This window comes from Kitasatospora sp. NEAU-CNBT7, from assembly GCF_057220535.1.
The window spans coordinates 455,473-569,058 of record NZ_JBXQQB010000001.1 but is presented as its reverse complement, the minus strand read 5'-3'; the positions used below and the strand labels follow the sequence as shown (position 1 = coordinate 569,058).

At 72.7% G+C, this 113,586-nt stretch carries 99 protein-coding genes, 4 tRNA genes and 2 pseudogenes (2 of these 105 cut by a window edge); 52 read left to right on the top strand and 53 right to left on the bottom strand.

Going from position 1 to position 113,586, the window contains the following annotated elements; translation table 11 throughout:
* Positions 1-75, bottom strand: the 5' end (the start) of a protein-coding gene (locus tag AC2TEW_RS02580; RefSeq protein WP_484621586.1) for a nucleotidyltransferase domain-containing protein. Its footprint begins 612 nt before the window's first position; 75 of the gene's 687 nt are visible here — the first part of the coding sequence; the start codon lies at positions 73-75; the stop codon falls past the left edge of the window.
* A gap of 247 nt (positions 76-322) precedes the next feature.
* Between AC2TEW_RS02580 and AC2TEW_RS02575 the strand changes: the two genes are divergently transcribed.
* On the top strand, positions 323-1,567 hold the full coding sequence (locus AC2TEW_RS02575; protein WP_484621585.1) for a DNA glycosylase AlkZ-like family protein: 1,245 nt from the start codon (positions 323-325) through the stop codon (positions 1,565-1,567).
* A gap of 129 nt (positions 1,568-1,696) precedes the next feature.
* On the opposite strand, the gene AC2TEW_RS02570 is transcribed toward AC2TEW_RS02575, so the two are convergent.
* The gene (locus AC2TEW_RS02570; RefSeq protein WP_484621584.1) at positions 1,697-2,314 is read right to left on the bottom strand and encodes a transglutaminase-like domain-containing protein; all 618 of its coding nucleotides are present in this window, start codon (positions 2,312-2,314) and stop codon (positions 1,697-1,699) included.
* A 213-nt stretch (positions 2,315-2,527) separates the two neighbouring features.
* Here AC2TEW_RS02570 and AC2TEW_RS02565 point away from each other — a divergent pair, with 213 nt between their 5' ends.
* From AC2TEW_RS02565 to AC2TEW_RS02555, 3 genes are all read left to right on the top strand, one after another.
* Positions 2,528-3,319, top strand: a complete 792-nt coding sequence (locus AC2TEW_RS02565; protein ID WP_484621640.1) for an SDR family oxidoreductase — start codon at positions 2,528-2,530, stop codon at positions 3,317-3,319.
* 154 nt (positions 3,320-3,473) lie between these two features.
* Entirely contained in the window at positions 3,474-4,184 is a 711-nt protein-coding gene (locus AC2TEW_RS02560; protein ID WP_484621583.1) for a tyrosine-protein phosphatase, read from the top strand.
* 320 nt (positions 4,185-4,504) lie between these two features.
* Positions 4,505-4,942: a very short patch repair endonuclease gene (locus AC2TEW_RS02555; protein WP_484621639.1), complete on the top strand. Its 438-nt coding sequence runs from the start codon at positions 4,505-4,507 to the stop codon at positions 4,940-4,942.
* Positions 4,943-5,036: 94 nt separating this feature from the next.
* Here AC2TEW_RS02555 and AC2TEW_RS02550 read toward each other — a convergent pair whose 3' ends face one another.
* Positions 5,037-6,164: a low temperature requirement protein A gene (locus AC2TEW_RS02550; protein WP_484621582.1), complete on the bottom strand. Its 1,128-nt coding sequence runs from the start codon at positions 6,162-6,164 to the stop codon at positions 5,037-5,039.
* 164 nt (positions 6,165-6,328) lie between these two features.
* Here AC2TEW_RS02550 and AC2TEW_RS02545 point away from each other — a divergent pair, with 164 nt between their 5' ends.
* Positions 6,329-6,625, top strand: a complete 297-nt coding sequence (locus AC2TEW_RS02545; protein ID WP_484621581.1) for a hypothetical protein — start codon at positions 6,329-6,331, stop codon at positions 6,623-6,625.
* 128 nt (positions 6,626-6,753) lie between these two features.
* Here the strand turns inward: AC2TEW_RS02545 and AC2TEW_RS02540 are convergent, their stop codons facing one another.
* From AC2TEW_RS02540 to crcB (AC2TEW_RS02520), 5 genes are all read right to left on the bottom strand, one after another.
* The gene (locus AC2TEW_RS02540) at positions 6,754-7,575 is read right to left on the bottom strand and encodes a TIGR02452 family protein (RefSeq protein ID WP_484621580.1); all 822 of its coding nucleotides are present in this window, start codon (positions 7,573-7,575) and stop codon (positions 6,754-6,756) included.
* Between the two features lie 195 nt (positions 7,576-7,770).
* Positions 7,771-10,083: a DEAD/DEAH box helicase gene (locus tag AC2TEW_RS02535; RefSeq protein WP_484621638.1), complete on the bottom strand. Its 2,313-nt coding sequence runs from the start codon at positions 10,081-10,083 to the stop codon at positions 7,771-7,773.
* Between the two features lie 956 nt (positions 10,084-11,039).
* Positions 11,040-11,414 carry a fluoride efflux transporter CrcB gene (crcB, locus tag AC2TEW_RS02530; protein ID WP_484621579.1) on the bottom strand — a complete coding sequence of 125 codons (375 nt, stop codon included), beginning with the start codon at positions 11,412-11,414 and terminating at the stop codon, positions 11,040-11,042.
* Complete coding sequence (locus AC2TEW_RS02525; RefSeq protein WP_484621578.1) at positions 11,411-11,824, bottom strand: DUF190 domain-containing protein; 414 nt, start codon at positions 11,822-11,824, stop codon at positions 11,411-11,413. The genes crcB (AC2TEW_RS02530) and AC2TEW_RS02525 overlap by 4 nt, the downstream gene beginning before the upstream one ends.
* Complete coding sequence (crcB, locus tag AC2TEW_RS02520; protein ID WP_484621577.1) at positions 11,821-12,282, bottom strand: fluoride efflux transporter CrcB; 462 nt, start codon at positions 12,280-12,282, stop codon at positions 11,821-11,823. Before crcB (AC2TEW_RS02520) ends, AC2TEW_RS02525 begins: the two co-directional genes overlap by 4 nt.
* 96 nt (positions 12,283-12,378) lie before the next feature.
* On the opposite strand from crcB (AC2TEW_RS02520), the gene AC2TEW_RS02515 reads away from it, so the two are divergent.
* The 5 genes from AC2TEW_RS02515 to AC2TEW_RS02495 all read left to right on the top strand — a co-directional run bounded on the left by AC2TEW_RS02515 (position 12,379) and on the right by AC2TEW_RS02495 (position 14,583).
* Complete coding sequence (locus AC2TEW_RS02515) at positions 12,379-12,720, top strand: metallopeptidase family protein (RefSeq protein WP_033823592.1); 342 nt, start codon at positions 12,379-12,381, stop codon at positions 12,718-12,720.
* A 149-nt stretch (positions 12,721-12,869) separates the two neighbouring features.
* Positions 12,870-12,942 (top strand) — tRNA-Glu (locus AC2TEW_RS02510).
* 59 nt (positions 12,943-13,001) lie between these two features.
* Positions 13,002-13,075 (top strand) — tRNA-Asp (locus AC2TEW_RS02505).
* Between the two features lie 27 nt (positions 13,076-13,102).
* Positions 13,103-13,176: transfer RNA gene (locus AC2TEW_RS02500), tRNA-Phe, on the top strand.
* A 234-nt stretch (positions 13,177-13,410) separates the two neighbouring features.
* Positions 13,411-14,583 (top strand): NADAR family protein, encoded by a 1,173-nt coding sequence (locus AC2TEW_RS02495; RefSeq protein WP_484621576.1) that lies wholly within the window; start codon positions 13,411-13,413, stop codon positions 14,581-14,583.
* A gap of 97 nt (positions 14,584-14,680) precedes the next feature.
* Here the strand turns inward: AC2TEW_RS02495 and AC2TEW_RS02490 are convergent, their stop codons facing one another.
* Together AC2TEW_RS02490 and AC2TEW_RS02485 are read right to left on the bottom strand one after the other, a co-directional pair.
* Positions 14,681-16,120 (bottom strand): ALF repeat-containing protein, encoded by a 1,440-nt coding sequence (locus AC2TEW_RS02490; protein ID WP_484621575.1) that lies wholly within the window; start codon positions 16,118-16,120, stop codon positions 14,681-14,683.
* 167 nt (positions 16,121-16,287) lie between these two features.
* On the bottom strand, positions 16,288-18,072 hold the full coding sequence (locus tag AC2TEW_RS02485; RefSeq protein ID WP_484621574.1) for an FAD-dependent monooxygenase: 1,785 nt from the start codon (positions 18,070-18,072) through the stop codon (positions 16,288-16,290).
* A 226-nt stretch (positions 18,073-18,298) separates the two neighbouring features.
* Here AC2TEW_RS02485 and AC2TEW_RS02480 point away from each other — a divergent pair, with 226 nt between their 5' ends.
* Positions 18,299-18,910 (top strand): CGNR zinc finger domain-containing protein, encoded by a 612-nt coding sequence (locus tag AC2TEW_RS02480; RefSeq protein WP_484621573.1) that lies wholly within the window; start codon positions 18,299-18,301, stop codon positions 18,908-18,910.
* A 172-nt stretch (positions 18,911-19,082) separates the two neighbouring features.
* Here AC2TEW_RS02480 and AC2TEW_RS02475 read toward each other — a convergent pair whose 3' ends face one another.
* Positions 19,083-19,286 (bottom strand): cold-shock protein, encoded by a 204-nt coding sequence (locus tag AC2TEW_RS02475; protein WP_033823595.1) that lies wholly within the window; start codon positions 19,284-19,286, stop codon positions 19,083-19,085.
* A gap of 374 nt (positions 19,287-19,660) precedes the next feature.
* Here AC2TEW_RS02475 and AC2TEW_RS02470 point away from each other — a divergent pair, with 374 nt between their 5' ends.
* Complete coding sequence (locus AC2TEW_RS02470; protein ID WP_033823596.1) at positions 19,661-19,888, top strand: hypothetical protein; 228 nt, start codon at positions 19,661-19,663, stop codon at positions 19,886-19,888.
* 140 nt (positions 19,889-20,028) lie between these two features.
* Here the strand turns inward: AC2TEW_RS02470 and AC2TEW_RS02465 are convergent, their stop codons facing one another.
* Complete coding sequence (locus AC2TEW_RS02465) at positions 20,029-21,066, bottom strand: glycosyltransferase family 2 protein (RefSeq protein WP_484621572.1); 1,038 nt, start codon at positions 21,064-21,066, stop codon at positions 20,029-20,031.
* 466 nt (positions 21,067-21,532) lie between these two features.
* Between AC2TEW_RS02465 and AC2TEW_RS02460 the strand changes: the two genes are divergently transcribed.
* The gene (locus AC2TEW_RS02460) at positions 21,533-22,909 is read left to right on the top strand and encodes an FAD-binding oxidoreductase (protein WP_484621571.1); all 1,377 of its coding nucleotides are present in this window, start codon (positions 21,533-21,535) and stop codon (positions 22,907-22,909) included.
* Between the two features lie 21 nt (positions 22,910-22,930).
* Here AC2TEW_RS02460 and AC2TEW_RS02455 read toward each other — a convergent pair whose 3' ends face one another.
* On the bottom strand, positions 22,931-23,677 hold the full coding sequence (locus tag AC2TEW_RS02455; RefSeq protein ID WP_484621570.1) for a winged helix-turn-helix transcriptional regulator: 747 nt from the start codon (positions 23,675-23,677) through the stop codon (positions 22,931-22,933).
* Here AC2TEW_RS02455 and AC2TEW_RS02450 point away from each other — a divergent pair.
* From AC2TEW_RS02450 to AC2TEW_RS02435, 4 genes are all read left to right on the top strand, one after another.
* On the top strand, positions 23,676-24,221 hold the full coding sequence (locus AC2TEW_RS02450; RefSeq protein ID WP_484621569.1) for a PaaI family thioesterase: 546 nt from the start codon (positions 23,676-23,678) through the stop codon (positions 24,219-24,221). The two genes, AC2TEW_RS02455 and AC2TEW_RS02450, sit on opposite strands and share 2 nt — an antisense overlap.
* Positions 24,222-24,487: 266 nt before the next feature.
* On the top strand, positions 24,488-25,159 hold the full coding sequence (locus AC2TEW_RS02445) for a hypothetical protein (RefSeq protein ID WP_484621568.1): 672 nt from the start codon (positions 24,488-24,490) through the stop codon (positions 25,157-25,159).
* 121 nt (positions 25,160-25,280) lie between these two features.
* Positions 25,281-29,246, top strand: a complete 3,966-nt coding sequence (gene hrpA / locus AC2TEW_RS02440) for an ATP-dependent RNA helicase HrpA (protein WP_484621567.1) — start codon at positions 25,281-25,283, stop codon at positions 29,244-29,246.
* 104 nt (positions 29,247-29,350) lie between these two features.
* A tRNA-Asp gene (locus AC2TEW_RS02435) sits at positions 29,351-29,424 on the top strand.
* A 351-nt stretch (positions 29,425-29,775) separates the two neighbouring features.
* Here the strand turns inward: AC2TEW_RS02435 and bldC are convergent.
* Together bldC and AC2TEW_RS02425 are read right to left on the bottom strand one after the other, a co-directional pair.
* The gene (gene bldC, locus AC2TEW_RS02430; RefSeq protein ID WP_014137253.1) at positions 29,776-29,982 is read right to left on the bottom strand and encodes a developmental transcriptional regulator BldC; all 207 of its coding nucleotides are present in this window, start codon (positions 29,980-29,982) and stop codon (positions 29,776-29,778) included.
* A 586-nt stretch (positions 29,983-30,568) separates the two neighbouring features.
* The gene (locus AC2TEW_RS02425) at positions 30,569-31,492 is read right to left on the bottom strand and encodes a DUF8083 family protein (protein WP_484621566.1); all 924 of its coding nucleotides are present in this window, start codon (positions 31,490-31,492) and stop codon (positions 30,569-30,571) included.
* Between the two features lie 172 nt (positions 31,493-31,664).
* Between AC2TEW_RS02425 and AC2TEW_RS02420 the strand changes: the two genes are divergently transcribed.
* Together AC2TEW_RS02420 and AC2TEW_RS02415 are read left to right on the top strand one after the other, a co-directional pair.
* The gene (locus AC2TEW_RS02420; RefSeq protein ID WP_484621565.1) at positions 31,665-32,825 is read left to right on the top strand and encodes a Glu/Leu/Phe/Val dehydrogenase dimerization domain-containing protein; all 1,161 of its coding nucleotides are present in this window, start codon (positions 31,665-31,667) and stop codon (positions 32,823-32,825) included.
* Positions 32,826-33,189: 364 nt separating this feature from the next.
* Positions 33,190-33,435 carry a DUF3073 domain-containing protein gene (locus AC2TEW_RS02415; protein ID WP_033823604.1) on the top strand — a complete coding sequence of 82 codons (246 nt, stop codon included), beginning with the start codon at positions 33,190-33,192 and terminating at the stop codon, positions 33,433-33,435.
* A 150-nt stretch (positions 33,436-33,585) separates the two neighbouring features.
* Here AC2TEW_RS02415 and purM read toward each other — a convergent pair whose 3' ends face one another.
* From purM to AC2TEW_RS02400, 3 genes are all read right to left on the bottom strand, one after another.
* Positions 33,586-34,671, bottom strand: a complete 1,086-nt coding sequence (purM, locus tag AC2TEW_RS02410; RefSeq protein ID WP_484621564.1) for a phosphoribosylformylglycinamidine cyclo-ligase — start codon at positions 34,669-34,671, stop codon at positions 33,586-33,588.
* Positions 34,672-34,830: 159 nt separating this feature from the next.
* Entirely contained in the window at positions 34,831-36,408 is a 1,578-nt protein-coding gene (purF, locus tag AC2TEW_RS02405) for an amidophosphoribosyltransferase (protein WP_484621563.1), read from the bottom strand.
* A gap of 219 nt (positions 36,409-36,627) precedes the next feature.
* Positions 36,628-37,461, bottom strand: a complete 834-nt coding sequence (locus tag AC2TEW_RS02400) for a diacylglycerol kinase family protein (RefSeq protein ID WP_484621562.1) — start codon at positions 37,459-37,461, stop codon at positions 36,628-36,630.
* Between the two features lie 126 nt (positions 37,462-37,587).
* Here AC2TEW_RS02400 and AC2TEW_RS02395 point away from each other — a divergent pair, with 126 nt between their 5' ends.
* Together AC2TEW_RS02395 and AC2TEW_RS02390 are read left to right on the top strand one after the other, a co-directional pair.
* Positions 37,588-38,871: an adenylosuccinate synthase gene (locus AC2TEW_RS02395; protein WP_033823607.1), complete on the top strand. Its 1,284-nt coding sequence runs from the start codon at positions 37,588-37,590 to the stop codon at positions 38,869-38,871.
* A 174-nt stretch (positions 38,872-39,045) separates the two neighbouring features.
* Positions 39,046-39,639: a GNAT family N-acetyltransferase gene (locus tag AC2TEW_RS02390; protein ID WP_484621561.1), complete on the top strand. Its 594-nt coding sequence runs from the start codon at positions 39,046-39,048 to the stop codon at positions 39,637-39,639.
* Between the two features lie 91 nt (positions 39,640-39,730).
* On the opposite strand, the gene AC2TEW_RS02385 is transcribed toward AC2TEW_RS02390, so the two are convergent.
* The 4 genes from AC2TEW_RS02385 to AC2TEW_RS02370 all read right to left on the bottom strand — a co-directional run bounded on the left by AC2TEW_RS02385 (position 39,731) and on the right by AC2TEW_RS02370 (position 41,652).
* Entirely contained in the window at positions 39,731-40,153 is a 423-nt protein-coding gene (locus AC2TEW_RS02385) for a DUF350 domain-containing protein (RefSeq protein ID WP_484621560.1), read from the bottom strand.
* A gap of 88 nt (positions 40,154-40,241) precedes the next feature.
* On the bottom strand, positions 40,242-40,736 hold the full coding sequence (locus tag AC2TEW_RS02380) for an LURP-one-related/scramblase family protein (protein ID WP_484621559.1): 495 nt from the start codon (positions 40,734-40,736) through the stop codon (positions 40,242-40,244).
* 251 nt (positions 40,737-40,987) lie between these two features.
* A complete protein-coding gene (locus AC2TEW_RS02375) occupies positions 40,988-41,377 on the bottom strand; it encodes a twitching motility protein PilT (RefSeq protein WP_484621558.1) in 390 nt (129 codons plus the stop codon).
* Positions 41,374-41,652: a hypothetical protein gene (locus AC2TEW_RS02370; protein ID WP_484621557.1), complete on the bottom strand. Its 279-nt coding sequence runs from the start codon at positions 41,650-41,652 to the stop codon at positions 41,374-41,376. The genes AC2TEW_RS02375 and AC2TEW_RS02370 overlap by 4 nt, the downstream gene beginning before the upstream one ends.
* 83 nt (positions 41,653-41,735) lie before the next feature.
* Here AC2TEW_RS02370 and AC2TEW_RS02365 point away from each other — a divergent pair, with 83 nt between their 5' ends.
* Entirely contained in the window at positions 41,736-43,556 is a 1,821-nt protein-coding gene (locus AC2TEW_RS02365) for an NHL domain-containing thioredoxin family protein (protein ID WP_484621556.1), read from the top strand.
* A gap of 90 nt (positions 43,557-43,646) precedes the next feature.
* On the opposite strand, the gene AC2TEW_RS02360 is transcribed toward AC2TEW_RS02365, so the two are convergent.
* Together AC2TEW_RS02360 and AC2TEW_RS02355 are read right to left on the bottom strand one after the other, a co-directional pair.
* Positions 43,647-44,948: a M18 family aminopeptidase gene (locus AC2TEW_RS02360; protein ID WP_033823612.1), complete on the bottom strand. Its 1,302-nt coding sequence runs from the start codon at positions 44,946-44,948 to the stop codon at positions 43,647-43,649.
* 282 nt (positions 44,949-45,230) lie between these two features.
* A complete protein-coding gene (locus AC2TEW_RS02355; protein WP_484621555.1) occupies positions 45,231-47,060 on the bottom strand; it encodes an acyl-CoA dehydrogenase in 1,830 nt (609 codons plus the stop codon).
* Between the two features lie 215 nt (positions 47,061-47,275).
* Here AC2TEW_RS02355 and AC2TEW_RS02350 point away from each other — a divergent pair, with 215 nt between their 5' ends.
* Both AC2TEW_RS02350 and AC2TEW_RS02345 read left to right on the top strand, forming a co-directional pair.
* A complete protein-coding gene (locus AC2TEW_RS02350) occupies positions 47,276-47,776 on the top strand; it encodes an SseB family protein (protein ID WP_484621554.1) in 501 nt (166 codons plus the stop codon).
* Positions 47,777-47,899: 123 nt separating this feature from the next.
* The gene (locus AC2TEW_RS02345) at positions 47,900-48,850 is read left to right on the top strand and encodes a pirin family protein (protein ID WP_484621553.1); all 951 of its coding nucleotides are present in this window, start codon (positions 47,900-47,902) and stop codon (positions 48,848-48,850) included.
* 89 nt (positions 48,851-48,939) lie between these two features.
* Here the strand turns inward: AC2TEW_RS02345 and AC2TEW_RS02340 are convergent, their stop codons facing one another.
* A complete protein-coding gene (locus tag AC2TEW_RS02340; protein ID WP_484621552.1) occupies positions 48,940-49,761 on the bottom strand; it encodes an integrase in 822 nt (273 codons plus the stop codon).
* 376 nt (positions 49,762-50,137) lie between these two features.
* Between AC2TEW_RS02340 and AC2TEW_RS02335 the strand changes: the two genes are divergently transcribed.
* Positions 50,138-50,356, top strand: coding sequence for a DUF5302 domain-containing protein (locus AC2TEW_RS02335; protein ID WP_484621551.1), 219 nt, complete (start codon positions 50,138-50,140; stop codon positions 50,354-50,356).
* Between the two features lie 170 nt (positions 50,357-50,526).
* On the opposite strand, the gene AC2TEW_RS02330 is transcribed toward AC2TEW_RS02335, so the two are convergent.
* The 3 genes from AC2TEW_RS02330 to AC2TEW_RS02320 all read right to left on the bottom strand — a co-directional run bounded on the left by AC2TEW_RS02330 (position 50,527) and on the right by AC2TEW_RS02320 (position 53,015).
* On the bottom strand, positions 50,527-51,966 hold the full coding sequence (locus AC2TEW_RS02330; RefSeq protein ID WP_484621550.1) for an amidase: 1,440 nt from the start codon (positions 51,964-51,966) through the stop codon (positions 50,527-50,529).
* A gap of 47 nt (positions 51,967-52,013) precedes the next feature.
* A complete protein-coding gene (locus AC2TEW_RS02325; RefSeq protein WP_033823650.1) occupies positions 52,014-52,250 on the bottom strand; it encodes a hypothetical protein in 237 nt (78 codons plus the stop codon).
* Between the two features lie 117 nt (positions 52,251-52,367).
* On the bottom strand, positions 52,368-53,015 hold the full coding sequence (locus AC2TEW_RS02320; RefSeq protein ID WP_484621549.1) for an ATP-binding protein: 648 nt from the start codon (positions 53,013-53,015) through the stop codon (positions 52,368-52,370).
* A 275-nt stretch (positions 53,016-53,290) separates the two neighbouring features.
* Between AC2TEW_RS02320 and AC2TEW_RS02315 the strand changes: the two genes are divergently transcribed.
* From AC2TEW_RS02315 to AC2TEW_RS02275, 9 genes are all read left to right on the top strand, one after another.
* A complete protein-coding gene (locus tag AC2TEW_RS02315; RefSeq protein ID WP_484621548.1) occupies positions 53,291-54,193 on the top strand; it encodes a hypothetical protein in 903 nt (300 codons plus the stop codon).
* A 495-nt stretch (positions 54,194-54,688) separates the two neighbouring features.
* Positions 54,689-55,468 (top strand): YcnI family copper-binding membrane protein, encoded by a 780-nt coding sequence (locus AC2TEW_RS02310; protein WP_484621547.1) that lies wholly within the window; start codon positions 54,689-54,691, stop codon positions 55,466-55,468.
* A gap of 39 nt (positions 55,469-55,507) precedes the next feature.
* Positions 55,508-56,260: an SCO family protein gene (locus tag AC2TEW_RS02305; protein WP_484621546.1), complete on the top strand. Its 753-nt coding sequence runs from the start codon at positions 55,508-55,510 to the stop codon at positions 56,258-56,260.
* Positions 56,257-56,862 carry a copper chaperone PCu(A)C gene (locus AC2TEW_RS02300; RefSeq protein WP_484621545.1) on the top strand — a complete coding sequence of 202 codons (606 nt, stop codon included), beginning with the start codon at positions 56,257-56,259 and terminating at the stop codon, positions 56,860-56,862. The genes AC2TEW_RS02305 and AC2TEW_RS02300 overlap by 4 nt, the downstream gene beginning before the upstream one ends.
* Positions 56,863-57,027: 165 nt before the next feature.
* Entirely contained in the window at positions 57,028-59,334 is a 2,307-nt protein-coding gene (locus AC2TEW_RS02295) for a copper resistance CopC/CopD family protein (RefSeq protein ID WP_484621544.1), read from the top strand.
* Positions 59,335-59,691: 357 nt separating this feature from the next.
* Positions 59,692-60,945, top strand: a complete 1,254-nt coding sequence (gene efeB, locus AC2TEW_RS02290) for an iron uptake transporter deferrochelatase/peroxidase subunit (protein ID WP_484621637.1) — start codon at positions 59,692-59,694, stop codon at positions 60,943-60,945.
* Positions 60,946-61,221: 276 nt separating this feature from the next.
* The gene (gene pheA / locus AC2TEW_RS02285) at positions 61,222-62,157 is read left to right on the top strand and encodes a prephenate dehydratase (RefSeq protein WP_484621543.1); all 936 of its coding nucleotides are present in this window, start codon (positions 61,222-61,224) and stop codon (positions 62,155-62,157) included.
* Positions 62,158-63,018: 861 nt separating this feature from the next.
* On the top strand, positions 63,019-64,293 hold the full coding sequence (gene serS, locus AC2TEW_RS02280; protein ID WP_082526962.1) for a serine--tRNA ligase: 1,275 nt from the start codon (positions 63,019-63,021) through the stop codon (positions 64,291-64,293).
* A gap of 80 nt (positions 64,294-64,373) precedes the next feature.
* Positions 64,374-65,267: an HAD family hydrolase gene (locus tag AC2TEW_RS02275; RefSeq protein ID WP_484621542.1), complete on the top strand. Its 894-nt coding sequence runs from the start codon at positions 64,374-64,376 to the stop codon at positions 65,265-65,267.
* 147 nt (positions 65,268-65,414) lie between these two features.
* Here AC2TEW_RS02275 and AC2TEW_RS02270 read toward each other — a convergent pair whose 3' ends face one another.
* Entirely contained in the window at positions 65,415-67,241 is a 1,827-nt protein-coding gene (locus AC2TEW_RS02270) for an LCP family protein (RefSeq protein ID WP_484621541.1), read from the bottom strand.
* Between the two features lie 164 nt (positions 67,242-67,405).
* Positions 67,406-68,335: a sporulation protein gene (locus AC2TEW_RS02265; RefSeq protein ID WP_484621540.1), complete on the bottom strand. Its 930-nt coding sequence runs from the start codon at positions 68,333-68,335 to the stop codon at positions 67,406-67,408.
* Between the two features lie 474 nt (positions 68,336-68,809).
* Here AC2TEW_RS02265 and AC2TEW_RS02260 point away from each other — a divergent pair, with 474 nt between their 5' ends.
* Positions 68,810-69,541 (top strand): FadR/GntR family transcriptional regulator, encoded by a 732-nt coding sequence (locus AC2TEW_RS02260; protein WP_484621539.1) that lies wholly within the window; start codon positions 68,810-68,812, stop codon positions 69,539-69,541.
* 107 nt (positions 69,542-69,648) lie between these two features.
* The gene (locus tag AC2TEW_RS02255; RefSeq protein ID WP_484621538.1) at positions 69,649-71,037 is read left to right on the top strand and encodes a CynX/NimT family MFS transporter; all 1,389 of its coding nucleotides are present in this window, start codon (positions 69,649-69,651) and stop codon (positions 71,035-71,037) included.
* A gap of 82 nt (positions 71,038-71,119) precedes the next feature.
* Here AC2TEW_RS02255 and AC2TEW_RS02250 read toward each other — a convergent pair whose 3' ends face one another.
* From AC2TEW_RS02250 to AC2TEW_RS02215, 8 genes are all read right to left on the bottom strand, one after another.
* The gene (locus AC2TEW_RS02250; protein WP_484621636.1) at positions 71,120-71,839 is read right to left on the bottom strand and encodes an ABC transporter permease; all 720 of its coding nucleotides are present in this window, start codon (positions 71,837-71,839) and stop codon (positions 71,120-71,122) included.
* Between the two features lie 149 nt (positions 71,840-71,988).
* Positions 71,989-72,906, bottom strand: coding sequence for an ABC transporter ATP-binding protein (locus AC2TEW_RS02245; RefSeq protein WP_033823626.1), 918 nt, complete (start codon positions 72,904-72,906; stop codon positions 71,989-71,991).
* Between the two features lie 9 nt (positions 72,907-72,915).
* Positions 72,916-73,815 carry an ABC transporter permease gene (locus tag AC2TEW_RS02240; protein ID WP_484621537.1) on the bottom strand — a complete coding sequence of 300 codons (900 nt, stop codon included), beginning with the start codon at positions 73,813-73,815 and terminating at the stop codon, positions 72,916-72,918.
* Positions 73,799-74,878, bottom strand: a complete 1,080-nt coding sequence (locus AC2TEW_RS02235) for an ABC transporter ATP-binding protein (RefSeq protein WP_484621536.1) — start codon at positions 74,876-74,878, stop codon at positions 73,799-73,801. The genes AC2TEW_RS02240 and AC2TEW_RS02235 overlap by 17 nt, the downstream gene beginning before the upstream one ends.
* Before the next feature lie 239 nt (positions 74,879-75,117).
* Entirely contained in the window at positions 75,118-76,317 is a 1,200-nt protein-coding gene (locus AC2TEW_RS02230) for a hypothetical protein (RefSeq protein WP_484621535.1), read from the bottom strand.
* Positions 76,314-77,315, bottom strand: a complete 1,002-nt coding sequence (locus tag AC2TEW_RS02225) for a hypothetical protein (protein ID WP_484621534.1) — start codon at positions 77,313-77,315, stop codon at positions 76,314-76,316. The genes AC2TEW_RS02230 and AC2TEW_RS02225 overlap by 4 nt, the downstream gene beginning before the upstream one ends.
* A complete protein-coding gene (locus tag AC2TEW_RS02220) occupies positions 77,312-78,280 on the bottom strand; it encodes a hypothetical protein (protein ID WP_484621533.1) in 969 nt (322 codons plus the stop codon). Before AC2TEW_RS02220 ends, AC2TEW_RS02225 begins: the two co-directional genes overlap by 4 nt.
* 64 nt (positions 78,281-78,344) lie before the next feature.
* Positions 78,345-79,319: a hypothetical protein gene (locus AC2TEW_RS02215; protein ID WP_484621532.1), complete on the bottom strand. Its 975-nt coding sequence runs from the start codon at positions 79,317-79,319 to the stop codon at positions 78,345-78,347.
* A 411-nt stretch (positions 79,320-79,730) separates the two neighbouring features.
* Here AC2TEW_RS02215 and AC2TEW_RS02210 point away from each other — a divergent pair, with 411 nt between their 5' ends.
* From AC2TEW_RS02210 to AC2TEW_RS02175, 8 genes and pseudogenes are all read left to right on the top strand, one after another.
* Complete coding sequence (locus AC2TEW_RS02210) at positions 79,731-80,030, top strand: transposase (protein WP_484621531.1); 300 nt, start codon at positions 79,731-79,733, stop codon at positions 80,028-80,030.
* Positions 80,018-80,458 carry an IS3 family transposase gene (locus tag AC2TEW_RS02205; RefSeq protein ID WP_484621530.1) on the top strand — a complete coding sequence of 147 codons (441 nt, stop codon included), beginning with the start codon at positions 80,018-80,020 and terminating at the stop codon, positions 80,456-80,458. The genes AC2TEW_RS02210 and AC2TEW_RS02205 overlap by 13 nt, the downstream gene beginning before the upstream one ends.
* Positions 80,455-80,664: pseudogene (locus tag AC2TEW_RS02200) on the top strand (DDE-type integrase/transposase/recombinase); the annotation flags it as partial. The gene AC2TEW_RS02205 and the pseudogene AC2TEW_RS02200, both read left to right, overlap by 4 nt.
* A gap of 56 nt (positions 80,665-80,720) precedes the next feature.
* A complete protein-coding gene (locus AC2TEW_RS02195; protein ID WP_484621529.1) occupies positions 80,721-80,921 on the top strand; it encodes an integrase core domain-containing protein in 201 nt (66 codons plus the stop codon).
* Between the two features lie 243 nt (positions 80,922-81,164).
* On the top strand, positions 81,165-81,365 hold the full coding sequence (locus AC2TEW_RS02190; protein WP_484621528.1) for a methyltransferase: 201 nt from the start codon (positions 81,165-81,167) through the stop codon (positions 81,363-81,365).
* A 133-nt stretch (positions 81,366-81,498) separates the two neighbouring features.
* Complete coding sequence (locus AC2TEW_RS02185) at positions 81,499-82,386, top strand: LLM class flavin-dependent oxidoreductase (RefSeq protein WP_484621527.1); 888 nt, start codon at positions 81,499-81,501, stop codon at positions 82,384-82,386.
* A gap of 153 nt (positions 82,387-82,539) precedes the next feature.
* On the top strand, positions 82,540-82,854 hold the full coding sequence (locus tag AC2TEW_RS02180) for a hypothetical protein (protein ID WP_484621526.1): 315 nt from the start codon (positions 82,540-82,542) through the stop codon (positions 82,852-82,854).
* 863 nt (positions 82,855-83,717) lie between these two features.
* The gene (locus tag AC2TEW_RS02175) at positions 83,718-84,326 is read left to right on the top strand and encodes a hypothetical protein (protein WP_484621525.1); all 609 of its coding nucleotides are present in this window, start codon (positions 83,718-83,720) and stop codon (positions 84,324-84,326) included.
* Positions 84,327-84,790: 464 nt separating this feature from the next.
* Here the strand turns inward: AC2TEW_RS02175 and AC2TEW_RS02170 are convergent.
* Positions 84,791-85,006, bottom strand: a pseudogene (locus AC2TEW_RS02170) (LLM class flavin-dependent oxidoreductase); the annotation flags it as partial.
* A gap of 96 nt (positions 85,007-85,102) precedes the next feature.
* On the opposite strand from AC2TEW_RS02170, the gene AC2TEW_RS02165 reads away from it, so the two are divergent.
* Together AC2TEW_RS02165 and AC2TEW_RS02160 are read left to right on the top strand one after the other, a co-directional pair.
* Complete coding sequence (locus AC2TEW_RS02165) at positions 85,103-85,384, top strand: hypothetical protein (RefSeq protein ID WP_484621524.1); 282 nt, start codon at positions 85,103-85,105, stop codon at positions 85,382-85,384.
* A complete protein-coding gene (locus AC2TEW_RS02160; protein WP_484621523.1) occupies positions 85,381-85,773 on the top strand; it encodes a type II toxin-antitoxin system VapC family toxin in 393 nt (130 codons plus the stop codon). Before AC2TEW_RS02165 ends, AC2TEW_RS02160 begins: the two co-directional genes overlap by 4 nt.
* 131 nt (positions 85,774-85,904) lie before the next feature.
* Here AC2TEW_RS02160 and AC2TEW_RS02155 read toward each other — a convergent pair whose 3' ends face one another.
* The 3 genes from AC2TEW_RS02155 to AC2TEW_RS02145 are packed head-to-tail and all read right to left on the bottom strand — an operon-like array spanning position 85,905 to position 91,029.
* Positions 85,905-86,534, bottom strand: a complete 630-nt coding sequence (locus AC2TEW_RS02155) for a hypothetical protein (protein WP_484621522.1) — start codon at positions 86,532-86,534, stop codon at positions 85,905-85,907.
* Positions 86,534-90,310 carry a DUF6531 domain-containing protein gene (locus tag AC2TEW_RS02150; protein ID WP_484621521.1) on the bottom strand — a complete coding sequence of 1,259 codons (3,777 nt, stop codon included), beginning with the start codon at positions 90,308-90,310 and terminating at the stop codon, positions 86,534-86,536. Before AC2TEW_RS02150 ends, AC2TEW_RS02155 begins: the two co-directional genes overlap by 1 nt.
* Entirely contained in the window at positions 90,307-91,029 is a 723-nt protein-coding gene (locus AC2TEW_RS02145; protein ID WP_484621520.1) for a WXG100-like domain-containing protein, read from the bottom strand. Before AC2TEW_RS02145 ends, AC2TEW_RS02150 begins: the two co-directional genes overlap by 4 nt.
* 200 nt (positions 91,030-91,229) lie before the next feature.
* Here AC2TEW_RS02145 and AC2TEW_RS02140 point away from each other — a divergent pair, with 200 nt between their 5' ends.
* From AC2TEW_RS02140 to AC2TEW_RS02130, 3 genes are all read left to right on the top strand, one after another.
* Positions 91,230-91,601, top strand: coding sequence for a hypothetical protein (locus AC2TEW_RS02140; protein WP_484621519.1), 372 nt, complete (start codon positions 91,230-91,232; stop codon positions 91,599-91,601).
* 70 nt (positions 91,602-91,671) lie between these two features.
* Positions 91,672-92,574 carry a DUF8832 domain-containing protein gene (locus AC2TEW_RS02135; protein WP_484621518.1) on the top strand — a complete coding sequence of 301 codons (903 nt, stop codon included), beginning with the start codon at positions 91,672-91,674 and terminating at the stop codon, positions 92,572-92,574.
* Between the two features lie 72 nt (positions 92,575-92,646).
* Entirely contained in the window at positions 92,647-93,462 is an 816-nt protein-coding gene (locus tag AC2TEW_RS02130; RefSeq protein WP_484621517.1) for an HAD family hydrolase, read from the top strand.
* Positions 93,463-93,531: 69 nt separating this feature from the next.
* On the opposite strand, the gene AC2TEW_RS02125 is transcribed toward AC2TEW_RS02130, so the two are convergent.
* From AC2TEW_RS02125 to hisC, 11 genes are all read right to left on the bottom strand, one after another.
* Positions 93,532-95,397 carry a sensor histidine kinase gene (locus tag AC2TEW_RS02125; RefSeq protein ID WP_484621516.1) on the bottom strand — a complete coding sequence of 622 codons (1,866 nt, stop codon included), beginning with the start codon at positions 95,395-95,397 and terminating at the stop codon, positions 93,532-93,534.
* 83 nt (positions 95,398-95,480) lie between these two features.
* Complete coding sequence (cydD, locus tag AC2TEW_RS02120; RefSeq protein WP_484621635.1) at positions 95,481-98,939, bottom strand: thiol reductant ABC exporter subunit CydD; 3,459 nt, start codon at positions 98,937-98,939, stop codon at positions 95,481-95,483.
* 40 nt (positions 98,940-98,979) lie between these two features.
* Positions 98,980-99,996, bottom strand: a complete 1,017-nt coding sequence (gene cydB, locus AC2TEW_RS02115) for a cytochrome d ubiquinol oxidase subunit II (RefSeq protein WP_484621515.1) — start codon at positions 99,994-99,996, stop codon at positions 98,980-98,982.
* A 13-nt stretch (positions 99,997-100,009) separates the two neighbouring features.
* Entirely contained in the window at positions 100,010-101,551 is a 1,542-nt protein-coding gene (locus AC2TEW_RS02110) for a cytochrome ubiquinol oxidase subunit I (RefSeq protein WP_484621514.1), read from the bottom strand.
* Between the two features lie 256 nt (positions 101,552-101,807).
* Positions 101,808-102,971: a sensor histidine kinase gene (locus tag AC2TEW_RS02105; protein ID WP_484621634.1), complete on the bottom strand. Its 1,164-nt coding sequence runs from the start codon at positions 102,969-102,971 to the stop codon at positions 101,808-101,810.
* A 568-nt stretch (positions 102,972-103,539) separates the two neighbouring features.
* A complete protein-coding gene (locus AC2TEW_RS02100) occupies positions 103,540-104,313 on the bottom strand; it encodes a response regulator transcription factor (RefSeq protein WP_484621633.1) in 774 nt (257 codons plus the stop codon).
* A 238-nt stretch (positions 104,314-104,551) separates the two neighbouring features.
* Positions 104,552-105,205: a DUF5666 domain-containing protein gene (locus AC2TEW_RS02095; protein ID WP_484621513.1), complete on the bottom strand. Its 654-nt coding sequence runs from the start codon at positions 105,203-105,205 to the stop codon at positions 104,552-104,554.
* Positions 105,206-105,236: 31 nt separating this feature from the next.
* Positions 105,237-106,436 carry an ABC transporter permease gene (locus AC2TEW_RS02090; RefSeq protein ID WP_484621512.1) on the bottom strand — a complete coding sequence of 400 codons (1,200 nt, stop codon included), beginning with the start codon at positions 106,434-106,436 and terminating at the stop codon, positions 105,237-105,239.
* Positions 106,436-107,230: an ABC transporter ATP-binding protein gene (locus AC2TEW_RS02085; RefSeq protein WP_484621511.1), complete on the bottom strand. Its 795-nt coding sequence runs from the start codon at positions 107,228-107,230 to the stop codon at positions 106,436-106,438. The genes AC2TEW_RS02090 and AC2TEW_RS02085 overlap by 1 nt, the downstream gene beginning before the upstream one ends.
* On the bottom strand, positions 107,230-108,654 hold the full coding sequence (locus tag AC2TEW_RS02080) for an efflux RND transporter periplasmic adaptor subunit (protein WP_484621510.1): 1,425 nt from the start codon (positions 108,652-108,654) through the stop codon (positions 107,230-107,232). The genes AC2TEW_RS02085 and AC2TEW_RS02080 overlap by 1 nt, the downstream gene beginning before the upstream one ends.
* A 361-nt stretch (positions 108,655-109,015) precedes the next feature.
* On the bottom strand, positions 109,016-110,095 hold the full coding sequence (gene hisC / locus AC2TEW_RS02075) for a histidinol-phosphate transaminase (RefSeq protein ID WP_484621509.1): 1,080 nt from the start codon (positions 110,093-110,095) through the stop codon (positions 109,016-109,018).
* 339 nt (positions 110,096-110,434) lie between these two features.
* Between hisC and AC2TEW_RS02070 the strand changes: the two genes are divergently transcribed.
* The 3 genes from AC2TEW_RS02070 to AC2TEW_RS02060 all read left to right on the top strand — a co-directional run.
* Entirely contained in the window at positions 110,435-111,592 is a 1,158-nt protein-coding gene (locus AC2TEW_RS02070; RefSeq protein WP_082526174.1) for a LacI family DNA-binding transcriptional regulator, read from the top strand.
* Between the two features lie 202 nt (positions 111,593-111,794).
* Positions 111,795-113,093: a metallophosphoesterase gene (locus tag AC2TEW_RS02065; RefSeq protein WP_484621508.1), complete on the top strand. Its 1,299-nt coding sequence runs from the start codon at positions 111,795-111,797 to the stop codon at positions 113,091-113,093.
* A 274-nt stretch (positions 113,094-113,367) separates the two neighbouring features.
* Positions 113,368-113,586, top strand: partial view of a hypothetical protein gene (locus tag AC2TEW_RS02060; protein WP_484621507.1) — the beginning only. The gene runs 597 nt beyond the window's last position; 219 of the gene's 816 nt are visible here — the first part of the coding sequence; it begins with the start codon at positions 113,368-113,370; its stop codon lies off the right edge, out of view.

Genomic DNA, 113,586 nt, shown 5'->3' with positions numbered 1-113,586 from the left:
GCGGTCGATGTCGGAGCCGGCGTGGGCGAGGCCGTAGGCGGTGGAGCCGACGATGCCGGACAGCAGGACGTTCACGGGCGGGTCGCCTCCTCGGCGTCGGGTACGGCGGCGCAGTCGGTGGTGGGTGGTGGCCAGCGCCGGATCCCCGGTGCGGGGAGCGCCGGTTGGCGCTGGCCGGACGTCGGCGGCCGGAGCAGTGCCGGGACCGTCGGTGACCGCGGGCGGACACCCGGCAGTCTCCCCCGTCCCCCCGGCGGGGGTCGAACGAATTGTCCGCCCGTCGCTGCGTGCCCCGTCCGGCCGGCCCGCCGATACTGGCCCCATGGCAAACAGTGGGAGCCCGGCGGGCACCGGCCCGGAACGCGGCGGGGCCGCGCCCCGGGAGACCGACCCCGCCCAGGTGGCGAAGGTCCGCGCCTGGTGGGCGCACCGGCAGTGGCTGAACGGCGGGCACGACGGCGCGAGCGCGGCCGAGGTGCTGTCCGCGACCGGCTGGGCCCGCTCGGTGGGCGGCGCGGCGCCGTACCTGGGGCTGTTCGCCCGGGCGGGGCTCGGCCGGGAGGAGGTGGACGCGGCGGTGGCGGCGCTGGAGGTGCACGAGCTGCCCTCGGCCCGCGGCTGCACCTACGTCCTGCCGGCCGGCGACTACGCGCTCGGCCTGGCTGCCGGGGCGGGTGCGCCCGAGGCGGACCTCGCCTCGGCGGCCAAGCACCTGGACGTGACCCGCGACGAGATCGAGAAACTCTGCCTGGCGATCACGGGCGCGCTCACCGAGGACCGTCCGCTGGACCCGCCGGCGATCCGGGAGGCCGTCGGCGAGGCGGTCCGTCCGTTGGGCGAGGCGGGGAAGAAGCGCGGGGTGTCGACCACGCTGCCGCTGGCGCTCGGACTGCTCCAGGCGCGTGGCCGGATCCGCCGGGTGCCGGTCAACGGCCGTCTGGACCAGCAGCGTTACGGCTACGTCGGATGGGACCAGCCGGTCAAGGGCTCGGCCGACGAACTGGCCCGGCGCTACCTCTCCTGGGCCGCGCCCGCCGCCGTCCGGCACCTGCGCTGGTTCTCCGGCTTCACCGCGGCGACCGCGAAGGCGGCGCTGTCCCCGCTCGACCTGGTCACGCTGCCGGGCACCGACCTGCTGATGCCGGCCGAACTCCTGGCCGAGTTCGAGGAGTTCGAGCCGCCTGCCGAGCCCCGGTACGCGCTGCTGGCGGGCATCGACGGCATCCACCTGCTGCACCGCGACCTGTCCCGGCTGGTCGACCCGGCGGATGCTCAGCGTCCGGTGCCCGCCGCCAGGCAGGGCCGGGTGTTCGGCGGCGAGGCGGACCCGCAGACCCACATCGTGGTCGACCGCGGCCGGATCGTCGGCTTCTGGGAGTACGACACCGAGCAGCGGGAGATCGTGCACCAGCTGTTCGTGCCGCTCGACGACGCCCTGCGCGAGGCGATCGAGCGGACCGAGGCGTTCGTCCGGGACGAGCTCGGCGACGCACGCGGGTTCAGCCTGGACTCGCCGAAGAGCCGCGCACCGAAGATCGCCGCGATGCGGGCGGCCACCGAGCCCTGACCGCCCGGCCGGGCCGGCCCATCCGGCCGGGACGGGCTGCGGTCGGGTCGGGCCGGGCCGTCGTCCGGACGGGCCGTCGTCCGGACGGGCCGCCGTCCGAACGGGCCGCCGTCCGGACTGCGGTGCGGCTCAGAGCTCGGTCGGCAGGTAGTAGCCGTACCCCTCCCGGTCGGGGCGGGCCGCGGCCAGCGCTTCGCGCAGTACGGCGGGGGTGGCCGGGTACACCGTCGCGTACTCGAACTCGCCCCGGTCCGGGTCGACCGGCCAGGCCAGCCGCTCCCCGGCGGGGTCGGTGGCGAACTGCGCATCGACACCCGGCCTGTTGCCGCGCGGGTCCAGCCGCACCCAGCTGCCGCCGCCGCGCGGCTGCGGCCAGTGGACGGCGATCAGGCCGTGCAGCACGTCGAACCGCTGGTAGCACAGGCCGGCCGGGATGCCCTGGGCGCGCAGTACGGCGGTCAGCAGGTGGGACTTGCCGTGGCAGATCGCATCGCCGGCGGCCAGCACGTCGGAGGCCCGGTACGCGGCGCTCCACCGGCCGACGTCGGCGGAGTGCGCCACCCGGTCGCGGACGTACTCGAACGCCGCACGGGCGCTGTTCTCCGCGCTGTCGCGGCGCAACCGGGCAGCGAGCGCGCGGATCCCGGGGTGGTGGTGGTCGATCACGTCGTCGGCCGCCAGGTAGTCGGCCGGGTCGGCGGAGGCGGGCTGCAGCCGTAGTGGCGGCGGGGCGGAGTGGGGCGGCATACCGGCCATGGTGAGGGCGGCGGGCCGCAGCCCGCCGGGGATTCCGCCATCCGGGCTGCGGGCTACGGGCCACCAGGCCACCGGTTGTGGGCTGCGGGCTGCGGGCGTGGGCTACGGTCGGAGCCGGACCGGCAGGGGCCGGGTCCCGCCCGTGCGCGTACCAGTACGAGGGAGTCGCCCGCCGTGCCAGAGGAGACCACCGCCCGTCCCCAGGTGCCGGCGTCCGCCGGAGCCGCGTCCGCCGGTACGCCGGCCGCCGGGGCGCGGGTTCTGCTGGTCACCGGTGGAGGACGCGGCATCGGCGCCGCCACCGCCCGGCTCGCCGGCCGCCGCGGGTACCGGGTGTGCGTCAACTACCGCAGCGACGAGGCTTCGGCGCTCGCCGTGGTGGACGGCATCCGCGCCGACGGCGGTACCGCGGTCGCCGTCCGGGCGGACGTCACCCGAGGTGCGGAGGTCGAGCGGCTGTTCCGAACCGTGGACCGGGAGCTCGGCACCCTCACGGCGCTGGTCAACAACGCCGGCACGCTCGAACGGCAGGCCAGACTGGAGGAGTTGGACGAGGAGCGGCTGGCCCGGATCTGGGCGGCGAACATCACCGGGCCGTTCCTGTGCGCGGGCGCCGCGGTCCGCCGGATGTCGTCCCGGTACGGCGGCCGGGGCGGCGCCATCGTCAACGTGTCCTCGGCCGCGTCCCGGCTCGGCTCGCCGAACGAGTACGTCGACTACGCCGCGTCCAAGGGTGCGCTGGACAGCATGACCCGCGGGCTGGCGCTGGAGGTGGCGGCCGAGGGGATCCGGGTCAACGCCGTCCGCCCGGGACTGATCCACACCGGCATCCACGCCCTCGGCGGCGAGCCGGGGCGCGTCGACCGGGTCGGGCCGCAGCTGCCGATGGGCCGCGGCGGAGAGCCGGAGGAGGTCGCCGAGTGCATCCTCTTCCTGCTCTCGCCGGCCGCCTCGTACGCCACCGGGACCTTCCTCGACGTGGCGGGCGGCCGCTGAGGGCGCGGGCGGACCGGTCCGCGGCCGCCGGGGCGACGAGCCCCCGAGCCCCCGAGCCCCCCGGGCCGCAGGACTGCCGGGGCGCCGGAGGCGTTGAGGCACAGGTCCACAACGGCCCCCCGGCGCGCCACCCGCCCGCGCTAGCGTGGTGGTCATGACCGACCGCGAGTTCGACACCGACGCCGTCTTCCTGGACATCCCCGACGTTCTGAACTTCCGCGACGCCTCCTGCGGCGTACTGCGACCCGGCGTGCTGTACCGGTCCGCGTCGCTGTCGGGCCTCAGCCCCGAGGGGGCCCGGCGGCTCAAGCCGCTCGGCATCCGGACCGTGGTCGACCTGCGCAGCCCGGCGGAGATCACGGCCGCCCCCGACCGGTTCCACGGCCTGGACCACGACTACCTGCACGCTCCGCTGCTCCCGGACCGCCACAACGCCGAACACCCCTGGCCCAGCGACCAGTTCGCCACCTACCGGCTGATGGCGGAGATCGGCGGCGACGCCGTGGCCGCCACCGTCCGCCGCCTCGCCGGCGACGGCGCGCCGCTGCTCGTCCACTGCGCCGTCGGCAAGGACCGCACCGGCCTCACCATCGCGGTGATCCAGCACCTGGCCGGCCTCTCCGACGCCGACATCACCGCCGACTACCTCCGCTCCAACCGCGGCCTCGGCCTCGACGCCGGCCCCGTCCCCTACATCGACGAGCACGGCGTCTCCCACGTCTCCCACCCCGCCGAGGCCGACAACCTGCACACCGCCCTGGCCCGCATCCGCGAACTCCACGGCACCATCGAGACCTACCTGACCACCCACGGGGTGACGGCCGCGGAACTGGCGGCCGTGCGGGCGGCGCTGAGCGCGGTCTGACGCCAGGGGTCGCTGCGGACCCCCGCCGGCTGTCGGTGGGCAGGGCTACCGTAAGAAGACCGGTACGAGAGCCTCGTCCCTCCGGAGAGCCCATGACGGCGGGCCGTGGTCCCGCCGCCGCGGCCCGTCCGGAGGGGAGCCAGAGCATTCGATGTCGACCCCGGGTCCGCGGGATTCGAGGTCGCCCGGGCGGCTCCCCACCGACCACGACGGCGTCCCCGAAGGTCGTCGTGGCGTTCGACCCGGCCGCGCCGAGCAAGGTGATCGACAAAGTGACGTCCGTACGCCCCAGCGCCTCCTCCCCCTCCGTCGCGTCCAGGATGAGCCGACAGCGGCGCAAGGACACGGAGATCGAACTCGCCGTTCGCCGTCTGCTGCACGCACAGGGCCTTCGCTACCGGGTCGGTCTGCCGGTGCCCGAGATGCGCCGCCGCACGATCGACATCGCCTTCACCCGGGCCCGGGTGGCGGTGTTCCTGGACGGCTGCTTCTGGCACGGCTGCCCCGAACACGCCACCCGGCCGAAGTCCAACAGCGCCTGGTGGGCGGAGAAGCTCGATCGGAACATCTCGCGGGACATCGAGACCAACAACCGTCTGATCGAATCGGGTTGGCGTGTCCTCCGCTTCTGGGAACACGAATCGGCCGAATCCATCGCGGCAGCGGTCCGAGCGGCCGTCTCGGACCCGGCCGGGACGCGCCGTACCCCGACGTCATCCGACTCCGGGGGCTCGGTGGAGGTCGCCCCCACCGGTTAGGCCCCACACCTCCGGGATCCCGACGCGGCCACGACCGGCCGACAGCGACGCCGCGCCCGTCCGGAGTCGCCCCTGCCCCGGAGCCGACCTGTGGTCATGCCCTCGAACCGCGCTCCTCGTACCCGAACGCCGCCGCCAGGACCGCCACCATCACCGCCACCTGCGCGAGGGCCGACACCTGGGTGCCGAGCGGGATCGTCGCCGGTACCAGGGCGGCGGCGAGCAGGCGGGCGGCGTTCGGGGTGAGGCCGAGGGTGCGGCGGATCGCGGTGTTGGCGGCGAGGTAGAGGGTGATCCCGGCGGCCAGCGCGGTCGCCTGGGCGGGGGCCAGGGGCGCGGTGGGGTGGGCGACGAGGGCCTTGGCGCCGGTGGCGAGGAGCAGCAGGCCCAGCAGCAGCGCGTAGTGGCCGAGGTTGTAGAGCCGGACGGCGAGCTCGTTGCGGCGGGCCGCGGGGAGCTCGGCCATCCGGTGGCCGGCGCGTTCGTCGTCGTCGTGGCCGAAGTAGGCCCACCAGAGCGCGACGCACACCCCGAGCGCCAACGCCGCCGCACCGACCAGCGCCACCGAGAGCCGCTCGTCCCCGGCCCCCACCCCGATCGCGATCACGGACTCGCCGAACGCGACGATCATCACCAGTCCGTGCCGTTCGACGAAGTGCCCGGCCCTGAGCTGGAACTGCGGCAGATCCACCAGGTACGGGGTCGCGACCTGGACCGCCACCGATGCTCCCCACAGCAGGAGTTGGGCCGTTCCCTCGAGCAGCCCGCCGGTGACCACCAGCGCCGCGTTGACCAGGTTCAGCCCGCCCATCCGCAGCACCGAGCGCAGCGGGACGTCCGCCCCCGCGAACATCCCCGTGTGCACCGCGATCACCAGCACGTACGCCAGGCCGAAGGCCACCCCGCTGCCCTCGAAGGCGTGCGGGACGGTCAGCGAGATCACCAGGAAGCCGGTCATGCCGAGCAGCAGCAGGCCGCGCCGCGGGTGGGTGGTGGGCGGCATGGCGTTGGTGAGCCAGATGAAGGCGTCGTACATCCACCAGATCACCGCCAGCATCACCAGCACCCGCGCCAGGCCGGCCACGGTCAGGTGGTGGGCCAGGCTGTCGCTGAGCTGGGTGATGGTGAAGACGAAGACGAGGTCGAAGAACAGCTCCAGCGGGCTGACCCGCAGATCGGCCTCGGCCGGGCGGGCGTCGTAGGCGGCGGCTTCGGTGGTCACGCGAGTGAGTATGGACGACCGGAGCCGTGGCCGACCGGAAATTTCCGGACGCAGCAACGACCGGAACGGCAGCCGCCGCCCGGGAGTTGTCCTCGCAAGGAGAGTGCCCCGGGACGGACGTCCCGGCCGCGAACCCCCGGACCAGCAGCAACGAGGAGTGCACCATGGCGAACATCCCCACCGCGGCCGTCGCGTCGGCGGGTCTGATCGGCGGCTACGGCGCCGCCCGCTGGTCCGGGCGGCGGGAGTTGGGCGGCGTGGTGCTGGCCGCCGCCGGGGCGACGGCCGCGGTGCGCTGGCGGCGGGCGGCGGGGACGCCGGCGGCTGCCGCGCTGACCGGCCTGTACGTGGCCGCGTTCGGCGGCTCGCACCCCCTGGCCAAGCGGATCGGTGCCTGGCCGTCCGTGTTCGCCGTGACCGGCGTGGTCGCCGCCGCCTCCCTGCTCGCCGCCGGCAGCTGACGAGCCGGGGCCAGGGCCGGAGCCGGGTCCTTCGCCCTCGGACCACCGCGAACGGCCGGCCCCGCACCGGCCCCGCACCGGCCGTGAGCCGGCCGTGAGCCGGCGGTGCGCTGCGGACCGCCGTGGTCCTACGCCCCGCCGAACCGCCGCTCGAACGCCGCCCGGTTCGCCGACGCCGGGGTACGGTCCCAGACCGCGAACACCACGCGGTCGAACGCGGCCCCGTGCTCGGTCAGCGCGGTCTCGAACGCCTCGGCGACCACCGCCGGGTCGTTGCGGAACACCCCGCACCCCCACGCCCCCAGCACCAGCTCCCGCGCCCCGTGCTGCGCCGCCACGGCCAGCACCCGCGCGGCCCGGACCGCCAGCAGGTCCCGGACGTCCACCGGCCGGCCCGGCGAACGGAGCGCCAGCTGCCCGGCGTTGGGGGCCGGCGAGGTGAGGAACGAGACGGTGTACGGCTCCGTGAGCAGGTCGCCGCGCCCGTCGCGGATCACCGGCACCTGCGGCGACCAGATGACCCGGTCGCTGTAGCGCAGGTCCGGGGAGGCGCGGTGCGCCTCGTAGTAGTCGGGCGCCTCCAGCAGGCACCGGTACAGCAGCGCCGACCGGCAGAGATCCTCCTCCTGGGCCTTGGCGCCGCGCAGATAGCCGCCGCCCGGGTTGCGTGCGGAGGCGAAGTTGAGCACCGCGACCCGGTCTCCGCCGCCGGCCTCGGCCAGCCGTCGTGCCGCCTGCATGCTGCCCTCGGAGGTCACCTCGGGCTGCCCGCGCAGCGGGCCGCGCGGCCCACCGGGCAGCGGCTCGTCCGGGCCGTACGAGACGGTGCCGGCCCGGGCCGCCGTCAGCAGGCCGGCGATCTCCACCGAGGCACCGGACCGTGTCCGGTAGCTCCCGCGCTCGGCGATCTCCTCGTTCTCGACCGCCACTTGATGCATTCTGCTGCTCATGGCGGCGACCGTACGCGAGCCCGGCCCACCGCGCCACCGAGTTGTTCTCAAATCGAGCATATCCAGGCACCGGTGCGAAAGAGGCTCGGCCGCAGAAGGGCTTGGGACGCAGAAACGCCCGGAACGCAGAAAGGCCTGGGGCCGGTCCACCGTGGTGGACCGGCCCCAGGCCGATCTAGGTCAAGCTCTCAGGTGTCAGCTCTTCCAGCGGGGCTTGCGGTCGCCGCCGTTGAAGCCACCCGAACGGTTGTCGCGGTCACCGCCGAAGGAGCGGCCACCCGAACGGTCGTCACGGTTGAAGCCCTGCGGGCGGCCACCGGAACGGTGGTCGTCGCGGCGGGCGAACGGACGGCTGCTGCCGGCGCCGCGGTCGCGGTCACCGAAGGACGGGCGGTCCGAGAAGGAGCGGGCCGGACGGTCGCTGCCGAAGGAACGGCCGCCACGGTCGTCACGGTCGCGGTTGAAGCCGCCCGCGCCACCCGAACGGTTGTCGCGGTCACCGCCGAAGGAGCGGCCACCCGAACGGTCGTCACGGTTGAAGCCACCGGAGCGGCTGTCCCGGTTGAAGCCACCCGAACGGTTGTCGCGGTCGCCACCGAAGGAGCGGCCACCCGAACGGTCGTCACGGTTGAAGCCACCGGAGCGGCTGTCCCGGTTGAAGCCACCCGAACGGTTGTCGCGGTCACCGCCGAAGGAGCGGCCACCCGAACGGTCGTCACGGTTGAAGCCACCGGAGCGGCTGTCCCGGTTGAAGCCACCCGAACGGTTGTCACGGTCGCCACCGAAGGAGCGGCCACCCGAACGGTCGTCACGGTCCCGGCCGAAGGAACGGCCACCGCGGTCGTCCCGGTCGCGGTCCCGGCCACGGTCGTCACGGTTGAAGCCACCGCGCTCGTCACGGTCGCGGTTGAACGACGGGCGCTCGGCGCGGACCTCGCGGTACGCGGGGACGCGCTCCTCCTCGACCACCGGGGCGGTCTCGGCGGCGGCCGGCTCGGCGGTCGCGTCGGCGGCCTCGGCGGCCGGCTCCTCGTCCTCGATGCCGAGCGCGGCGCGCTCACGGGCGGCACGGGCGGCCAGGCGGTCGGCCTCCTCGCGCAGCTCGGTGGCACGACGCTGGGCGCGCTCCAGCTGGCGGGTCATCTCGGCGACCTCGCGCTCCGCGGCACCGGCGATGCCGGACGCGGACTCGGCCTGCACCTCGACCAGCGAGCGGGCACCGGTGATCCGGGACACCTCGGGGTCGAAGGCGTGGTCGAGGATGTGGCGCGAGGCGTCCACGCCCGCGTCCTCCATCAGGCGGAAGACGCCGCGGCGCTGGTGCGGGAGCACCAGGGTGACGACGGTGCCGGAGCGGCCGGCCCGCGCGGTGCGGCCCGAACGGTGCAGGTAGTCCTTGTGGTCACCGGCCGGGTCGACGTTGAGCACCAGGTCGATGCCGTCGACGTGGATGCCGCGGGCGGCGACGTCGGTGGCGACGACCACGTTGACGTAGCCGTCCTTGAAGTCGCCCAGCACCCGGGTGCGGGCGCCCTGGGTCATACCGCCGTGCAGCGCGTCGGCCTTCACGCCGGCCTCGACCAGCTGCTCGGCGACGCGGTCGGCGCCCATCTGGGTGCGGACGAAGATGATCGTCCGGCCCTTGCGGGCGGCGATGGCGTTGGTGATCGGCGCCTTGTCCTTCGGCTTCACCACGAGGATGTGGTGGGTCATGGTGGTGACCGCGCCGGCCGACGGGTCGACCTCGTGGGTGACCGGGTTGTTCAGGTAGCGCTTGACCAGGGTGTCGATCTCGTTCTCCAGGGTGGCGGAGAACAGCAGGCGCTGGCCGCCGGCCGGCACCTGGTCGAGGATCTCGGTGACCTCGGGCAGGAAGCCCATGTCGGCCATCTGGTCGGCCTCGTCCAGCACGGCGACCTGGACGTCGGCGAGCTTGGCGGAGCCGCGGTTGATCAGGTCACGCAGGCGGCCCGGGGTGGCGACCAGGACGTCCACGCCGCGCTCAAGCGCGTACATCTGGTTGGACATCGAGGTGCCGCCGCAGACGACCTTGAGCTTGAGGCCGAGCACCGAGCCGAACGGCTCCAGCGCGTCGGCGACCTGCATGGCCAGCTCGCGGGTGGGGACCAGGATCAGACCGCGCGGGTGCTTGGGCCGGGTGCGCTCGCCGCCGGCGAGGCGGGTGAGCAGCGGGAGGCCGAAGCTGAGGGTCTTGCCGGAGCCGGTACGGCCACGGCCCAGCACGTCCTTGCCGGCCAGGGCGTCCGGGATGGTCGCGGCCTGGATCGGGAACGGGGTGACCACCTCGCGCTTGGCGAGGGCCCGCACGATCTCGTCCGGGAGGCCCAGGTCACCGAAGGTGACGGTGGGCTCGGCCGGCGCGGCGTCGGAGTCGACGTCCGAGGCGGTGTCGAGGTCGACCGCGGCGGCGGTCTCGGCCTCGGCGGCCTCGAGGATGTCGTTGGTGTCGGTCAGGGAGTCGGCGGCGTCCGACCCGTTCGCGGGCATGGCGAAGCGGGCGTCGTCAACGAGAGACAATGCAAAACCTTCCGGAAGTGGCACGCGCCAAAGTCCGGGGTTCTGTTAAGACCGCCTCTATGCGGTCATCCACGGATCGCCGGAACGCGCCAAGGGCGCCGGGTACTGATGAAGGCGCCAATCAAATGAATCAAACGAACGATCTACCACCATAGAGGAACCTCGGGATCAAAGGCAAACTCGCTGGCCAGAGCGCTAATGCCCGGCCGGAGTCGCACTTGGAGCCGATGATCCGGAGTTACTGGCGGATGGTTCTGGTCCCAGTGTGACAGATGGGAGGGCAGAACTCGGCTGTGAGCTTGGTGACGGGTGGGACGGCACCGAGGGGCTGGCGTCCGGGCTGGCCGGGCCGGACGGGCTCGCCGCACCCGCGCTGTCGCTCGGCGCACCGGGCACCACCACCGGGGCCACGACCGCCCCCGACTCGGCCGGGACGGGCACCACGCCGGCCACCTCCGCCGCCGGCGTCGTCCCCGGCGATACCCCCTCGCCCGCCACCACGGCGCCGTGCTCGCCGTGCTGGCCGTTCCCCGAGTTGCGGGCCGCGCCGCCGACGCTGCCCGCTTTCCCGGACGCCCCGGCGGGGCCGCTCGGCCGGGCGGTGCCCTGCTGGTCCGCGGAGCCCGCACCGACCGACATGCACCCGCTCAGCCCGAATCCCGCGAGCACCGCCGCGGCGACACCCGCCGCCACCCGCCGTCCCGTCCCGGGACCAGCCGTACGATCCGCCACCACCGAGCCACCTCCCGTGCCGCCCCACCCGGGCCGGTCCGTCGTTCTCGGTGCCCAACGCGCGGCCGCCCCGCCGGACACGGGCAACCGCCCGGTCGGCCGCGTCCCGGGCCCGTCGCCGGGGCCGCGGCCCCGGCGACTCCGCGGGCCCCGCGGCCCGGACAGCGCGTCACCGGCACCGCGTCACCGGCCCGTCAGCCCCACAGGGCGCGGGCGGCCGCCGTCCCGGTGTACGCGGCGCCGACCCCCGCCAGCACGCTGCCGGCCACGTTCGCCACCGCGTACAGCCGCGCGCCCGTCTCGGCCAGCCGCAGCGTCTCGTACGAGAACGTCGAGTACGTGGTGAGCGCCCCGCACAGACCCGTGCCGATCAGCAGCTGGAGCCGGGAGGACGCCGCGCCGGCGGCCACCGCGCCCGCCAGCAGGCCGAGCACCAGGCTGCCGGCGACGTTCACCACGAAGGTGCCCCAGGGGAAGGCCGAGTCGTGCCGGGACTGGATCGCACGGTCCGTCAGATAGCGCAGCGGCGCGCCGACCACGGCCCCGGCGATCACCAGCAGCCAGGTCACCGGTCGCCTCCCCGGTCGTCGCCCGGCGCACCCCGGCCGAAGTCGCGGTCCGGCGCGCCCCGGCCGTAGCGGACCACCTCGACCTCGTCGAGCACCACCAGGCCGCTGCCGATCAGCCCGTCCAGCTCCGGCAGGAAGGCCCGGACCCGTGCGGCCTCATCGACGATCACCACGGCCACCGGCAGGCCCTCGCTCAGCGACAGCAGCCGCGAGGTGTGCACGGTGGCGCCGGCGCCGAAGCCCTCGACGCCGTGGAACACGCTCGCCCCGGCCAGGCCCGCGGCGTGCGCCCGGCGGACGATCTCGGCGGAAAGCGGCCGGTGGTGCCAGGTGTCGTGGTCGCCGATCAGCACGGTGGCCCGCAGCTCCCGGACGGGCCCGGCCGGCGCGACCGCGTCCCCGGCCGTCATGCCGGTCTCCGGCCGACGGCCAGGCGGGTGAGCGTCGCGGCGGCCCAGACCGCGGCGAGCGCCGCGAGGACGGTGCCCAGCAGGTAGGACAGCGCGCGTCCGGGCTCGCCGAGGTCGATCAGCCGCTGGACGTCCACGGTGTAGGTCGAGAACGTGGTGAACCCGCCCAGCACCCCGGTGCCCAGGAACGGCCGCAGCAGCGGGTGCCCCCACCGGGCCTCGGTGACCAGCACCAGCAGGACCCCGATCGCGGCGCAGCCCGCCGCGTTGATCAGCAGGGTGGTCCAGGGGAACGCGGCGGGGGCGGCCGGCCGCAGCAGCCCGGCGCCGTACCGGGCGACCGCGCCGAGGGCCCCGCCGACCGCGACGACGGCCACGGTCGGTCCCTGGCCGCGCAGCAGGGCCGGGCGCCGGGGAACGGCGGCCCGGGGCGGCGCTCCGGCGGGGTTCGATTTCACACCTCAGTGAACCACCCCGGTGAATCACCCCGGCGAATCGCTGGCGCCGATCATCTGGCACGTCGTCACGGGACATCCGACAATGAGGCGGTGGACATGACCCGGGACGAGTTCGAGACGCTGGTCTCCGACGCCCTCGACCAGATCCCGCCGCAGCTCGCGGCCCTGATGGACAACGTCGCGGTCTTCGTCGAGGACGAACCGGACCCGGCCGCCCCCGACCTGCTCGGCCTGTACGAGGGCACCCCGCTGACCGAGCGGGGCGAGTGGTACGCCGGGGTGCTGCCCGATCGGATCATCATCTACATGGGGCCGACGCTGCGGCAGTGCGAGACCCAGGAGGAGGCGGTGGCGGAGGTCCGCATCACCGTGATCCACGAGGTGGCGCACCACTTCGGCTTCGACGACCACGAACTGCACGAACTCGGCTGGTCCTGACCGCCCGGGCACGCACCGCGCGGGGTCACCCGACCGGCCCTGAGCTGGGCCGCTGACCCGCCGGGCCGAAACCGTTTTGGCTTTCCCGCCCGGCATCCCATATGCTTCTCACGTCCCCGACCGCTGAAAGCCAGCCGGGCGGGCCGCAAGCCCTCATCGTCTAGTGGCCCAGGACGTCGCCCTTTCAAGGCGGTAGCACGGGTTCGAATCCCGTTGGGGGCACGGTAGTACCGTAGTAAAGTCAGTGCCGCAAGGCGCTGAGGCGGATGAGATCCGCACGAGGTCCTGTGGAGCAGTTGGTTAGCTCGCCACCCTGTCAAGGTGGAGGTCGCGGGTTCAAGTCCCGTCAGGATCGCTCGTCTCGTAAGAGGCGGTGCAGTACGGCCAGGTAGCTCAGTTGGTACGAGCGTCCGCCTGAAAAGCGGAAGGTCGCCGGTTCGACCCCGGCCCTGGCCACATAGCCCGACCAGGCACGATGCCCTCGAAGCAGCTCGCTTCGGGGGTTTTTTCGTGTCGCTCGACGCCAAGGCTGACGCCAACGGGCCTGAACCGCGGTGGATCCGGGCAGCAGCGGCAGGCTCTCCAAGGGTCGGCATGACGCGATGTAGATCACAGGGACTGCCCCACCGGCTCTCCAGGACCGAGCCGGAAGCAGGCACCGCCATGACACCGAGGCAGTAGCGTGCACCCATGACATGGCGGGGACCGACGTATCGAACGGTGGACGGGGAGAGGATCGACGGGGTCTGGTGCCACGTCTGGCAGCGGAGTCGATGGGATGCCGAGTACTACCTCGACGACCTGATCGTCTTCGCGGACGGCGCGGTCAGGTGTCAGGACCGGACCGACCTGGCCGGCCTCGAGAAGCTCCTGGCCTCGGGCCGAATCTCCGTGACACGGCCCGGCGCTCCCGCTCTTCCTGACGAACCCTCGAAGTGGCGCTCCCGCCACGGTGAACCGCTGACCCCGGAGGGCTTCCTGAGCGAGGTCGCCGACAAGATCGAGGAACTCAACGGCCGACCGACCACCGGGCAGCGCTGCTGGGAGGCGATCCGCCGCTACCAGCAGGAGCCCGAGGAGCGGAATCGCGAGCTCCTTCGAGACGCCTACCTGGCGGTGCCACCACATCGGCGGATCTATGTCCTCGGCGACATGGACCTCCAGGACCGCCCCTTGCGGATCCTGGTCACCGATCCGGGTGAGGCCGTGGACGGGGATGGCCCGGTCGTGACGGCGGACATGCACCAGGAGTCCCTGGACTACTTCCGTCGCGGGGACGAAGGCGTGGCCCGCGAGCAGGAGCGGCGGGCCGTCCAGTACGCCGACGATCCGAGCGGACCCGGCCAGGCGGCCGTCATCTCCCACCAGTCCGTCTTCCCGCAGGGCTGGCCCGAGGCGCTGGGCCTGTTCGTACTGCGCAACGACTACCCGGCGCAGATCACCTTCGCCGGCGGGACCTACCCGTCCGTGCTCCACGGCCATTGGGCCCTGTCGGCTGCCGACGCCGCCGATCGCCGGCTGGTCCAGGAGGCTCCGTCCGGCCGGGAGGCACAGGACCTGGGCGGCCGGGCGGTCCAACGAGCGGACTGGCCTGCCATCCGGCTCGCGACCATGGCCGGCCTGCTGCGCGCGAAGTTCACCCAGCACCCCGAGCTCGCCGGAGTCCTGCTCTCCACCGGGGACGCGACGATCAGCTACACCGGCTTCTCGGACTCGCCCTTCTGGCGGGACGTCCCTGACAGCCGCGGGCGGAACTGGATGGGCCGCCTCCTTGAGCTCGTCCGGTCCGAACTCCTCGCCGAGCAGTCGCTCGGCGGCCACCGCGATCCCGGGGAGGTCACCGCTGGACTGCTCCCGTACTGACCGACGCCAGGGCGCAGGGGCAGGCACAGGTCCCGGGCCGCGGAAGCACTCCGCCGGCCGGCGCGACGGGCGCACCGACCGGCGGGGGGGGGAGTGGTCAGGCCTGCGGGCGGCGGCGCGCGGCGACGAGTGCGCCGGCGCCCAGCAGGACGGCCGCGCCGCCGGCGGCGGCGAGCTGCCCGAGCGGGGTGGTCGGGCCGGTGCTGGCCAGCGAGTCCTCACCGACGGTCCGGACGTCGGCGACCGCGGCCACCGTGGTGACCGGCCGACCGGCGCCCGAGGTGCCACGGGCGGCCTCCGCGGCGGCCTTGTCCGCGGCGAGGGCCGCGAACCGGCCTTCCTTCAGGAAGTGTTCGACGTCGGCGGCCGAGCCCGCGAGTGCCTTCTGCGCGCCCTCCCGGACGAGCGGCCCGCTGTTCGGGTCGTCGAGGATCCGCTGCACCTCGGCGCGGTTCTCGTCCTCGGCCCGGGCCACGTACTGGCCGGTCTTCAGGAACGCGCGGATGTCTTCGATGGTGCCGTTCATGGCCGCGTTGGCGGCCTTGCGCACCGCGGGACCACCGGCCGCCATGATCTGGGTGGCCCGGATCTGGTCGTCGTCCGCTGCAGCGGTCTTCAGCCCGACCTTGAGGAAGTGCTCGACGTCGGCGGCCGTACCGGCCAGCGCGGCCTTCGCGCCCTTGCGCACCTCCGGCCCGCTGTTCGGGTCGTCGAGGATCCGCTGCACCTCGGCGCGGTTGTCGTCCTCCGCCCGGGCCACGTACTGGCCGGTCTTCAGGAACGCGCGGATGTCCTCGATCGTGCCGCTCAGGGCCGCGTTGGCGGCCTTGCGCACCGCCGGTCCGCCGACCGACATGATCCGGGTGGTCCGGATCCGGTCGTCGACCTCCGTGGCGTTCTTCAGCCCGACCTTGAGAAAGCGCTCGACGTCGGCGGCCGTACCGGCCAGCGCAGCCTCCGCGGCCTCCCGCACCACCGACCCGCTGTTCGGGTCGTCGAGGATCCGCTGCACCTCGGCGCGGTTCTCGTCCTCCGCCCGGGCCACGTACTGGCCGGTCTTCAGGAACGCGCGGAAGGTCTCGATGTCGTCCGATTCGAACGCGACGAAGCCGGCCTTCTCCACGGCCGGACCGCCCGCGCTCATGATCCGCAGGATCGCGATCCGCGCGTCGTCCCGGCGGATCTTGTCCACCTCCTTCGCCAGGAAGTGCGCCCGGTCGGCCGGGGTGCCGGCCAGGGCCTCGGCCACGTGCTCGCGCAGGTAGGTGCTCGGGGCCGTGAGCAGGTAGTCGTTCGGGTAGACGAGCAGCTTCTCGATGGCGGCCCGGTTCGCCTCGTCCGCCTTGGTCTCGTCCGTCTTCGCCTCGTCTGCCTTGGTCTCGGCCGCCTTGGTTCCGTCCGCCTTGGTCTCGGCCGGGTCGGTCTGCTCCTGCCCCGCCGGCGCGGTGTCGGCGAACGCCGGGGCTGCGCCCATGGCGACGGGTGCGGCGGCGGTCGCCAGGAAAACGGCAGCGGCGAGCGAACGACGAATCTTCAACAGTCCCCCGGGATACGAATACGTACGGGCCCCGCTGCGGGCTTCGCGGCGGTCGGCCGGGTGATCGTACATCAACGACATCGCCCATCTGCGAACACATTTCCGCTCCGACCTGACGCCTCCGAAGTCGCCGGATCGGCCGACCACCAGCGACGGCTGTTGCCGCCTCAGGCGCCCGGGGTTCCGAGGATGCGCCGGAGTACGGCGGTGAGGTGGCCCGGGTCGGCAGGCGCGGGGCCGGTGGACCGCCAGGCGATGTGGCCGTCGGGGCGGATCAGGACGGCACCGCTGCCGGGGATGCCGCAGCGGGCCGCCCAGCTGCCGGGTTCGCCTTCGTACCGGCCGCCGCCTGCGGCCGTCCTGCGCATGACCGTCTCGTCCGCGACCGTCCCGCGCATGACCGTCCCGCCCGTGACCGTCCCGCCCTCGACCGCCCTCGCCGTGACGGGGAGTCCGGCGGCCGAGGCGTGCTCGGCCTGCCGTCGCCAGGCCGGCGCCTCGGCCGGGGTGAGCAGGGTGAAGCCGTGGCCGGCCAGGTCCAGGGTGGAGGTGATCCCGCCGGTGCCCGTGAGCCGTACGTGGGGGGCTCGTTCCCCGGGGGCGGCGTCCGGGCGGCGGCCGGCGGGGTCCAACGGGGACCGGCCGGGGGCCACCTGGTCCGCGTCCTCCGGGTCGGGGAGGACGGCGGTGGAGCGGTAGGCGGCGGTGAGCAGGAGTTCGTCGTCGATGCGGTAGCCCGTGCGGGACCCGGCGTTGGCGAGCGACAGGTCGATGACCTGCCGGGCGAGTGGGCGGCGCTCGGCCTCGTAGGTGTCCAGCAGCGCGTCGGCGGCGCGGCCCGCGGTGACGGCGGCGAGCTTCCAGGCGAGGTTGTCGGCGTCGCCGATCCCGGTGTTCATGCCGTGCCCGCCGGTCGGCGGCACCACGTGCGCCGCGTCGCCGGCCAGCAGCACCCGCGAGCGGCGGTACCCGGCGGCCAGCCGGGCGTCCATCCGCCAGGCCATGGTGTCCCGGACCTCGACCTCCAGGTCCGGGATGCCGGCGGCCGCCCGGACCAGCGCGACCAGCCGGGAGGTCCGACCCCGGTCGGCCGCCGGGGCCGCCGAGACCTCCGGGGCCGCCGACCCACCGAGTTGCCCTCCGCTGCCCCCATCGCTGTCCCCGGCGCCGTCCCCGCCGCGGTGCCCGTCGAAGTCCCCCTCGAGGTCCCCGGCGGCGGGGTCGAAGGGGTGCTGGTAGATCCAGTGCCGGTCGTTGTCGACCGCCATGAATCCGCCGCACCCGGGGGCGGTGAGGAAGTACGAGGCGCTGGCCCGGTCCGCCACCACCGGACCGAGCGGTGCCTCGAAGCGGATGCTGAGGTAGTGGCCGAGGCCCGTGGGCCCTTCCATGGCGATGCCCGCGCCGGTGCGGACGGTGCTGGACGCCCCGTCGCAGCCGATCAGCCAGTCCGCCCGTACGGTCCGCCGACGGCCGGTGGCACGGTCCTCCAGGACGGCGTGGACGGCGCCGTCCCGCTCGGTGAAGGACTGCAGCCGGGTACCGAACCGCACGGCCGGGCCCGCGAGCCGGCGGGCCCGGCCGGCCAGGACGCGTTCCAGGGCGTCCTGGGAGCAGATCAGGCCGGGCGCGGGCGTGGCCTCCCGGCCGTCCTGCGCCGGTACCGGAACGCCGGTGCGGACGAACTCCGGGTCGACCAGGTCGCGGCCGCGGTAGAAGAAGACCTGGGAGGCCGGGAGCCCGGCCTGCCGGACGGCGTCCTCCAGGCCGCAGCGACGGAGGATCTCCATCGAACGGGCCGAGACGCCGCGGGCCTTGGGATGCCGGGAGGTACCCGGGTGCGCCTCGACCAGCAGGTGGTCCACGCCGTACTCGGACAGCAGGACCGACAGGGTCAGGCCGACCGGGCCGCCCCCCACGATCAGTACCGGCGTCGTCGTCGGGACGTGCATGGCTCTCCCCAGGGCCCGGCCGCCCCCGCAGGACGTACGGCTCCGGGGCACGGCGAGTGGGGCGGTACGCCCCCAGGACGTAACGCCAACTTATGCGATTGGACGTTACCATTGGCTCGGGCCCACCCCTCAGGCCCGGCAAGCACCGCATTTCGGACCACTTGCACCGAAATACGGACAACGATCCATCCGACCCACCGACCCACCGAACACGGAGGACGAGGCCATGGCTGCGGAACTCGGCGACGGCAATCCCCGCGGGCTCCACTTCATCGCCGACCTCGCCAACGCCGTCCAGGACGATCCCGGCGCGGGACCGGCCGCGCTCCAGGCCCTCATCGAACGCCACGGCGGGCCGCCGTTCACCCTCACCGAGGCCGACGCGGACGAGCTCAGACGGGCCACCGGCCACCTGGTCCGCATCCTGGCCACCCGCGACGAGGACACGGCCGCCGGGCTGATCAACGACCTGCTCGACCGCTATCCCGCCCGCCCCAGGCTGGTCCGCCTCCCCGGCCGCCCGTGGTCCGTCCACTCGCGGGCACCCCGGGAGGCCGGCCTGACGCACTGGCTGCTGTCGACCGCCGCCCTGGCCCTCGGCCTGTGGCTCGGCGAACGCGGCGGCTGCGCCTGGGGGAGCTGCGCCGCGCCCGACTGCGACCGCTGGTTCATCGACACCGGCCGGCGGACGCCCCAGCGCTACTGCTCCCCCCGCTGCGCCACCCGCGTCCGGGTGGCCGCCCACCGCGCCCAGCGCGCGCCCACCGCACACCCGGCGCACCCGGCACACGGCACCCCCGGCGAAGCCGCACCGCACGGACCCGGCGGGCACCCCTGACGAGGCCCGACGGGCACCCCCTGAGGAGACCCGGGGAGGCGCCTGACGAGACCCCGGGGAGGCGCCGGGGCCCGCGGGGAGGCTCCAAAGGCGCCCGGAACGCCGAGAGGCCCGCACCGCGCGGACGCGGTACGGGCCTCGGCTGTCGGCGGTGTGCGCCGGGCAGCGAATGTCAGAGCGGGCGAATGTTCTCCGCCTGCGGGCCCTTCTGGCCCTGCGTGACGTCAAACTCGACCTTCTGGCCCTCGAGCAGCTCACGGAAACCGCTGGCGTTGATGTTCGAGTAGTGGGCGAACACGTCCGGACCGCCACCCTCCTGCTCGATGAAGCCGAAGCCCTTTTCCGAGTTGAACCACTTCACGGTGCCAGTAGCCATAAAAAAATCTCCTTCAATGGGCAGTACGGAACTCACACTTCGCAAGCTCCGCGTCGCCGCCATGATGACCCGCCCGGAAATACCGGGAAACAAAATGCGCCTGCCGTCACAACCAGCAGGCGCACACAAAGTTCATGGGAACCAAAACTGCAACTAGCACGACTGTAGCAGGGTCCGACCCGTAACGGGGGATTTACCGGCGCCGACTTTTCGGCGGCCGCCGCGGGCCCGCCCCGGCGGCCCGTCCGCACCGGGACGGTGATCAACTCGCGGGCGGGCCAGGGGCGGCACGGACCGCCGCCGGGGCCGTGTGATTCAGAAATTTGAGGTCCCGGATCACTCCCGTACATCGGATCAGGCGCATACTGGCATCGATGACGAATTCAGCCGCGCCCCGGCGCCACCTTCCCACCAGCCCCTTCCGTACCGCGGCCCCACCGCCGCCCAAGCGATTCGCCGTTGGTGACCGTGTGACGCACGACGAGTACGGCCTCGGCCGGACCATCAGCGTCGAGGGCAACGGCGAGATCGCGGTCCTTGTCGACTTCGGCTCCCGGCAGGAGCGGATCACCTCACCCTTCACCAAGCTCTTCCTGCTGTGACCTGCGCACAGCTGATGTCCCGGCAGGTGCTCCCGGGCCGGTGACCACCGGCCCGGGCACGGGCACGCCCCCGACCGCGCGGGCGTGCGCCGGAGCGCACCGGGCCGCGCCGGGATCTCCCCGCGGCCCGCCCGGCCCCTTCAGGCCGTGGCGCGGCGCAGCCGGGGGCGGCGGCGGGCGAGCCGGTGGAGGCGCTGCAGCAGCACGAACTCCAGCATCCGGTTGGCCAGCGTGAGGCGGTACTTGACCCGCAGTTGGGCGCCGAGGCGGCCGATCTGCTCGGGGCCGATCGCGTGCAGCAGGCGGCTGACGTGCTGCTGGTAGGCCTCGCGGAACGGCCGGGCGCCGTCCGGGACGGACCAGAAGAACATCGGGATCTCCTCGGCGAGGCTGTTGGCGTCGTAGGAGGTCAGGTAGTCGCGGAACTCGGGTTCGGGGCGGGCGAGCAGCCACTCGCGGACCAGTTCCATCGAGCGGACCCGGTCGATCACCCCGCGGGGGTCGGTCTTCTGCTGGGTGATGGAGGCGTCGGACCCTTCGCGCACCCGCCAGTGGTAGATCGGCTCGGAGAGCACGTCCACGCTCTTGGCGAGGTAGTGGTGCGGCACGCTGACCGGGGCGTCCTCGTACAGGATGCCCTCGGGGTAGAGGATGCCGGCGCCGTCGAAGAAGGACCGCCGGTACACCTTGTTCCACGCCGTGCGATCGGTGACCAGGGACGGGATCTCGGTCACGTGGGTGCGCAGCCGGGTCTCCCCGAACGGCTTGCGGTGGGCGTGGGACGGGTAGTAGCCGGAGGCGTCGCGGAAGCGCAGCGCGTTGCCGGCGGCGAAGTCGGAGCCGGTCCGGTCCAGGGTGTCGATCATCAGCTGGTAGGCGCTGGGCGGCAGGGTGTCGTCGCTGTCCACGAAGGCCAGGTACTGGGCGCCCGCGTCGGCGTGGCGCCAGCCGGTGTTGCGGGCGGCGCCGAGTCCCCGGTTCTCCTGGCGGACCAGCCGGAAGCGGGGGTCCTCGGCGGCGTAGGCGGTGGCGATGGCCGCGCTGCCGTCGGGGGAACCGTCGTCGACCATCACGCACTCGAAGTCGGTGAAGGTCTGGGCGGCGATCGAGTCGAGGCACTCCTTCAGGTAGGGCTCGACGTTGTAGATCGGGACGACGACGGACAGGCGGGGTGCCATTGGCTGCGCAGCCTTTCGATCAAGGGCCTACTCCCAGCCCGGGAGCGGTCACCGGGGGTGATCGCGCACCAGTCTCGGGGGCCGATGCGGCCGTTGTGCTAACGCCGGATGTCGCCCGGGGTTCCGGCTCCCGACCGGCTGGTTCCGGGCGGCCCGGCGGGTCGTGCGCGTCGCATCCGCGGGAGGCGTACGGCGGCTCGGTGGCCGCACGGTTGCCCGAACTCGCGGGGGCGGGGGCGGCGTTGGCCGCGGCCCGGTCGGCTGCCGTGCGGCGGGCGGGGCTGCGGCGCATGCTGGAAGGAGCGGGCGGCTCACGCGGAGCCCGAGCTCGCGGTGCCCGCCCTCGCGCAGCCTGCCCGGGCCCGTGGGGCACGGGCGGACGTCGGGCTGCGGTCACGGAGGGCGACCGGTGGTGGCGCGGTGCGTCGTTCCGGGTGCCGGGCCGGTCCGCAGCGAGGAGAGCGCGATGGACACGGCAATGTACGAGTCGCTGCGGGGCACCCTGCGCGGGCCGGTCACCGGACCGGGCGACCCGGGGTACGACGAGGCTCGCAAGATCTACAACGGGATGATCGACCGGAGGCCGGCCGCCATCGTGCCGTGCGCGGACGCGGCCGATGTGATGTCGGCGGTCGGATTCGGCCGGGACAACGGCCTGGCCGTCGCGGTGCGCGGCGGTGGCCACAGCGGCGGCGGGCTGTGCCTGGTCGACGACGGGATGATCATCGATCTGGCGGCGATGCGCGGGGTGCGGGTGGACCCGGTGGCCGCCACGGCGCAGGTCGCCGGCGGCGCGCTGATCGGCGAACTCGACCACGCCGCGGACGGTTTCGGACTCGGGGTGCCGGCCGGCATCATCTCGACCACCGGGGTGGGCGGCCTGACCCTCGGCGGTGGCCACGGCCACCTCACCCGCCGTTACGGCCTGACCATCGACAGCCTGCTGTCGGCCGACGTGGTGCTCGCCGACGGCGGCTTCGTGACGGCGGACGAGAACCACCACCCGGACCTGTTCTGGGCGCTGCGCGGCGGCGGCGGCAACTTCGGGGTGGTCACCTCCTTCACCTTCCGGCTGCACCCGGTCGGGACGGTCGGGCTGGGGGTCACGGTCTGGCCGGTCGAGCGCACGCCCGAGGTGCTGCGCTGGTACCGCGACTTCCTCCCGCACCAGCCCGACGAGCTGAGCGGTTTCTTCGCGGCGCTGGTGATCCCGCCCGGGCCGCCGTTCCCCGAGGAGATCCACGGCCGCAGGATGGCGGGCGTGGTGTGGTGCTGGACCGGCGACCTGGACGGCCTCGACGCGGCCCTGGCGCCGGTCGCCGACGCGGGCCCGCCGGCCTTCCACTTCGCGACGCCGATCCCCTACCCGGCGCTGCAGAGCACCTTCGACCCGCTGCTCCCGCCGGGCCTGCAGTGGTACTGGCGCGGCGACTTCTTCGACCGGATCACCGACGAGGCGATCGAGGTGCACGCCAAGTACGCGGCCGCCATCCCGACCGGCCTGTCGACCATGCACCTGTACCCGGTCGACGGCGCGGCCCACCGGGTCGGCCGGGACGACACCGCGTGGAGCTACCGGGACGCGGTGTGGTCCGGGGTGTTCGGCGGCATCGACCCGGATCCCGCCAACGCCGGGGTGATCCGGGACTGGTGCGTCGGCTACTGGGAGGAGCTGCACCCGTACTCGATGGGCGGGGCGTACGTGAACTTCATGATGGACGAGGGCGAGGACCGGGTCCGCGCGACCTACCGCGACCACTACGACCGGCTGGCCCGGGTGAAGGGGACGTACGACCCGGACAACCTGTTCCGCGCCAACCAGAACATCGCCCCGGCGCGCTGAGGCCGCCGGCCGGCGGGCGGCTCAGCCGGCGCCGGGGGCGAAGACGTAGCCGCGGAACCAGGTCGGGAAGGCCCGGCGCAGTTCGCTCGGGCCCTCCAGCCGGGCCGCACCGCTCTTCAGCAGCCGGTCCCAGCTCAGTTCGCCCATCCACCAGCCGGTGAACGCCGCCAGTTCGGCCTCGACCCGCAGGGCGACCGGCCGGCCGAGGCCGTCCGCGCACAGGGTGACGCCGCCCGGTGCGGTGTGCAGGAAGAAGCGGTCCGGCCTGGCGTCGGGGAAGTGCAGCTCGACCAGGACCGGCCGGTCGGGCAGCCGGTCGTGGTGCACCCGGCGGTGCATGTCCCAGCCGAGCACCCGGGCGTCGAGGTGGTCGGGCCGCAGGGCGGTGCGGTCCCAGGCGGTGGCCCAGCCGCCGAGTTCGGCGACCACGCCGCGCAGCGCGCGGCCGGCCTCGGTGAGCCGGTAGCCGCCGGTGGCGGGGCGCTCGACCAGCTCGGCCGCCTCCAGGGTCCGCAGCCGGGCGGAGAGCATGGTGCGGGAGATCTGCGGGAGTCCGGCCCGGAGTTCGGAGAAGCGGGTCGAGCCGAGCAGCAGTTCGCGGACCACCAGCAGCGTCCAGCGCTCGCCGAGCACCTCCAGGGCCCGGGCCACCGCGCAGAACTGGCCGTAGCCTCGGGGGTTGCCGTCCATGCGGGCCAGGGTACCGCCGCCGCAGGTACGGATTCCGTACTTGAGCGGGCCGCGGCCGGCGGGCAGGTTGGGAGCCATGACCACCGATCTTCGGGCCGCCGCCCGTACCGCCGACGGCATCCGCACCCGGACCCACCACTGGACGCCCGCTCCGCCGGCCGCCTCGTACACCGGCCTGTCGGGCGAGCAGGTGCTGCGGGCCATCGTCGCGGGCGAGATCCCGGCACCGCCGATCGCGAGCACCCTGGGCTTCCGGCTCGCCGAGGTCGGCCCCGGCAGCGCCGTCTTCGAGGGCACCACCGGCGAGCACCTCTACAACCCGCTCGGCAGCGTCCACGGCGGCTACCTCGCCACCCTGCTCGACTCCGCCCTCGGCTGCGCCGTGATGAGCCTGCTGCCGGCCGGCACCAGTTACACCACCACCCAGCTCAACGTGCACCTGGTCCGCCCGGTGTTCGCCGACACCGGGCTGCTGCGCTGCGAGGCGCTGGCCCTGCACGTGGGCCGGACGGTGGCGACCGCCGAGGCCCGGGTGACCGGCGTGGCCGACGGCCGGCTGTACGCCCACGGCACCACCACCTGCGCCGTACTGCCGCCCCGCCCGGCCCCCGCCCCGGCGTAGGCACGCGCCCGGGCCCGCCCGCCTCCGGCCGGCGACCCGGCGACCCGGCGACCCGGCGACCCGGCGACCCGGCGACCCGGCGGGCAGGAGAGCAGCAGGGCAGGCGGCCCGGCGGACAGGAGGGCCGCCGGCCGGTCACGAATCGGCCAAGTCCGCGAGAAGCCCGGGCGACCGGCGTAAGTTCTCGCTCTCCCGGGGCACGGCGGGCCGGCAGCGGTCCCGCCCGCCCCGGGCAGCGACGGACACCTCCGGAAGGCGGCCCACCCATGTCCCGTCCCAGCCACGTCGTCCTGACCAAGACCGCACCCGCCGTCTCGCTCACCAAGCGCGGAGTCACCTCCGGGCTGATCCGGGTCAACCTCAACTGGACCTCCCCTCGGGCGGCCGCCCTCGCCACCGCCAAGGAGGCCACGGGCCTGCTGCACCGCATCCGGGCCGGTCTGCGGGCCGGCGCGGCGCGCGACATCGATCTCGACCTGGGCTGCCTGGTCAAGTTCACCGACGGCCGCCGGACGGCGGTCCAGGCGCTCGGCGACTCCTTCGGCTCGGTCGACCGGTTCCCGTACGTGGCGCTGGACGGCGACGACCGCACCGGCGCCGTCGCGACCGGCGAGAACCTGACCATCAACCTCGACCACCAGAGCGGCTTCGCCAAGCTGCTGCTCTTCGTCTACATCTACGAGGGGGCCGGCGACTTCCGCGGGCTGGACGCGGTGGTGACCCTCTCCTCCGACCGCGGCGACCGGTTCGAGGTCCGGCTGGACGACTGCCCGCCCAGGGCCCACGCCTGCGCCATCGCCCTGCTGCAGCGGCAGAAGGGGGAGCTGGTGGTCAGCCGCGAGGTGCGCTGGTTCACGCCCGCGGACGGGCCGGGGATCCAGGACGTGATCTCCCGGACGTACCGGTTCGGGATGAAGTGGACGCCCGCCCGCAAGTAGCACCCGGCCGGCTCACGCCCCCGCCCCGGCCGCCTCACCGCCCTCTCCCGTGGTTCTGTGACACTTGAGGCGTTGAAAAACCGAGGTGCGCCCCGCCCGTGCCTCCCTGCAACCTAGAGGGATGCCCCCCGTGAGTTCTCCCGTATCCCAGCCCGCCGATGCAGCCACCATCGGAGCGCTGGCCGCCCGGCTGCCCGAGCTGATGCTCCGCGACCAGCAGCGGATCGGCCGGCGGCTGGACGGCACCCGCCGGGTCCGCAACCCCGAGGCCCGCCTCAGGATCGCCGAGGAGCTGGCCGCCGACGTCGCCAAGGCCGAGCTGCGGGTGGCGCAGCGGCGGGCGGCCGTCCCGGCGATCCGGTACCCCGCCGAGCTGCCGGTCAGCCAGAAGAAGGACGAGATCCTGGCGGCGATCCGCGACCACCAGGTGGTGATCGTCGCCGGTGAGACCGGGTCCGGGAAGACCACCCAGATCCCGAAGATCTGTCTGGAGCTGGGCCGCGGGGTGAAGGGCCTGATCGGCCACACCCAGCCGCGCCGGATCGCCGCCCGGACGGTCGCCGACCGGGTCGCCGAGGAGCTGGACACCCCGCTCGGCGAGGCGGTCGGCTGGAAGGTCCGCTTCACCGACCAGGTCGGCCCGGACACCCTGGTCAAGCTGATGACGGACGGCATCCTGCTGGCCGAGATCCAGACCGACCGCGAGCTGCGCCAGTACGACACCCTGATCATCGACGAGGCGCACGAGCGCAGCCTCAACATCGACTTCCTGCTCGGCTACCTGAAGCAGCTGCTCCCCCGCCGCCCCGACCTCAAGGTCGTGATCACCTCGGCGACCATCGACCCGGAGCGTTTCGCCGAGCACTTCCACGGCGCGCCGATCGTCGAGGTCTCCGGCCGCACCTACCCGGTCGAGGTCCGCTACCGGCCGATCGTCGAGGAGGGCGCCGAGGACGAGGAGGTGGACCGCGACCGCGACCAGGTGCAGGCGATCTGCGAGGCGGTCGAGGAGCTCCAGGCCGAGGGCCCGGGCGACATCCTGGTCTTCCTGTCCGGCGAGCGGGAGATCCGCGACACCGCGGACGCCCTGACCAAGCTGAAACTCAAGTTCACCGAGATCCTCCCGCTGTACGCCCGGCTGTCCTCGGCCGAGCAGCACCGGGTCTTCCAGCGGTCGAACTCCCGCCGGGTGGTGCTGGCGACCAACGTCGCCGAGACCTCGCTGACCGTCCCCGGCATCAAGTACGTGATCGACCCGGGCACCGCCCGGATCTCCCGCTACAGCCACCGCACCAAGGTGCAGCGGCTGCCGATCGAGGCGGTCAGCCAGGCCAGCGCCAACCAGCGCAAGGGCCGCTGCGGCCGTACCTCGGACGGCATCTGCATCCGGCTGTACTCGGAGGAGGACTTCCTCTCCCGCCCCGAGTTCACCGACGCCGAGATCCTGCGCACCAACCTGGCCTCGGTGATCCTCCAGATGACCGCGGCCGGCCTCGGCGACATCGCCGCCTTCCCGTTCCTGGACCCGCCGGACTCGCGCAACATCAAGGACGGCGTCGCCCTGCTGCACGAGCTCGGCGCCCTCGACCCGGAGGAGAAGGACCACCGCAAGCGGCTCACCCCGCTCGGCCGCAAGCTCGCCCAGCTGCCGGTCGACCCCCGGATGGCCCGGATGGTGCTGACCGCCGACGGGCTCGGCTGCGTCCGCGACGTGATGGTGATCGCCGCCGCGCTCTCCATCCAGGACCCGCGCGAGCGCCCGGCGGACAAGCGCCAGGCCGCCGACGACCGGCACCGCCGGTTCACCTCCGAGACCTCCGACTTCCTCTCCTACCTCGCCATGTGGCGCTACGTCAGGGAGCAGCAGCAGGAGCTCTCCTCCTCGGCGTTCCGCCGGATGTGCAAGTCCGAGTTCCTGAACTACCTGCGGATACGGGAGTGGCAGGACGTCTACACCCAGCTGCGCACGGTGGCCAAGCAGCTCGGGGTGACCATCGACGAGCCGCACCCGGACGCGGAGCCGGACGCCGACCGGATCCACCAGGCGCTGCTCTCCGGCCTGCTGTCGCACATCGGGCTGTTCGACGTGGAGAAGCGCGAGTACGGCGGCGCCCGCGGTTCGCGGTTCGCGGTCTTCCCGGGTTCCGGGCTGTTCAAGAAGCCGCCGCGCTGGGTGATGTCGGCCGAGCTGGTGGAGACCTCGCGGCTGTGGGCCCGGGTGAACGCCAAAATCGAGCCGGAGTGGGTGGAGCCGCTGGCCGGCCACCTGATCAAGCGGACGTACAGCGAGCCGCACTGGGAGAAGAAGGCCGGCGCGGTGCTGGCCTACGAGAAGGTGACCCTGTACGGGATGCCGATCGTGGCCCAGCGCAAGGTCAACTACGGCCGGATCGACCAGGAGCTCTGCCGCGAGCTGTTCATCCGCAACGCCCTGGTCGAGGGTGACTGGGAGACCCACCACCGGTTCTTCGCGGAGAACCGGACGCTGCTGTCCGAGGTGGAGGAGCTGGAGAACCGGGCCCGGCGCCGCGACATCATGGTCGACGACCAGACCCTGTTCGACTTCTACGACGCCCGGCTGCCGGAGGAGATCGTCTCCACCCGGCACTTCGACTCCTGGTGGAAGAAGGCCCGGCACGAGCAGCCGGACCTGCTGAACTTCGAGAAGTCGATGCTGATCAACGAGTCGGCCGACGGGGTCACCGAGGCCGACTACCCGGACCACTGGCAGCAGGGCAAGCTCCGGTTCCGGCTGACGTACCAGTTCGAGCCGGGCAGCGACGCGGACGGGGTCACCGTCCACATCCCGCTGCCGGTGCTCAACCAGGTCACCGGTGAGGGCTTCGACTGGCAGATCCCGGGCCTGCGGGCCGAGCTGGTCACCGCCTACATCCGGGCGCTGCCGAAGGCGCTGCGCCGCAACTTCGTCCCGGCCCCGGACTTCGCGGCGGCCGCGCTGAAGCAGGTTCAGGACCGTCAGGAGCCGCTGCTGCCGACCCTGGAACGGGTCCTGCAGCGGATGTCGGGGATCGTGATCCCGCCGGAGGCCTGGGACGACGAGCGGGTGCCGGACCACCTGAAGGTGACCTTCCGGGTGGTGGACGGCAAGCGGAAGCTGGCCGAGTCCAAGGACCTGGAGGAGCTGCGGCGCAAGCTCAAGCCCAAACTGAGCGAGACGCTCTCCTCGGCCGCCTCCGGCAAGGGCATCGAGCAGCGCGGGCTGGACGCCTGGCCGGCCGGCCTGCCCACCCTGCAGCGCACCTTCGAGCAGCGCTCGCGCGGCCACTCGCTGCGGGCGTACCCGGCGCTGGTGGACGAGGGCGAGTCGGTGGCGATCAAGCTGTTCGACACCCCGGAGGACCAGCAGCAGGCGATGTGGGCGGGCACCCGGCGGCTGCTGATGCTCCGGGTCAACTCCCCGGCCAAGTCGATCCAGGGCCGGCTGGGCAACCAGGCCAAGCTCGCCCTGTCGAACAACCCGCACGGTTCGGTGCCCGCCCTGTTCGAGGACATCGTGGCGGCCGCCACCGACCGGCTGATGGCCCTGAACGGCGGCCCGGCCTGGGACGAGGAGTCGTTCACCAAGCTGTACGACAAGGTCCGGGCCGACCTGTACGAGCTGTCGGCGGACACCACCCTCAAGACGGCCACCGCGCTGATCGCCTTCCAGAAGGCCTCGAACCGGCTGAAGTCGGTGAGCAGCCCGGTCCTGCTGACCGCGGTGAACGACATCCGGCTGCACCTGGCCTCGCTGGTGCACCCGGGTTTCGTGACCGAGACCGGCTGGCAGCGGCTGCCCGACCTGAAGCGCTATCTGATCGCGGTCGACCGCCGTCTGGAGGCGCTGCCCAACCATCCGCAGCGGGACCTGCAGCACCTGCAGAAGGTCCAGGAGGTGCAGCGGGCCTACGGCGAGCTGCTGGCCCGGGTCCCGGCCGGCCGGCAGCCGTCGCCGGAGGTCCGGCAGATCCGCTGGATGATCGAGGAGCTGCGGGTGAGCTTCTTCGCGCAGGGCCTGGGCACCCCGAGCCCGGTCTCCGAGAAGCGGATCCTGAAGGCGATGGAGGCCGCCGCGGGCACGCTCTGAGCTGCGGCGGGGGCCGCCGGCGGCCGGTTCGACCTGGGGGCCCCACATGCAGTACGATCTGTCTTGTTCGCAGGCGAGAGCAGGCGGGCAAGGATCAGATCTCTGGTCCCGTGGAGCAGTTGGTTAGCTCGCCACCCTGTCAAGGTGGAGGTCGCGGGTTCAAGTCCCGTCGGGATCGCAGTGAGGCAAGGCCCGGAACCGCAAGGTTCCGGGCCTTGCTGTTTTTCCTGACTCCCCCTCAGGCCCGCTTACCCCAGTCTAGGTCTAGACCACAAGGTAACGGGCGAGTGACGGTCGTCACGTATCTTTTCCCGGGACCACACAGGATGGACCCCCCTCGGACACGTCGCCATTTAATATATAAAATTGCACATGCATTCACGCTAATTGCCCCCACCCCCACCAGCCCCAATAGGAATGCCCGCCTCCGGGCCCGGCGGAACGGATTCCGGGCACGCCGAAGGGGCCGCATCCCGGACCCGGCGGAGTCCAGGGATACAGCCCCTTCGGAAAGACTTCAGCGAGGCCCTCAGGCCTCGGTACGCTGCGCCGGAATCCCGGCCAGCAGAGCACGCACCTCCGCCTCACGGTACCGGCGGTGGCCGCCGAGAGTGCGAATAGACGTGAGCTTGCCTGCCTTGGCCCAACGGGTCACCGTCTTCGGGTCAACGCGGAACATCGTGGCTACCTCTGCCGGCGTCAGCAGCGGCTCAGCGTCAGGGGTACGAGCGGTCATGAGCGGCCTCCTCGGGAGAACCGAACCAGGGCGGTTCTATCCTTCAAATTCTGCACCTTGGCCCGCGATGCCCGAAATGGCACAGACGGGCCGAGTCGGTTATAGGACGAACGGCTTGTCCTGGTGTCTACAACTACACCATCCGTCCAGCCCCATCGACCAAACCGCCAAAATTGACCCCTCACGGGTTCAAGAGCGACGGATGGCCATGGACCCTCCCATAGCGGACAGTCACCCCACGGTGACATCCGGTTACGACAGGACCAGACCCGCTGTTTCTCCGCAAAGCACACACCACCGGCAGATCCACCCAAAAGTGGACACACTTGAGTGAACTTGGGCTGGTTGTCCCATTTTTGCACATAGGGGTAAGTTCGCGTCAACGGTGAGTAGTGTCACGTTCGACAGGTATTGACCCGAACCGGGACCATGGTCGCCCGGACAGGGCCGAAGGTCCGTACCTTCCTCACTCCATCCTCACCCGGCCCACTGACATCGGGCCAGACCCCGGCGGCCCCGGCGTGAACGGCCGTCAGCCCGGCCCTCCCGCCCGCTCCTGCGCCCGCCGACTCCTGCGCCCGGCCGCTCAGCTGCTCTGCCGCAGCGCCAGCACCTGCCGCCAACGCGCCGTCACCGACTCGTACGCCCTGGCGGCCGCCGCGCCGTCCCCGGAGCGCAGTGCGGCGAGGCCCGCCTCGATCTCCCCGACCGACCGCTCCTCGGCCAGCCAGCGCGGCCCGAGCAGGTGCACCAGGCCGCCGTAGTCCAGCTCCACCAGCGAGCGCGGGTGGAACTCCTCCAGCCACCGCCCGACCTGCTCCACCCCCTTCACCAGGGCGCGCGAACGCGCCTCCCGCTCCCCGGACCCGGAGGACGGCCGCAGCCGCAGCGCCCGGTACCCGCGGGCCACCCGGCGGCGCGCCTGCACCATCGAGGTCAGGTAGAAGAGGGCGGCCGGCTCGGCCCCGCCCCCCTCACCCCGGTCCGGCACCGCCGGCAGGTAGCGCCGGTCCTCCTCCCCGAACAGCGGGAACCAGCGCAGCGGCACCTCCCAGCGGCTGGTCAGGATCCACGGCCGGGCGTCCGGGTGCGCGGCCCGCCAGCGTTCCCGGTCGGCCACCGCGGCGGCCCGGACGGCCGGCGGCAGCACGGTGTCCAGCAGCGCGACCGGCAGCGCCGCGGACAGCTCCTCCAGCGCCTGCCAGCTGCGCAGCCGGGTGGTCCAGGGACAGACGTAGGTGACCCCGTCCACCACCCTGACGTAGGCCCGGCCGTCCTCGTGCTCCGGCAGCGGGCGGGGCGTGCGCGCCGCGAGCTCGGCCAGCGCCGCGCGCTGCTCGGCGAGCGCCGCCCCGGAGACCGGCCGCCGGGGGCCGTCCGCGTCCGGGCCGTGCGCGGCGGCCCAGGCCTGCCAGCGGGTCCGGTCCGGCTCCGGGTAGGCGGCGAGGGGCTCGTACACCCGCAGGTGGGCGGCGTAGGGCGGGATCACCGAAGTTCGCACAGCGGTCACAGACCGCATCGTCGCACGTACCCCGGGCCACCGGGGAGGGTGCCGACGGGGCGGTCCGCTCGTTATGCCTCAGGGACCGTCAGGGGGCAGATCCGGGCCCACCTCCAGGGCTAGGCTTCCACACAGACGCCCGCACCACCGCCGCGGGCCCGCAATTACTGGAGTCACCACAGTGACCGACGTACACACCGCATCCGTCTCGCACCCCGCACCCGGCGTGCTCGGCAGGATCTTCGGTACCGCTCAGGACGGCGCCGCCGGCGACGGGCACGAGCAGGTCGTCCTCTGCCACGACCGGTCCTCCGGTCTCAAGGCGATCATCGCCATCCACTCCACCGCCCTGGGCCCGGCCCTCGGCGGCACCCGCTTCCACCGGTACGACACCGAGGAGGAGGCGCTGGAGGACGCGCTGCGGCTGTCCCGCGGCATGAGCTACAAGAACGCGCTGGCCGGCCTCGACCTGGGCGGCGGCAAGGCCGTGATCATCGGCGACCCGAACGAGGTGAAGACCGAGGCGCTGCTGCGCGCCTACGGCCGCTTCGTGGAGTCCCTGCGCGGCCGCTACATCACCGCCTGCGACGTGGGCACCTACGTCCAGGACATGGACGTGGTGGCCCGGGAGACCGAGTTCGTCACCGGCCGCTCGCCGGAGCACGGCGGCGCCGGCGACTCCTCGATCCTGACCGCCTTCGGCGTCTTCCAGGGCATGCGCGCCTCCGCGCAGGCCCGCTGGGGCCAGCCCACCCTGCGCGGCAAGCGGGTCGGCGTGGCGGGCGTCGGCAAGGTCGGCCACTACCTGGTCGGGCACCTGGTCGCGGACGGCGCCAGCGTGGTGATCACGGACGTCTCCGAGGCCGCCGTGAACCGCGTGCGCGCGGCCCACCCGGAGGTCGAGGTGGTGGCCGACACCGCCGCCCTGCTCCAGGCCAAGCTGGACGTCTACGCCCCCTGCGCGCTCGGCGGCGCGCTGGACGACCTCACGGTGGCCGCGCTGGGCGCGGAGGGCACCGCGGTGGTCTGCGGCGCGGCCAACAACCAGCTGGCCCACCCCGGGGTCGAGAAGGACCTGGCCGACCGCGGCATCCTCTACGCGCCGGACTACCTGGTGAACTCCGGCGGCGTGATCCAGGTCGCCGACGAGATCGAGGGCTTCAACTTCGAGCGCGCCAAGAACAAGGCCACCAAGATCTTCGACACCACGCTGGAGATCTTCACCCGGGCCGCGCTCGACGGCGTGCCGCCGGCGGTGGCGGCCGACCGGCTGGCCGAGAAGCGGATGCGGGAGATCAGTGCGCTGCGCTCGGTCCTGCTGCCGGGTGCACGCAGGGCCTGACGCTGGGTGAGGGGGGCGGATCCGATTCGCCCCCCTCGCATCACAATGTGGAACCGGATTCTCAGTTCGTAGCCCGATCGGGGGATCCTCGGGCCTCCGGCGGGGGATAATCTCTGCGGGTACGACGGGTCCGGCCAAGCTCCGGGCAGCCTGCAAAAGCCCGAAAACCCTCCTGTGACCTGGATGGACCTGGTCTCGGGGGGCGACGGTGCGCGCCACGTCACACGCGAGACGTACCGTACGGCGGCGGAAACAGGTACCGTTAATGCTCCAAGGGACGGCTCTCCCACTCAGGGCGGCCGGCCTGATGATCCACACGTGTCAGACTCGGGGCCGTGAGCCCCATCGTTGAGGGGGTCGACCCATGGGGCGCGGCCGGGCCAAGGCCAAGCAGACGAAGGTCGCCCGCGAGCTGAAGTACAACAGCGGCGGGTTCGACGCAAACCGTCTGTCCAGTGAGCTGGGCGTATCGCCGGCTCCTGCTTCGATCGAGCCTGAGCCGATCGAGGACGAGGACGACGATCCCTACGCGGCGTACGCGGATTACTACGCCGACGATGAGGACGACGAGGCGGAGGCCGACAGCGGCCAGTCCCGTCGCCGGGCGTAAACAGCTGACTCCGGGCCGGCCCGGCGCTCCACCAGCGCCGGGCCGGTCTTCGGCGTGCCCGCGGGCCGCCGGCGGCAGCGGCGGGGGCAGCAGGCAGAGCAGCGGGGCCCCCGGGAGATCCCGGGGGCCCCGCTGCCGGCCACCGGCCGGTCAGGCCAGCTCGAACCCGTCGTAGGAGTTGTAGAGCGCGGCGCCGCCGTCGTGCTCGGCGGAGCGGTCCACGATGTCGCCGAGCAGCCAGGACTCGATGCCGCGGTCCTCCAGGATCGCCAGCACCACGTCGACCGACTCCGGCGGGACCACGGCGACCATGCCGACGCCCATGTTCAGGGTCTTCTCGATCTCCAGGGCGGCCATCTTCCCGACCTCGGCGACGGTCCGGAAGACCGGCAGCGGGGACCAGGTGCCGCGGTCCAGGCGGGCGTGCAGGCCGTCCGGGATGACCCGGGCCAGGTTGGCGGCCAGGCCGCCGCCGGTGACGTGCGAGAAGGCGTGGATCTCGGTGGCGCGGGTGAGCGCCAGGCAGTCCAGCGAGTAGATCCGGGTCGGCTCCAGCAGCTCCTCGCCGAGGGTGCGGCCGAACTCCTCGACCTGGCGGTCCAGCTTCCAGCCGGCCTGGTTCAGCAGGACGTGGCGCACCAGCGAGTAGCCGTTGGAGTGCAGGCCGGAGGCGGCCATCGCGATCACCACGTCGCCCGCCCGGACCCGCTCGGCGCCCAGCAGCGCGTCCGCCTCCACCACGCCGGTGCCGGCGCCGGCCACGTCGTAGTCGTCCGGGCCCAGCAGGCCGGGGTGTTCGGCGGTCTCGCCGCCGATCAGCGAGCAGCCGGCCAGCGTGCAGCCCTCGGCGATGCCCTTGACGATGGCGGCGACCCGCTCGGGGTGCACCTTGCCGACGCAGATGTAGTCGGTCATGAACAGCGGCTCGGCACCGCAGACCACCAGGTCGTCGACGACCATGCCGACCAGGTCGTGGCCGATCGTGTCGTGCTTGTCCATCGCCTGCGCGATGGCGACCTTGGTGCCCACCCCGTCGGTGGCGGAGGCCAGCAGCGGGCGCTCGTAGCGCTTGAAGGCGGACGCGTCGAAGAGGCCGGCGAAGCCGCCGAGGCCGCCGACCACCTCGGGCCGGTCGGTCCTGCGCACCCACTGCTTCATGAGCTCGACGGCGCGGTCGCCCGCCTCGATGTCGACGCCCGCGGCGGCGTAGGTGGCACCGGTCTGGTTGCTGGTCACGTGCTGTGGCCCTTCCGGGTCAGTGGGGGGTGGAAACCTTGGGGCACCCGGCACAACCGGGACAGGGGCGCCGGGAACCGTGCGCCCGGCACGGAGTACGTGCCCCGGGCGGGTGGTTCCCCGCGCCCCTGCTGGTGCATGGCCGGTGCGTCGCCCTTCCTACGGGCGCCGCAGGGCGTCGGCTGCGCCGTGGCCGCCGATCAGCGACTGGACGCCGTCCAGGTCGCTGGTGGGCTTGCCGCGGACGGCCGGGGGCTTCTGGCTCCCGGCGATCTCGGCCTCCAGGAGGAGCTTGCCGAGCAGCGCCGGGTCCGGCAGCTCCATCGGGTACTCGCCGTCGAAGCAGGCCCGGCAGAGGTTGTCCTTGGGCTGCGCGGTGGCCTCGATCATGCCCTCGATCGAGATGTACGCCAGCGAGTCCGCGCCGAGCGTGCGGCCGATCTCCTCGACGGTCATCCCGTTGGCGATCAGCTCCGCCCGGGTGGCGAAGTCGATGCCGAAGAAGCAGGGCCACTTGACCGGCGGGGAGGAGATCCGGATGTGCACCTCGGCGGCGCCCGCCTCGCGGAGCATCCGCACCAGCGCGCGCTGGGTGTTGCCGCGCACGATCGAGTCGTCCACGACGACCAGGCGCTTGCCCTGGATGACTTCCTTGAGCGGGTTGAGCTTGAGCCGGATGCCGAGCTGGCGGATGGTCTGGCTGGGCTGGATGAAGGTGCGCCCGACGTAGGCGTTCTTCACCAGGCCGGAGCCGTACGGGATGCCGCTGGCCTCGGCGTAGCCGATCGCGGCGGGGGTGCCGGACTCGGGGGTCGCTATCACCAGGTCGGCCTCGACCGGCGCCTCCTTGGCCAGCTTGCGGCCCATCTCCACCCGGGAGAGGTGCACGTTGCGGCCGGCGATGGAGGTGTCGGGGCGGGCCAGGTAGACGTACTCGAAGACGCAGCCCTTGGGCTTGGCCTCGGCGAAGCGGGAGGTCCGCATGCCGTTCTCGTCGATGGCGATCAGCTCGCCGGGCTCCACCTCGCGGATGAAGGAGGCGCCGCAGATGTCGAGCGCCGCCGTCTCGGAGGCGACCACCCAGCCGCGCTCCAGGCGGCCGAGCACCAGCGGGCGGATGCCCTGCGGGTCACGGGCCGCGTACAGGGTGTGCTCGTCCATGAAGACCAGCGAGAACGCGCCCTTGACCTTGGGCAGGATCTGCTTGGCGGTGTCCTCGATGGACAGGTCCGGGTAGCCGGCCAGCAGCGCGGTCACCAGGTCGGTGTCGTTGGTCGCGGCGGTCCGGCCGGAGCGTGAGACGTGCTCCTCGCCGGGCAGCTCGGCGACCATCGCCGCCAGTTCGGCGGTGTTCACCAGGTTTCCGTTGTGCCCGAGGGCGAGCGAACCGTGGACGGTCGCACGGAAGGTCGGCTGGGCGTTCTCCCAGACCGAGGACCCGGTGGTCGAGTAGCGGGCATGTCCGACGGCGATATGCCCGTGCAGGGATCCCAGCGAGGTCTCGTCGAAGACCTGGGAGACGAGTCCCATGTCCTTGAAGACCAGAATCTGGGACCCGTTGCTCACTGCGATGCCCGCGGATTCCTGTCCGCGGTGCTGCAGGGCATAGAGGCCGAAGTACGTGAGCTTCGCGACTTCCTCGCCGGGGGCCCAGACTCCGAAGACGCCGCAAGCGTCCTGGGGTCCTTTCTCGCCGGGAAGAAGATCGTGATTGAGTCGTCCGTCACCACGTGGCACGCCTTCGAGTCTAGGGCAGTTCCGTACGCCTTCCCGAACAGGGGAGGCCCCGGTTATTGGCCGATCGAATGGCGACGCGCGTAGACAAAACCCCTTACACACCACGGCATTTCCCGGCGGGCAATTCGACGGGACGGCGCGTGCCCTTGTCACGCGCGCCCGGCGGGCGGGTCGGGGGTCTGACGCACCGTCGCGCCGCGCGCCCGGACGTGATGCTGCTCACCCGGCGGGCAGCATCAGCTCCCACGCCCCGGCGTGCACCGTCCAGGTGCGCGCCCGGACCGGCCCCACGGGCGCGCCGTCGGCCTCGTAGCCGAAGTGCCGGCCGGTCACGGTGAGACTGGCGACCCGCTGCCGGTGGGTGAGGCCGTCCAGCCGCAGGGTCAGCTCCAGCACGCCGTCGACGGGCGCCACCCGCAGCAGCCGGACCCGCTGGTGCAGATCGGCCAGCAGCCGGCCGTCCGCCTCGACCCTGAGTTCGACCGCCGGACCGTGCACCGAGGCGGTCGCCTGCTCGGCCGCAGCGAATTTCGCCCATAGCGAACGCAAGCCACCTGAACGGCTCAGCCTGTCGCCCGGTCGCGGCGGCGCGATCCGGACCTCGGCGAGCACCACCCCGCCCCCGTCGTCCACCAGCAGATCCAGCTTGCGCGGGGTGCCCGCGAGCACCGCACGGGCCGCGGCGACCGGCTCCACCGGCACCCCGAGGGCCCGCAGCGCACCGGTCGCGACGGGCCGGCCGACCGGCACCACGCCGACCGGGTCGGTACCCAACTCGCGCTGGCGGTGCAGCGCCTGCAGCACCCGCTGCAGCGCCGGATCGGCCCCGATCACCACCGGCCGGCGACGGCCGCGGTGCGACAGGACCCGGTCGAGTTCGGACGGGCTCTCGGGCAGCGCCACCTTCACGTCCGCGCCGCCGCACAGCACGTCCTTGGCGACGCGCACCGACTCCCCGTCGGCCTGCTTCGCCGCCGGGTCGAGGATCACCAGGAGCGGACCGGGCCCACCGTGGTCCGCGCGGTGGGCTGCGGGCGTGGACAGGGACGACACGACCGGTCCTTCCTCAGGTAATCTCTCGGTGCAAGAGCCCCTTGCGCTATTGCGCCAGGGGCTTCGTCTATCTCGGGTCAGACTGCGGCCTACGCAGGATGCCCCAACCGGAAGGGGTGTACGCCTGTGCCGGCACTCGTGCTCGTTGGCGCCCAGTGGGGGGACGAGGGCAAGGGGAAGGCGACCGACCTCCTCGGTGGCTCCGTCGACTACGTCGTCCGTTACCAGGGCGGCAACAACGCCGGCCACACGGTGGTCATCGGCGACCAGAAGTATGCACTGCACCTGCTGCCTTCCGGCATCCTCAGCTCGAACGTGGTCCCGGTCATCGGCAACGGCGTGGTCATCGACCCGGGTGTGCTGCTCTCCGAGCTGAGCGGCCTCAACGAGCGCGGCATCGACACCTCGAAGCTGCTGATCTCGGGCAACGCCCACCTGATCACCCCGTACCACCGCACCCTGGACAAGGTCACCGAGCGCTTCCTCGGCAAGCGCCGGATCGGCACCACCGGCCGCGGCATCGGCCCGACCTACGCGGACAAGATCAACCGCGTCGGCATCCGGGTCCAGGACCTCTTCGACGAGTCGATCCTGCGCCAGAAGGTCGAAGCGGCGCTGCACGACAAGAACCAACTGCTGGTCAAGCTCTACAACCGCCGCGCCATCCCGGCCGAGCTGGTGGTGGAGGAGTACCTCGGCTACGCCGACAAGATCCGGCCCTTCCTCGCCGACACCACCCTCGTCCTGGACGAGGCGCTGAAGGCGAACAAGGTCGTCCTGCTGGAGGGCGGCCAGGGCACCCTGCTCGACGTCGACCACGGCACGTACCCCTTCGTGACCTCGTCGAACCCGACCGCGGGCGGCGCCTGCACCGGTGCGGGCATCGGCCCGACCAAGATCGACCGGGTCATCGGCATCCTCAAGGCGTACACCACCCGGGTCGGCTCGGGCCCGTTCCCGACCGAGCTGCTGGACGAGGACGGCGACGCGCTGCGCCGGATCGGCGGCGAGCGCGGCGTCACCACCGGCCGGGACCGCCGCTGCGGCTGGTTCGACGCGGTGATCGCCCGCTACGCGACCCGGGTCAACGGCCTGACCGACTTCTTCCTCACCAAGCTGGACGTGCTGACCGGCTGGGAGCAGATCCCGGTCTGCGTCGCGTACGAGATCGACGGCAAGCGCGTCGAGGAGCTCCCGTACAACCAGTCCGACTTCCACCACGCCAAGCCGATCTACGAGACGCTGCCGGGCTGGACCGAGGACATCAGCAAGGCCCAGACCTTCGCCGACCTGCCGAAGAACGCGCAGGCCTACGTGAAGGCGCTGGAGGAGATGTCGGGCGCCCCGATCTCCGCGATCGGCGTCGGCCCGGGCCGGACCGAGACGATCCAGATCAACTCGTTCATCTGATCGTTTCGTCCGATCGCTCATCCGATCGTTCGTCCGAGCCGTCCTCCGGCGCTTCGTCCGGCCGGCCACGACTGGGCCCCGCACCTCGGTGCGGGGCCTTTTCGCTCCCCGCGATCATTGCACTAGTACAGATACCTCTTGCATCTAGTTCAAACTGGGGTTAGCTTCTGCCCCATGACCGCGAAGCTTCCCGTCCCCGTCACCCTGACCGGCCGCCACGTCCGCCTGGAGCCGCTCGACCGCGCCCACGTCCCCGACCTGTTCGAGGCGGCCGGCGGGGACGAGGAGGTCTGGCGCTGGATCCCGGTCCCCGTGCCCCGCACCGAGCAGGAGCTGCGCGAGACCAACGACGCCCGGATCGCGGACGAGCGCTGCCTGCCGTTCGCGGTGATCCGGCTCGCCACCGGCCGCGCGGTCGGAGTGACCTGCTACTTCGACTTCAGCGCCGAGGACGAGCTGCTGGAGATCGGCGGCACCTGGTACGGGCGCTCGGTCTGGCGCACCGAGGTCAACACGGAGGCGAAACTGCTGCTGCTCGAGCATGCCTTCGGGGAGCTCGGCATGGGCCGGGTGTGCTGGAAGACCGACCACCTCAACGAGCGCTCGCAGAACGCGATCCGGCGGCTCGGGGCCAGCTACGAGGGCACGTTCCGGCGGGCGAAGCGGCGGCCGGACGGCAGCTGGCGGGACAGCGTGTGGTTCTCGATGCTGAAGGACGAGTGGCCCGCCGCCAGGGCCCGGCTGAGCGAGCGGCTGGCGGCGGGCTGAGGACCGGGTTCCGGGCTTCGGGCCCGGCTCCGGGTCCGGGCCCCGGTCTGGGCTCCGGGCGCCCGGCTCCGGCCCCGGCTCAGGCTCAGGCTCAGGCGATGGCGGCGGCCACGATCGCGGCGACCGAGATGTTGCACGCGGCGGTGACCCACACCGCGGGGTGCGGCTCGGGGTCGACCAGGATCGCGCCGAGCCGGCCGGGGGTGAGCAGGTCCACCAGCCAGAACGCGACCGCCATCAGCACCAGGCCGAGCAGCCCGAACAGCGCGGTGGACGCCAGGCCCTTGGCGAACTCGTCGTAGGTGTAGAGGATCGCGGTGAAGACGATGCCGCCGATCCCGAGCAGTGCCGAGCTGAGCACCAGGGCGGCGTTGCGGTTGCGCTCCTGCCAGATCTGGTGGCCGAGCCGGCCCGGGGTCAGCAGGTCGACCAGGCCGACGCCGAGCAGCAGCAGGACTATGCCGACCAGGCCGAACACGGCGGCGTGTCCGAGGCCGTTGACGATGTCGTTCATGCCGGGGTCCCCCTCGCGTCAAGGATCGGCAAAACATATCCCATCGCCCCGGCCCCGGACCGGCCGAGTGGCCGTTCCCGCGGCCCGCTCAGTCGTTGTGCGACACCAGCTGGTCGACGCAGACCGCCACCGCCAGGACCAGCCCGGCGTCGGCGCCGACGATCCCGTCCGCGACCTTGACGCCGTACGCGTCCCGGATGGTGAACCACTTGCGGGAGACCTCGGCGATCTCGTCGCCGTCCTGCTCGATCCGGAAGTCCTTGTCGAGCAGGTCGCCGTGGATCTCCCACTCCCGGCCGTCCTCGAACTCCACGTGGTACTTGTCGCGGAACGGCGTGAACAGCTTCTTGCGGACGGTCGCGACCACGTCCCCGTCGGCGTTCTCGATCTTCATCGCGTCGCGGACCGTGAGCACCTTCTCCTTGATCACGGCCACCACCTGCCCGGCCGCGTCCTTCAGCTCGAAGGTGTCCCGCAGCCGCAGCACCTTGCCGTCCACCAGGAAGGCCTTCTCGCCGTCCTCGCTCTCGATCCAGTAGTCGTCGCCCACCGCGAACAGCCGTTCCCTGACCACGTACTTCATGCCGCAACCCGCCTGTCGTCGCCTCGAACACCATGACGGCCGCGCAGCACCACCCGCAGCCGCCGCCAGCGTAGACCCGCACCCGCCCCACCGTCCGGCAGGCCCGGGCGGCGACCGCCGGAATGCTTCCGCAGCCCGATGGGGGATGGCTCACCACAGGCGGAAAGGATCTGTCCCTGGCGGACTTTCCGCAGCAAGATCACAACTCTGGACTTCTGGACGTTCTGGACACGGAATCCACGCATCGTCAGCTACGGGCGGGCGACCTTGATGTGCGTATGTCCGGAGGCTTCCACGAGCTGGCCGATGTCTCCCAGGTCGTCGGTGAGGATGGGCGCATCGAGGTGCTCGATGGATGCCAGGACAACGCTCGCATCCACAACGTCGCGGCTGCCCGCACGGTAACAGAGCTCGGCTGCCGCTCTGGCCCGTTCCTCCGTCAACGCAAGGACTTCACAGCCGCGCAGCACACGGTGGAGGACCGCCGAGGACGATCGCGCGTTCCAGACCTGCGCCAGGACGCCTGCCGGCACCAAAGGCCGCACTCGCGCGGACAGAAGAGTCTCGTGCTGGGCCACGAAAGCCCGGTCGTTCTTCTCCGCGGCGATCAACGCCCCGGAGTCGTAGACAACGGCGTTCACGCGATTTGCCGCTCCGACCCGGTGGTCCAGCCCATCAGCTCATCGACCCGCTCCGAGGCGGCCCGACGCTCGTCGGCGGTGAACACGCCGTGCTCGTGCTGGTACTCAGCCATGGCGGCCAGGCCGTCCAGCCGACGTTCCTCGTTGGCGAAGTAGTCCACCAGGGCGTGAGTGACGACAGTGGAGATCTGTTCCCGGCGCTGCGCGGCGACGGCGCGCAGCCTAGCCCCGAGCTCCTCTTCGAGGCTGATGCTCAACTTGGCCTTCTCGCTCATATTCCAACCGTAATACGGATCGGGCTGCCGGTCCACAGACTTCGCACGGAATGCCGACCCGGATCTTGAGGTTGGATGTGGCCATGGCTTCTCGTGCACGCGTACGCGCCCCCCAGCTGGTGGGCAAGGGCGGTTGGCTCAACACAGGCGGTAAGGATCTGTCCCTGGCAGACTTCCGCGGCAAGATCACAATCCTGGACTTCTGGACCTTCTGCTGCATCAACTGCCTCCACGTCCTGGACGAGCTCCGGGAGCTGGAGGAGAAGCACCGCGACACCGTGGTGATCGTCGGCGTGCACTCCCCCAAGTTCGTCCACGAGGCGGACCACCAGGCCGTGGTCGACGCCACCGCCCGCTACGAGGTGCACCACCCGGTGCTGGACGACCCGGAGCTGGCCACCTGGAAGCAGTACGCGGTGCGCGCCTGGCCGACCCTGGTGGTGATCGACCCCGAGGGGTACGTGGTCGCGCAGCACGCCGGCGAGGGGCACGCGCACGCGATCGCCCGGCTGGTGGCGGAGCTGGAGGAGGAGCACGCGGCCAAGGGCACCCTGCGGCGCGGCGACTCCCCGTACGTACCGGCCGAGCCGCAGGCGGGCGACCTGAGCTTCCCCGGCAAGGCGGTCCGGCTGCCCGACGGCCACTACCTGGTCGCCGACTCCGGCCACCACTCGCTGGTGGAACTGGCCGAGGACGGCGAGAGCGTGGTGCGCCGGATCGGCGACGGCGAGCGCGGGCTGGTGGACGGGACCGCGCCGCGGTTCAGCGAGCCGCAGGGCCTCGCGCTGGTCCCGGCCGGCCTCGACCTCGGCTACGACGTGGTGGTGGCGGACACCGTCAACCACGCGCTGCGCGGCGTGCGGCTGTCCGACGGCTCGGTGACCACGCTGGCCGGTACCGGGAAGCAGTGGTGGCAGGGGTCCGCCACCGCGGGCCCGGCGCGCGAGGTCGACCTGTCCTCGCCGTGGGACGTGGCCTTCTTCGACGGCCGGGTGTGGATCGCGATGGCGGGCGTGCACCAGCTCTGGGCCTTCGACCCGGCCGCCGGCACGGTCGGGGTGACGGCGGGGACCACCAACGAGGGCCTGGTCGACGGCCCCGCGGACGAGGCGTGGTTCGCGCAGCCGTCGGGCCTCGCGGTGTCCGCGGACGGCGAGCGGCTCTGGGTGGCGGACTCGGAGACCTCGGCGCTGCGGTGGGTTTCACGTGAAACACTCACCGTCCGCACCGCGGTCGGCACCGGCCTGTTCGACTTCGGCCACCGCGACGGCGAGGCCGGCCAGGCGCTGCTGCAGCACCCGCTGGGCGTGACCGTCCTCCCCGACGGGTCTGTGGCCGTCGCGGACACCTACAACCACGCGCTGCGCCGCTACGAGCCCGGAACCGGTGAGGTCACCACCCTCGCCACCGACCTGCGGGAGCCGTCGGGCGCCGTGGTGGTGGACGGTGACATCGTGGTGGTCGAGTCCGCGCGGCACCGGTTGACCAGGCTGCGGCTGCCCGAGGAGGCCGTCCGGGTCGAGTCGGTCGCGCACCGCACCCAGCGGGCGGCCACCGAGGTGGCGCCGGGGCGGCTGCTGCTGGACGTGGTGTTCTCCGCGCCGAGCGGCCAGAAGCTGGACGAGCGCTACGGCCCCTCCACCCGGCTGCTGGTCAGTTCCACCCCGCCGGAGCTGCTGGTCGCGGGCGCGGGCGCGGGCGCGGCGCTCCGCCGGGAGCTGGTGCTCTCGGAGACGGTCACCGAGGGGGTGCTGCACGTCTCGGCGATGGCGGCGTCCTGCGACGACGACCCGGAGATCGAGTACCCGGCCTGCCATGTGCACCAGCAGGACTGGGGTGTGCCGGTGAAGCTGACGCCGGGCGGAGCCGAGCGGCTGCCGCTGGTGCTGGCGGGCATGGAGTGACGCACCGTCCGTCGGGCCCCGCCCAGGGGTGACGCACCGTCCGTCGGGGCCCGGCCGGGGCCCCGACGGTCTGCCGGCCGCCGGCCGGGCTCAGCCCTCCAGGAACGCCTTGAGGGCGGCGGCCAGCAGGAACGGGTCGTCGGCGCCGCAGAGTTCACGGGCCGAGTGCATGGACAGCGCGGCGATGCCGCAGTCCACCGTGGTGATGCCGAGCCGGGCGGCGGTGATCGGGCCGATCGTGGTGCCGCAGGGCATCGCGTTGTTGGAGACGAAGGTCTGCCACGGCACGCCGGCCTTCTCGCAGGCGGCCGCGAAGACGGCCCGGCCGATGGCGTCGGTGGCGTAGCGGTTGTTGACGTTGACCTTGAGGATCGGGCCGCCGTTGGGCATCGGGTGGTGGCCGGGCTCGTGCCGCTCGCTGTAGTTGGGGTGCACGGCGTGGCCCATGTCCGAGGAGAGGCAGACGGTGCCGGCCATGGCGCGGGCGCGGTCCTCGGGGGAGCCGCCGCGGGCGTGCACGCTGCGCTCCAGGACGTTGCCGAGCAGCGGGCCCTGGGCGCCGGTGTCGGACTCGCTGCCGGTCTCCTCGTGGTCGAAGGCGGCGATCACCGGGATGTACGGCAGCGGGGCGCCGGCGGTGGCGACGGCGGCCAGCGCGGCCGTGGAGGCGTGCACCGAGAGCAGGTTGTCCAGCCGGGGGCCGGCCAGCATCTCGCGGTTGCGGCCGAGGTAGGAGGGCGGCTGGACGTCGTGGGTCATCAGGTCCCAGCCGGCCACGTCGGCGGCGGCCACCCCGGCCCGGTCGGCGACGAACTCGATCAGCAGGCCCTCGGTGACGTCGCCGATTCCCCAGATCGGCGTGAGGTGGCGCTGCTTGTCGAGCTTGAGGCCGTCGTTGACCTGGCGGTCGAGGTGGATGGCGAGCTGCGGGACGCGCAGCAGCGGCTCGTCGATCTGGACCAGCCGGACGGAGCCGTCGCGCAGCGCGAGCCGGCCGGAGAGGCCGAGGTCGCGGTCGAGCCAGGTGTTGAGCGGGACGCCGCCGTAGATCTCCACGGCGACCTGCCGCCAGCCGGCCGTGCCGGTGTCCGGGACCGGCTTGACCCGCAGGTTGGGCGAGTCGGTGTGCGAGCCGACGATCCGGAACGGCGTCTCGGGTCCGGCTCCCTCGGGGACGTACCAGGCGATCAGCGCGCCTCCGCGGATCACGTACCGGCCGCCGGTCGCCGCGTCCCAGGCGTCGGTCTCGGAGATCCGGCGGAAGCCGGCCTTCTCCAGTCGCTCCGCGGCACTCGCCACCGCGTGGAAGGGCGACGGCGAGGTACCGAGGTAGGCGATCAGGTCGTCGGTGTGCGTCCGGTCGAAGTAGGCCGGGCGGGCAGCGGTCGACATGTTGCTCCTGAGTTGAGGGAGTTCGGACGCCGGATGGGGGACCGGCTCCGCACCTGAGCATATGCCCGTACACGGACATGACACCGTGAACTCAAGAACGGTGACACAACGGTGAGCATTGGTGCCCAGCTGCTACACCGGACCGCCCGGAACGGTCCTGCGTCGCCGTCCGCCGCCGTGTGCCGCGGGGCGTGGGCGGCGGGCGGACGGAACACCGCGGGGCCCGGTGGTGTACCGGGCCCCGCGGTGTGAGGGTGGGTCAGGCGGTCGTGGCAGCGGGGCCTAGAAGGCCTCCTCCGCGAGCTCCATGATCTCGTTGTCGACGCCCTCGGCGATCAGGCGCTGCGGGGTGACGGCGGGCAGCACGTTGCGGGCGAAGAAGCGGGCCGCGGCGACCTTGCCCTGGTAGAACGGGACGTCCTTCTCCGAGGCGCCCGCCTCCAGCTTGGCCAGGGCGACGGTGGCCTGACGCAGCAGCAGCCAGCCGACCACCACGTCGCCGGAGACCATCAGCAGGCGGGTGGCGTTGAGGCCCACCTTGTACATGTTCTTGACGTCCTGCTCGACCGAGGAGAGGTCGGCCAGCATCTTGCCGACGATCGCCTCCAGGTCGCCGGCGGCCTTGGCGAGCAGCTCGCGCTCGGTGGCCAGGGCGTCGCCGCCCTCGGCCGCGCCGAGGAACTTCTGGATCTGCTCGGAGACGGCGGTCAGCGCCTGGCCGCCGTCCTTGACGATCTTCCGGAAGAAGAAGTCCAGGCCCTGGATGGCGGTGGTGCCCTCGTAGAGGGTGTCGATCTTGGCGTCCCGGATGTACTGCTCGATCGGGTACTCCTGCAGGTAGCCGGAGCCACCGAAGGTCTGCAGGGACTGGGCGAGCTGCTCGTAGGACTTCTCCGAGCCGTAGCCCTTGACGATCGGCAGCAGCAGGTCGTTCAGGCGCTCGGCGGCCTCGTCGGTCTCGCCGCGCAGGCGGGCGGCGAGCACGTCGTCCTGGGTGGAGGCGGTGAACAGGACCAGCGCGCGCATGCCCTCGGCGTAGGCCTTCTGGGTGAGCAGCGAGCGGCGGACGTCCGGGTGGTTGGTGATGGTGACCCGGGGGGCGGCCTTGTCCAGGAAGTTGGAGATGTCGGCGCCCTGCACGCGCTCCTTGGCGTACTCCAGCGCGTTCAGGTAGCCGGTGGAGAGGGTGGCGATGGCCTTCGTGCCGACCATCATCCGGGCGAACTCGATGATCTTGAACATCTGGCGGATGCCGTCGACGGTCTCGCCGAGCAGCCAGCCCTTGGCCGGGTGCTTGGCGCCGAAGGTCAGCTCGCAGGTGTTGGAGGCCTTGAGGCCCATCTTGTGCTCGACGTTGGTGGCGTAGACGCCGTTGCGCTCGCCGAGCTCGCCGGTCGCCCAGTCGAAGTCGAACTTCGGGACGATGTACAGGCCCAGGCCCTTGGTGCCGAGCTTGCCGCCCTCGGGGCGGGCCAGCACCAGGTGGATGATGTTCTCGGACATGTCGTGCTCGCCCGAGGTGATGAAGCGCTTGACGCCCTCGATGTGCCAGGAGCCGTCCTCCTGCTTGACGGCCTTGGTGCGGCCGGCGCCCACGTCGGAGCCGGCGTCCGGCTCGGTCAGCACCATGGTGGCGCCCCACTGGCGCTCGACCATGCGCAGGGCGACCTGCTGCTGCTCCTCGGTGCCCTCGTCGCTCACGACGCCGGCGAAGGCCGGGCCGGAGGAGTACATCCAGATCGCCGGGTTGGCGCCGAGGATCTGCTCGGCGAAGGCCCAGACCAGCGAGGACGGGGTGACCTGGCCGCCGATGGCCTCCGGGATGCCCAGGCGCCACCACTCGGCGTCCATGAAGGTCTGGTAGCTCTTCCTGAAGGAGGCCGGCACCGGGGCGGTGTTGGTCTCCGGGTCGAACACCGGCGGGTTGCGGTCGGCGTCGACGAAGGACGCGGCGAGGTCGTTCTCGGCGAGGCGCGAGATCTCGCTGAGGATGTTCTTCGCGGTCTCGACGTCCATGTCCGCGAAGGGACCGGTGCCGTACACCTGCTCGCGGCCGAACACCTCGAAGAGGTTGAACTCCACGTCCCGCAGGTTGGACTTGTAGTGACCCATGACCGTTATCTCCGGTTCGTCGCTCCGGGGGTCCGCCGCTACGAGCGCCCCACTTACCCACCAGTAGGCACCATGATGCTACCCGTTGGTAACTTGTTCAAGCCCTCGGACCGGAAACCCGGCTATGAACGTGGTCACGTCCCACAACCCGAAGCCCATCCGAGTTGTCCGGATCAGCCGCCGCACACCGCCCCCGGGCCCGATAGCCTGTCCGTGTGTACGGCTATGAGCAGACCGCGTACCAGGGGGACCCCTACCAGCAGGCCATGCAGCAGGGGATGAACGGCATGCCCGGGGGCGCCCCGTACGGCGAGCCGCAGCAGGGTGCACCCCAGCAGTCCCTGTACCCCGAACCGTCGCCGCCATCCCTGGCGGACGCCGTCCGGGCCTTCACCACCGGCTCGATGCCGGTGGAGGACTTCCAGGCCATCTTCATCACCTCCAAGGTTTTCTGCCCGCGCGGCGACCGGCCGGGCTTCCTCGCCCTGCACAACACGCCGACCCCGGTGATCCCGATGTTCAGCTCGGTCAAGGAGCTGCGCCGCTACGCCGGCAAGGAGTCCAAGCACTTCAGCGTCAGCGGCGCCGAGGTGCTGGACCTGCTGCCGACCGGGTACGGCTTCGCCCTGGACATGGAGGGCGAGCACCGGATGGTGTTCGACGCCAAGGCGGTGGAGCAGATGGTCGAGTTCACCATGCACCGGATGTACGGCTGACCGACCGCCGAGGGGCGGCCGGACGGTCGGCACCGAGTAATGGTTGAAGCTTCAACTTGCCTTTGGTTGAGAATTGAACTAACCTGCTGGATGTAGGCCACAGAACCCCCGAAGGAGGCCGACATGCCCGCCGTGACCGTCGACAACCCGCTGACCCTCCCGCGCGTCGCCACCCCCGACCCGACCCTCACGGTGCCCCGGCCGGTCCTGACGGTGGTCACCGCTCCCGAGGGCTTCGAGGGCGAGGGCTTCCCGGTCCGCCGGGCCTTCGCCAAGGTCAACCAGAAGTACCTCGACCCGTTCATCATGATGGACCAGATGGGCGAGGTGGAGTACGCCGCGGGCGAGCCCAAGGGCACTCCGTGGCACCCGCACCGCGGCTTCGAGACCGTGACGTACCTGATCGACGGCGAGTTCGTGCACAAGGACTCGCACGGCGGCGGCGGCCACCTCGGGGGCGGTGACACCCAGTGGATGACGGCCGGCTCCGGCATCCTGCACATCGAGACGCCGCCCGAGTCGCTGGTGCTGTCCGGCGGCCTGTTCCACGGCATCCAGCTCTGGGTCAACCTCCCGGCCAGCGACAAGATGACCGGCCCCCGCTACCAGGACATCCACGGCGGCCACGTCAAGCTGCTGACCACGCCGGACGGCGGCTCGGTGCTCCGGCTGATCGCCGGTGACCTCGACGGCCACCGCGGCCCCGGCTCGACCCACACCCCGATCACCCTGATGCACGCCACCATCACCCCGGGCGCGCAGGCCACCATCCCCTGGCGGCCCGACTTCAACGCCCTGGTCTACGTCCTGAACGGCAACGGCAAGGTCGGTGCCGAGGGCCGCCCGGTGCACACCGGCCAGGCCGCGGTCTTCGGCGAGGGCGACACCATCACGGTCTCCGCCGACGCCAAGCAGGACTCCCGGCACCCCGCGCTGGACGTGATCATCCTCGGCGGGCAGCCGATCAAGGAGCCGGTCGCCTGGTACGGGCCGTTCGTGATGAACAGCCACCGCGAGCTCCAGCAGGCGATGGAGGACTTCCAGTCCGGGTCCTTCGGCCACCCGATCGACTGACCACCCCGCACCCGTACCCGCCACCCCCCGATCAGCGGCGGGGCCGCCCTTCCCCCGGGGCCGGCCCCGCCGCTCGGCGGTTTCCGGGGTCAGAACCTGGCGTACAGGGCCGAGGCGTCGTCGTGCGCCGAAGCCCTCGGCCAGCGGGCGCAGCGCCCGTCCGAGCGCTCCACCGCCCGGACCCGGGCGATCAGCTCGGCCGGACCGGACGCCGCGAGCAGCGCCAGCGCTTCGGCCCAGCTCCCCAGCCGGAACAGACCGCCGTAGCGCGCCGCGCCGTCACTGAGCGCCGCCAGCGCGGACAGCGCGGACAGCCGGACGAACCCGCTCTCGGCGTACCCGGCCGCCTTCGGCGCGGCCGCGGCGATCCACGGCCCGTGGCCGGTGTTGCGGGCCGCGCGGACCGCCAGGGCGTACTGCATCCGCAGCGCGGCGCGCTCCGCCGAACCGGGCGCCGCCGCCAGGACCTCGCGGCGCAGTTCCTCGCCCGCGGGGAAGCGCTGGTTGTCGCCGATCACCCGCGGCGGGCCGTCCACCAGCTGCAGCACCAGCAGCGAGTCGCCGAGCACCAGGTGCTCCAGCGAGTTGCCGTGCAGGCGGGCGGCCACCACCATCGCCGCCGGGGTGTTGGGGTGCGCGAGGTCGCACCGGCCGCCGTGCAGGGCGGCCGTCTCGGCGATGGCGTCGGCCAGGCACTCGGCGACGGACCGGTCCGCGCGGTCGGTCATCCGGGCCAGCAGGTGCACGCCGAGGCGGCGGACGTACCAGGCGACGCCGTGGCTGCAGCCGGACTCCAGCCCCTCGGGGGAACCGGACCCGTCGAGCAGCACCAGGGCCTCGGGGGTGGCGGCGGTGAAGTCCTCACTCACCCGGTCCGGTCTTGCGGGCTCTCCCGCCAGCTGTACCTGCATCCCGCCAGTGTGGCGGCGGCGGGCGGACGGGGGACAGAGTCCGGTCCTTGATCCCTCGACGGGGTGCCGCGGGCCCCGGTGGCAGCCGCCCGAACCGGGACATACCGTCGGATGGTCGGCCCCTCACGCCGAGGGTCCCGCGTGTGCTGCGGGTCCGCGTCCGGGAGTCTGGAGCATGCGATGGTCTGGCAGTTCTTCGTCCTGGTGATCGCCTCGTTCGTCTTCCCCACGATGGCGCTCCTCTTCCTGATCGGCGGACCGCACTTCCCGGACGAGCAGCGCTGACGACCCGCGGCGTACCTTTTGTCAGCGGGATGGCAGCGGGACGTGACAGTGTGTGCCCTGCACACCAGCTCCCGTCCAGGAGGTCCCCCGAATGAGCAGCGAAACAGCCGAACCCGGGCAGCAGCCGGAGCCCGAGGCCGCCCCCACGGCCCAGGACGACGTGAAGGCGAAGTTCCTCGCCGCCCTGGAGCGCAAGCACGGCGGTCCGGCGGGCGGCACGGCCGGCGGCCCCGGCGGCGAGTCCAAGATCCACGGGGCGCACAGCGCCGCGGGCGGGAAGCGCACCTTCCGTCGCAAGAGCGGCGGCTGACAGCCGGTCACAGCGGTACGACAAGCGGGGGCGGGCCGGGAGCGGCCCGCCCCCGCTTGTCGTATCTCCTGCGGGTGCGGCGGGCGTTCCCAGGCTCCTGGGGTTCCCCGTTCCTGGGGTTCCGCGCTCCCGGGGTTCCGCGTTCCCGGTTCCCGGTACCCGGCCCGTTCCTAGCCGGACTTCCCCGTCCCGGCCAGGACCTGCTCGACGTGGGCGGCGCGGGCCAGCAGCTCCTCGTCGGCCCCGACGGCTCCCACGCACTGCAGGCCGAGCGGCAGCCCGCCCAGCCGGCCGGCGGGCAGCGTCACGGCGGGCGCGCCGGCGTAGCTCCACGGCAGCGACATCACGGCGTCGCCGGTGCTATCCAGGCCGCGCGGGGCGGGGCCGGTGGCGGCCGGGGTGAGCCACAGGTCGATGCCCTCGTCCGCGGTGAGCGCCGCCAGCCGGCGCCGGAAGCGGTCCCGGGCGTGCAGGGCGGCGGTGTGGTCGGCGGCGGTGATCTCGTGGCCGCGCCGGATCGCGGCGGCGGTCTCCGGCCGGTACAGGGCGCCGAAGCGGGCGAACAGCTCGGCGTGGACCCGGGCCAGCTCGTAACGGTTGATCAGCCGCAGGTGCTCCACGAGTCCGTCGAAGTCGGCCGGCAGGTCGAGTGCCCTGACGGTCAGCCCGTGGTCGCGCAGCAGGCGCAGGGTGCGGTCGAACTCGGCGCGCGCGGCGGGCTCGGCCCGTTCCAGGTAGGCGCCGCCCGGTACCGCGCAGACCGGCGGGCGTCCGCCTGCGGGAGCGTCACTCCCCGCCGCCGCCTCGGCCGGTCCCGGCTGCCAGTCGTCGCAGAGCACCGAGGCGGCCAGCCGGGCGCCGGCGAGGTCGGAGGTGAACACGCCGACGGTGTCCAGGCTCGGCGAGTGCGCGATCACGCCGTCCACCGGGATCCGTCCGTAGCTGGGTCGGAAGCCCACCACCCCGCAGTACGCCGCCGGGCGGATCACCGATCCGACGGTCTGGGTGCCGACCGCCAGCGACACCAGGCCGGCCGCGACGGCGGCCGCCGAACCGCTGCTGGAACCACCGGGGGTGTGCGCCGGGTCGCGCGGGTTGCGGGTCGGGCCGGGCGCCCGGACGGCGAACTCCGCGGTGACCGTCTTCCCCGCGACCAGCGCACCGGCCGCCAGCAGCCGGGTCACCAGGGACGCCTGCGGGCCGCCGAGCACCCCGGGCGGCAACGCGGAGCCCGCGTGGGTGGGCAGGCCGGCCACCTGGATGACGTCCTTCACCCCGACGGCCACGCCGTACAGCGGCGGCCGTCCGGCCGAGGACGCGGCCGGGAGCGGCGCAGGCGTGTGGTGGGTCGGAGGCGTGTGGTGGGTCGGGGACGTGCGGTGGGCCGGGGGCGCGTGGTGGGCCGGGGGCGCCGGCCCGTCCGTCCGGGTCCGGAGTTCGCGGGCCGCCTCGGCCAGCCGGTGGTGGCGCCCCGGCTCGGGCACGAAGGCGCGGACCACCGGGTCCAGCCGGTCGATCCGGGCGCACAGCCGCTCGACGTACTCGGGCAGCGCGGGATCCCCGGCGCGCAGCGCGGCGGCCTCGGCCGGCAGCGGGATCATCGGCTCCATGGCGCCAGGCTACGGGCGCGGGGCCGTCTCGACCGCTCGGCCAGGGGTCACTCGTCGTGTTCGGTCGGCAGGTACGGGGCCTCGCGCAGGAAGAGTGCCCCGCAGGAGTGGCAGTGCAGGTCCGGGTGCTCGACCCAGTGCTTGGCGTCGCGGGTCTCGGCGTCCGGGTCCAGCGCCCGGCCGCACATCGCCACGGTGTCGTCCCCGCGCACGATGTGCCAGGTCTTCACCTCACCCGACGCCGCCCCCGCAGGCCCGTACTCGGCACGCATCTGATGAATCATGATCACCATGCTGCGAGGGCCTCCGGCGGAGGGCAACTCCTGCTAGCCCATCAGGGACCGGGCCCCGCACCGACCCCGGCCGGCCCCGGCCGGGACCCACCGGTCGGAACCCGCTGGTCAGGAGGCGCGGAGCAGGGCGTCGTCCTGCCACTTGAGGACCTTGTCGAAGCTGACGATCGCACCGCGCAGCGGGTGGTTGCGGAGCTGGACGTGGTCGGTGAGGGCGTGGATGAGGAACAGGCCGCGCCCGCTCTCGGCGGTCAGGTCCGGCAGGGCTTCGAGGTCGGGCGTGCGGACCACCATCGGTCGGCCGGCCGGCAGGACATGGGTGTCGTACGGTGCCGGGCGGTCGGCCGGGCGGGGCCGGTGGGCGGTCAGGATCCGGGCGGGGAGGGAGGCCCGGCCGCGCCGGGACCGGCGGCGCCCGCCCGGCCGGACCGGTGCGAGGACGCCGCCCTGGCGGCGCAGCGGGGGGATGGCCGGCAGGACGGGCGCGGCGATCGGCGGGAGTCCCGGCCCGGAGTCGACCACCTCGATCCGCAGCCGGTCGCCCGTGATCGACGCGGTGACCTGGAAACCCTCGTCAGGGCGGCCGGTGATGGCGTGCTCGACCGCGTTCGCGCAGGCCTCGGTGAGGGCGACGCCCAGGTCGTAGGCGATCTGGGGGTCGACGCCGGCGCTGTCCATCGCGCCGAGCAGGATGCGCCGGGCCAGCGGGACGCTCGCCGGATCGCGCTTGAGGTGCAGAGTCCACCAGATGTCCACGGGAGGTCCCTCCTGGCTGCGGCTCCACATACAACTAGGTATCTCCGACCGATCCGGCACCGAACCGTCCGTCGGGGCCCGCGCCACCCGTCCGGTGGATGGACTGATGTGGAACTCTGTGCCGAGCGGCGCATTGAGCGGCGCGCGCGCCGGGGCCGAACGGCGCATTCGGATGCTGGGATGACATACCGACTCCGGGTGCGGGCGGTGGATCGGCCGGGTACCGGTGACCCTGCCTCGGGGCGCCCGGTAGGCGGTGAGATGATGGCCCGGCCATGACCGACCGCCACCGCGCCCCGCGCCGAGGAGCCGCCGCGACCCCCACCGGGGCGCCGGCCGCTGCCTGGGACCTGCGGGTGGCGCGCGCGGTCCCGTTCGCGCTGGTATGCACCCTGATCGCCGCGGCCGGGCACGCCCTGGTGGGCGGCGGCCAGGTCGGACTTCCGGCGCTGGCGAGCGGCTTCGCGGTGGTCACCGCGGCGGCCGTGCTGCTCGGCGGCCGGGAACGGTCGGCGGCCGCGATCGCCGGCGCGCTGGGGATCGGCCAGCTCGGCCTGCACCTGCTGTTCCACGGGCTCGCCGCAGCGGCGGCCGGTGCGTACGCGGTGGCGGGTCCGATGGCGGGCATGACCGGGATGACCGGGATACCTGGGACGGGCTCGGCGGGCGGCCCCGTCGCCGGGATCGGCGTGCTGCCGGCCCTGGCCGGCCGGCTGATCTGCGACGACCGCCCCGGCAACGGGCCCAGCGCGCTGCCGCCCGGCAGCACGGCCGAGCAGGTGGTGAGCGCGGCCGGGCTCGACCCGCAGGCGTACACCGTCGGCGCGCGCGCCGGCACCGGGCACGTGTCCGGGATCGCCGCCGCGTTCACCGGGATGAGCCCTTCGATGCTGCTCGGTCACCTGGCCGCGGCCCTGGTGGCCGGCTGGTGGCTGCGCCGCGGCGAGGCCGCGCTGTGGCGGCTGGTCCGGGTCGCGGCGGGTGCCGCACGGGAGTGGGCGATACCGCTGCGCAGTGCGCTGGCGCTGCTGGCGGCGGTGCTGCTGGGCCCGCTCGCGGACGGGCGGAACCTGCGTCGGCCGACCGGGCCGGCAGAGGACTGGCGGCTGCCGGGGGCGGCAGCACTACGGCACAGCGTGCACCGGCGGGGTCCCCCGCGGGCGGCCTTCGCGCGCTGACGTCCGCACGCTGACGTCCGCTGACGTCCACACCCTGCGGGTGCCGGTCGGGATGGCCCGACGGGACCCGTCCCCGTATCCGTACCGGTCCCCGTATCCGTACCGGTCCTCGCACGCGTTGACCGTACCGGTACCCGTCGTCGGGGCCGTGATCGCACTCGCGTCGGCCGGCCGTGGGCCGGTCCGCTGCAGTGGCGAACCCCGGTGGAGCTCCTGATGGGGCTTCCGGGGTCGGTGGCGGGGCGGTGCCCGGGCACGGCCGTCCGGGAGCCGTCCGGGAGCCGTCCGGATCGACCCGGAGCGACCGGGGCCCGGGACACGGGTGGACGAGTGGACGGACGGACCGACGGACGCGCGCGCATCAGGTGGCCGTACCCGTCGCCCCCGTCTCCGGTGGTGCGACGGCGGCCCCAGTCCCTGCCTCAGAGCCCCAGTGCCACGTGTGCCGCCGGATGCGGCCCGTACACGTGCCCGTCTCCCCCATGGAGCAACCAGATGCGTTCCCTTCCTGCCCGCCGAATCGCCGGGATCGCCGCCGTCGCGGCCGCCGCCGTCGTCGCCATGGCGTCCCCCGCGTTCGCGCACGTGACCGTGCAGCCGGGCAACGCCCAGCAGGGCGGCTACTCCGCCGTCGCCTTCCGGGTGCCGAACGAGAACGACAGCGCCGCCACGGTGAAGCTGGAGGTCAGCCTCCCGATGGACCACCCGATGGCCTCCGTGCGGACCGAGCCCGTCCCGGGCTGGACCGCCACGATGGAGAAGAGCAAGCTCGACAAGCCGCTCAAGTCGCACGGCCAGGACATCACCGAGGCCGTCTCGAAGATCACCTGGACCGCCAACGACGGCACCAAGCTCGGCCCCGGCCAGTTCATGGACTTCCGGGTGTCGCTCGGCGCGCTGCCCTCCGACACCGACAAGCTGACCTTCAAGGCCCTCCAGACCTACGACAACGGCGACGTGGTCCGCTGGATCGAGGAGGCCAAGGACGGCCAGCCCGAGCCGGCCAAGCCCGCCCCCGTGCTGACCCTCACCCCCGCGCCGGCCAAGCCCGCCGCGGGCACCAGCGCCTCCCCCGCCGCCGGTGACCACCACGGCGGCGACGCCGCCGGCGGCCAGGCCACCACCCAGGCGGCCGCCAAGTCCGACGACTCGACCGCCCGGACCCTCGGCGTGGTCGGCATCGTCGTCGGTGTGATCGGTTCCGCGCTGGGCGTGGCCGGTCTGCGTCGCAAGAGCGGCGACAGCACCGGCAACACCGGCAGCACCGCCTCCTGACCCCCGCCGCCGACCCCCGCGCACGAACGGATCTCTCCCATGGCACGTACGACGTCCAACGCGAACTCCCGTCCGCTGTCGAGCCCGACGGCCGGCGCCCGCTCGGCGGCGCGGCCCCGGCCGGTGGCGCGGCCCCGGCTGGTGGGTGTTGCCGCACTCGCGCTGGTGGGCGCGCTCGCGCTCTCCGGCTGCGGTTCCTCCGCGTCGGGGAACGCCGGCGGCGACGGCACCGTGAAGATCAACAAGGAGAGCAGCAACTCCCCCTACCAGGGCAGCGTGCTGAAGCGGAACTTCGACAAGCCCGACCTCACCCTCAACGACACCTCCGGCCAGCCCTTCGACCTGCGCACCCGGACCGCCGGCCAGGCCACCCTGCTCTTCTTCGGCTACACCAGCTGCCCCGACGTCTGCCCGACCACCATGGGCGACATCGGCGTGGCGATGTCGAAGCTCTCCGCCGAGGACCGTAAGAAGATCAACGTGGTCTTCGTCTCCACCGACCCCACCCGGGACACCCCCCAGGTCCTGCGCACCTGGCTGGACTCGATGGGCAAGGACTTCATCGGCCTGACCGGCGACCTGGAGAAGGTCAAGGCCGCCGCCAAGTCGCTCGGGGTGCTGGTCGAGGACCCGATCGTCAACGCCGACGGTTCGGTCACCTCCTCGCACGGCGCCCAGGTCCTGGCCTTCCTCCCCGGTGACGACAAGGCCCACCTGCTCTACATGAGCAACACGCCGCTCGACACGTACGCGCACGACCTCGCGCTGCTGGCCAAGGGCGTCGCCGCGTGAGTACCGCCAGCACCGCCAGCACTGCCCGAACTGCCAGTACCGCCAGCACCGTCTTCCGCCGCAACGCCCTCCTCGGCGCGGGCCTCGCGGCCGTGCTGACCGCCGGGGCGATACTCGTCGCCTGCGGCTCCGGGGACGCGGGCGGCGGCGCGGGGGGTGCCGACGGGACGGGCGCCGCCGGGACTGCCGCGGCAGCGGGGGCCGCTTCGGGGGCTGCGGCGGGGGCCGGGGCGTCGAAGCTGGTGGTGTCGGACCCGTACATCCCGCTGCCCGCACTGTCGGGCGGGATGGGTGCCGGGTACCTGACGATCCGCAACGAGGGCGAGGGCACGGACCAACTGGTCCGGGTGTCCAGCCCCGCCGCGTCCTCCGTCACCATGCACCGGTCCTCCGACTCCACCATGGAGGAGGTCGGCAGCCTCCCGGTCCCGGCCCACGGCTCCCTGGAGCTGGCCCGCGGCGGGAACCACCTGATGATCATGGGCTGGCAGCGGCCGCCCGCGGTCGGCGACGAGCTCGAACTGGACCTCACCTTCGCCAAGAGCGGCACAATCTCCGTCAAGGTGCCGGTCAAGCCGCTGACCTACCGCCCTGGGAACTGACGGATGCTGCCGATACTGCTGCGGCCCGCGGAAACGCGTACGGCTGCCGGAACGAGGACGGTGATGGGTGTGGCTGAGGGTCTGGGGCTGGAACCGGGCGCAGGACCGGACGTGGGCGTGGGCCCAGGGGCGCGTACAGGGACGGGGACGGCCGGGCGGGCCCCCGTGCTGCGGGGGCGCCGGTCCGCGCTGCGGGCGCTGGTGGCCGTCCTCGGCGCGCTCGTGGTGCTGCTGGTCGGCGGGGCCGGGACGGCGTCGGCACATGCCACGCTGGTGTCCACCAACCCCGCGCAGAACTCCGTCGTACCGACCGCTCCCGCCGACGTGACCCTCACGTTCAGCGAAGGTGTCTCGCTCTCCCCCGACTCGGTCCGGGTCCTCGACCCGTCCGGGCAGGCCGTGGACGCCGGTGACCCCGCACACGTGGACGGCAAGGCCGACACCGCCCGGGTCGGCCTCAAGTCCGGCCTGGCCAACGGCACCTACACCGTCGCCTGGCGAGCGGTGTCGGAGGACTCGCACCCGGTCGGCGGTGCCTTCACGTTCTCGATCGGCGCGCCCTCGGACACCTCGGTGTCCGCCTCCGCCGTCCAGGGGGCCAAGGCCGACAACCTGGTCGCCGCCGCCTACGGCACCGCCAGGACCGTGGCCTACGCGGCCTTCGCACTGCTGGCCGGCACCGCCGCGTTCGTGTTGCTGTGCTGGCCGCGCGGTGCGGCCGTCCGGCAGGTGCAGCGGCTGCTGATGACCGGCTGGATCGCGCTGCTCGTCGCCACCGTCGCCGTCCTGCTGGTGCGCGGCCCGTACGAGCGCGGGACCGGGCTCTCCCAGGCGTTCGACCTCTCGCTGGTGCGCAGCACCCTGGACGAGCGGATCGGCACCGCGCTGGCCGCCCGGCTGCTGCTGCTGGCGGCGGGCGGGGTGTTCCTGTCGCTGCTGGTCGGGCAGTTGGGGCAACCGGCCGCGGCAGCCGGCACAGTCGAGGCAGCCGAGGCAGCCGGATCGGCGGCCATGGGCGGCGGGGACGGCCGGGACGGCGCTGGCGGCGCGGGCCGTACAGGCGGCCGCGGCGAGCCGGATGCCGATGCGGAGGAAGCGGAGCTGCAGCGGTTGGAGCGGCTGGCGGCGGCGCGGCCCGAGCGTGATGCCCGGCTCGGACTCGGGATCGCCGGACTGGTCCTGGCCGTCGCCCTGTCGGCCACCTGGGTCGGCGCGGACCACTCCTCGGTCGGCATCCAGGTCTGGCTCGCGCTGCCCATGGCCGCCGTGCACCTGCTCGCGATGGCCTGCTGGCTCGGCGGCCTGGCCACCCTGCTGGTCGGACTGCGGCAGGGGATCGGCCTCGCCGCTGTCGAGATGTTCTCCAAGGTGGCGTTCGTCTGCGTCACGGTCCTCTCGCTCACCGGCGTCTACCAGTCGTGGCGCGGGCTCGGCAGTTGGTCCGCTCTGGTCGACACCGAGTACGGGCGGCTGCTGCTGATCAAGGTCGGCTGTGTCGCCGCCATGGTCGGGGTGGCCTGGATCTCCCGCTCGTGGATCGCCCGGCTCCGGGCGACACCGGAGGCCGCGGCCGAGTCCGGCGCGGTGATCGGCTCGGTGCGCGGTGCAGTACGCGACGCGGTGAACGGTGCGGTGGAGGCAGATGGCGCTGTCGAGGGTGCCGCGGAGGTGTCGTCCGGCGCTGGGGCCGGCGCTGGGGCGGGGGCTGGTACGGGAGCTACGGCATCCGCGTCCGGGGCTGAGGGCAAGGCCCGGGCCGGGACCGGGACCGGGGCCGGGACCGGGGCCGACAAGGCCGGCACGGGCGGCAAGGCCCGCACGGGCGGCGGCGCAGGCGGTGAGGATGACGGTGACCCGGTGCGGCGGGCCCAGCTCGCGCGGCAGCGTGCGGCCCGGGCTGCGGCGAGCAGTCAGCGGTCGAAGGACGGCGCCCCGGCCCGGGCCGGACTGCGGCGCTCGGTACTGGTGGAGTCGGTGGTCGCGGTGGCCGTGCTGGTGGTCACCACGATGCTGACCAACTCGCCGCCCGGACGGGTGGCTTCGGCCGTAGCCTCGACCGGGCAGACCCAGAGTGCGACGCCGGGCACGGGACCGGCCGCGGGGACCGGGGCGAGCACCGTTCCCGGGCGCACGGTCGAGCTCAAGCTGCCGTACGACACCGGCGGGCGGACCGGCAACGCGAAGGGCATGGCGACGGTCAGCATCAACCCGGCCGCCACCGGCAGCAATGCCGTGCAGCTCAAGCTGGACGACAGTGCGGGCAACCCGGTCGCAGTGCCGGAACTGGAGCTGGCCTTCACCTTGCCGGACCGGGACCTCGGACCGCTCCCGGTGACGTTGAAGGCCGAGGGCACGGGCCGATGGTCCGGCACCGCGCAGCTGCCGCTGGCCGGGAACTGGGTCGTCTCGGTGACCGTGCGGTCCTCGGACATCGATCAGGTGACCTCGGTCCAGCAGCTCAAGATCGGATAGCTGCACGGTGTCCGGCGTTCCGGGCGCGGCCCGCCCGGTCGTACGGGCGTTCGCGTGCAGGTGCGCGAGCGTGAACGTTCGCGAGCGGGTGAGCATTCGCGCGCGGGTGAGCGTTGATGGTCCCGTGAGCGTTGACCGGCCCGCGAAGTGTTGACGGCCGGGCGAGCGTTCGCGGTCGGGGGAGTGTTCACGTCATCGTGAACACTCCCCCGCTCGGGGACGCTGCCGATCTGGTGAACGCTGGCGATGTCGGCAGCATTCACCTTTCGATGAATAGTCACGTATGCGTGAAAGCTTGCGAGTTGGTGAGAAGTGGAAGAGAAGACCGAGCGTGAGACCACCGCAGGGGACGCCACCGTGCCCGGTGCCCGGCCCCAGCCCCGGCCCCGGCCCCTCACCCGCCGCGCGCTGATCGGTGGAGCAGGGGCGGGCCTCGCGGCCGGTGCGGCCGGCGGGGCTTTCGCCGCACGCCAACTGACGACGCGCCACTCCCAGGGAGCCGCAGCGGATACGTCGGCCGCTCCGGCGCTGGGCGCGGTGGCAGTTCCGTTCCACGGCCAACACCAGGCCGGCATCCTCCAACCCCAGCAGGCCCGGGTCCAGCTCGCCGCGTTCGACCTGGTCGGCAATGCGGGCCGGGACGGGCTGCGCAGCCTGATGCAGAAGTGGTCCGCGACCGCCGCGCTGCTGGCCGCGGGAGAGCCGGCCGGGGAGCACGAGAACCAGATCGCGTCGGACGCCGGTCCGTGCGCGCTCACCGTCACCTTCGGGTTCGGCGCCTCGCTGTTCGACCGGGTCGGCCTCGCCGAGCGGCGGCCGGCCGCGCTGGCACCGCTGCCCGAGTTCCCCGGCGACGCCCTCGACCGCTCGCGCGGTGACGGGGATCTGTGGCTGCAGATCGGCGCCGACGACGCGTTGGTGGCCTTCCACGCGCTGCGCGTCCTCCAGCAGCAGGCCGTCGGACTCGCCACGCTGCGCTGGCAGATGTCCGGCTTCCACCGCACCCCCGGCGCGACCGCGCACCCGATGACCGGCCGCAACCTGATGGGCCAGGTCGACGGGACCACCAACCCCAAGCCGTCCGACCCCGACTTCGCAGCCCGGGTCTTCACCACCGGCCCCGACTGGCCGGCCGGCGGCTCGTACGCCGTGGTCCGCCGCATCCGCATGCTGCTGGACAACTGGGAGAACCTGCCGGTGGACCGCCAGGAGCGGGTGATCGGCCGCCGCAAGTCGGACGGCGCCCCGCTGTCCGGGGGCAGCGAGTCCACACCGGTCGCACTGGACGCCACCGACCCGGACGGCTCGTTCGCCATCGCCCCCGATGCGCACATCCGGGTCGCCGCCCCGGCGTCCAACGGCGGGGCCGCCATGCTGCGCCGGGGCTTCTCGTACCACGACGGGCTGCTGCCGGACGGCTCGCTGGACGCCGGGCTGCTGTTCATCGCCTTCCAGTCCGACCCGGCCCGCGGGTTCGTCCCCGTCCAGCGGAAGCTGGCCAAGGGCGACGGGCTGTCCCGCTTCCTGCGGCACGAGGCGAGCGCCCTGTTCGCGGTGCCACCAGGGGCCTCCGAGGGGGAGTACGTCGGGCAGTTCCTGCTGGAGGGCTGATCGAAAGGCTGATGGCAGGGCCGACCGGCTGCCACGGCGGCGTCCCGGTACGGCCTCCGGCGGGGGCTTCCCACTGTGCGGAACGCCGCCGTGTCGGCCCACCCGAGTGACTAAGGTGGCAAGTCGAGCACCTCTCCGCCCCACCACCGCCCCGCACAGCCCCACAGCACCAAAGCGCCAAAGCACCAAAGCACCAAAGCACCAAAGCACCAAAGCACCAAAGCACCAAAGCACCGCACCACCCGCTCCGCACCACCCGCGCGCACGGAGGCAGCAATGTCCGCGACCCGCTACACCTATCTCGGGCCCGCGGGCACCTTCACCGAGGCGGCGCTGCGCACCCTGCCGGAGGCCGGCACCCGCGAGCTGGTACCGCTCGCCTCGGTGCCTGCCGCCCTCGACGCCGTCCGGGCCGGAGAGGCGGCCGGCGCGTTCGTCCCGGTGGAGAACTCGGTCGAGGGAGCGGTGACCGCGACCAGTGACGAGCTGGCCTCGGGCACACCGCTGATGATCTACCGCGAGGTGCTGCTGCCGATCTCGTTCGCCCTGCTGGTCCGGCCTGGCACCGAGCTGTCGGACGTCAAGACGGTCACCAGTCACCCGGTGGCCCAGCCGCAGGTCCGCCGCTGGATGGCGGCCAACCTGCCGGACGCCCAGTGGGAGTCGGCCGCCTCGAACGCGGACGGTGCGCGGCTGGTCCAGGAGGGCCGGTTCGACGGCGCGTTCGCGGGTGAGTTCGCGGCGCCGCTGTACGGCCTCGACGTCCTGGTCAACGAGATCCACGACGCCGCCAACGCCACCACCCGGTTCGTGCTGGTCGGCCGGCCCGGGCGGGTCTCCTCGCCGACCGGCGCCGACAAGACGTCGATGGTGGTCTGGCTGCCGGACGACCACCCGGGTGCGCTGCTGGAACTGCTGCAGGAGTTCGCCGTGCGCGGCATCAACCTGATGCGGATCGAGTCCCGCCCGACCGGTGAGGGCATGGGCAGCTACTGCTTCCTGATCGACTGCGAGGGGCACCTCAGCGAGCGCCGGGTGAGCGAGGCGCTGATGGGACTGAAGCGGATCTGCCCGCAGGTGCGGTTCCTCGGCTCGTACCCGCGGGCGGACAAGGGCACCCCGAAGGAGGCCCGGCCCGGCACCTCGGACGCCGAGTTCGCGGCGGCGGCCGACTGGCTGTCCCGCTGCCTGGACGGTCGCGGCGAGGTCTGAGCCGCGGGCGTCACCGGCTGACGCCGCGCTGGGCCCGACGCCGAGCCCGGCCCGGCCCTGCCTGGGCGAGGGCCGGGCGGGCGCGAGGGCAAGAGGCGAGGTCGAGAGCGAGGGCTTGGCGGCCGCGACGAGTTGTCTTCATGCGACATGAATACGTCGCTTTCTGTTCAGATCCGTCTTTTTTCGACACGCAGGTAAGTTCACCTGCGTGGTGCAGTGGCCCTTCGTGAACGCCGGACCGCTCGGGACGCCGCGGCCGGACGGGCGGGCTCCGTCATCCACAGGCGCCGGGTTCCATCCACAGGAGGTGTGGACGGAAAGTTATCCACAGGCCTGGGGATGAGTCGACAAAACGGCATAGCCACAGTCACACCCGTTCAGATCATCAGCTAGCGACACAGGGGTGACTAATCGGACCAGAGTCACCCTTCAGCCGATATGTCACCCGTCCGAGCGAGCGAATTACCTCGGTCCAGAAGGCTCATCGAGGTTTAGAACCTCAATTCCCTGGTTCGACGGCTCCCGTGCTGGATCTTCTTCACAATCCACAGGCTGCGCGGCCGGCCTGTGGAAAACGGCCCGGCAGCCGGTTCCCCACAGCAGTTATCCACAGGTTCGGGCGAGTTATCCCCAGGGCGGGACTCCACCGCGGACCCGCGGCCGCACCGGGCCGGCGATCGGCTCGGCGCAGGATGACACACGCCGCGCCTCGGGGCGACGCGTAGCCGGGGCCCCCACCCTCCGCTGCCCGCCACCCGGGCACAGCGGGAGGCAGGAGGCCGGGACAGCAGCCGCGGCGCCGGGCGGCGGGAGCCGAAACCATTTACTTCTCGGGAGCCTCTCACCGGTAGGCTGACTCCCGTGATTGACCTTCGCCTGCTCCGTGAGGACCCTGACCGAGTGCGCGCCTCGCAGCGCGCCCGTGGCGAGGACGTCGAGCTCGTCGACGCCCTCCTCTCCGCCGATGAACGGCGTCGGTCCTCGGGCAGTCGCTTCGACGAGCTGCGCAACGAGCAGAAGACGCTGGGCAAGCAGGTCCCCAAGGCCCAGGGCGACGAGAAGACCGCCCTGCTCCAGCGGACCAAGGCGCTGGCGGAGGAGGTCAAGGCCGCCGACGCCGAGCAGGCCGCGGCGAAGGAGGAGGCCGAGCGCCTGCTCCGCTCGCTCGCCAACCTGATCGACCCGGCCGCGCCGGTGGGTGGCGAGGAGGACTTCGTCACCCTGGAGGAGATCGGTACCCCGCGCGACTTCGCGGCCGAGGGCTTCGAGCCCAAGGACCACGTCGAGCTGGGCCAGATCCTGGGCGCGATCGACACCGAGCGCGGCGCCAAGGTCGCCGGTGCCCGGTCCTACTACCTGACCGGTGTCGGCGCGCTGCTGGAGCTCGCCCTGGTCAACATGGCGATGGCACAGGCCGACGCCGCGGGCTTCACCCCGATGATCACCCCGGCGCTGGTCCGCCCGGCGGCCATGGACGGTACCGGCTTCCTCGGCCAGGCCGCGGAGAACGTGTACCACCTCGCCGAGGACGACCGTTACCTGGTCGGCACCAGCGAGGTCCCGCTGGCGGCGTACCACATGGACGAGATCCTGGACGCGGAGAAGCTGCCGCTGCGCTACGCGGGCTTCTCCTCCTGCTTCCGCCGCGAGGCCGGGACGTACGGCAAGGACACCCGCGGCATCATCCGGGTGCACCAGTTCGAGAAGGTGGAGATGTTCGTCTTCACCACGCCCGAGGACGCCGAGGCCGAGCACCGCCGCCTGCTCCAGTGGGAGAAGGACTTCCTCAACGCGCTGGAGCTGCCCTACCGGGTGATCGACGTCGCCTCCGGCGACCTCGGGGCCTCGGCCGCGCGGAAGTTCGACATCGAGGCGTGGATCCCGACCCAGGGCAAGTACCGCGAGGTCACCTCGACCTCCAACACCACCGAGTACCAGGCCCGGCGCCTGTCGATCCGGATGCGCGAGGAGGGCAAGGTCCGCCCGCTGGCCACCCTGAACGGCACCCTGGTCGCCGTGCCGCGGGTGATCGTGGCGCTGCTGGAGAACCACCAGCAGGCCGACGGTTCGGTGGTCCTCCCCGAGGCGCTGCGTCCGTTCCTCGGCGGGCGCACCGTGATCGAGCCCGTCAAGTAGCAGCACCTGCCCGCCGCAGCCGCACCCGCCGCTGCGGCACGGCACCTCCTGCACGGCAACTCCCTGGAGACGTACGGAAGATGAGCACGACCGGCCACCGCCCCGACTCCTCTTCCGGACGCTCCGCGGCGCAGGCCCCGGCGGCGCCCTCGTCCGACGGTCCCGGTGGTGACCTGCCGTACCGGCTGGTCGCCACCGACCTGGACGGCACCCTGCTGAACAGCGCCGAGTCGGTCTCCGCGCGCAACCTCGCGGCGCTGGCGGCCGTCACGGCCGCCGGCGCCCGGCACATCATCGTCACCGGCCGGTCGGCGGGGTGGGCGAGGCCGGTCTTCGACGAGATCGGCTACACAGGTCTGGCGGTCTGCGGCCAGGGCGCGCAGGTGTACGACGCGGGGGCGCACAAGCTGCTGACCTCGCTCACCCTGGACCGGCAGCTGGCGGCCCTGGCGCTGGCGAAGATCGAGGCGGAGACCGGTCCGCTCGCGGTGGCCGCCAACCAGGACGGGCTGGACGGCGAGGTGCTGGCCGGTCCGGGCTTCCAGTTGAAGATCGGTTCGGACCTGCCGGTCGCCCGGGTGGCGGCCGATCAGCTGTTCACCGCTCCGATCAGCAAGCTGTACATCCAGCACCCGGAGCTCGGTGACGACGCCCTCGCGGAGGCGGCCCACCGGGTGGCCGGTGCGCTGGTCGGGGTGACCATGGCGGGGCCCGGGATCGTCGAGATCCTGCCGCTCGGCCTGACCAAGGCCACCGGGCTGGCGCTGGCCGCCCATCGGCTGGGTGCGAAGGCCGCACAGACCATCGCGTTCGGTGACATGCCCAACGACATCCCGATGCTCAACTGGGCGGGGTACGGCGTGGCCATGGCCGGCGCGCACGAGCAACTGCGCGCGATCGCCGACGAGGTGACGGCGGGTAACGACGAGGACGGCGTGGCCGTCGTCCTGGAGCGGGTGTTCGGGCTCGGCTGAGCCGCCTCCGGTCCGCGCGCGGGGCGCGCGGACCAGGACGGGCCTCGCACTCGGTGAGTGCGAGGCCCGTCGCCGTTCACGTCAGGGCCGGTGGCCGGCCCGCCGGTGACCGGCCACCGGTGCCGGGCCGCCGGGGAGCGGCCAGGGTCAGCCGAACGAGACGTTGGAGCAGGGGTCGTCGTCCGCGGAACGTGCGTCCTGGGCGACCGAGCTGGGCAGCGGACCGGGTGCGGCGGGGGTGCCCGCTCCGGCGGCGCCGCCGTTGGCCGAGGCGTAGTCCTTGCCGAGCACCAGGCTGATGCCGGACTTGCTGCTCGCCTCCAGGGTCGCGCCGGGGAAGAGGGAGGCGACCGTCTGGGCGTTGGCCTTCTCGCCGGGGCCGTACTGGACCACGGTGGTGTCGTGGTTCTGCTGGGCCGCGTTGCCGGTGCCGGTGACGGTGAACTTGGAGGTCTTGAGGGTGGCCGACGCCTTGGTGGTGAGGCCCGGGGTGGTGGTGCCGTTGTACACACCGACCTTGATGCCGGTGCCCTTGACGGTGGCGGGTGCGGCCGTGCCCGGGTCGGCGGCGGGGGTGGGGGCCGCCGGGGAGCTGTCCGCCGGGGCCGCGGTGCCGCCGCTGGCGTCCTGGCCGTCCAGGGTCCGGTCGGCCTTGAGCGCGGCCCAGAGCTGGTTGACGTCCGGGTAGACCAGGGCGACCCGCTCCTTGTCGAACTTCCAGGGCGTCGTCAGGAACTTGATGTTGTGTAGGTCGATGTCCTTCATCGTCAGCGCGAAGCTCATCAGCTTGGCCGCGCTGTTGAGCCCCTCGTCCACCAGCAGCGACTTGGTGGCCGCGTCGGCGAGCGGCAGCAGGGTGGTCGGGTCCATACCGGCGCCCTTGACCTGCTTGATCAGCGAGGACATGAAGGCCTGCTGACGCTTCATCCGGCCGATGTCGGAGCCGTCGCCGATGCCGTGGCGCAGCCGGACGTAGTCGAGGGCGGCCTGGCCTTCGACCTTCTGCTCGCCCTTGGGGTAGAGCTGCTTGCCCTTGTGGCCGAGGTTGGGGTTGAGGTCGCCCTCGTAGATCGCGTTCGGCAGGCAGACGTTGACGCCGCCGACGGCGCTGGTCATCGCGGCGAACCCGGAGAAGTTGATCACGATGGTGTGGTCGACCCGGATGCCGGTGAGCTTCTCGACTGTGTTCTGGGTGCAGGCGGGGTTCCCCTGGTCGGTGTTGCCGACCGAGAAGGCGCTGTTGAACATGACGCCGCTCTGCTGCTTGGTCCACTTGCCGTTGGGCAGCTTGCAGGGCGGGATGTCGACCAGTGCGTCGCGGGGGAAGGAGACGCCGACGGCGTGCTTGTGGTCGGCGTAGACGTGCAGCAGCATCGTGGTGTCCGAGCGGGCACCGCCGTCCTCTCCGCCGCCGAGGTCGCGGTTGGCGCCGTCCCGGGAGTCGGAGCCGATCAGCAGGACGTTGATCGGGGTCCGGCCCTGGGCGTCGGGGGCGGCGGCGGCCGGGCGGTCGGAGCTGAGGGCGTCGTTGCTGAAGAACTGGATGTTGCCGTTGAGCTTGAGGTAGACGGCTCCACCGGCGGCGGCGACCAGGCTGATGGCGCCGACCGCCGTCCAGATAATGATCTTCTTTTTGTTGCGCGGCTTCTTGCGGGCACGGGCTGCCGCACGGCCGCCACCGGCCTGGCCCGCGGGCCCGCCGGACCCACCCGGTCCGCCGTGGCCGGAACCACCGTTGCCGCCGCGGCCCTGCTGGGCGCGGCGGGCCTCGGCGCGGCCGCCCGTCCGGGCGGCCTCGGCCGGGGCCTGATCCGGTCTGCGCCGTCGCTGGCCGACCACCGACGCGCCGCCCGCGGACGGGGCGTCGTCACGGTGCGGGGCATCATGGCGGTAGCCGCCGCCACCCTGGTCCGGGGCGTCGTCGCGCCACCAGTCGGCGTCCTGGCCGGACGCCCCCGCCCTCTGGCCTGCCATGCGTACACCCTTCACCGACGGCAGCAACACGGAGCCTCAGCAACGCACCGAGTGCAGTACCGACGCGTAGAACTTCTGCGGAGCATATAAAGGCATCATTGCGGAGTCACGGGCCGGGCCTCGGCTGACCGTTTCGGCCTGAGTCCCGGGCCCCTCGCGGGCGGTCAGCCCTCGAAGAAGTCCTCGAAGACTTCCTCCATCGCCTCGCCGAGGACGAAGCCGCCGACCAGCCCGGCCGCGGCGCCGACCGCCGCCGCACCCGCTCCCCCGTGACCGCCGTGGCTGCTGTGGCTGCTGTGGCTGCTGTGACCATGATCACCGTGGCCGCCGTGTCCGTGGCCGTAGCCCTTGGCCACCTGCTGGAGCCAGCCGTCGACGACCGGGGTGAGGTCCTGGTCGGCCGCGGAGTGCTCCAGGCGGTGCTGGTGGATCACGTCGCCGCCGCGCTTGTCGAACTCCAGCACCACCTCGGTGCCGGACTCGTCGGTGACGAAGGTCAGCTCCACGGCGTGGCACAGGTGCGCGTACTGCGGTGCCGCCGCGAACTCGATCTCCTGGTAGAACGGCAGCCGCTGGGCGGTACCGCGGATGTGTCCGGCCTCCAGGTCGGCGCTGCGAAGCCGGAAGCCGAGCGCGGTGAAGACGTCCAGGACGCGCTGCTGCAGGGGCAGCGGAGCGACGCCCAGCGGGTCCGCGTCGCCCTTGTCGCGCGCGCCGCTGATCTCGACCTCGGTCCGTACGCCGACCGCCATCCCGGGCAGCTGCCAGCCGACGAAGCTGGTCAGCGGGGTCTCGTGGGGCACCGGGACGCTGAACGGGATCGACCGCTGCTCGCCCGGGGCCAGCCGGAACGGTGCGCTGACGCCGTACCGGGCGAACGCGGACAGTCCCGTGCTCTCGCCCTCGTCGTGCTCGATCTCGACCCGGGCGACCAGGGTCAGGGTGATCCCGGTGATCTCGGCGTCCTGTGTCCCCCCGACCAGGTTGACCTGGCCCTGGATCCGGCCGCCGGGCTGGACGACCGGCGTGGACAGGACGGTGTCGACGGTGGGGCCGCCGACGCCGAGCGCACCCAGCAGCTTCTTGAACACCATGAGGCCTGACTCCAGTGAGGGGCGGAAAATCGGTACACGGGTGATCGGAGAAACGCAGCCCGCGCCGGGGCGGTTCCCGTGGCCCGCCTCACTCCGTTCAACGTGCCGGTGAGGACTCTACGTTCGGTCCCGGGGTCCGGTGCCCCCGGCACCGGGTCCCGCCTGGTCGGCGCGGGGCCCGCAGCGGGCCGGCGCCCCGGACGGGCGAGGGTCCGGCGAGCCTTGACGGCCGGTGCCGGCGGCGGCGCGCCCGAACGGCTGGCCGGCCGACCAGCCTGCGAGAACGGCGGCGCGCCCGGACGGACGGCGCGAACGGCGACACGCCCAGCCAGTTGTAGGATGACCGGGCAAGCACTTGTAGGATGACCGCCGAAGCCCCGCCGAAGCCCCGCCGAAGCCCCGCCGAGCCCACGGGCCGGCTCGGCCCGCCCAGCCCGCCCGACCAGCCCAGCCCGACCAGGAAGGACGCGTCCCATGACCGGTTCCCATGACGGCCTGCAGGCTGCCGGACGCCGTTCCCTGGTGGACGCGGCGATCGAGCAGCTGCGGGAGCAGCTGAGCGCGGGCACCTGGCCAGTCGGTACGAAGATCCCCAGCGAGCACGAGTTGGCCGAGCGTCTGCAGGTCGGCCGCAACACCGTGCGGGAGGCGATCCGGGTGCTGGTCCACGCCGGGATGCTGGTCTCCCGGCAGGGTGAGGGCACGTTCGTGCGCAGCACCAGTGACCCGGCGGCCGTCCTGCGCGGCGTGCAGCGGTCCGGTGTGCGGGACGTGCTGGAGGTCCGGGCCGCGCTCGAGGCCGAGGCGGCCCGGCTGGCCGCCGTCCGCCACACGCCCGAGGACATCGCCCGGATGCGGGCCGCGCTGGCCCGGGAGGCCGAGGTGCTCGCGGCGCATCCCGAGCGGACCGGCCGCGAGGCGACCGTCGAGCACGACCTGGAGTTCCACACCGCCGTGGTCGACGCCGCGCACAACCCTGCGCTGGGCGAGGTCTACCGGTACTTCGGCGCCTCGGTGCGGGAGTCGATGCGGGCGGCGTTCGGGGACCACGAGATGCCCGAGGTGGTGATCGCGACGCACGCGGCGCTGGTCGACGCCATCGAGAGCGGCGATCCCGACCGCGCCGAGACGGCCTGTCGTGAGCTGCTCGCGGAGCCGACGGCCGCCGTGGAGCAGCTGCTCGCCGCCATCGCCGCCCGGAAGTAGGGGCGCGGCACCTGCCCGGCCGGCCCGGCGCGCGACCGTCCGGACGGAGGCCGTCACGGCCCCCGGACTCCTGCCCCGGACTCCTGCTCCGGACTCCTGCCGCCGGGTTGCCCGCCCACCGCGCCTTCGCCCTGCATGTCGCCCGGCCCGGTGCCACCACCGCCGTCGGCGCGCTCCGCCCGCCACTGATCCGCCCGTTCCAGAGAGAGCACCACCTGATGTCGGTCACCCGCACCCAGCAGCCGGTTGCCACCGCTTCCCTCCGTACTCGCACCACGCTTGCGCACCCCGCGCTGTTCCTGACCGGCATCGTGCTGGTCGCGTTGAACATGCGGGCCTGTCTGGCGGCGGTCGCTCCGGTGCTCGCGGAGATCCAGCAGACCTTCCACCTGTCGGCGACGGCGAGCGGTCTGATCACGACGGTGCCGGCGCTGTTCCAGGGGGTCGGCGCACCGCTGACTCCCCGGCTGACCCGGCGGTTCGGTACCGAGCGGGTGGTGCTGGGCGCGGTGCTCACGCTGGGTGCGGGGGTGCTGGTGCGGGTGATGCCGTCGGCGGTCGCGCTGTACCTCGGGTGCGTGGTGATCGGGGTGGCGATCGCGGTGCTGAACGTCTCGATGCCGGGCCTGGTGAAGCGGGAGTTCCCGGACCGGGCGGCCGCGGCGACCGGGCTGTACTCGACGGCGACGCTGGTCGGCGCCACGCTGGCGGCCGCCTCGTCGGTGCCGCTGGAGAAGGCGCTGGGCGGCGGGTGGCAGGCCTCGCTCGGCGCGTGGTCGCTGCTGGCGGTGGTGGCGGCGCTGGCCTGGCTGCCGCAGCTGCTGCGGTCCCGCCAGGCTGCGGGCGCCGTACGGCCGGCCGCTCCGGCGGCTCCGGCGACGGCTCAGGCAGCGGCTCAGGGGGCTGGTCGGTCGGCCGCCGGGACCGGGAGTGTCTGGCGGTCCGCGCTGGCCTGGCAGATCAGCGCCTTCATGGGTATCTCGTCGCTGCTGGTCTACATCCTGGTGGCGTGGCTGCCGACGATCCTGGCCGACCATGGGATGGACCGCGGCGAGGCGGGGCTGGTCTTCGCGTTCAGCAACTTGCTGCAGGTGGCGGGGGCGTTCCTGGTGCCGCTGCTGGCGGGCCGGATGACCCGTCAGCGGGTGCTGGCGGTGGCGATGGCCGGGCTGAACGCGGCCGGTATCGCGTTGCTGCTGCTGACCCCGGTGTCCGGGGCGTGGGCCGCGGCGGCGGTGCTGGGTGTGGCGCAGGGCGGTTCGTTCGGCCTGGCGCTGGCGTTCATCGTGCTGCGGACCGGTACCCCGGCGGGTGCCGCCCGGCTGGGCGGGATGAGCCAGGCGGTGGGGTACCTGGTGGCGGCGTCCGGCCCGGTCGGTGCGGGTGCGCTGCACCAGGTGACGGGGGGCTGGACGGTGCCGCTGGTCCTGATGCTGGTGCTGGCCGGGGGCGCGGCGGTGGCGGGCTGGGGCGCGGGCCGCAACCGTACGGTCTGACCGGCCGGCCCGGGGCCGGTCCGCCGGGGTCCGGTTGGCCGCACCGGCCGCCGCGCGCGGGTGCGCGGCGGCCGGGCGGGGGTCACTCCTCCGAGACGAGGGTGAGGCCGGCCAGTTTGACCGAGGCTGCCACGGTGGCGGCGACGGCCACGCCGATGAGCAGGGGCACCGCGGTGCCGAGTGCGACGTCCGAGTTGATCATGCCGTCCGAGGCGACCGACCGGGCCACCGAGAGGCCCCACTGCTGGACGCTCAGCGTGCGGGCGCCGTCGACGTAGTTGCCGACCAGGCTCTCCCAGACCAGCGCGTACGCGAGTCCGGCCACCACGGCGTGCCGGGTGGCCACGCCGAGCAGCAGGAAGAGCGCGCTGTAGACGGCCCCGGAGACGAGTGCGCCGACGGCGTAGCCGACCGCGAGGCCGTCGGCGGGCCCGTAGACGATCAGGCCCGCCAGCAGGGTGGGGAGGGCGGCGAAGGCCCAGGTGGTCGCGATGGCCACGGCCAGCTTGGTGGTGATGATCTGCCAGCGGGGCAGCGGCTTGGAGAGCAGGTAGACGATCGAGCCGTCGTCGATCTCGGTCGCGATCACGCCCGTGCCGACCACCAGGCCGAGGATCGGTACCAGGGTGCCGAGCGACAGCTGGCCGAGGATGCTGGTGGCCAGGTCGTGCCGGTCCTGGCCGGAACCGCGGGCGAGCAGGGAGATCACCAGCAGCACGGCGGGGACCACCAGCAGCAGGATGCCGCGGCGGCGGCCGAGCAGGCCGCGCACGGTCAGCCTGGCGACGGTCGGGTTCACGATGGGTTCCAGCCCTTCTGGCGGCGTTCTGGCGGACTCACGAGCGGGAGGCCGCCGGGGGTGGGCCCGCTGCGGGCCGGGGTCACGAGGAGCCCTCGGTCCACGGCGGGCCGGGGGTCAGGTGGAGCCCTCGGTCCACGGCGGGCCGGGGGTCAGGTGGAGACGAGGTAGGAGAAGACGCTCTCCAGCGACTCGTCCGCCGGGGAGACGGTGTACAGCCGGATGCCGGCCTGCTGGGCGACCTTGGGCAGGAGGGTGGTGAAGCCCTGGAAGTTGACCGCCTGGATGCGCAGCGCCTTCTCCTGGCCGTCGAGTTCGATGCCGGCGGTGGAGCCGTCGGCGATCAGGGCGGCGGCCAGCTTGCGGTCGTCGCTGGAGCGGACCAGGTAGCGGTGCGGGCGGTCGGTCATCAGGCGGCGGATCTTGCGGAAGTCGCCGGAGGCCGCGTGCCGGCCGGCCACCACGACCTCGATGTGGCGGGCGAGCTGTTCGACCTCCTCCAGGATGTGCGAGGAGAAGAGCACGGTGCGGCCGTCGGCGCCGAAGCGGCGGAGGAGTTCCATCAGCTGGAGCCGCTGGCGCGGGTCCATGCCGTTGAACGGCTCGTCGAGCAGCAGCACGTCCGGGTCGTGGACCAGGGCGGAGGCCATCTTGACGCGCTGCTTCATGCCCTTGGAGTAGGTGCCGGCCTTGCGGTCCTGGGCGTACTCCATCTCGACCAGGGCGAGGGCCCGGCGGGCGGCCGCGCCCGGGTCGGTGAGGCCGTGCAGTTCGGCGTTGGCGAGGACGAACTCCCAGCCGGTCAGGTAGTCGTACATCGACTCGCGCTCGGGGACCAGCCCGATCTGCCGGTAGACCTGCTGGTTGCGCCAGATCGGCGCGCCGTCCAGGGTCACCTCACCGGCGGAGGGGCCGAGAAAGCCGCTCATCATATGGATGAGGGTCGACTTTCCGGCGCCGTTCGGGCCGAGCAGCCCGGTGACGCCCGGGCCGATCCGCATGCTGATGTCGTTGACGGCGACCACGTTGCCGAACCAGCGGGAGACCTTGTCGATCGTGATGACAGCCATGGCGTCCCCTCAGATCTTCCGGTAGCGGCGGAGCAGGGACACGTAGCACAGCACCGCGATGGTGACGATCTCGGCCCCGAAGACCACGGCCGCGAAGGTGCTCGGAGCGTGGATGACCGCGCCGTCGCCGCCGAGGCCGAAGGCCCGGTTCACGACGCTCTCGACCAGCATCTGCGGGGACAGCAGCGCGACCCAGTTGGCGGACTCCTGGCCCTCGAAGCCGCCGTTGATGCCGAACGCGATGGTGGCAAGGATGTTGCTGACCACCAGCACGCCCATGATGGCCGCGACGCCGAAGCCGCGCCGCGGGGTGGCGGCGGCGATCAGCAGGGCGATGGCGGCGAACAGCACCGCGTAGAGCACCGCCGCGACGAGGGCGTACAGGAAGTGCTCGGTGTTGGTGCCGAACGGGAGCTTGCCGAGGACGGCCCCGAGGTAGAGCACCAGCAGCGGCGTCACCATCAGGATCAGCATCGCGGCGGTCATCGCGGCGAACTTGGCACGGACGTAGTCGCCCCGGGTGATCGGCCGGGAGAAGTACAGCGGCACCGTGTTGTGGCGCAGGTCCCGGGACATCAGGACGGGCGCCTGGGCGGCCAGGAAAATCGTGATCAGCAGGCCGAAGGTGGAGAGGAAGGCGGTGTAGTCCATCAGCAGCTTCTGCTGCTTCGCGATCAGCGTGGCGGTGACGATCATGAGCGCGATGGCGCCCAGTCCGCCCAGGATCAGCATCGGCAGCACCTTGGACTTGCCGGAGCGGCCGAGCCCGTACGCGCCGCGCAGACTCTGCACGAACAGCGAGCGGGTGGCGTACGAGCGGCCCAGCCGCGGGCCCTGGTAGCCGCGGTAGCCGATGTTGTGGATGACGCCGCTGTCGGGCGCGGTCCTGGGCTCAGGAGGCAACGACATCGGGAGCACCTCCTGCCTGCGGGTCTGCGGTCTGCGGGTCCACGGCCTGCGGCTGCACGGTGTGCGGCTCCACGGTCTGCGGGTCGGCCGGGTCGGCTGCGGGGGACGGGTCGGCCGGGTCGGCCGGTGTGCCCGGCGCGGCGGCGGTGAAGATCTCGGCGACCCGGTGGCGGCGCTGCTCCAGGCGGATCAGCCCGAGTCCCAGACCTGCCACGGTGTCGCGGATGGTGTCGTACGTGTCCTCGCCGGCCATCTCGACCAGCAGGATCCGGGAGCCGTCCGGCCGGACGGTGAGCCCGGCGGCCGTAAGGCGTTCGCGGACCGCGCGGTCCGCGTCCAGCGACTGGTCGTCGGGGTGGTCGGTGACCTCGACCGCGAGCAGCTGGGTGGCCTCGGTGAACGAGGCGGTCGAGGAGGACCGCAGCAGCCGGCCGCCGTCGATCACCACCAGGTGGTCGCAGGTGCGTTCGAGTTCGCCGAGGAGGTGGGTGGTGACCAGGACCGAGATGCCGAAGTCCGAGTGGACCCGGCGGATCAGGGCCAGCATGTCGTCGCGGCCGACCGGGTCGAGGCCGTTGGTCGGCTCGTCGAGCAGCACCAACTGCGGGTCGTGGACCAGCGCCTGGGCCAGCTTCACGCGCTGCTTCATGCCGGTGGAGTAGCCGCCCATCGGGCGGTACCGCTCCTCGTAGAGGCCGACGTGGCGCAGGGTGTCGGCGGTCCGTTCGCGGGCGGCGGCGGCCGGCAGGCCGGCCATCCGGGCCATGTGGACCACGAACTCGGTCGCCGACACGTCGGGCGGCAGGCAGTCGTGCTCCGGCATGTAGCCGACCCGTTCGCGGATCGCCGGGCCCTCGGTGGCGATGTCCAGGCCGAGGACCTGGCCGGTGCCGGAGGTGGCCGGGGAGAGCCCGAGCAGGATCTTGATGAGTGTGGACTTGCCCGCGCCGTTCGAACCGACCAGGCCGACCACTCCGGGCTGCACCTCCACGGTGAGCTGATCGAGAGCGGTGACCCGGGGGAACCTCTTGGTGAGGCCGTCCGTCTTGATGACAGTGGACACATCGACCAACGTAGTGGCCGGCCGGTGCGCCGGGCATGAGCTGGGATGCTGAGCCCCCGGTCGTCCTGCGGTATGACAAGGCCGGGCCTGCCCCTAAGGGGCGAGGGCCCGGCCGTCCGCGTGCGGTCGTCGGCGTGGCTGCGGCCGCGCACCGGCCGGGGCCGACCGGCACCGGCCGTCACCGGCGCGCACCGGCCGGCGCCTGCCGGTCGGGCCGGCAGGTCAGGCCGGCAGGTCGGTCAGGCCAGCAGGTCGGCCTGGAGGACGGTCACCTGCCGGAACGCCTGCTCCTGGACGCCCTTGGGGTTGGTCATGACGATCCGGGCGACCACGTCGCCGGCCGCGATGTCGGCCGCCTCGGCGACCGGCCTGCCGTCCGCCTTCTCGTCGGCCGCGCGGGCCTGCGAGGCGACCGTCGGCATCGACTGGAAGACCAGGCCGGAACGCTTGAGCGGGGCCGCGTCCTTGGGCTCCGACTTGGTCCCGGCGCGCTCGTAGAAGCGGTTGGCCTCGGTGTTGGAACCGAAGCGCAGCAGCCAGATCTCGGTACGGGTGCCGTCGGGTCCGGTCCACACCCGCTTGGTGGCGGCCAGGCAGGCGCTCTCCAGGAGCGACGCGGTGATCTTCGGGGCGTTCTTGTCGGTCGCCGCGTAGTCGTTGCAGTCCGACCAGGCCGCGGCCGGTACGGCTGCGGCGGCGGTCGCACCCGCAGTGGCGGACGGGCCGTCACCCGGCGCGCCCGGGGAGGCCGGAGCCCCCGAGGCCGTCGGGCTCGGAGCGGCGGTCGGGCTGCCGCTCGCCGAGGCGCCGGCCGAGGCCGTCGCGACGGCGGGCTGTTCGACGGTGGCGCCGGCCGGGGCGGGCAGCAGCAGCTGCCGCAGGTCGGCGAAGTGCCGGTGCAGGCCCGCCTTGGCGGGCTCGGCCTTGCCGGAGGGCAGCGGCGGCAGGGTGAGCTGCGGGAAGGCGTACCGGCCGTCGTTGGGGGTGCGCAGGCCGGGCAGGCTGGTCCGGTCGGGGGTGGTGACCGCGACGGCCGCGGCGGTGGCGGTGAGCACCGCGATCACGGCGGCGCCGCCCCAGCGCAGCATGGTGGTGCGGCGCAGCCGGCGGGCCTGTTCGGCCTGGAGGGCCTCCGCCGACAGCGACCAGGCGTCCAGGGTCGGCTCGCCGATCGGCGGCGGCCCCCAGGGCTGCCCGGGGGCCGGGGGGTGCGGGGCAACGGCGTCCGCGGCCGGGTCGGCCGGAGCGGCCAGGTCGGCCTGGTCGGCCCGGTCGGCCGGTGCGTGGGCGTCCTGGGCGTCCTGGGCGTCCTGGGCGCGCTCGGGAGTCCGGGTCCCGGTGGCAGCCGGCTGCTGCTCGGCCTTGCGGAACTGCTCGGGCAGCGGGGTGGCCTCGGTGCTCTGCGGCTGCCCGGGCTCGGGTGCGGTGGTGTCGGTCATACGGACGCTCCTGGGCGGGCCAGCCGGTCGAGCTGCTGGGTGAAGATGGTGACGACCTTGTCCTTGGGCAGCGGGGCGACACCCTCGACCCGCACCACCACGCGGAGGTCGCCCTCGGCCGCGGAGCAGGACAGGGAGTCCACCAGGGAGCCCGGCGGCAGGTGCGGGAGGTAGCAGTGCGCCTCGGCGTGGCCGGGGATGTCCGGACCGATCCGGAACAGGCCCGAGTCCGAACCCAGGGCCTGCTCCCAGGCGTTGTCCGCCTGGACGGCCTCCTGGTGGTACTGGAGCAGCCAGACCGTGATCACCGTGCCGGAGTCGCCGGACACCAGGGTGCGGACGCCCGCGCCCTTGAGCGGCGTGTCCTGCCAGACCTTGCGGACCAGGTCCTGGAGCTTGGGCGGCAGCGCGCGGACGTCGTCCTCGACCCACGCCTTGCGCTGGTCATCGGTCAGTTCGGTGTCGTTGCCGTAGGCGCCGGAGTCGGGTCCGAGCCGGTAGCCGGCGGGGACCGGCAGCAGCAGGTCGCGCATCGAACCGAAGTGGCTGCCGTTGGACTTGGCGCCGAACGAGGGGCTCGGTGCGGCGGTCGGGGTCGCGGTCGCGGGGGCCGCCACCGGGGTGGTGTCGCTCTCGCCGTACCCGGCCTTGAGGATGCCGAGGCCGAGGCCGACACCGACGAGCGCGGCGGCCACCACGGCGGCCCCGGCGCGGACGGCGAAGGGGGCGCGCGGTGCAGGCCGGGGCGCGGCCGGCCAGACGGGCGCGGGGACGTCCGCCTGAGCGCCGGTCAGAGCACCGGTCAGAGCGCCGCTGGCCGAGGCGTCGGGTGAGGCGTCGGCGGGGCTGTCGGCCGAGGCGGCAGCGGGGCTCGCTGCGTCGACCGGGATCTCGCTCCGGCCGGGTGCCGGGAGCGCGGGGGCGGCCTCGACCGCGGTGGGCTCGGCGGCGGTGGGCGACGGCTCGGCCGTACCCGGGTTCACTGCGGACTCACTCATACCAGCCGCTCCCACTGCAGCTTGGCGAGGGCCTTGAGCTCATCGCCGTTGACCTGGGTCGGGGAGTAGACGGTGATCACCATCGCGACGGTGCCGCGCCGGGCGACCGCCTCCCCGTAGTAGTACTTCTCGGTGCTCTCGGCGTACGTCAGCTGCTTGTCGGACGCGCTGTAGTACCCGTTGATGGTCCCGCCGTCCAGTGGCTGACCGTCCGCCGCGTCGTTGACGTCGCCGACCGCCGACTGGCTGGAGTCGTCGTCGTACTGGATCAGTTCGACCAGGTACTTGGTCTCGCCCTTCCGCCAGGCCAGGAAGGCGTCCCGGCGGAAGCCCGCCTGGAGCATCGAGCGGAAGCGGCGGTCGGCGCCGCCGTAGGAGAGCGCCTTCTCGCCGATCGACATCCAGCCGGAGTCGTCGCCGTAGCCGAAGTCGTCCCACGGCTCGGCGCCGTCCGGCTTGCTGATCAGCAGCTTGCGCAGGTCGCCGTCGATCGCCAGCGGCTTGGGCCGGGTCGCCGCTGCGGCCTGCTCGTCGAGCGTGGTGGCGGGGTAGTGCGGGGCGCCGACCTGCAGCGGCGGCAGGGGCGTCGGGGCACGGCCGGCCTGGATGGCGTAGCCGCCGACGGCGCCGAGCAGCGGACCGATCAGCAGGGCGGCCACCATCAGGCGCGCGGTGCTGATCCGGCGCGCGGGCGCGGCGGATCCGGCCCCGGCAGCGGTCGCGGACGCGGTCCCGGTCCCGGGCTCGGGCTCGGTTCCCGGCTCGGTTCCGGCCTCGACGACGTCGGTGACGGTGAAGGCGGCCCCCGCCCCGGCCCCGGCCCCGGCGCCATCGGCCTCGGCCTCGGCAGGGGCGGGAGCGGGCTGCGCGTCGGCGGGCGCCGGCGGGCCGGGCGGCGCCGTGGGCACCGCGGGCACCGCGGGTGCCTCGGGAGCCGGTGCCGGCTCCGGGGTTTCGGTGGTCACTGGGTGCTCCTGGGCAGATGAGGTCGCGTCAGGTACGGGGTCCGGCTGCTCGGCCGGGCGCGGCTCAGCCACCGGAGCCCAGCCGATCGCGCTGACGCTTCATCGCGTCCGCCAGCAGGGCCTTGTCCGGGGTGCCCTTCACGTAGACGGAGACCTGGTACTCGATGTCGCCGATGGAGGAGACGCCGACCAGCTTTCCGGTCCAGGCCTCCTGCTCGGGCTTCATCAGGACGCCCTTGGCGTTGCTGTCGCCGTCGACGTCGAAGGAGTCGCCGGAGTCGAAGGTCATGCCCTTCGCGAACTCCCGGGCCATGCTGCTGTTCTTGAAGCGCAGCATCCGGACCAGGACCTCCTGCTTGCCGTCGGCGGTGCGGTAGCGCCGTTCGGCCGCGTCGTCCTGGTACCCGTAGGACTTGAGGATCTCCGGCATCTCGTCGGCGTTGCCGAACTCCTCGCACAGTTCCTTGGTGCTCAGCTGGATGCCGTCCGCCGAGCCGTACGACTCGGCGCCGTCGGGCATCGGGACCAGGAAGAACCGCAGGTCACCGCCGTGGCGGTCACCGTTGACGGTGCCGTGCAGGGTGCTGCTGGGCTTCGGCGGGGGCGGCGGCGGGGTGCTCGCCGACGGGGTGGGGGACGGGGTGGGGCTCGGCGACGGGGTCGCGGAGGCGGACGCGCCGGGCGCGGCGCCGGGGGCGGCGCCGGGGGCGGCGCCGGGGGCGGCCGCGGCGGCGCGGGGCTTGCCGTCCGGCTTGCCGACGGCGACCGTCACCACGGTGCTGGCGGCGGTGACGGCCAGCAGGCCGACCACGGCGAGGGTCACACGGGCGGCGCGGCCCTGGGTACGGCGGGGTTCCTGGTCCGGCGTCAGCACCGGGTCCGGCGTCAGCACCGGGTCGGGCGCCGGGACGGGAACGGGCGCCGGGTACGGGGCCTCGGCGGAGGGGTGCGGCGCGGGCTGCGGCGTCGAGGCGGCCTCGGGCGCGGCCTCGGGCGCGGGCGCGGGTGCGGGCGCGGGTGCGGCCTCGGGCGCCGTCACCGGGCTCTCGCTGGCAGCCGATTCGGCCTCTGGGCTGTCTTCGGGCACGGTCAAGGGACTCCCCCCAGGCAGAACGGTCTGTTCCGCGTTCGGACCGCGGCCCCTCGGGGCCTCCCCCGGTGCTCCCGTGCAGCCGACCGACACGCGTGTCAGCTGGAATTATGAGAGTCCGCTGACCGGTGCAACAACCGCATTCCCGGCGGAAGTCGGCCCAATGGGCCATCAATCGGACACGTCGTGATCGAACCGCAATCGGGTGGCCACCACGTGGCCACCCGACTGCGCCGGGGCGCCGCCCCCGAGGGGTTCAGGCGCAGGTCAAGCCAGCTGGGCCAGGCCCTCGGTGGCGATCCGTTCGAAGACTGTTCTTCCCCTCGTACCGTGGAGTCGTGACCCGATAAGGAGTTGAGGGTGGGGAAGCGACGTACGTACGACGCCGAGTTCCGTGAGGGGGCGGTGCGGATCGTGCTGGAGACCGGGAAGTCGGCTGCGCAGGTGGCCCGGGACCTGGGGGTGCACGAGGCCACACTGCTGAACTGGGTGCACGCCGCCCGGCGAGTCTCGGAGAGCGGGACCGGCCCGGTGGAGGAATCCGAGTGTGAGGAGCTTGCGCGACTGCGCGCGAAGGAGAAGGAGCAAGCCAAGCGCATCGTCGAGCTGGAGATGGAGCGCGATGTGCTCAAACGCTGCATGGTCCTGTGGGTGAAGTAGCCGAGGCGGACCCGGCGGCACTCGTCGGGGTGATCAGCGACTGCAGGACCAAGAACGACATCCCTCACACCGTGGCCTGCCGCGCGCTCGGCGTGTCACCGGCCTGGTATTACAAGTGGCGCAACCGCGCTGAGAACCCGACGAAGCGCGAGGTCAGACGTGGCGCGCTGACCGAACGCATCAGGCACTTATTCACCGCCTCGGGCGGCACCTACGGCTCCCCGCGGATCACGCTGGACCTGTGGGCCGAGGGCTGGCAGGTGTCCGTGAGCACCGTCGCGGAGATCATGGCCGAGCACGGCTGGTACGGCCGCGAGCCGAAGAAGCGCAAGGGCCTGACCGGCAGGGCAAGCGGAAGGCCGCACGCGACCTGGTGGGTCGGCACTTCGACGCGGTGTCGCCCGACGTGCTGTGGTGCGGTGACATGACCGAGATCAACACCGGCGAGGGGAAGCTGTACGTCGCCACCGTGATCGACCTGTTCTCCCGGCGCTGTCTGAGCTACGCGATGGGCGAGCGGCACGACGCGGCACTGGTCGGCGCGTCGCTGAAGATGGCGGCCGCGACCCGCGCCAGCGATGTGGGCGGCGTGATCTTCCACAGCGACAGGGGCTCGGAATATACGTCCGGGGCGTACACCGCCCTGTGCGACAGATTGGGCGTGGTGCAGTCCATGGGGCGGGTGGGTTCGTGTTTCGACAAGCCGCGGCCGAGGCGTTCAACTCGCTGCTCAAGGTCGAGTACCTCCACCGGCGCCGCTTCGCCTTCCGCATCGAGGCCCGCATCAAGATCGCGACCTGGATCACCGACTTCTACAACAGCGGACGACGCCACAGCCGAGCCGGAGGCCTACCGCCGGCAGAGTTCGAACGGATCATCAATCAGAAGTGAGCCCAAACCCAACGCAGGGACGAAGCCGCATAGAGACGACTCTACGTTTCCAGGGGATTGACACCCGCGACGGCGGCACCCACATCCTGTTCGCGGCCTGCCAGGGCAGGCCAGAATGAGACACCTCGTCGGTTCCTCGGCAGCAGTCAGTGTGGACCACCGCCGGCAGCTCTGCTGAAGGGGGCGTGCGTCGGCCAGCGAGCTGGCGACACATGACCACGGGCTTTCACGTATGACGAGCTGGTGGCCCGCGACAAGGTGAACCTCGACATCACCTGGCTTCGCGACCCCAGCCTGGAAGACGCCGACTCGCTTCCTTCGCCCGAGGAGATCGCCGCTGACATCGTCGAGGACCTTCAGGCTGCCTTGGACGAGTTCGCCGCGATTGCCGACTCTCTTCGGGAAGCACGGACCGCCTCGGAAGCAGTGGCAGAGTCCGACTGATCCGCATGGGCCCAGGCCATCGAATCCACTACGTGTCCTGGACCCATGCCATCCGCGATACCCGGTGTACCCAGAGATGCTCTTTCGAGGAGTATGGCAGGGCTTGACGCCCCTCGGACGTAAGGTCGACGGCATGCGACTGAGCACAGTGATCCTCCCCATCCACCGCTGGGCCGAAGGACAGAAGATCTGGCGGCGCGCCGAGGACCTCGGCTTCCACGCCGCGTACACCTACGACCACCTCTCCTGGCGGTCGTTCCGGGACGAGCCGTGGTTCGGGTCCATCCCGACCCTCACCGCGGCGGCGTCGGCCACCGAGCAGCTTCGATTGGGGACGCTCGTAACCTCGCCAAATTTCCGTCACCCCGTGCCGCTCGCGAAGGAGCTGGTCACGCTGGACGATGTGTCCGGGGGGCGGGTGACGCTGGGGATCGGGGCTGGCGGGGTCGGGTTCGACGCGACGGCGATGGGGCAGGAGGCATGGGTGCCCAGGGAGCGGGCGGCGCGGTTCGGGGAGTTCCTGCCGCTGTTGGACAAGCTGCTGCGGCAGGATGCGACCACCGAGCAGGGGCAGTACTACTCGGCGGTCGAGGCGCGGAACATCCCCGGCTGTGTGCAGACGCCGCGGGTGCCGTTCTACGTGGCGGCGACCGGGCCGCGCGGGCTGCGGCTGGCGGCCGAGTACGGGCAGGGCTGGGTGACCTACGGCGACCCGAAGGGGCCGGCCGACGTCCCGGTCGGGCAGGCGCCCGTGGTGATCGCGCAGCAGCTCGCGAAGCTGGCCACCGCCTGCGAAGCGCACGGACGGGACTTCGCCGAGCTGGAGAAGGTGCTGCTCCAGGGCTCCACCGCTGAGAAGCCGCTTGCTTCGCTGGACGCCTTCGTCGACTGGGCCGGCCGCTACCAGGATCTCGGCATCACCGAGCTGGTGATCCACTGGCCGGTGCCGGACTCGATCTTCGCGAACGACCTCGCGGTCTTCGAGAAGATCGCCACCGAGGGCCTGGCACAACTGAGTTGATCAACTTCGCCGAGGCCCTCAGCCGTAAGCCTTGGGGCGCTCCAGCCGCTCAGCATGCGATGCCCGCGGGCCAGAAAACTCCTACCCGACCGGCGACCTTCACGTTATCGCGAACGCGCCCCCCAGTAGCCTCGGGTGCCCTAAGCTCCAGACATGACCAAGATTGCTTACAGGGGTGGCGCAGTGAACCTGCAGCTCCTCGCGGAAGAAATCGCTCAAGAACCAATAGTAAGTCAGCACTGCGCAATTGAAGTAATACAGAAGGAGCTCTCGAATGGGAGTTCGCTTCAGCATGGACAATTGGCAGAGATTGTCATTTCCATAGCTTCCGGGGTCGCCACCAACGGAATCTACGACGTAATACGCTTGGCAGTCGACCGCGCTCGCGATCGAGGACGGGTCGACCCAGTTGATCCCTCGCAGGAAGAAAGCCAGAGTACCCCGGGCGAGGAAGTTCCGGATTCGTGACGTCACCTCGCCTGCACAGCGCATCCGGAGCTGAGCTGAATCTACGGAGTCAGCTGCTATTCCTGGATCACATGCGCGAAAAGCCGCAAAATCTACTGACATCATTCATGTCATGGAATATGACACATGCCCACGAGATGAGCCACTGGGTACGCTATCACGGCTCAAGCATTGGAGTTCTTCTAACATTTCTCAGAGCAACCAGAGATGCACTGGCAGAGTGCACCTTGCGCACTCTGGATGATTCAGATTTGGCTCGAGTGGAGGAGGCTCGAGCGAATGGTGCGAGATTATTTGATCGCGGAGCGCGATCGGCTGCCCAAAGTTTCGGCCATGAGGTGATGAATGCATCGAAAACCTGGCTAGCTCTGCATCGCACCTATTCTCTTCTGCTGGGCTCCGAGCCTCTTCACTGGCAGCCGGGGGACGAGGGAACGAATCTGAGACTGCCCGTTTCACTCGCACTCGAAACCACATGGGGCCAGTGGCAAAAACGGGGCATGCTTCCACGGCAGACTTCAGACTGTGTGGATGTGCACAGCTTTACGCCGCTCCTCCCAGGCGGAGAGGAGCCGTTGACTACTCGTCTTCTCCTTGAATGTGCCGGGATGCTCGACGAAGGTCAAATCTTCCGGACGCCGCACCCGCAGATAATTGACCCAGCCCTATCGACAATATGGCGAGGGACCCTAGGCGGCGATTATGGGGAACCATATCGCATCGCGCAGAGAGTGGCCGGCAGGGAGCTGTCTCATTCGACGGTTCTGACTCTCATCGATTTCGCGTTGAACCCTCCCGTGCCCGGATTACATCGCGGAGTCACCTCTGTTGACTGGCGCGAGTTGTACCCTCCGTACCGTTTCATGCTTGCAGCACTGACGTTGCGAGACGAGGGCGCCAATGCGCAGGCAGATGTAAATTCACTTCGTCCACCAGTGGAGCAGGTGACCTCAATCTTCGATGCAGTGACTTTCGACACCGAAATTCGAATCGGATCAATTAACTCGATGCTCTCCGGTGATTCCGAACTGCAGGATACCGCGGACCCCGCGCGAAGCTTCGCGGAGAGGATCCCAAGGATGGTATTGCTATACTCGTCGCTGCTCAATCGCGAACGACTGCAGGACCTAAGATCGATCTCCCACTTCGGCTCTCTCTTGGCGGATCCGGATGGGATTCGATTGATGGATAACCAGGCAAAAGAATATCCATGGTGGTTCTTTCCTCCTCTGCGTGTTGTCGATGGCGGGGTCCTCGGCTGGCCAGAATCTCGACTGAATATAGACCAGGCTACTGATCTGCTTATTGGCTCAGCAATTTCTTCCACTTACGATGAGATCGTCCACGGAAATGGCCCCCTGCAGGTCGATCATCTTCCTGGTGCGATCTTCAGAAATCCCGCAGACGTAAATTCACTAAACTCCGTCATTCGGGGCTTCCTGCGACTAAACCTAGGGTGGCAGTCCGCCTGAAGCTCCCCTCCTGAGGTGGGCCGCAGGTGCTCAGGCCGACGGGGAGGGCAGCTAGGACCAAGACATGCAGGGCAATCCGTGCGGACCGGCGGACTTACCGCTGGAGCAGGTGCTGGTGAAATCACAGCGCAACTGGAGAAAATCGCAGTCGAGCCGGCGAAGCAGCAACTTCTCCGACGTGCCCGCCTCAGCCCCCGAGCCTTGCAAGTGGAGGCAAAGCGGCCGCCGGCCTCGGTGGACAGTCTCGTCGACGGGACCGGCTACCAGAGGCTCGGCTCAGCATCAACGAACTGGTCATCCGCTTGCGATCCCTGGCCCGATCTTCGAGGACGATGTGGCCGTCTTCGAGAAGATTGTCACCGACGGTATGACGTAGGCGAGTTGGGCGGCTTTGCCAGGGTGCTCAACCGTCGAACATCGCCACTCCCTGGCTACTCAGTATGTGATAGGCGACGAGGCTTGACCGAGGTCACCAGGGTGCCGAGGCGGATCCGCTCGGTGGCGGTCGCGGCGGCGGTCAGCGTGGGCACCGCCCCGAACCAAGGCTCGTCCCGGAACGACCGCCACGAGAGGTGGTCGTAGGTGTACGCGGCGTGGAAGCCGAGGTCCTCGGCCCGCCGCCAGATCTTCTGTCCCTCGCCCCACCGGTGGATGGGGAGGATCACGGTGCTCAGTCGCATGGGATCGACCCTACGTGCATCGGGATCAGGGGCGTGGTCGGTGACTTCGGAGCCGGCCACCGGGCAGCCTCACACATCATGTACTACAGTTTCGGTATGAGTACACCGCGCCCTGGCAGGACCCGGGTCACCAGCGTCTCCCTGCGGACCGAGACCCTGGAGGCGATTCGCGCACGGGCCGGCAAGCAGGGCATCTCCTCGTACATCGAGGAGGCTGTGCAGCGGCAGCTCCAGCGTGAAGCCATCGACGAGTACATCAAGGCCGCCGAAGCCGAGCACGGGCCGGTGGATCCGGCCGACGTGGCGGCCAAGGCCGAACGCATCCGCTCACACCATGCCGCTCATCGCGGGGACTCCGCCCCGGCGGACGCCGCGTGAGCGGCACCCTCGTTCTCGACAGCGAGGCGCTGTCGAAGCTCTCCCGGCGGCATCGTGACCTGACCGCGTGGCTCGACGTCGCCCGCACGCTGGATCTTCTGGTGGTGACGAGCGCGGCCACACTCGTGGAGGCGCGGGACCCCAAGGTGCTGCAGGCGGCATTCGACCACGCCGTCTCCCTGACCAAGGTGCGGCCCGTGACGGAGGACATCGCGCGAGCGGCGAGCAAGCTCCTGGCAGCCGAGGGTCTTCACGGCCACAAGTACGCCATCGACGCCATGCTCGCAGCCACCGCGCATGCGGAGCACGGCGACGTGACCGTTGTGACCAGCGATGTCGATGATCTGCGCCGCCTCTGCCACAGCCGCATCGCGGTCGAGCCGATCTGATCCGGTCAACTGGCCTGTTGCTGCTCGATCGGGTGTCCTCTGCTCGCCGGCCGGAGCCTGCGTCGGCCGCGGTGGTTCGCCGGTGTCCCCACGGCCTGTGCGGTGCCTCGGCGAGGTGGGTGGGCCGGGCGTCACGCCTGGTCGAGGGAGGAGCGGAGTTCGGTGTCGGTGATCGTTCCGGTGAGCCAGGACCAGAGGACTCTCGCGGCCCGCCGGTCGAGGCCGAGGCCTTCCTTGGCCGCGCGCAGGAACAGGCCGTCCGCGGTGGTGGCGTAGCGCCCCGAGGCGCGCAGGTGCAGGCAGGCGTCGGCCGGCCCGAGGCCGGCGGACGCCAGTCGGGCCAGTTCGGCCACGTCGTCGTCGAAGCGCGACTGCCGGCGGATGCGGAGGCCGTACGCGGCCTCGAACTCCTCGCAGAAGCTGCGGGCCGCGTACGAGGGGCTGTTGCGCAGCCACCACTGGTCGGTCGGGTAGGAGGGGAACGAGTCGTCGGCCAGCACCTGCCGGACCGCCGGGTCGATCCGCCCGATCGCGTCCCGCAGGCCGTCCGCCTCCGGGCCGGCGAGCCGGGGGAGGACCTCCGAGAGGACCGTGCGCAGGGACAGGTCGTTGAGGTAGTCGTCGAGGTCCCAGGGGAACCCGGCCTCGCAGTCGGTGGCGAAGCGCTGCCACCGGTCCAGGGCCTCGCCAGGGGTGATCGCGGTGCGCCACCCCTTGGCGGTGAACGCCTGCGAGAACTCGCGCTCGAAGTCGGCTCCCACTAGCGCCTGCTCTCCTTCTCCATGTACTCGATCGCGTCGTCCGGCCGGAAGAAGTTCGTGATCTTGCCATTCTGCCCGAACACCAGCCGGCCGGTCGGCGTGTGCAGTCGCAGGACCGCGCCGTCGCTCGCGCGCACCACTTCCCGGATGTCGGGGGTCAGGGGGCGGTTCATCAGGTGCTCCGCGTCCTGCTCGTACCGGCCGAAGCCGTCGTCGTCCTTGTCCCGGTCCTGGTACTCGGGCATGTCGGCCTTCTCGCCGGGACGCTTCCCCTGCCCCAGGACGTGCTTGTCGTACTTGGCGTCGATGTTGTTGTGGTCCCACCGCATGGGCGGCCGCGGCGGGTGCGGGGAGAGGCCGAGCGGATCGGACCAGGTGTGCGGGTTGTGGACGTAGGTGTCCGGGTTGGGCGCGGGGGTGAGGCCGAGCGGGTCCGGCGAGGTGTAGCGGGCGGTCTCCGGGTCGTAGTACCGGTGCAGGTTGTAGTGGAGCCGCGTCTCGGGGTCGAAGTACTGGCCGGGGAAGCGGAGCGGCGTGTACGCGGCGCTGTCGCTCGGCCAGGTGGTGGTCCCCCACAGGGTCGTGGTGGTGCGCCAGGCGAGGGTCTCGGTGGCCGGGTCGACGAGTTCGGTGGGGGTTCCGACGAGGTCGGTGACGATGGCGAAGAACCGGCGGTCGATCCGGTCCTGCGCGGATCCGGCCGGCTCGTGGGTGGTGATGGTCTCGGTCTGGGCGAGCGGTCGCCGGCCCTGGTGGTCCCAGCTGAGCGTGTAGGGGCCCGGCAGGTACGGGGCGTGCGTGGTCTGCTCGGCGAGGTGCGAGCCGTCCCAGGTGAAGTCGACGCGTTCCTCGACCGCCGAGCCGTCGGGGGTGAGCCGTTCCTTCGAGGTGCGGCGCCCGAGCGGGTCGTAGCGGTAGCGCCAGGCGGTGCCGTCCGGGGTGACGACGCCGGTCAGGCGGTCCTCGGCGTCCCAGGTGTAGCGCCAGGTGTCGGGCTTCCTGGACAGCCGGGTCCGCTGCCGCAGGACCGTGCGGCCGCGGTCGTCGTACTCGTACCGGATCCGGCCGGCGGACACGAGCTGGGTGCCCTGGTAGGTGCGGGCCCCGAGGGCGGCGCTCGCGGGCTCGGCGGCGGGCCACCGGGCGTCGACCAGGTTGCCGGTCGGGTCGTAGGCGTAGCTCTCCGTCCAGTCGTCGGCCCGGACGGCGGTGACCCGGCCGATCGCGTCCAGTTCGAAGCTCCGCTCGCCGCCGAGCTGGGCGGTGATGCCGATGAGGTGGCCGTCGGCGCGGTAGCGGTAGTCGCGCTGTTGCAGGGTGGCGGAGCGGCTGCGGAGGGTCTGGCCGGTGAGCCGGTGCCGGCCGTCCCAGGCGCTGCTGAGGGTGAGGGTGCCGTCGATGGTCCGTTCGCTCTCGCGTCCGGCCGCGTCGTAGGCGAAGTCGAACGTGCCGCCGGACGTGGTGAGTCCGGTCGGCCGGCCGTCGGGGTCGTAGGTCCAGTCGCTGGTGTGCCCGGCGGGTGTGATCCGGCTGGTCCGGCGGCCGAGGACGTCGCGGTGGTGGACGAGGGTGCGGCCGTCGACGGTCTCGGTCAGCAGGTTGCCGAGTGCGTCGACGGTCCGGGTGATCAGGGTGTCCGGGTCCTCGGCACCGGTCAGGCGGCCGGCGGCGTCGTAGCGGTACGTGGTGACGCGGCCGTCGACCTCCTTGGCCTCGACCCGGCCGAGCCGGTCGTAGCGGTAGCGGGTGTGCCGGCCGTGGGCGTCGGACACCTCCGTGAGGCTCCCGGCCTCGTCGTAGCCGTAGCCGACCGTGCGGCCGTGGAAGTCGCTCTCCCCGATGAGCTGTCCCGCCGCGTCGTACGCGTAGGTCCACTGCTTGCCGAGGGGGTCGGTGACGGAGACGAGCTGCATGTTCTCGTCGTAGCCGAAGGTGTAGCGGGCGCCGTCGGGGGTGGTGCGGGCGGCGAGGGCCTCGAAGTGGGTGAATTCGAAGGCGGTGGTCCGGCCGAGCGGGTCGGTGCGGGTGGTCCGGTTGCCCTCGCCGTCGTAGGTCCAGCTCTCGGTGGCGCCGTCGGGCGTGGTCCGGCTCGCCGGGCGGCCCTCGACGGTCCAGGTCATCCGGGTGACACCGCCGAGCGGGTCGGTGACGGCCACGGTGCGGCCGTGGGCGTCCCGCTGGTAGCGGGCGGTGGCCCCGGTCGGTCCGGTCACCTCGACCGGGAGGCCGGCCGGGTCGCACCGCAGGCGGGTGACGCCGCCGAGCGCGTCCGTGACCGCGACGGGGTGGCCGAGGTCGTCGTACTCGTAGCGGGTGACGGCGCCGAGCGGGTCGGTGAGCGTGAGGCGGCGGCCGCGGCTGTCGTAGGTCTGCCGCCAGGTCGCGCCGCCCGGTGCGGTGACGACGGTGGGCAGGGCGAGGCCGTCGGCGTACTCGGCCTTGCTCCGCAGGCCGTCGGGCCGGGTGATGGTGACCAGGTCGCCGGCGCCGTCGTAGGCGTAGCGGGTGGTGCGGCCGAGCGGGTCGGTCTCGGTGAGGAGGCGGTCGTACGCGTCGCGCTCGTGGCGGGTCGTGCGGCCGAGCGGGTCGGTGATCGCCACGACCTGCGCGTGGTCGTTGACCAGGTAGGTGGTGGTGTGGCCGAGGGCGTCGGTCTCGGTGTGGGTCCGCAGGCCGGTCGTGGGGTCGGGCTCGCCGTAGGTGAAGCGGAAGCGGAGGAAGCCGTCGGTGCCGCCCTCGTCGACGACCCGGTCGAGGTGGTCGTAGGTGTACCGGTACCGGGAGCCGTTGCGGTCGGTCCAGGACAGCATGCGGCCGGTGGCGTCGTTGGCGAAGCGCATGGGCTTGCCGGAGGAGTTGTAGACCGCGCCGAGGTGGCCGTCGGTGTAGCTGTACCGGGTGAGGAGTGCGTCGCCGCCGTGGTCGCCGGCCCCGGCGAGGCGAAGGGCGGTGATGCGGTCGGCGTCGACCGTGACCAGGAGCCGGTAGCCGCCGGAGTGGGTGATCGACAGCGGGACCCCGTCGGGGTCGTAGGCGAGGGCGTAGTGGCGGCCGTGCCGGTCCCGCACGGCGGTCAGGAGTGCCTCGGCGCCGTCGGGCGTGGGGGTGAACTCCTTGACCAGGCCGGTGGCCGGGTCGGTGACGGTGTAGCGGCCGCTGTCCGGGTCGAGGTCGAGTCCGTGCCGTGAACCGGCCGAGGCGAGGACGGGATCGCCCGGCTCGGGGTGGGGGTAGGCCTGGGTGATGCGGTCCGGGCGGATGTGGACCACGCCGTCGCCGTCGATCTCCAGGCGCTCGTCGAAGGTGCACACCCATCGGGGGCCCATCCAGCGGCCGGCCAGGTAGCCGGAGTCGAAGCTCCGGGTGAACTCCAGCGGGAGGGAACCGGGAAGTGCGGCGTCGACCTGGTCGATGTACATCCGGCCGGTCGCCATGTCGACCGGCTCGCCGCCACCGCAGCGGGTGTCCTGCGGACGGCCCTCGGTGCGCGGGCTCCGTACCTGGTCGCGGCCGCGGCCCCTGGGGTGCGAGCCGCCGCGCCCCGTGCCGCCGCCGGAGCGGGGGTGCGGCAGCCCCTTGCCGTCCTCGCCCTTGAGGATGCGTTCCAGGTCGCGGGCGTGTCTGGCGTCGGTCTCGCGGTGGTTGTGGGCGACCTTCTTCAGGTTGTCGCCGGCCTTGCGGTAGAAGTTCTTCAGCGCCTTGCCGGCGTCCTCGGCGAGTGTCCTGCCGAGCTTCTGCGCGCCGTGCTCCAGCGCTCTGACGATCTGGTTGCTCATTCGAAGCTCACCGCCGCGGCCTTCGCCCGGAACGCCTCCGCGTGGCCGGCCACCGTCTCGGCGTGGTCGTGCATCAGCCGGGCGTGCGCGTCCAGCGCGTCCGGGTCGATCCGGAAGCCCGTGCCCCCGCCGCCGCCGGACACCCCGAGCGCGGACTCCGCCGCCTCGAAGACCAGCCCGCCCACCGCGCCCGCGACCACCTCGACCAGCGGGTCGATCGCGGCCTCGATCACCTGCCCGATGACGTACTGCTCCAGCTGCTGCTCCAGGTAGTTGACCAGCCGCTTGCCCGCCTCCTCGATGGCGATCACCGCGGCCTCCGCCGCCCCGAGGGTCGCCACCGCCGCCGCCTGGTCCGCCACCAGCGCCGCCGCCAGCACCACCAGCTCGGCGATGGTCTCCAGCTTCATCGCCACGATCACGTCCGCGGCCACGTCCAGCGCCGTCGCCACCACGTGGCACGCCTGGACCAGTTCGTTGAAGTGACTGTCCGACAGCTGCGACCACTTGGCCAGCAGCGCCTCGTACGACGCGCCCTCGTACGCGGCGCCCAGGGCGTGCACGGTCGCCGTCGACTCGCGGTGCGCGGACTCCACGTTCCCGGCGAACTCCCGCACGTGCGAGGCGAACTCCCGCACGCTGTCCTCGTTCACCGTCGGCCAGTTGATCCCGATGAACGACAGCAGTGACACGACTTCACCGGGCAGCTCGATCGCCATGCGGTTACCTCCCCCGTAGCGGCATGCGGGGTCGACCGTAGTGCAGGACCCGGAGCCGCGGGAAGCCGGTCGGCGGCCGGCCGCCCGGCGGATCCCGGCCCGATACCGGGTGGGGGTACCTTGGGCGGGCCGGCCAGGTGGTGGCGGGCCGGCCAGGTGGTGGCCGGACGGACGGCGGGGTGGCGGGGACGGGGACGGGGATGGCGGTACGCGGTGGGGCGGTGCCCCGGTTCGGGGTGCTGTGCGCGCTGCTGCTGGGGCTGTTCCTGATGCACGGTGACCCGGCCGCGGCGGCCGGCTGCCACCGGGCGGTGGCCGTCGGCACGCACCACCACCAGCAGGCCGGGCCCGGACGGACGCCGACGGCGCAGCGCCCGGACGTGCTGTGCGCGGCGACCCCGGCGCGGGCGTCGGGGGTGGCGGTCGGCAGGCCCGGGCCCGCGCCGCTCGGACTGCTGCCGCGGTGGCCGGCGGCGGCCGCCGGTCCGGTGGCGGCGCCGGTGTCCGGGTGCCGGGCACCGCCGGGGCGGGGGCGTGCGGTGCTGCTGCGGGTGTGTGTCTCGCGGACCTGACGGGCGCCGCCGGACCCGCCCGGGATCCGGCCGTCGGCATCCTGTCCGTACCACTCTTGGAGACACACCCGTGAGGAACGCCCCCACCACCGATCCGCTGCGCCGTGCGCTGTCCGCCGTGGCGGCGGCCGGTCTGCTGGCCGTCGCGCCGACGGCCTGCGCGTCACCGGCCGGCTCGCCGCACCAGGGCCACAACCACAGCCATGCCACCGCCGGGCAGGACACGGCCGGTCACGACATGGCCGGTCACGACATGGCCGGTGCGGCCGGTGCGGCCGCCGGGTCCGGCCTGGCCGCGGAGCGGAACGGCTACCGGCTGGCGGGTGCGCTGGCCGGCGCGGAGTACCGGTTCAGGATCACCGGGCCGGACGGCGCGCCGGTCACCGCGTACGTGCCGGAGCAGACGAAGCAGCTGCACTTCTACGCGATCCGCTCCGACCTGACCGGTTTTCAGCACCTGCACCCGGAGCTCGGCCCGGACGGTACCTGGCGCGCGGCGCTGGAGCCGCTCGCGACGGGCGACTGGCGGCTGTACGCCTCGTTCACCCCGGACAGCGGCCCCGGGAAGGGCGCCGCGCTGGTGCTCGGCGAGCAGGTCACCGTGCCGGGCGCGGCGAGCCCCGTCCCGCTGCCGCCGGCGGCCGGGAGCGCCACCGTGGACGGCTACACCGTCACGGTGGACGGCGGCACGCCGAAGGGCGGCGAGCTGGCCCTGACGGTGACCCGGGACGGGCAGCCGGTGACCGACCTGGAGCCGTACCTGGGGACCTTCGGCCATCTGACCGCCTTCCACGCGGGTGACCTGGCCTTCGCCCACCTGCACCCGGAGGGCGCGGCGGCGGACGGCAACAACGGCGGGCCGGGCTTGCGCTTCCACGCCGAGCTGCCGGCGGCCGGTGACTGGCGGCTGTTCGTGCAGTTCCGGACCGGTGGGACGCTGCACACCGCCGCAATGACCCTGCGGACCGGCTGAGCTCGGTCCGGGCGCGGGCCCGGGAGGGCATGCCTCTCCCGGGTCCGCGCGCAGGTGAGCGAAGATGGGGCGGTGACCACCTCCCCCCGCCCCCGCCTGATCGCCACCGACCTCGACGGCACCCTGCTGTGCGCCAGCGGCGCCGTCTCCGAGCGGACGGCCGCGGCGCTGGCCCGGGCCGAGCGGGCGGGTGTCCAGGTGGTGTTCGTGACCGGCCGGCCGCCGCGCTGGATGGCGCAGCTCAGCTCGCACATCGGCGGCCACGGGGTGGCGATCTGCTCGAACGGCGGCGCGGTGGTGGACGTGCGGCGCGGGGAGCTGCTGGAGACCTTCCCGCTGGCGGTGGCGGACGCGCTGGCGGTGGTGGAGGCGCTGCGGGCCGAGCTGCCGGGGACGTCGTTCGCGTTCGAGTACCCGGGTGGCTTCGCCCGGGAGCCGGGGTACGAGCTGCGGATGTGGGGGTCGGACGAGGACCATCCGGTGGCCGCGGCGGAGGAGTTGCTGGGTGACGGCCGGGTGGGCGGGCTGTTCAAGCTGCTGGCCAAGCATCCGGAGCTGGACCCGGACGTGTTCCTGGCCAGGGCGCGGGTGGCGGCGGGCGCACTGGCGGAGATCACCCGGTCGAGTCCGGTGGCGCTGCTGGAGATCAGTGCGCGGGGGGTGACCAAGGCGAGCACGCTGGCGCGGTGGTGTGCCGAGCAGGGCATTGACCGGTCGGAGGTGGTGGCCTTCGGGGACATGCCGAACGACCTGGAGATGCTCGCCTGGGCGGGCAGCGCGTACGCGGTGGCCAATGCGCATCCCGAGGTGCTGGCGGCGGTGGCGCGGCACACGGTGGGCAACGACGAGGACGGGGTGGCGGCGGTGATCGAGACGCTGCTGCCCTGAGGGCGCGGTTGCCCGGCGGGTGCGGCTGCCCCGAGGGTGCTGCTGCCCGGCGGGGTGGCCGCGGGCGGGTCAGTAGCGGGCGGTCCAGCGGACCCGGGTGCCCTTGCCGTGCGGGCCGGGCTCGTGCCAGGCGTCGCCGCCGAGGACCTCGGCCCGGCGGGCGAGGTTGCGCAGGCCGCTGCGGCGGCCGCCGTCCGGGATGCCGATGCCGTCGTCGGTGACGGTGAGCAGGACGCCGGGCTTGCCGGCCCGTTCCAGGGACTCCGGGTCGCCCGGGACGGGGTGGCCCTCGGCGTCGAGGTGGACGGTGGCGTCGATCTCGACGGCGACCCGGGAGGCGCGCGCGTGGCGGGCGGTGTTGGAGAGCATCTCCCGGAGGGCGGCGAGCAGTTGGCGGGAGGTCTTCTCGCCGACCAGGCTCTCCAGCGGTCCGGTGAAGGTGATGTTCGGTTTGAAGCCGAGCACGGCGGCGGCCTGGCTGCCTTCGCGCAGGACGCGGGTGCGCAGGGTGTCGGGTTCGTCGTCGGCGTCGCCGTGCTGCAGGGCGTAGATGGTGGTGCGCACCTCCTGGATGGTGGCGTCGAGTTCGTCGACGGCCTGGCCGATGCCGGTCCTGACCTCGGGGACGACGGCGCGGCGGGCGGCGCTCTCCAGCATCATGCCGGTGGCGAACAGCCGTTGGATGACGAGGTCGTGCAGGTCGCGGGCGATCCGGTCGCGGTCCTGGAAGACGGCCAGGCGCTGTTTGTCGAGCTGGCCCTCGGCGAGCCGCAGGGCGAGCGCGGCCTGCGAGGCGAAGGTCTGGGCAAGCTGTTTCTCGTCGTCGGTGAACGGGGCGGAGCCGCGCTGCCGCCAGACGCACAGGCCGCCGAGCACCCGGCCGGAGGACACCATGGGCAGGGCCATCGAGGGTCCGAAGCGGCGGGCGAGGCGGAGCACCACGGCGGGGTCGGAGGACATGTCGTCGAGGAAGACGCTCTCCCCCGCCATCAGGTGGGTGGCGAAGCTGCCCGGTGGCATCAGCTCGCCGTTGAGGTACTCGGCGACCTCGCCGGAGGCGTGGGCGACCCGCATCCGGCCGTCGACGGTGGGCAGCAGGATCATGCCGACCGCGGCGTCGGCGAGTTCCCTGACCTGTTCGGCGGCGACGGTCAGGGCGACCTTGGCCTCGTCCGAGGAGAGCAGGGCGGTGGTGACGGCGGCGGCGCCGGCGATCCAGCGTTCGCGGCGGCGGCCGTCCTCGTACAGGCGGGAGTTCTCGATGGCGACGCCGGCGGCGGCGGCCAGTGCGTGGACCACCTGTTCGTCCTCGGGGGTGAAGCCGGCGCCGCCCTTCTTGCCGGTCAGGTAGAGGTTGCCGAAGACCTCCTCGCGGACCCGGATCGGCTCGCCGAGAAAGGAGGTCATCGGCGGGTGGTGCGGGGGGAAGCCGGTGGAGCGCGGGTCCTGGCCGAGGTCGGCCAGGCGCAGCGGTTCGGGGTTGTCGATCAGGGCGCCGAGGATGCCGCGGCCGGAGGGGAGTTCGCCGATCGCGGCGGCGGTGGCGTCGTCGATGCCGACGTGGATGAAGTCGGACAGGCCGTTGCCGTGGGGGGAGACCACGCCGAGGGCGGCGTACTCGGCGTCGACCAGTTCGGCGGCGCCGGTGGCGATGCGGTGGAGGGTGGCGTGCAGGTCGAGGCCGGCGCCGACGGAGACGACGGCCTCCAGCAGGCGCTGCATCCGGTCGGTGACGGCGGCGGCGGACTGCAGGCGTTCGGAGACCTCGGTGACCAGGGTGTCCAGGCCGAGGGAGGCGATCTCGGGTACCCGGTGCGGGGCCTGGTCGGGCCGGTCGGACGGCTCGGGGCGGGCCGGCTGCCCGGGGCGGGCCGGCGGTGCGGGTCGCGCGGTCGCCGGGGGCTGCTCGGGGTGGCCGGACGGCTGGGTCTCCATGGGTCGAGCCTAGAGTGATCCGCCCCTTTTGGGTGGTTTGTTCGCTGTCCGGTCCGGGTGCGGTGGGGCCGTCGTGAGCCGGGTCAGACCGCTGTGAGCAGGGTGTCGGCGCGCTGCTCGCGTGCGCGCATCGCGCTCAGGCGGCTGTCGGGGCGGGCGGCCAGGTCGGACCAGCGGCCCCGCTCCACCACGGCGCCGTCGGCCAGCACCAGCACCTCGTCCACGGTGGTGTCGTCCAGGCCGGCCAGCCGGTGGGTGATCAGCAGGGTGGTCCGGCCGGCGGTGGCGGCCAGCAGGTCGGCGGTGAGGGCGTCGGCGGTGGGCAGGTCGAGGTGCTCGGCGGGTTCGTCCAGGATCAGCAGCGGGAAGTCGGCGAGCAGGGCGCGGGCCAGTGCCAGGCGCTGGCGCTGGCCGCGGGAGAGCCGGGCGCCGTGCTCGCCGACCATGGTGTCCAGGCCCCTGGGGAGGGTGTCCACCCAGTCGAGCAGCCGGGCCGCGGCCAGGGCGGCCCGCAGGTCGGCCTCGTCGGCGCCGGGTCGGGCGAGGCGGAGGTTCTCGCGCAGCGAGCTGTCGAAGACGTGGGCGTCCTGGGCGCACAGGCCGATGGTGCGGCGGACCAGGTCGGCGGGGATCGAACGGCTGTCCACAGCCTGTGGACGGCCCGCGCCGAGGGTGACGGTGCCGGCCCGCTGGTCCAGGAAGCGGAGCAGCACGTGGGCGAGGGTGGTCTTGCCGGAGCCGGACGGGCCGACCACGGCGATCCGGCGGCCGGGCGCGAGGTCCAGGTCGAGGCCGCGCAGCGCGTCCCGTTCCCGGCCGGGCCAGCGGGCGGTGAGGCCGCGGACGGCGATCGGCAGCGGGTGCTCGGGCAGCGGCCGCGGGTCGGCGGGCTCGGTGACCGGGTCGGGGGTGTCCGCCAGTTCGGCCAGCCGGGCCCGGGCGGCGCGGCTGCGTTCGCGGAAGAGCACGGCGGTCGGCATGCCCGCCACCGCTTCGAACGCGGCCAGCGGGGTGAGCACCACCAGCGCCAGGCAGACGCCCGGGAGCGCGCCGGTTCGCACGGCGTGCACGCTGGCGGCCGCGGCGGCGGTCACGGTCAGGCCGGTGACCAGCGCGGTCAGTCCGGCCGACAGCCCGCCGGTGGCGGCGGAGCGGGCGGCGAGCCGGGTGAGCGTACGGTCGGCGCGGCGGGCGGCGGCGAGCCGGGCGGGCAGCGCGCCGGCCACGGTCAGTTCGGCGGTGCCGGTCAGGGTGTCGACCACGGCGACGGCCAACTCTCCCCGGGCGGGCGCCTGCTGACGTTCCGACCGGCCGCCGGCCAGGGTGGCGAGGGCCGGCACGGCGGCGCCGGCCAGCGCCAGTCCGAGCGCGAGCAGCAGTCCGGCGGCCGGCAGGAAGGCGGCCAGCGCGGCCGAGGCGGCCAGCGAGACGGTGAGCGCGACGGCGGCCGGGAGCCGCCAGCGCAGGTAGTGGTCCTGGACGGCGTCGACGTCGGACACCAGCCTGGCCAGCAGGTCGCCCCGGCGGTAGCCGGGCAGTGCGGCGGGCGCCAGGCGCTCGAGGCGGGCGTAGACGGCGGTCCGTACGCCGCCGAGTGCCTTGAGCACCGTGTCGTGCGCCGTCAGGCGCTCGGCGTACCGGAAGACGCTGCGCCCGATGCCGAAGGCCCGGACGGAGGTGACGGCCATCATCAGGTAGAGCACCGGCGGCATCTCCGAGGCCCGGGAGATCAGCCAGCCGGAGGTGGCCATCAGTGCGACGGCGCAGCCGAGCGCGAGCGAGCCGAGCAGCACGGACCGGGCCAGCCGGGGGCGGGCGGGGGTGTCCGGCGGGGTGTCGTCGCCGTCCTCGGGTGCGGTCCGCGGGCGGCCGGTGGCGGCGGGGGCCGGGAGCGCGTCCGGGGCGGGGGCGGCGGGCGGCAGCGGGGGGCCTGGGAGGTGGTGGCGGTGGCCGGCGGCGGCGAGCAGGGCCGGCCGGTGGGCGACCAGCAGGACGGTGCGGCCTTCGGCGAGGGCGCGGACGGCGTCCACCACGGCGGCCTCGCTCTCGCCGTCGAGGTTGGCGGTCGGCTCGTCCAGCAGGACCAGCGGGCGGTCCGCGAGCAGGGCCCGGGCCAGTGCGATCCGCTGGCGCTGGCCGGCCGAGAGGCCGGTGCCGCCTTCGCCGAGCACGGCGGCCGGGTCGGCGAAGTCGGTGGCGTGGGCGGCGGCGAGGGCCGCGCGGACCTCCTGGTCGGTGGCGTCGGGCCGGGCGAGGCGGACGTTGTCGGCGATGGTGCCGGCGAACAGCTGCGGGTGCTGCGGCACCCAGGCGATCTGCCGGCGCCACTCGGCCGGGTCGAGGTCGGCGAGGTCGGTGCCGCCGATCCGGACGGTCCCGGCGGTGGGCGGGGTGAAGCCGAGCAGGACGGCGAGCAGGGTGGACTTGCCGGCGCCGCTGGGGCCGGTGAGTGCGGTGGTGGTGCCCGGCTCGAGGGTGAGGGTGACGCCGTCGAGGGCGGGGGCGGTGCGACCCGGGTGGGTGACGGTGACACCGGTGAGGGTGATGTCCGCCCCCCGCAGGGGTGGCACCGGGCGGGTGCCGGCGGCGGGCAGCGGGGTCTCGAGCACCTCGAAGATCTGGCCGGCTGCGGTCAGCCCTTCGACGCTGGAGTGGTAGAGCGCGCCGACCTGGCGGATCGGCAGGTGGACCTCGGGGGCGAGGATCAGCACCAGCAGCCCGGTCTCCAGGTCGAGCGTGCCGTCGACCAGGCGGAAGCCGACCGAGACGGCGACCAGCGCGACCGAGAGGGTGGCGAGCAGTTCCAGGGCGAACGAGGAGATGAAGGCGATCCGCAGGGTCCGCAGGGTGGCCCGGCGGTACTCGTCGGTGACCCGGGCGATGGTGCGGGCCTGCGCCTTGGCGCGGCCGAACACCTTGAGGGTGGGCAGCCCGGCCACCACGTCGAGGAAGTGGTGGGAGAGCCGGGCCAGGCCCTCCCACTGACGGTCCATCCTGGTCTGGGTGGCCAGGCCGATCAGCACCATGAACAGCGGGATCAGCGGCAGGGTGGCGGCGATGACGGCCGCCGACCTCCAGTCGGCGCCCGCGATCCGGGCCAGCACCACCACCGGGACGACCACGGCGAGCGCCAGCTGCGGCAGGTAGCGGGCGAAGTAGTCGTCCAGCGCGTCGATGCCGCGGGTGGCGAGCGCGGTGAGTTCGCCGGTGCGCCGGCCCGCCAGGTAGGACGGGCCGAGCGCGGTGGCGTGCTCCAGCAGGCGGCCGCGCAGGGTGGACTTCACCCGGGCCACCGAGCGGTGCGCGGTCAGTTCGGTGAGCCAGGCGACGGCGGCCCGGCCGGCCGCGGTGGCGGCCAGCCACAGCAGCGGCCCGGTGAGCCCGTACGCGTGCTGCTGGAACGCCCGGACCACGATCTCGGCGATCAGGCCGGCCTGGACCACCACCAGCACCGCGCCCGCCCCGCCGAGCAGGACGGACCCGGCGAGGAAGGCCCGGGTGGTGCGGGCGTGGGTGAGCAGTCTCGGGTCGACCGGCCGCATCCGCTGCTGACGCTCCATCGTGGCGCTCCCTCGCTCCGGGTCAGTGGTCGGCGGGCCGGGGGGCCGCCGGGATGTGCTGGACGCCGATCCGCTTGCGGAACACCCAGTACGTCCAGCTCTGGTAGAGCAGCACGATCGGGGTGAAGACGGCCGCGACGACGGTCATCACCTTGAGGGTGTAGGGCGAGGAGGCGGAGTTGGTGACGGTCAGCGAGTAGGCCGGGTCGAGGGTGGAGGGCATCACGTCGGGGAACAGCGCCAGGAAGAGCATGGCGACGGCGGCCACCACGGTGAGCCCGGAGAACACGAACGCCCAGCCCTCGCGGGCGGCCTTGTTGGCGGCCAGCGACGCGACCAGGGCGAGCACCGCGACCACCAGGGCGGCCAGGCTCCGGCCGTTGCCGGAGTGCGACTGGGTCCAGACCAGGAACACCACCGCGAGGACCGCGGCGGCCAGGCCGAGGCCGAGCGCCTGGGCGCGGGCCCGGTCGCGGATGTCGCCGACGGTCTTGAGTGCGGCGAAGACCGCGCCGTGGAAGGTGAACAGCGTCAGTGTCACCAGTCCGCCGAGGATCGCGTACGGGTTGAGCAGGTCGAAGAAGCTGCCGACGTAGTTCTTCTCCCGGTCGATGTCCACGCCGTGCACGATGTTGGCGAAGGCGACGCCCCACAGGAAGGCGGGGATCAGCGAGGTCCAGAAGATGGCCAGCTCCCAGTTGCGCTGCCAGCGCTCGCCGGTGCGCTTGGCCCGGTACTCGAAGGCGACCCCGCGCACGATCAGGCAGACCAGGATGGCCAGCAGCGGCAGGTAGAAGCCGCTGAACAGGGTGGCGTACCAGTCCGGGAAGGCGGCGAAGGTGGCGCCGCCGGCGGTCAGCAGCCAGACCTCGTTGCCGTCCCAGACCGGGCCGATGGTGTTGATCAGGACCCGGCGTTCGGTGGTGTCGCGGGCCAGCGTCCGGGTCAGGATGCCGATCCCGAAGTCGAAGCCCTCCAGGAAGAAGTAGCCGGTCCACAGGACGGCGATGAGGACGAACCAGACGTCGTTGAGGTGCATGCTCGTTCCGTCCTCAGTACGCGAAGGCGAGGGGCTGGTCGGCGTCGCCGTCCGGGGACGGGCCGCGCAGGGTCGGGTCCTTGGCGGGGGGCTCCTCCGATGTCACCGGGCCGGCCTTGGCGTACTTGACCAGCAGCTTCACCTCGATCACGGCGAGCACCGCGTAGAGCAGGGTGAAGGTGGTCAGGGCGCCGATCTGGGTGCCGACGGAGACGTTGGGGGAGACCGCGTCGGCGGTGCGCATCAGGCCGAAGACCACCCAGGGCTGGCGGCCCATCTCGGTGAAGATCCAGCCGAAGCTGTTGGCGATCAGCGGGAAGCCCATGGTGAGGATGCCGATCCGCCAGCTCCACTTCGTCAGGAACGGGCCGAGTTCGCGGTTCCTGGTGAGCATCAGCTTCGGCGCCTCGTCCTCGCCGGTGCGGTACTCGGGTGCCAGCCAGAACCGGCGCCGGGTGGTCCACAGGCCGATCAGCGCGGCCACGAAGGAGGTCATCCCGAAGCCGATCATGAGGCGGAAGCCCCAGTAGGTGACGAAGATGTTCGGGATGTAGTCGTCGGGCTGCCCGCCGTAGCGGGCGGCCTCGGCGGCGGCGGTGTCGTTGATGCCGGGGACGGCGGTGGAGAAGTCGCTGTGGGCGAGGAAGGACAGTATCCCGGGGATCTCCAGCTCGACCGAGTTGTGGCCCTGGCTGACGTCCCCGACCGCGAAGATCGAGAACGGCGCGGGCGCCTGGGTGTCCCAGAGCGCCTCCGCGGAGGCCATCTTCATCGGCTGCTGCTCGAACATCACCTTGGCCAGGGTGTCGCCGCTGACCGCGGTGCCCAGGCCGCCGAGGACCGCGATGACCAGCGCGACCCGCAGCGAGGTGCGCATCGCGGCGGTCTTGCGGCCGTCGGCCTCCTTGCCCCGCTTCGCCCGCCACAGGTGGTACGAGGCGATGCCGACCATGAAGGCGGCGCCGGTCAGGAAGGCCGCGGTCAGGGTGTGGAAGACCTGCACCAGGGTGGTGTTCTGGAACAGCACCCGGCCGATGTCGGTCAGCTGCGCCTTGCCGGTGGCCGGGTCGATCCGGTACCCGACGGGGTGCTGCATCCAGGAGTTGGCGGCCAGGATGAAGTAGCCGGAGAGCACCGTGCCGATCGCGACCAGCCAGATGCAGGCGCAGTGGATCTTCTTCGGCAGCCGGTCCCAGCCGAAGATCCACAGGCCGATGAAGGTCGACTCGAAGAAGAAGGCGATCAGCGCCTCCATCGCGAGCGGGGCCCCGAAGACGTCGCCGACGAAGCGCGAGTAGTCGGACCAGTTCATCCCGAACTGGAACTCCTGGACGATGCCGGTGACCACGCCCATCGCGATGTTGATCAGGAAGAGCTTGCCCCAGAACTTGGTGGCGTGGAAGTACTTCTCCTTGCCGGTGCGCACCCAGGCGGTCTGCAGTCCCGCCACGATCGCCGACAGGCTGATCGTGAGCGGGACGAAGAGGAAGTGGTAGACGGTGGTGATGCCGAACTGCCAACGCGCGATGGTCTCGTGAGCCACTGCCAGCTCCACGGCGCCCTCTCTTCCGTGCTCGGTATGCCCTGATCCACCACACAACGGGCAAAACGCATCATTAGCATGAAACCGCTACGAGCCATGCCAAGCTTGCCCGCTTGTGAAAGTGAACACGTTCACAAGGTGAGTATCCACCATGCTTATCCGCGTTCGAACAGGGGGGTGGGGTTCGATGATCCGGGCTACCGGAGCAGCCTCACAAGCCACCGCCCGGGCGCCCGTTTGGACGCCCGGGCACTTGACAGCGCGGGCCTCAGCGCTGGTGCGGCAGCTGCACCCGGAAGGCCGAGCCCCGCCCGGGGGCGGTGTCCAGGGTGAGGTCGCCGCCGTGCGCGTGCACCAGCGCCGAGGCGATGGCCAGGCCGAGGCCGGCGCCGCCGCCCTCCAGGCGGCTGCGGGAGGGGTCGACCCGGTAGAACCGCTCGAAGACCTGCAGCGCCTGACCCTCGGTCAGGCCCGGCCCCTGGTCCGCCACCTCGAGCAGGCAGCGGCCGTCCACCGTGCCGACCCCGATCCGGACGGCGGTGCCCGCCGGGGTGTGCTTGACCGCGTTGCCGACCAGGTTGCTGACCACCTGGCGCAGCCGGGACTCATCGCCCAGCACCGGCGCGGGCTGCGGGGCGCCGGTGCCGTCCGGGCCGGTCAGCGCGACCGGCCGGCCCGGGTCCAGCGCGGTCAGGTCGTGCAGCGCGTCGGCGGCCAGCGTGCGCAGGTCCATCGGCGCGAGGTCGAGCGGCCGCTCCTCGTCCAGCCGGGCCAGCGTCAGCAGGTCCTCGACCAGGGTGCCGAGCCGGACCGCCTCGCTCTCGATCCGGTCCATCGCCCGGTCGACGTCCTGCAGCGCGCCCATCCGGTACAGCTCCGCGAAGCCCCGGATCCCGGCCAGCGGGGTCCGCAGCTCGTGCGAGGCGTCCGCGACGAAGCGCCGCATCCGGGCCTCCGAGGCGGCCCGTGCGGAGAACGCCGCCTCGATCTGGCTCAGCATCCCGTTCAGCGCGGTGGAGAGCCGGCCGACCTCGGTCCGCTGCCCGAGCTCCGGCATCCGGTGCGAGAGCTCGCCCGAGGCGATCCGCTGGGCGCCCTGCTCGATCTTCCGCAGCGGCCGCAGCCCGGCCCGGACCGCGAACGCGCCGAGCGCGGCGATGCCCAGCAGCACCGAGCCGCCGATGGTCAGGAAGGTGGTGCGCAGCCGGGCCAGCACCGCGTCCACGTCGTCCAGCGAGACCGCGACCAGCAGGTAGCTCGGTGCGGCGAAGTCACTGGTGGCGGCCGTCGCACCGGTGGCCGTCGCGCCGGTGGCGCCGCCCGCGGGGCCGCCGGCCGCGCCCGGCCGCTGGATCGGCAGCACCAGCACCCGCCAGCTGCCGTCGCCGTGCTCCCCGGGGACGGTGAAGCAGTCGTCGCCGCGGGCGGAGATCTCCGCCGGGGTGAGCTTGGCCACCTTGGGGAGCGGGTCGGTGTCGTCGATCGGCTGGCGGTAGATGTCCTGCACGGCGCCGTCGGCCGCCAGGTACTGCACCACGTACTGGCTTGGCAGGAACGGCCCGGGCCGGCGGCCGAAGCCCTGGCCGAAGCCGTCACCCGCGGCCAGGCCCTGGCCGTTCTGGCCCGCCTGGCCGTTCTGGTTGGCCTGGCCGTTCTGGTTGGCCTGGCCGTTCTGGTTGGCCTGGCCGTTCTGGCCCGCCTGGGCGCCGCTCTGCCCGGCGCCCGGCTGCCCGGCGCCTTGCCCGCCCGCCCGCGGCCCCAGGCCCGGTCCTTGCCCCGGCCCCTGGCCGAGCGCCCCGGGCAGCCGGGAGCCGGGCTGGCGGTGGGCGAGCGGCTGGGCGAAACGTTCCAGCTGCTGGTCGGCCCGCTCGACCAGCTGGACCTTGACCGCGCCGAGCACCAGGGTGTCGCTCACCACCAGCCCGGTGGTGACCAGCAGCAGGGCCAGCACCAGCAGCCGGGCGCGGAGCGAGAGCCGGGCGACGGACCGCACGGGCCGCTCAGCCCTGCGGGGGGCGGCGCAGGGCGTAGCCGATGCCGCGGACGGTGTGGATCAGCTTGGGGCCGTGCGCGGCGGTGCCGGAGTCGAGCTTGCGGCGCAGGTACGAGATGTAGGACTCGACGATGGAGAGGTCGCCGCCGAAGTCGTAGGCCCAGACGTGGTCGAGGATCTGCGCCTTGGAGACCACCCGGCCGACGTTGGCCATCAGGTAGTGCAGCAGTTTGAACTCGGTCGGCGAGAGCGAGACCGGGACACCGGCCCTGGTCACCTCGTGCGCCAGCGGGTCGAGGACCAGGTCGGAGACCATCAGCCGGCCGTCCTCGGCCGGTCCGCCGGCCCGGCGCAGGATCGCCCGGATCCGGGCGATCAGCTCCTCCAGGCTGAACGGCTTGGTCACGTAGTCGTCCGCGCCGACCGCGAGGCCCTGCACCTTGTCGCCGGTGCCGTCCTTGGCGGTGAGGAAGAGCACCGGGACGTGCTCGCCGCCCTGCGGCCACTGGGACTGCTCGCGCAGCCGCTGGACCACCGCGAAGCCGTCCAGGTCCGGCAGCATCACGTCGAGGACCACCAGGTCGGGCCGCTCGGCGGCGACGGCGGCGAGTGCCTCCTCGCCGGTCGCGGCCGACACCACCCGGAAACCGGAGAACCGAAGTGAGGCGGAGAGCAGCTCGCGGATGTTCGGCTCGTCGTCCACGACCAGCAGGAATGCCTCGCCGGAGGTGGTGCCGAGGGCCGGGCTGCCGGCCGGCTGTGCTGTCCCTGACACGGTGATCCGCCTCCCGGTCGGTCGATGGTTGCTCATCGGACGATAGCCCGGGGAGGCTATGCGCGGTTGATGAAGCTTGGATTAAACCCCTGCCGACCGGGTTCTGGCCAACTCCCCCGGCCCGCGTGCCGCCCCTCCCCCGCACGGGGCCGCGGCGCCCGGGTCCGGTGCCACCGTACGCCCACGGCGCCCGGCCCCGGCCCGTCGTACGGGGCGGGGCCGGGCGGGGCCTGGGTGGGAAGGGTCAGTTGCCGCCGGTCCCGGGGGCCGCGCCGCCGGCGCCGCCGGGCGCGCCGCCCGCCGCGCCGCCGCGGCCGCCGAAGCCGCCCGGGAAGCCGGCCGCGCCCTCGGTGAGCTGGGTGGCGGTGTAGCTGCCGTCCGCGGCCTTGCTGCCGACCACCGTGACGCTCTGGCCGGGCTGCAGGTCGGCGGCCTTGCCCTCCTTGTTGAGCGTGACCTTGGTGGAGTCGCCGGTGGTCACCTTGATGGTGTTCCCGGACGCGTCGGTGAGGTAGACGGTGGTGCCGTCGACCTGCTTGACCGTGCCGCGGGTGAAACCGCCGGCCCCGCCCTGGCCGCCCTGACCGCCTTGGCCCTGTCCGCCCTGGCCCGGGGCGTTCTGGCCCTGGCCGAAGCCGCCGCGGCGGTTGCCCTGGCCGTTCTGGCCCTGGCCGCCCGCGGTCGCCCGCTGGCCGCCGCCGTTGCCGCTGTCGCCCTTCTGGAACCAGACGCCGCCGGCGAAGGAGACCACGGCTATCACGCAGCCGGCCAGCACCAGGGTCGGCCAGGGCAGCTTGCGGCGCGGCGGGGCCGCGAGCTCGGCGGAGACGTCGCGGGCGTCCGGCGCGGTGGCCAGCAGCTCGGTCGCGGATTCGTTGTCGCTGGGCTTGGTGGACATGCGGGATACCACTCCTGATCGGTCTAGGGGTTCACTCGTGACGCAGGGCGTCGATCGGGCGCAGTCGGGCGGCCCGGTTGGCGGGGTAGCTGCCGAAGAACAGTCCGATCGCGACGGCGATCCCGAAGGCGCCGAGCACCGACTCGGGGATGACCACCGGTTTGATGCCGACGATGCTGAAGTGCGAACCGATAAGTCCGGCCAGCACCCCGAGGCCGGCACCCAGCACCGAGAGCAGCGTCGACTCCATCAGGAACTGGCCGAGGACCACCGCCCGGGGTGCGCCGAGCGCCTTGCGGATGCCGATCTCCTTGGTCCGCTCGGTGACCGTGACCAGCATGATGTTGGTGATCCCGATCCCGCCGACCAGCAGCGAGATCGCGGCCACCGCGCCGAGCAGCACGGTGAAGGTCTGGGTGGTGCTCTCCCGGGCCGTCAGCAGCGAGGACTGGCTGCTGATCCGGAAGTCGGCCTTGGCCGGGTCGGCGATGGCGTGGGTGCCGAGCAGGATCCGGCTGACGTCGTTCTGCGCCTCGGTGGTCTGCTCGGCCGAGCCGGCCTGGACCAGGATCTGGTTGACCGAGCCGAAGCCGGTGAAGGCGTTCTGGACGGTCGGCAGCGGGGCGATGACCACGTCGTCCGGGTCGTTGAAGCCGGTGCTGCCCTTGGTCTGCAGCACGCCGACCACGGTGAACGGGGTCGAGCCGAGGACGATCTTCTTGCCGACCGGGTCCTCGGTGTCGAAGAGCTGCTTCGCGGTGGCGGAGCCGAGCACCGCGACCTTGCGGGAGTTGAGCACGTCGTCGTTGGAGAAGTAGTCGCCGCGGGCGACCTTCTGGTTGGCGGTCTCGAAGTAGGCGGGGTAGGTGCCGACCACCGAGCCCGGCTGGTACGAGATGTTCCCGTACAGCGCGGTGGCGGTGGTGGTGACCACCGGGGCGACCGACTTGATCGCCGGGGCGTCGGTGGCGGTGGCGAGCGCCTTGGCGTCCTCGACGGTGAGCTTCTTGGCCGCCGTGGCGGCGCCGCGGGCGCTGGTGGACGACACGGTGAGGGAGTTGGTGCCGAGCGCGGTGATGGAGTCCTTGACCGCGACCGAGGAGCCGTTGCCGACCGCCAGCAGCAGGATCACCGAGGCGACGCCGATCAGGACCCCGAGCATGGTGAGCGCCGAGCGCACCTTGTTGGCCGCCAGTCCGCCGAGCGCGAACCGGAGCATCTGCCAGAGCATCACACGCCCACCTCCACGCCGAGCGCGGGCGGCGGGCCGTCGACCTCGGCCTGCCGCACGTCGCTGACGATCGCGCCGTCCATCAGCCGGATCACGCGCTTGGCGTGCCGGGCGACCTCGTCCTCGTGGGTGATCAGGACGACCGTGCGGCCGGCCGCGTTCAGCCCGTCGATGATCGACAGCACCTCCTCGGTGGAGTGGCTGTCGAGGTTTCCGGTCGGCTCGTCGGCGAGCAGCATGGCCGGTGCGGTGACCAGGGCCCGCGCCACCGCGACGCGCTGCTGCTGGCCGCCGGAGAGCTGGTTGGGCTTGTGCCCGGCCCGTTCGGCCAGGCCGACCAGGGAGAGCGCGGCGAGCGCCCGGCGCCGGCGCTCGGCGGCGCGTACGCCCGCGTAGGCGAGCGGGAGCTCCACCTGGGCGAGCGCGGTGGTGCGCGGGACCAGGTTGAAGGACTGGAAGACGAACCCGATCTTGCGGTTGCGGACCAGCGACAGCTGGCCCTCGTCCAGGTGGCCGACGTCGATGCCGTCCAGCAGGTAGCGGCCGGAGGTCGGCACGTCGAGGCAGCCGAGGATGTTCATCAGGGTGGACTTGCCCGAGCCCGAGCTGCCCATCACCGCGACGTAGTCGCCCTCGGCGATGTCGAGGCTGACCCCGAGCGGCTCGCCGCCGCCCGGCGCGGACGGGCCGCGCAGGGCGTGCACCACGGCGTCGCCGTGGCCGTACGACTTGATCACCTGGCGGATCTGGATCACCGGGGGCCTGGCGCCCGCCGGCTGCTTCTGAGCGGTCATCAGCCGCGGCCCCCGCCACCGTTGCCGCCGCCACCGGCGCGGCCGCCACCGGCCGTACCGCCGCCGCCGAAGCCGGCGCCGCCGACCGCGGCCGCACCGCCCGCACCGCCGACGCCGCCCGCGCCGGGGAACCGGCCGCTGGGGAAGCCGTTGCCGGTGCCGGCCGTGGTGCTGGTCAGCTCGACCTGGTCACCCTCCTTGAGGCCGTCCACCACCTGCACGGTGGCGTCGCCCTCGACGCCGACCGTGACCGGGACCCGCTCGGTGCTGCCGTCCTGGTGGACCAGGGTGGCGGTCCGGCTGGTGCCGGTGCCGGCCAGCGCCGCGGTCGGCACCGACAGGGCGTTGTCGGCCTCGCCGGTGACCACCGAGATGGTCGCGCTCAGGCCGGTGCGCAGCTTCGAGGTGTCGCCGGTGAGCTGCAGGGTCGCGCCGTACTGGACCGCGCCGGAGGAGCCGCCGGAGGAGCTGGGCAGCGAGCTGACCGACAGCACGGTGGCCTCGAGCTTGGTGTCGGACTGGGCGTTCAGGGTGACGGTGGCCGTCTGGCCCTTCTTGAGCTTCAGCGAGTCGAGTTCCGAGAAGGCGGCGGTGACCTGCATCCCGGTCGGGTTGGTGAGCACGATGAAGCCGCTCGGGGTGGTGCTGCCGGTCGAGGAGGTGCCCGTCTTCGTGCTGCCCGAGCCGCTGCTCGCGCCGCCGGCGGAGCCGGTGGAACCGCTGCTGCCGGTGCCGGAGACGGTCTCGCCGACCTTGGCGCCGATCGAGGCCACCGTGCCGTCGGTGACGGCGGTCAGGGTGGTGCCGGCCAGCGCGGCCTTGGCGTTGGTGAGGGTGGTCTCGGCGGTGTCCACCTGCTGCTGGGCCTGGGCGACCTGGGCCTGGTCCACCTTGGTGGTGGTGACGGTGGTGGTCTGCGGGGCCGGGGTGGCGGCGGCGCCGGAGCCGCTCCCGCCGCTGCGGCCGGAGCCACTGGAGCCACCGGAGCTGCCGGAGCCGCTCGCGGGCAGCTGCTTGGTGGTGGTGACGGTCTCGCCGGCCTCGGCCTTGGTGAGGTTGGCCTCGGCCGCGTTGAGGGCGGAGGTGGCGGCGTTCACCTGCTGCTGGGCGGAGGTGGTGTCGACCGTGGCGAGCACCTGGCCGGCCTTGACGGTGTCGCCGACGCCGACCTTGACCGCGGTCAGCCGGCCGCCGGTGGTGAAGTCGAGGCCGGCGTCGGACGGCGAGGCCAGGGTGCCGGATCCGGACACGGTGGCCAGGACGGTGCCCTTGGCCACGGTCGCGGTCCGCACACCGGACTTGCCGGCGGCGGAGCTGGTGCCACTGTCCAGGGTGGTGTACGCCAGCGCGGCCCCACCCAACAGGGCCACACCGAGCGCGGAGTTGAGGAGGACGGCACCACGCCGTCGGGGGAGGACCTTCATGGCGCACAGCTTCGCGCCGCGCCCTTTCGAGTTCCTGCGCCCGGGCTGGGAGGTTCCTGGCCGCCGCAAGGGGGGCAAGCCGCGACATTCCGGGTCCTGCCGGGGAGTGCGCTACCGAACGCTGACCGAACGTTGGCCGAGCTCCCAGCAGACTCCCAGCATTTCCCGGTCGGCTCCTCACAGCGGCCCGCGCGCGGGCCCGCGACCGGCGTACGGTCACGGGCCCCGTCCGCGCCGCCGGGCCGGCCCGGGGCGCGCCCGGACCGGCCAGGGGACGACCGGGGCCGGCGGCAGGTACCGGCGGCGGGCGCCGGGCAGGGTCCGGCCCAGAGCTCAGAGCTCAGAGCTCAGAGCTCAGAGCTCAGAGCTCCTTGCGGAAGGCCTCCGCGGCCGCCAGGAACAGGTCGTTGCCGGCCACCTCGCCGATGGTGACCCGCACGCCGTCGCCCTGGAAGGGGCGGACCACCACGCCCGCCGCCGCGCAGGCCGCGGCGAAGTCCAGGGCGCGGTCGCCGAGGCGCAGCCAGACGAAGTTGGCCTGGGTGTCGGCGAGGGTCCAGCCCTGGGCGGTGAGCGCGGCGACCACCCGGGTCCGCTCGGCGACCAGCGCCTCGACCCGCTCCAGCAGCTCGTCCTCGGCGCGCAGCGAGGCGACGGCGGCGTCCTGGGCGATCTGGCTGACGCCGAAGGGCACGGCGGTCTTGCGCAGGGCGGTGGCCACCGGCTCGTGGGCGATGGCGAAGCCGACCCGCAGGCCGGCCAGGCCGTACGCCTTGGAGAAGGTGCGCAGGACGCAGACGTTCGGGCGGTCGCGGTAGAGGTCGATGCCGTTGGGCACCTGCTCGTCGCGGATGAACTCGATGTAGGCCTCGTCCAGGACGACCAGCACGTCGGTCGGCACGGCGTCCAGGAAGCGGACCAGCTCGTCGCGGCGGATGGCGGTGCCGGTGGGGTTGTTGGGGTTGCAGACGAAGATCAGCCGGGTGCGGTCGGTGACGGCGGCGAGCATCGCGTCGAGGTCGTGCTCCTCGGTCGCGGTGAGCGGGACCGGGACGGGGGTGGCCCCGGCGACCTGGGTGACGATCGGGTAGGCCTCGAAGGAGCGCCAGGCGAAGATCACCTCGTCGCCGGGCCCGGCGGTGGAGAGCACCAGGGACTGGGCGACGCTGACCGAGCCGGTGCCGGTGGCGATGTGCTCGGCGGGGACGTCGAAGCGGCGGGCGAGCTCCTCGGTGAGGGCGGTGACGGCCATGTCCGGGTACCGGTTGAAGGTGCCGGCCGCGGCGAGGGCGGCGTCGAGCACACCGGGCAGCGGCGGGTACGGGTTCTCGTTGGAGGACAGCTTGTACGCGTCGGCGCCGGCCGGCTTGCCGGGCCTGTACGTCGGGATGCCGTCCAGGGTCGGCCTCAGCCGGGGGCCCTGCGCTGCCGTTCCGCTCACGGTCGTCTCCTTCTCTCCGGCCGCCTCGCTGCGGCCATCGGATCGCGTGCGCACGGGATCGCCGGCACAAGCGGTCCTGGGTACGCACCCGCACCACCCCGGTCGGGTGCCCTGAACGATACCCACCCGCTCACCCGTAGGGGTGAGATGCTCGTTCGGGTTACGGGTGCAGATCAGCCATTCTGCCGGGTTCCTTTGGCACATGTCAGAGGTAAGACGGCCGGATCTGGGCGGGTATCGAAGGGGGCCGTTCGGCCGGGCACACAGAGAAACGTATCTTCAGCAATCAGTAGCGAACCGGTCACGCAGCGCCGTCACGAGCCATACGATCGGTCCGCCATGACAGCAGCAGCCAACCAGAGCGGTCGGCGACCCACCGCCTCACGGCGCCTGGAGCGGGCCGGCATCCGGGACGTGGCGGCAGCCGCCGGAGTGTCGATCACCACGGTCTCCGACGCGCTGAACGGTAAGGGACGCCTGCCCGACGAGACCAGAAGCCGGGTGCGCGAGGTCGCCGAGCGCCTCGGCTACCGACCCTCCGCCGCCGCCCGGACCCTGCGCACCGGCCGGTCCGGCCTGATCGGACTGACCGTCACGACGTACGGCGAGGAGCCCTTCACCTTCACCGAATTCGCCTACTTCGCCGAGATGGCCCGGGCCGCCACCAGCGCCGCGCTCAGCCGCGGCTACGCGCTGGTGGTGCTCCCCGCCTCCTCGCGCCACGACGTCTGGAGCAACATCGCCCTGGACGGCACCGTGGTGATCGACCCGCCCGACCAGGACCCGCTGGTCAGCGAGCTCTACCGGTCCGGGGTGCCGGTGGTCAGCGACGGCAAGCCGGGCAACTGCCCGGTCACCGCCTGGGTCGACAACGACCACGAGGCCGCCGTGCTCGGCATCCTCGACCACCTGAGCGAGGCCGGCGCCCGCCGGATCGGCCTGCTCACCGGCACCAGCACCGACACCTACACCCGGCTGTCCACCGACGCCTACCTCGGCTGGTGCCACCGGGTCGGCCAGGAGCCGGTCTACGAGGCCTACCCCGCCCACGACCCGGCCGCCGGCGCGCTGGCCGCCGACCGGCTGCTGGCCCGCCCGGACCGTCCGGACGCGGTGTACGGGCTGTTCGACCCGAACGGCACCGACCTGCTGGCCGCCGCCCGCCGCTACGGCCTGCGGGTCCCGGACGACCTGCTGCTGGTGTGCTGCAGCGAGAGCGACGTGTACGCGGGCACCGAGCCCCCGATCACGACGCTGTCGCTGAAGCCGCGCCGGATCGGGACCACGGTGGTCAACCTGCTCATCGACGCGATCGAGGGGGTCGAGCCGGGCGGCGGCCCGGACAGCGGGCGGCTGTTCCCGCCCCGGTTCCGCACCGCCGGGACGGGCCCGCCGCCCGGCACCCTGATGCCCACCGAGCTGATCGTCCGGTCCTCCTCCGAGCGCCGCAGCCCGCGCACGACGGTCAGCCCGCCGCGCCCGCCGGGTGAGGTGTGACGGGCGGGCGGGCCGGTGCGGGGTGTCCCGGGCCGGCCCGGTGGTCCGTACCCGCCCGGTGATCCGGGCGGGTGCCGGCCGCGGTCCGGTCCGTCACAGCAGGGGTCGGACCGGGCGGTGCACGCCGCCCGGACGACCTTCCGAACAATTGGATGCCGACCAGGTGAGGACGCCGGGAGAGTGGTCTTCCTATGATGGGCGAATGACACCCGAGGACCGCTTCCCCGGGCCTGAACTGCCCGACTCAGGCCGCCGCCCGCAGCAGGACCTCGACGTGCTCCCGTACGGCTCCTACTACGAGCCCGCCGAACCGCCGGCCGGACACCCGTACGAGCAGACCTACAGCGGTTTCGGCGGCGCCCGCTACCTGGAGCAGCACTGGCCGACGCCGGGTCACCTGCCCACCGCCCAGCACCCCGTGACCGACACCGTGCCGGACGGGCACTACGCGCCGACCGGGCACTACGCACCGGCCGGGCAGTTCGAGAGCGGCCGGCTCGACGGCGGGCCGCTGGAGATCCACTACGACAGCGGCTTCGAACCCGAGTACGCCCCGCCCGCCGCGGAGGCCGCACCCGCGCCGCACCCCGGCACCCCGCAGTCGGAGGACCCGCCGACCATCGAGCTCGGCGCGCCCATCCCCGACGTCCACCCCGAGGTGCACTTCCCGTACCCGCAGCCCGAGCCCGGCGAGGCGCCCGGTCCGCTGTACGTGATCGGCGACGTGCACGGCTACCTGGACGAGCTGCTCGCCGCACTGCACCAGCAGGGCCTGATCGACGACGAGGGCCACTGGGCGGCCGGCCGCTCCCGGGTCTGGTTCCTCGGCGACTTCACCGACCGCGGGCCGGACGGCATCGGCGTGATCAACCTGGTGATGCAGCTGGCCGCCGAGGCCGCCGCCGCCGGCGGGTACTGCCGCGCCCTGATGGGCAACCACGAGCTGCTGTTCCTGGGCGCCGCCCGCTACGGCGACGAACCGGTCCAGTCCACCGCGGGCACCGCCTCCTTCCTCGCCGCCTGGCGGCTCAACGGCGGGCAGCAGCACGACCTCGACCGCCTCGAGCAGCACCACATCAGCTGGCTGTCGCGGCTGCCCGCGATCGCCATCGAGGACGGCCACCTGCTGCTGCACTCCGACACCACCGCGTACCTGGAGTACGGCCACTCGATCGCCGACGTCAACGACGCGGTCCACGTGGTGCTGGCCGACGAGGGCATCGACGAGTGGTGGGACTGCTTCCGCAAGTTCACCAAGCGGTTCGCCTTCCGCGGCCAGGCCGGCCCGCAGGCCGTCCACGAACTGCTCGACACCTACGGCGGGTACCGGGTGGTGCACGGCCACAGCCCGATCCCGTACCTGACCGGCGTCGACCAGGCCGACGACGCCCCGCCGCACGTACCGGGCCCGTACATCTACGCGGACGAGCTGGCCATCGCGATGGACGGCGGGGTCACCATGGAGGGGCGGCTGCTGGTCGCCCAGCTGCCGCTGAACTGACCCCGGGCACGGCCCGGCGGTGCCCGTACTGAAACAACTGCGGGGCGCTGCCGGGCTTCTGACGGTACTGAAAATCCGGAAACCTACTGTCAGCCCCGGTACACGGCCCCCTACCATCGAGGCACCACGCGAGGCCCCGCGTCCGGCCGCCACCACCGGCCTGCGGCCCTGCGGGCGGGCCCGGCCCCAGGCGGGCGGACCGTCCCGGCGGGCGGCAGCGGCAGGCCCGCGCGGACCATCCACCCTCCGTGCCTCCAGCGGAAACGGGGTACCCATGAGAAACGCCCCGCACCTGCTCGCCGAGGACCGCCCGGACTTCGCCCGGGTCCTCGACGAAGCACTGCGCGACGGATCCGTCCAGGCTGCACTGCGCACGCCCGGACCGCACCTCAACGCCGAACAGCTGCACACCAAGGCCATGCTCGCGGCGGCCGGGATCAACGCCGAGGCCGCCGCCGAGTACCAGCACTACCTCACCCTGCGCGACGCCCTC

Excerpts from the sequence above, each read along its gene's own strand:
- AC2TEW_RS02445 (WP_484621568.1), top strand. The coding sequence starts at position 24,488 with ATGTCCCGTCCCAGCCACGTCGTCCTGACCAAGACCGCACCCGCCGTC.
- cydD (WP_484621635.1), bottom strand. The coding sequence starts at position 98,939 with ATGCGGCCGGTCGACCCGAGACTGCTCACCCACGCCCGCACCACCCGG.
- AC2TEW_RS02575 (WP_484621585.1), top strand. The coding sequence starts at position 323 with ATGGCAAACAGTGGGAGCCCGGCGGGCACCGGCCCGGAACGCGGCGGG.
- AC2TEW_RS02260 (WP_484621539.1), top strand. The coding sequence starts at position 68,810 with ATGACCGGTTCCCATGACGGCCTGCAGGCTGCCGGACGCCGTTCCCTG.
- AC2TEW_RS02145 (WP_484621520.1), bottom strand. The coding sequence starts at position 91,029 with ATGGCGATCGAGCTGCCCGGTGAAGTCGTGTCACTGCTGTCGTTCATC.
- AC2TEW_RS02230 (WP_484621535.1), bottom strand. The coding sequence starts at position 76,317 with ATGACCGACACCACCGCACCCGAGCCCGGGCAGCCGCAGAGCACCGAG.
- AC2TEW_RS02455 (WP_484621570.1), bottom strand. The coding sequence starts at position 23,677 with ATGGCTCCCAACCTGCCCGCCGGCCGCGGCCCGCTCAAGTACGGAATC.
- AC2TEW_RS02270 (WP_484621541.1), bottom strand. The coding sequence starts at position 67,241 with ATGGCAGGCCAGAGGGCGGGGGCGTCCGGCCAGGACGCCGACTGGTGG.
- AC2TEW_RS02370 (WP_484621557.1), bottom strand. The coding sequence starts at position 41,652 with ATGAGCGAGAAGGCCAAGTTGAGCATCAGCCTCGAAGAGGAGCTCGGG.
- AC2TEW_RS02065 (WP_484621508.1), top strand. The coding sequence starts at position 111,795 with ATGACACCCGAGGACCGCTTCCCCGGGCCTGAACTGCCCGACTCAGGC.
- AC2TEW_RS02265 (WP_484621540.1), bottom strand. The coding sequence starts at position 68,335 with ATGGTGTTCAAGAAGCTGCTGGGTGCGCTCGGCGTCGGCGGCCCCACC.
- bldC (WP_014137253.1), bottom strand. The coding sequence starts at position 29,982 with ATGACCGCTCGTACCCCTGACGCTGAGCCGCTGCTGACGCCGGCAGAG.
- AC2TEW_RS02390 (WP_484621561.1), top strand. The coding sequence starts at position 39,046 with ATGACCGCGAAGCTTCCCGTCCCCGTCACCCTGACCGGCCGCCACGTC.
- AC2TEW_RS02225 (WP_484621534.1), bottom strand. The coding sequence starts at position 77,315 with ATGAGTGAGTCCGCAGTGAACCCGGGTACGGCCGAGCCGTCGCCCACC.
- AC2TEW_RS02460 (WP_484621571.1), top strand. The coding sequence starts at position 21,533 with ATGGACACGGCAATGTACGAGTCGCTGCGGGGCACCCTGCGCGGGCCG.
- AC2TEW_RS02325 (WP_033823650.1), bottom strand. The coding sequence starts at position 52,250 with ATGATTCATCAGATGCGTGCCGAGTACGGGCCTGCGGGGGCGGCGTCG.
- AC2TEW_RS02125 (WP_484621516.1), bottom strand. The coding sequence starts at position 95,397 with ATGGAGACCCAGCCGTCCGGCCACCCCGAGCAGCCCCCGGCGACCGCG.
- AC2TEW_RS02355 (WP_484621555.1), bottom strand. The coding sequence starts at position 47,060 with ATGGGTCACTACAAGTCCAACCTGCGGGACGTGGAGTTCAACCTCTTC.
- AC2TEW_RS02415 (WP_033823604.1), top strand. The coding sequence starts at position 33,190 with ATGGGGCGCGGCCGGGCCAAGGCCAAGCAGACGAAGGTCGCCCGCGAG.
- AC2TEW_RS02485 (WP_484621574.1), bottom strand. The coding sequence starts at position 18,072 with ATGCACGTCCCGACGACGACGCCGGTACTGATCGTGGGGGGCGGCCCG.
- AC2TEW_RS02275 (WP_484621542.1), top strand. The coding sequence starts at position 64,374 with ATGAGCACGACCGGCCACCGCCCCGACTCCTCTTCCGGACGCTCCGCG.
- hrpA (WP_484621567.1), top strand. The coding sequence starts at position 25,281 with ATGCCCCCCGTGAGTTCTCCCGTATCCCAGCCCGCCGATGCAGCCACC.
- AC2TEW_RS02070 (WP_082526174.1), top strand. The coding sequence starts at position 110,435 with ATGACAGCAGCAGCCAACCAGAGCGGTCGGCGACCCACCGCCTCACGG.
- AC2TEW_RS02365 (WP_484621556.1), top strand. The coding sequence starts at position 41,736 with ATGGCTTCTCGTGCACGCGTACGCGCCCCCCAGCTGGTGGGCAAGGGC.
- AC2TEW_RS02380 (WP_484621559.1), bottom strand. The coding sequence starts at position 40,736 with ATGAAGTACGTGGTCAGGGAACGGCTGTTCGCGGTGGGCGACGACTAC.
- AC2TEW_RS02085 (WP_484621511.1), bottom strand. The coding sequence starts at position 107,230 with ATGACCGCTCAGAAGCAGCCGGCGGGCGCCAGGCCCCCGGTGATCCAG.
- AC2TEW_RS02560 (WP_484621583.1), top strand. The coding sequence starts at position 3,474 with ATGACCGACCGCGAGTTCGACACCGACGCCGTCTTCCTGGACATCCCC.
- AC2TEW_RS02165 (WP_484621524.1), top strand. The coding sequence starts at position 85,103 with ATGAGTACACCGCGCCCTGGCAGGACCCGGGTCACCAGCGTCTCCCTG.
- AC2TEW_RS02540 (WP_484621580.1), bottom strand. The coding sequence starts at position 7,575 with ATGAGCAGCAGAATGCATCAAGTGGCGGTCGAGAACGAGGAGATCGCC.
- AC2TEW_RS02545 (WP_484621581.1), top strand. The coding sequence starts at position 6,329 with ATGGCGAACATCCCCACCGCGGCCGTCGCGTCGGCGGGTCTGATCGGC.
- AC2TEW_RS02515 (WP_033823592.1), top strand. The coding sequence starts at position 12,379 with ATGACCCGGGACGAGTTCGAGACGCTGGTCTCCGACGCCCTCGACCAG.
- AC2TEW_RS02495 (WP_484621576.1), top strand. The coding sequence starts at position 13,411 with ATGACATGGCGGGGACCGACGTATCGAACGGTGGACGGGGAGAGGATC.
- AC2TEW_RS02360 (WP_033823612.1), bottom strand. The coding sequence starts at position 44,948 with ATGTCGACCGCTGCCCGCCCGGCCTACTTCGACCGGACGCACACCGAC.
- AC2TEW_RS02340 (WP_484621552.1), bottom strand. The coding sequence starts at position 49,761 with ATGCAGGTACAGCTGGCGGGAGAGCCCGCAAGACCGGACCGGGTGAGT.
- AC2TEW_RS02095 (WP_484621513.1), bottom strand. The coding sequence starts at position 105,205 with ATGTCCACCAAGCCCAGCGACAACGAATCCGCGACCGAGCTGCTGGCC.
- AC2TEW_RS02570 (WP_484621584.1), bottom strand. The coding sequence starts at position 2,314 with ATGCCGCCCCACTCCGCCCCGCCGCCACTACGGCTGCAGCCCGCCTCC.
- AC2TEW_RS02175 (WP_484621525.1), top strand. The coding sequence starts at position 83,718 with ATGCTTGCAGCACTGACGTTGCGAGACGAGGGCGCCAATGCGCAGGCA.
- AC2TEW_RS02480 (WP_484621573.1), top strand. The coding sequence starts at position 18,299 with ATGGCTGCGGAACTCGGCGACGGCAATCCCCGCGGGCTCCACTTCATC.
- AC2TEW_RS02080 (WP_484621510.1), bottom strand. The coding sequence starts at position 108,654 with ATGAAGGTCCTCCCCCGACGGCGTGGTGCCGTCCTCCTCAACTCCGCG.
- pheA (WP_484621543.1), top strand. The coding sequence starts at position 61,222 with ATGTCCGCGACCCGCTACACCTATCTCGGGCCCGCGGGCACCTTCACC.
- AC2TEW_RS02525 (WP_484621578.1), bottom strand. The coding sequence starts at position 11,824 with ATGACGGCCGGGGACGCGGTCGCGCCGGCCGGGCCCGTCCGGGAGCTG.
- AC2TEW_RS02315 (WP_484621548.1), top strand. The coding sequence starts at position 53,291 with ATGACCGACCGCCACCGCGCCCCGCGCCGAGGAGCCGCCGCGACCCCC.
- AC2TEW_RS02245 (WP_033823626.1), bottom strand. The coding sequence starts at position 72,906 with ATGGCTGTCATCACGATCGACAAGGTCTCCCGCTGGTTCGGCAACGTG.
- AC2TEW_RS02185 (WP_484621527.1), top strand. The coding sequence starts at position 81,499 with ATGCGACTGAGCACAGTGATCCTCCCCATCCACCGCTGGGCCGAAGGA.
- AC2TEW_RS02140 (WP_484621519.1), top strand. The coding sequence starts at position 91,230 with ATGGCGGTACGCGGTGGGGCGGTGCCCCGGTTCGGGGTGCTGTGCGCG.
- AC2TEW_RS02240 (WP_484621537.1), bottom strand. The coding sequence starts at position 73,815 with ATGTCGTTGCCTCCTGAGCCCAGGACCGCGCCCGACAGCGGCGTCATC.
- AC2TEW_RS02385 (WP_484621560.1), bottom strand. The coding sequence starts at position 40,153 with ATGAACGACATCGTCAACGGCCTCGGACACGCCGCCGTGTTCGGCCTG.
- AC2TEW_RS02330 (WP_484621550.1), bottom strand. The coding sequence starts at position 51,966 with ATGGAGCCGATGATCCCGCTGCCGGCCGAGGCCGCCGCGCTGCGCGCC.
- AC2TEW_RS02310 (WP_484621547.1), top strand. The coding sequence starts at position 54,689 with ATGCGTTCCCTTCCTGCCCGCCGAATCGCCGGGATCGCCGCCGTCGCG.
- AC2TEW_RS02555 (WP_484621639.1), top strand. The coding sequence starts at position 4,505 with ATGAGCCGACAGCGGCGCAAGGACACGGAGATCGAACTCGCCGTTCGC.
- AC2TEW_RS02475 (WP_033823595.1), bottom strand. The coding sequence starts at position 19,286 with ATGGCTACTGGCACCGTGAAGTGGTTCAACTCGGAAAAGGGCTTCGGC.
- AC2TEW_RS02090 (WP_484621512.1), bottom strand. The coding sequence starts at position 106,436 with ATGCTCTGGCAGATGCTCCGGTTCGCGCTCGGCGGACTGGCGGCCAAC.
- AC2TEW_RS02305 (WP_484621546.1), top strand. The coding sequence starts at position 55,508 with ATGGCACGTACGACGTCCAACGCGAACTCCCGTCCGCTGTCGAGCCCG.
- AC2TEW_RS02335 (WP_484621551.1), top strand. The coding sequence starts at position 50,138 with ATGAGCAGCGAAACAGCCGAACCCGGGCAGCAGCCGGAGCCCGAGGCC.
- AC2TEW_RS02345 (WP_484621553.1), top strand. The coding sequence starts at position 47,900 with ATGCCCGCCGTGACCGTCGACAACCCGCTGACCCTCCCGCGCGTCGCC.
- AC2TEW_RS02150 (WP_484621521.1), bottom strand. The coding sequence starts at position 90,310 with ATGAGCAACCAGATCGTCAGAGCGCTGGAGCACGGCGCGCAGAAGCTC.
- AC2TEW_RS02450 (WP_484621569.1), top strand. The coding sequence starts at position 23,676 with ATGACCACCGATCTTCGGGCCGCCGCCCGTACCGCCGACGGCATCCGC.
- AC2TEW_RS02535 (WP_484621638.1), bottom strand. The coding sequence starts at position 10,083 with ATGCCCGCGAACGGGTCGGACGCCGCCGACTCCCTGACCGACACCAAC.
- cydB (WP_484621515.1), bottom strand. The coding sequence starts at position 99,996 with ATGCACCTCAACGACGTCTGGTTCGTCCTCATCGCCGTCCTGTGGACC.
- AC2TEW_RS02180 (WP_484621526.1), top strand. The coding sequence starts at position 82,540 with ATGACCAAGATTGCTTACAGGGGTGGCGCAGTGAACCTGCAGCTCCTC.
- AC2TEW_RS02465 (WP_484621572.1), bottom strand. The coding sequence starts at position 21,066 with ATGGCACCCCGCCTGTCCGTCGTCGTCCCGATCTACAACGTCGAGCCC.
- AC2TEW_RS02470 (WP_033823596.1), top strand. The coding sequence starts at position 19,661 with ATGACGAATTCAGCCGCGCCCCGGCGCCACCTTCCCACCAGCCCCTTC.